The 115343-nt window shown below is 41.0% G+C and carries 100 protein-coding genes and 1 pseudogene (1 of these 101 running past the window's edge); 38 read left to right on the top strand and 63 right to left on the bottom strand.

Annotated elements, in window-relative coordinates:
* The coding region (locus LIR34_RS04340; protein WP_173902089.1) for a hypothetical protein at positions 1-567 on the top strand (567 nt) is incomplete at its 5' end.
* A 279-nt stretch (positions 568-846) separates the two neighbouring features.
* Positions 847-1572: an HD domain-containing protein gene (locus tag LIR34_RS04345; protein ID WP_173902090.1), complete on the top strand. Its 726-nt coding sequence runs from the start codon at positions 847-849 to the stop codon at positions 1570-1572.
* Positions 1573-1614: 42 nt separating this feature from the next.
* Here LIR34_RS04345 and LIR34_RS04350 read toward each other — a convergent pair whose 3' ends face one another.
* Both LIR34_RS04350 and LIR34_RS04355 read right to left on the bottom strand, forming a co-directional pair.
* Positions 1615-2583: a WG repeat-containing protein gene (locus LIR34_RS04350; protein WP_173902091.1), complete on the bottom strand. Its 969-nt coding sequence runs from the start codon at positions 2581-2583 to the stop codon at positions 1615-1617.
* Positions 2580-2741 (bottom strand): hypothetical protein, encoded by a 162-nt coding sequence (locus LIR34_RS04355; protein WP_173902092.1) that lies wholly within the window; start codon positions 2739-2741, stop codon positions 2580-2582. Before LIR34_RS04355 ends, LIR34_RS04350 begins: the two co-directional genes overlap by 4 nt.
* Before the next feature lie 320 nt (positions 2742-3061).
* On the opposite strand from LIR34_RS04355, the gene LIR34_RS04360 reads away from it, so the two are divergent.
* Genes LIR34_RS04360 through LIR34_RS04380 form a run of 5 tightly spaced genes read left to right on the top strand, consistent with a single transcriptional unit; the run spans position 3062 to position 12045 of the window.
* Positions 3062-4306 (top strand): hypothetical protein, encoded by a 1245-nt coding sequence (locus tag LIR34_RS04360; RefSeq protein WP_173902093.1) that lies wholly within the window; start codon positions 3062-3064, stop codon positions 4304-4306.
* Complete coding sequence (locus LIR34_RS04365) at positions 4255-5037, top strand: hypothetical protein (RefSeq protein WP_173902094.1); 783 nt, start codon at positions 4255-4257, stop codon at positions 5035-5037. The genes LIR34_RS04360 and LIR34_RS04365 overlap by 52 nt, the downstream gene beginning before the upstream one ends.
* 42 nt (positions 5038-5079) lie before the next feature.
* Positions 5080-5769 (top strand): hypothetical protein, encoded by a 690-nt coding sequence (locus tag LIR34_RS04370; protein ID WP_173902095.1) that lies wholly within the window; start codon positions 5080-5082, stop codon positions 5767-5769.
* Positions 5756-6562 carry a PP2C family protein-serine/threonine phosphatase gene (locus LIR34_RS04375; RefSeq protein WP_173902096.1) on the top strand — a complete coding sequence of 269 codons (807 nt, stop codon included), beginning with the start codon at positions 5756-5758 and terminating at the stop codon, positions 6560-6562. Before LIR34_RS04370 ends, LIR34_RS04375 begins: the two co-directional genes overlap by 14 nt.
* Positions 6563-6582: 20 nt before the next feature.
* The gene (locus tag LIR34_RS04380) at positions 6583-12045 is read left to right on the top strand and encodes a protein kinase domain-containing protein (RefSeq protein ID WP_173902097.1); all 5463 of its coding nucleotides are present in this window, start codon (positions 6583-6585) and stop codon (positions 12043-12045) included.
* A 115-nt stretch (positions 12046-12160) separates the two neighbouring features.
* Here the strand turns inward: LIR34_RS04380 and LIR34_RS04385 are convergent, their stop codons facing one another.
* Together LIR34_RS04385 and LIR34_RS04390 are read right to left on the bottom strand one after the other, a co-directional pair.
* A complete protein-coding gene (locus LIR34_RS04385; protein WP_173902098.1) occupies positions 12161-12826 on the bottom strand; it encodes a TFIIB-type zinc ribbon-containing protein in 666 nt (221 codons plus the stop codon).
* A 23-nt stretch (positions 12827-12849) separates the two neighbouring features.
* A complete protein-coding gene (locus LIR34_RS04390; RefSeq protein WP_173902099.1) occupies positions 12850-13578 on the bottom strand; it encodes an HD domain-containing protein in 729 nt (242 codons plus the stop codon).
* Positions 13579-13813: 235 nt separating this feature from the next.
* On the opposite strand from LIR34_RS04390, the gene LIR34_RS04395 reads away from it, so the two are divergent.
* The 15 genes and pseudogenes from LIR34_RS04395 (at position 13814) to rsfS (ending at position 29365) form a co-directional block, all read left to right on the top strand.
* Entirely contained in the window at positions 13814-14482 is a 669-nt protein-coding gene (locus LIR34_RS04395; protein WP_173902100.1) for a 3'-5' exonuclease, read from the top strand.
* Positions 14483-14515: 33 nt separating this feature from the next.
* Positions 14516-16816, top strand: a complete 2301-nt coding sequence (locus LIR34_RS04400; RefSeq protein ID WP_173902101.1) for an MBL fold metallo-hydrolase — start codon at positions 14516-14518, stop codon at positions 16814-16816.
* 11 nt (positions 16817-16827) lie between these two features.
* Entirely contained in the window at positions 16828-19473 is a 2646-nt protein-coding gene (locus LIR34_RS04405) for an Hsp70 family protein (protein WP_173902102.1), read from the top strand.
* Positions 19474-19659: 186 nt separating this feature from the next.
* Complete coding sequence (locus LIR34_RS04410) at positions 19660-20610, top strand: WG repeat-containing protein (RefSeq protein ID WP_173902103.1); 951 nt, start codon at positions 19660-19662, stop codon at positions 20608-20610.
* 433 nt (positions 20611-21043) lie between these two features.
* Positions 21044-22915, top strand: a complete 1872-nt coding sequence (locus LIR34_RS04415) for a TIGR03960 family B12-binding radical SAM protein (protein WP_173902104.1) — start codon at positions 21044-21046, stop codon at positions 22913-22915.
* A complete protein-coding gene (locus LIR34_RS04420; protein ID WP_161285839.1) occupies positions 22899-23606 on the top strand; it encodes a TIGR03936 family radical SAM-associated protein in 708 nt (235 codons plus the stop codon). The genes LIR34_RS04415 and LIR34_RS04420 overlap by 17 nt, the downstream gene beginning before the upstream one ends.
* On the top strand, positions 23593-24804 hold the full coding sequence (locus LIR34_RS04425) for a ribonuclease E/G (RefSeq protein ID WP_173902105.1): 1212 nt from the start codon (positions 23593-23595) through the stop codon (positions 24802-24804). Before LIR34_RS04420 ends, LIR34_RS04425 begins: the two co-directional genes overlap by 14 nt.
* A gap of 284 nt (positions 24805-25088) precedes the next feature.
* Positions 25089-25394 carry a 50S ribosomal protein L21 gene (rplU, locus tag LIR34_RS04430; RefSeq protein ID WP_005422792.1) on the top strand — a complete coding sequence of 102 codons (306 nt, stop codon included), beginning with the start codon at positions 25089-25091 and terminating at the stop codon, positions 25392-25394.
* A gap of 12 nt (positions 25395-25406) precedes the next feature.
* Positions 25407-25727, top strand: coding sequence for a ribosomal-processing cysteine protease Prp (locus LIR34_RS04435; RefSeq protein WP_161285840.1), 321 nt, complete (start codon positions 25407-25409; stop codon positions 25725-25727).
* Positions 25728-25731: 4 nt separating this feature from the next.
* Positions 25732-26019, top strand: a complete 288-nt coding sequence (gene rpmA, locus LIR34_RS04440; RefSeq protein ID WP_005422790.1) for a 50S ribosomal protein L27 — start codon at positions 25732-25734, stop codon at positions 26017-26019.
* An 84-nt stretch (positions 26020-26103) separates the two neighbouring features.
* Positions 26104-27396 carry a GTPase ObgE gene (gene obgE, locus LIR34_RS04445; RefSeq protein WP_161285841.1) on the top strand — a complete coding sequence of 431 codons (1293 nt, stop codon included), beginning with the start codon at positions 26104-26106 and terminating at the stop codon, positions 27394-27396.
* Between the two features lie 14 nt (positions 27397-27410).
* Entirely contained in the window at positions 27411-27701 is a 291-nt protein-coding gene (yhbY, locus tag LIR34_RS04450) for a ribosome assembly RNA-binding protein YhbY (RefSeq protein WP_161285842.1), read from the top strand.
* Positions 27702-27719: 18 nt separating this feature from the next.
* Positions 27720-28322, top strand: a pseudogene (gene nadD / locus LIR34_RS17935) (nicotinate-nucleotide adenylyltransferase); the annotation flags it as partial.
* 63 nt (positions 28323-28385) lie between these two features.
* Positions 28386-28976, top strand: a complete 591-nt coding sequence (gene yqeK / locus LIR34_RS17940) for a bis(5'-nucleosyl)-tetraphosphatase (symmetrical) YqeK (RefSeq protein ID WP_173902146.1) — start codon at positions 28386-28388, stop codon at positions 28974-28976.
* Between the two features lie 32 nt (positions 28977-29008).
* Positions 29009-29365 (top strand): ribosome silencing factor, encoded by a 357-nt coding sequence (gene rsfS, locus LIR34_RS04465; protein ID WP_161285861.1) that lies wholly within the window; start codon positions 29009-29011, stop codon positions 29363-29365.
* Between the two features lie 118 nt (positions 29366-29483).
* Here the strand turns inward: rsfS and lexA are convergent, their stop codons facing one another.
* Positions 29484-30104 carry a transcriptional repressor LexA gene (gene lexA / locus LIR34_RS04470; RefSeq protein WP_173902106.1) on the bottom strand — a complete coding sequence of 207 codons (621 nt, stop codon included), beginning with the start codon at positions 30102-30104 and terminating at the stop codon, positions 29484-29486.
* Between the two features lie 241 nt (positions 30105-30345).
* On the opposite strand from lexA, the gene LIR34_RS04475 reads away from it, so the two are divergent.
* From LIR34_RS04475 to LIR34_RS04545, 15 genes are all read left to right on the top strand, one after another.
* The gene (locus LIR34_RS04475) at positions 30346-31797 is read left to right on the top strand and encodes an HlyD family efflux transporter periplasmic adaptor subunit (protein WP_244092195.1); all 1452 of its coding nucleotides are present in this window, start codon (positions 30346-30348) and stop codon (positions 31795-31797) included.
* Positions 31798-31884: 87 nt separating this feature from the next.
* Positions 31885-32592 carry a YggS family pyridoxal phosphate-dependent enzyme gene (locus tag LIR34_RS04480; RefSeq protein WP_173902107.1) on the top strand — a complete coding sequence of 236 codons (708 nt, stop codon included), beginning with the start codon at positions 31885-31887 and terminating at the stop codon, positions 32590-32592.
* 14 nt (positions 32593-32606) lie between these two features.
* Positions 32607-33245 carry a cell division protein SepF gene (locus LIR34_RS04485; RefSeq protein ID WP_161285845.1) on the top strand — a complete coding sequence of 213 codons (639 nt, stop codon included), beginning with the start codon at positions 32607-32609 and terminating at the stop codon, positions 33243-33245.
* Between the two features lie 5 nt (positions 33246-33250).
* Complete coding sequence (locus tag LIR34_RS04490; RefSeq protein ID WP_173902108.1) at positions 33251-34003, top strand: YlmH family RNA-binding protein; 753 nt, start codon at positions 33251-33253, stop codon at positions 34001-34003.
* 18 nt (positions 34004-34021) lie between these two features.
* Positions 34022-35113: a 3-dehydroquinate synthase gene (aroB, locus tag LIR34_RS04495; RefSeq protein WP_173902109.1), complete on the top strand. Its 1092-nt coding sequence runs from the start codon at positions 34022-34024 to the stop codon at positions 35111-35113.
* Positions 35110-35637: a signal peptidase II gene (lspA, locus tag LIR34_RS04500; protein WP_173902110.1), complete on the top strand. Its 528-nt coding sequence runs from the start codon at positions 35110-35112 to the stop codon at positions 35635-35637. The genes aroB and lspA overlap by 4 nt, the downstream gene beginning before the upstream one ends.
* 3 nt (positions 35638-35640) lie before the next feature.
* Positions 35641-36555, top strand: a complete 915-nt coding sequence (locus LIR34_RS04505; protein WP_173902111.1) for an RluA family pseudouridine synthase — start codon at positions 35641-35643, stop codon at positions 36553-36555.
* An 85-nt stretch (positions 36556-36640) separates the two neighbouring features.
* A complete protein-coding gene (locus LIR34_RS04510) occupies positions 36641-37279 on the top strand; it encodes a cytidylate kinase-like family protein (RefSeq protein ID WP_173902112.1) in 639 nt (212 codons plus the stop codon).
* A 114-nt stretch (positions 37280-37393) separates the two neighbouring features.
* The gene (locus LIR34_RS04515; protein ID WP_173902113.1) at positions 37394-39106 is read left to right on the top strand and encodes a [Fe-Fe] hydrogenase large subunit C-terminal domain-containing protein; all 1713 of its coding nucleotides are present in this window, start codon (positions 37394-37396) and stop codon (positions 39104-39106) included.
* A gap of 1 nt (position 39107) precedes the next feature.
* Positions 39108-40307: a SpoIIE family protein phosphatase gene (locus LIR34_RS04520; RefSeq protein ID WP_173902114.1), complete on the top strand. Its 1200-nt coding sequence runs from the start codon at positions 39108-39110 to the stop codon at positions 40305-40307.
* Between the two features lie 39 nt (positions 40308-40346).
* A complete protein-coding gene (gene dtd, locus LIR34_RS04525; protein ID WP_161285853.1) occupies positions 40347-40793 on the top strand; it encodes a D-aminoacyl-tRNA deacylase in 447 nt (148 codons plus the stop codon).
* A 78-nt stretch (positions 40794-40871) separates the two neighbouring features.
* Positions 40872-42026, top strand: a complete 1155-nt coding sequence (gene nagA / locus LIR34_RS04530) for an N-acetylglucosamine-6-phosphate deacetylase (protein WP_173902115.1) — start codon at positions 40872-40874, stop codon at positions 42024-42026.
* Between the two features lie 89 nt (positions 42027-42115).
* Positions 42116-43012, top strand: coding sequence for a tyrosine-type recombinase/integrase (locus LIR34_RS04535; RefSeq protein WP_173902116.1), 897 nt, complete (start codon positions 42116-42118; stop codon positions 43010-43012).
* Positions 43013-43035: 23 nt separating this feature from the next.
* The gene (locus LIR34_RS04540; protein WP_161285856.1) at positions 43036-43266 is read left to right on the top strand and encodes a hypothetical protein; all 231 of its coding nucleotides are present in this window, start codon (positions 43036-43038) and stop codon (positions 43264-43266) included.
* A gap of 125 nt (positions 43267-43391) precedes the next feature.
* The gene (locus LIR34_RS04545; RefSeq protein ID WP_173902117.1) at positions 43392-44447 is read left to right on the top strand and encodes a tyrosine-type recombinase/integrase; all 1056 of its coding nucleotides are present in this window, start codon (positions 43392-43394) and stop codon (positions 44445-44447) included.
* A 60-nt stretch (positions 44448-44507) separates the two neighbouring features.
* On the opposite strand, the gene mgtE is transcribed toward LIR34_RS04545, so the two are convergent.
* From mgtE to LIR34_RS04690, 29 genes are all read right to left on the bottom strand, one after another.
* On the bottom strand, positions 44508-45902 hold the full coding sequence (gene mgtE, locus LIR34_RS04550; RefSeq protein ID WP_173902118.1) for a magnesium transporter: 1395 nt from the start codon (positions 45900-45902) through the stop codon (positions 44508-44510).
* A 608-nt stretch (positions 45903-46510) separates the two neighbouring features.
* Positions 46511-46930: a twitching motility protein PilT gene (locus tag LIR34_RS04555; protein WP_161284293.1), complete on the bottom strand. Its 420-nt coding sequence runs from the start codon at positions 46928-46930 to the stop codon at positions 46511-46513.
* A gap of 179 nt (positions 46931-47109) precedes the next feature.
* Complete coding sequence (locus LIR34_RS04560; RefSeq protein WP_173902119.1) at positions 47110-48189, bottom strand: hypothetical protein; 1080 nt, start codon at positions 48187-48189, stop codon at positions 47110-47112.
* 15 nt (positions 48190-48204) lie between these two features.
* Entirely contained in the window at positions 48205-49686 is a 1482-nt protein-coding gene (locus LIR34_RS04565) for an MBOAT family O-acyltransferase (RefSeq protein ID WP_173902120.1), read from the bottom strand.
* A 232-nt stretch (positions 49687-49918) separates the two neighbouring features.
* Positions 49919-51130 carry a D-alanyl-D-alanine carboxypeptidase family protein gene (locus tag LIR34_RS04570; RefSeq protein WP_173902121.1) on the bottom strand — a complete coding sequence of 404 codons (1212 nt, stop codon included), beginning with the start codon at positions 51128-51130 and terminating at the stop codon, positions 49919-49921.
* Positions 51127-52287 (bottom strand): FtsW/RodA/SpoVE family cell cycle protein, encoded by a 1161-nt coding sequence (locus tag LIR34_RS04575; RefSeq protein WP_173902122.1) that lies wholly within the window; start codon positions 52285-52287, stop codon positions 51127-51129. The genes LIR34_RS04570 and LIR34_RS04575 overlap by 4 nt, the downstream gene beginning before the upstream one ends.
* Before the next feature lie 8 nt (positions 52288-52295).
* Positions 52296-52535: a cell division topological specificity factor MinE gene (locus LIR34_RS04580; RefSeq protein ID WP_227240482.1), complete on the bottom strand. Its 240-nt coding sequence runs from the start codon at positions 52533-52535 to the stop codon at positions 52296-52298.
* Positions 52536-52564: 29 nt separating this feature from the next.
* The gene (gene minD / locus LIR34_RS04585) at positions 52565-53353 is read right to left on the bottom strand and encodes a septum site-determining protein MinD (protein ID WP_161284302.1); all 789 of its coding nucleotides are present in this window, start codon (positions 53351-53353) and stop codon (positions 52565-52567) included.
* A 76-nt stretch (positions 53354-53429) separates the two neighbouring features.
* Complete coding sequence (locus LIR34_RS04590; RefSeq protein WP_244092196.1) at positions 53430-56264, bottom strand: penicillin-binding transpeptidase domain-containing protein; 2835 nt, start codon at positions 56262-56264, stop codon at positions 53430-53432.
* Positions 56265-56323: 59 nt separating this feature from the next.
* The gene (gene mreD, locus LIR34_RS04595; RefSeq protein WP_161284306.1) at positions 56324-56851 is read right to left on the bottom strand and encodes a rod shape-determining protein MreD; all 528 of its coding nucleotides are present in this window, start codon (positions 56849-56851) and stop codon (positions 56324-56326) included.
* Complete coding sequence (gene mreC / locus LIR34_RS04600) at positions 56851-57774, bottom strand: rod shape-determining protein MreC (protein WP_161284308.1); 924 nt, start codon at positions 57772-57774, stop codon at positions 56851-56853. Before mreC ends, mreD begins: the two co-directional genes overlap by 1 nt.
* Before the next feature lie 20 nt (positions 57775-57794).
* Complete coding sequence (locus LIR34_RS04605) at positions 57795-58808, bottom strand: rod shape-determining protein (protein ID WP_161284310.1); 1014 nt, start codon at positions 58806-58808, stop codon at positions 57795-57797.
* A gap of 12 nt (positions 58809-58820) precedes the next feature.
* Positions 58821-59531, bottom strand: coding sequence for a RadC family protein (radC, locus tag LIR34_RS04610; protein WP_161284311.1), 711 nt, complete (start codon positions 59529-59531; stop codon positions 58821-58823).
* An 89-nt stretch (positions 59532-59620) separates the two neighbouring features.
* The gene (locus tag LIR34_RS04615) at positions 59621-61207 is read right to left on the bottom strand and encodes an NAD(P)/FAD-dependent oxidoreductase (protein WP_173902123.1); all 1587 of its coding nucleotides are present in this window, start codon (positions 61205-61207) and stop codon (positions 59621-59623) included.
* Positions 61204-62388, bottom strand: a complete 1185-nt coding sequence (locus tag LIR34_RS04620) for an NAD(P)/FAD-dependent oxidoreductase (RefSeq protein ID WP_173902124.1) — start codon at positions 62386-62388, stop codon at positions 61204-61206. Before LIR34_RS04620 ends, LIR34_RS04615 begins: the two co-directional genes overlap by 4 nt.
* A 35-nt stretch (positions 62389-62423) precedes the next feature.
* The gene (locus tag LIR34_RS04625; protein WP_173902125.1) at positions 62424-63707 is read right to left on the bottom strand and encodes a methionine gamma-lyase family protein; all 1284 of its coding nucleotides are present in this window, start codon (positions 63705-63707) and stop codon (positions 62424-62426) included.
* Between the two features lie 21 nt (positions 63708-63728).
* Entirely contained in the window at positions 63729-64682 is a 954-nt protein-coding gene (gene miaA, locus LIR34_RS04630; protein ID WP_173902126.1) for a tRNA (adenosine(37)-N6)-dimethylallyltransferase MiaA, read from the bottom strand.
* A 9-nt stretch (positions 64683-64691) separates the two neighbouring features.
* Positions 64692-66746 carry a DNA mismatch repair endonuclease MutL gene (gene mutL, locus LIR34_RS04635; RefSeq protein WP_173902127.1) on the bottom strand — a complete coding sequence of 685 codons (2055 nt, stop codon included), beginning with the start codon at positions 66744-66746 and terminating at the stop codon, positions 64692-64694.
* A gap of 30 nt (positions 66747-66776) precedes the next feature.
* Positions 66777-69395, bottom strand: coding sequence for a DNA mismatch repair protein MutS (gene mutS / locus LIR34_RS04640; RefSeq protein ID WP_173902149.1), 2619 nt, complete (start codon positions 69393-69395; stop codon positions 66777-66779).
* Positions 69396-69563: 168 nt separating this feature from the next.
* Positions 69564-70841 carry a tyrosine-type recombinase/integrase gene (locus tag LIR34_RS04645; RefSeq protein ID WP_118044560.1) on the bottom strand — a complete coding sequence of 426 codons (1278 nt, stop codon included), beginning with the start codon at positions 70839-70841 and terminating at the stop codon, positions 69564-69566.
* A 70-nt stretch (positions 70842-70911) separates the two neighbouring features.
* Positions 70912-71109 carry a helix-turn-helix domain-containing protein gene (locus LIR34_RS04650; protein ID WP_005422911.1) on the bottom strand — a complete coding sequence of 66 codons (198 nt, stop codon included), beginning with the start codon at positions 71107-71109 and terminating at the stop codon, positions 70912-70914.
* A 94-nt stretch (positions 71110-71203) separates the two neighbouring features.
* Positions 71204-72763, bottom strand: coding sequence for a hypothetical protein (locus LIR34_RS04655; RefSeq protein WP_173902128.1), 1560 nt, complete (start codon positions 72761-72763; stop codon positions 71204-71206).
* Between the two features lie 638 nt (positions 72764-73401).
* Positions 73402-75591 (bottom strand): PcfJ domain-containing protein, encoded by a 2190-nt coding sequence (locus tag LIR34_RS04660; protein WP_244092198.1) that lies wholly within the window; start codon positions 75589-75591, stop codon positions 73402-73404.
* A 102-nt stretch (positions 75592-75693) separates the two neighbouring features.
* Entirely contained in the window at positions 75694-77883 is a 2190-nt protein-coding gene (locus LIR34_RS04665) for a PcfJ domain-containing protein (RefSeq protein WP_173902130.1), read from the bottom strand.
* The gene (locus LIR34_RS04670) at positions 77880-78422 is read right to left on the bottom strand and encodes a DUF7666 domain-containing protein (protein ID WP_173902131.1); all 543 of its coding nucleotides are present in this window, start codon (positions 78420-78422) and stop codon (positions 77880-77882) included. The genes LIR34_RS04665 and LIR34_RS04670 overlap by 4 nt, the downstream gene beginning before the upstream one ends.
* A gap of 11 nt (positions 78423-78433) precedes the next feature.
* A complete protein-coding gene (locus tag LIR34_RS04675) occupies positions 78434-79231 on the bottom strand; it encodes a Cas9 inhibitor AcrIIA9 family protein (RefSeq protein ID WP_173902132.1) in 798 nt (265 codons plus the stop codon).
* Positions 79221-79634 carry a hypothetical protein gene (locus LIR34_RS04680; protein ID WP_005422924.1) on the bottom strand — a complete coding sequence of 138 codons (414 nt, stop codon included), beginning with the start codon at positions 79632-79634 and terminating at the stop codon, positions 79221-79223. Before LIR34_RS04680 ends, LIR34_RS04675 begins: the two co-directional genes overlap by 11 nt.
* Positions 79600-79935: a hypothetical protein gene (locus tag LIR34_RS04685; RefSeq protein WP_059085836.1), complete on the bottom strand. Its 336-nt coding sequence runs from the start codon at positions 79933-79935 to the stop codon at positions 79600-79602. Before LIR34_RS04685 ends, LIR34_RS04680 begins: the two co-directional genes overlap by 35 nt.
* Before the next feature lie 45 nt (positions 79936-79980).
* Entirely contained in the window at positions 79981-80400 is a 420-nt protein-coding gene (locus LIR34_RS04690; RefSeq protein ID WP_173902133.1) for a DUF4313 domain-containing protein, read from the bottom strand.
* A gap of 659 nt (positions 80401-81059) precedes the next feature.
* On the opposite strand from LIR34_RS04690, the gene LIR34_RS04695 reads away from it, so the two are divergent.
* A complete protein-coding gene (locus tag LIR34_RS04695; protein WP_173902134.1) occupies positions 81060-82193 on the top strand; it encodes a hypothetical protein in 1134 nt (377 codons plus the stop codon).
* Between the two features lie 111 nt (positions 82194-82304).
* Here the strand turns inward: LIR34_RS04695 and LIR34_RS04700 are convergent, their stop codons facing one another.
* The 29 genes from LIR34_RS04700 to ssb form a co-directional block, all read right to left on the bottom strand.
* The gene (locus LIR34_RS04700) at positions 82305-82472 is read right to left on the bottom strand and encodes a hypothetical protein (RefSeq protein ID WP_173902135.1); all 168 of its coding nucleotides are present in this window, start codon (positions 82470-82472) and stop codon (positions 82305-82307) included.
* 139 nt (positions 82473-82611) lie between these two features.
* Positions 82612-84858, bottom strand: a complete 2247-nt coding sequence (locus LIR34_RS04705) for a DUF2298 domain-containing protein (protein ID WP_265107704.1) — start codon at positions 84856-84858, stop codon at positions 82612-82614.
* Positions 84859-84886: 28 nt separating this feature from the next.
* On the bottom strand, positions 84887-86062 hold the full coding sequence (locus tag LIR34_RS04710; protein ID WP_055066280.1) for a hypothetical protein: 1176 nt from the start codon (positions 86060-86062) through the stop codon (positions 84887-84889).
* Positions 86059-86622, bottom strand: a complete 564-nt coding sequence (locus LIR34_RS04715) for an RNA polymerase sigma factor (protein ID WP_265107705.1) — start codon at positions 86620-86622, stop codon at positions 86059-86061. The genes LIR34_RS04710 and LIR34_RS04715 overlap by 4 nt, the downstream gene beginning before the upstream one ends.
* A gap of 130 nt (positions 86623-86752) precedes the next feature.
* A complete protein-coding gene (locus LIR34_RS04720) occupies positions 86753-86980 on the bottom strand; it encodes a hypothetical protein (protein ID WP_055066281.1) in 228 nt (75 codons plus the stop codon).
* 67 nt (positions 86981-87047) lie between these two features.
* Positions 87048-87926, bottom strand: a complete 879-nt coding sequence (locus LIR34_RS04725) for an ATP-binding cassette domain-containing protein (RefSeq protein ID WP_173902136.1) — start codon at positions 87924-87926, stop codon at positions 87048-87050.
* 3 nt (positions 87927-87929) lie between these two features.
* Positions 87930-88586: a transporter gene (locus LIR34_RS04730; RefSeq protein WP_244092200.1), complete on the bottom strand. Its 657-nt coding sequence runs from the start codon at positions 88584-88586 to the stop codon at positions 87930-87932.
* A complete protein-coding gene (locus LIR34_RS04735; protein ID WP_173902137.1) occupies positions 88583-89653 on the bottom strand; it encodes an ABC transporter permease subunit in 1071 nt (356 codons plus the stop codon). Before LIR34_RS04735 ends, LIR34_RS04730 begins: the two co-directional genes overlap by 4 nt.
* Positions 89654-89769: 116 nt before the next feature.
* Positions 89770-90948 (bottom strand): sensor histidine kinase, encoded by a 1179-nt coding sequence (locus LIR34_RS04740; protein WP_173902138.1) that lies wholly within the window; start codon positions 90946-90948, stop codon positions 89770-89772.
* Positions 90936-91610: a response regulator transcription factor gene (locus tag LIR34_RS04745; RefSeq protein WP_173902139.1), complete on the bottom strand. Its 675-nt coding sequence runs from the start codon at positions 91608-91610 to the stop codon at positions 90936-90938. Before LIR34_RS04745 ends, LIR34_RS04740 begins: the two co-directional genes overlap by 13 nt.
* 426 nt (positions 91611-92036) lie before the next feature.
* A complete protein-coding gene (locus tag LIR34_RS04750; RefSeq protein ID WP_173772622.1) occupies positions 92037-92288 on the bottom strand; it encodes a hypothetical protein in 252 nt (83 codons plus the stop codon).
* Between the two features lie 30 nt (positions 92289-92318).
* Complete coding sequence (locus LIR34_RS04755; RefSeq protein WP_055066284.1) at positions 92319-92765, bottom strand: flavodoxin; 447 nt, start codon at positions 92763-92765, stop codon at positions 92319-92321.
* A gap of 159 nt (positions 92766-92924) precedes the next feature.
* A complete protein-coding gene (locus LIR34_RS04760) occupies positions 92925-93098 on the bottom strand; it encodes a hypothetical protein (RefSeq protein ID WP_173902140.1) in 174 nt (57 codons plus the stop codon).
* A 79-nt stretch (positions 93099-93177) separates the two neighbouring features.
* On the bottom strand, positions 93178-96738 hold the full coding sequence (locus LIR34_RS04765; protein ID WP_173902141.1) for a trypsin-like peptidase domain-containing protein: 3561 nt from the start codon (positions 96736-96738) through the stop codon (positions 93178-93180).
* Positions 96725-97861, bottom strand: coding sequence for an MBL fold metallo-hydrolase (locus LIR34_RS04770; RefSeq protein WP_173902142.1), 1137 nt, complete (start codon positions 97859-97861; stop codon positions 96725-96727). Before LIR34_RS04770 ends, LIR34_RS04765 begins: the two co-directional genes overlap by 14 nt.
* A 401-nt stretch (positions 97862-98262) precedes the next feature.
* Positions 98263-99798, bottom strand: coding sequence for an IS66-like element ISRob1 family transposase (locus LIR34_RS04775; RefSeq protein WP_173900226.1), 1536 nt, complete (start codon positions 99796-99798; stop codon positions 98263-98265).
* A gap of 66 nt (positions 99799-99864) precedes the next feature.
* On the bottom strand, positions 99865-100236 hold the full coding sequence (gene tnpB, locus LIR34_RS04780; protein WP_117754118.1) for an IS66 family insertion sequence element accessory protein TnpB: 372 nt from the start codon (positions 100234-100236) through the stop codon (positions 99865-99867).
* On the bottom strand, positions 100230-100628 hold the full coding sequence (gene tnpA, locus LIR34_RS04785; protein WP_005422927.1) for an IS66 family insertion sequence element accessory protein TnpA: 399 nt from the start codon (positions 100626-100628) through the stop codon (positions 100230-100232). Before tnpA ends, tnpB begins: the two co-directional genes overlap by 7 nt.
* Positions 100629-101052: 424 nt before the next feature.
* Entirely contained in the window at positions 101053-101814 is a 762-nt protein-coding gene (locus LIR34_RS04790; protein ID WP_244092208.1) for an Rpn family recombination-promoting nuclease/putative transposase, read from the bottom strand.
* A 217-nt stretch (positions 101815-102031) separates the two neighbouring features.
* Positions 102032-102244, bottom strand: a complete 213-nt coding sequence (locus LIR34_RS04795) for a hypothetical protein (protein ID WP_005422985.1) — start codon at positions 102242-102244, stop codon at positions 102032-102034.
* Positions 102241-104649: a hypothetical protein gene (locus tag LIR34_RS04800; RefSeq protein ID WP_265107706.1), complete on the bottom strand. Its 2409-nt coding sequence runs from the start codon at positions 104647-104649 to the stop codon at positions 102241-102243. Before LIR34_RS04800 ends, LIR34_RS04795 begins: the two co-directional genes overlap by 4 nt.
* 23 nt (positions 104650-104672) lie before the next feature.
* On the bottom strand, positions 104673-106811 hold the full coding sequence (locus tag LIR34_RS04805; protein WP_055056801.1) for a hypothetical protein: 2139 nt from the start codon (positions 106809-106811) through the stop codon (positions 104673-104675).
* A 62-nt stretch (positions 106812-106873) separates the two neighbouring features.
* Positions 106874-107353, bottom strand: coding sequence for a hypothetical protein (locus LIR34_RS04810; RefSeq protein ID WP_118037276.1), 480 nt, complete (start codon positions 107351-107353; stop codon positions 106874-106876).
* Complete coding sequence (locus LIR34_RS04815) at positions 107343-108023, bottom strand: hypothetical protein (protein WP_055056803.1); 681 nt, start codon at positions 108021-108023, stop codon at positions 107343-107345. The genes LIR34_RS04810 and LIR34_RS04815 overlap by 11 nt, the downstream gene beginning before the upstream one ends.
* A gap of 2 nt (positions 108024-108025) precedes the next feature.
* Positions 108026-110179: a cobaltochelatase CobT-related protein gene (locus tag LIR34_RS04820; RefSeq protein ID WP_227190715.1), complete on the bottom strand. Its 2154-nt coding sequence runs from the start codon at positions 110177-110179 to the stop codon at positions 108026-108028.
* 19 nt (positions 110180-110198) lie between these two features.
* Entirely contained in the window at positions 110199-111989 is a 1791-nt protein-coding gene (locus tag LIR34_RS04825; RefSeq protein WP_227190716.1) for a hypothetical protein, read from the bottom strand.
* 97 nt (positions 111990-112086) lie between these two features.
* Complete coding sequence (recD2, locus tag LIR34_RS04830) at positions 112087-114309, bottom strand: SF1B family DNA helicase RecD2 (RefSeq protein ID WP_202017276.1); 2223 nt, start codon at positions 114307-114309, stop codon at positions 112087-112089.
* 14 nt (positions 114310-114323) lie between these two features.
* On the bottom strand, positions 114324-114944 hold the full coding sequence (locus LIR34_RS04835; protein WP_114001652.1) for a hypothetical protein: 621 nt from the start codon (positions 114942-114944) through the stop codon (positions 114324-114326).
* 23 nt (positions 114945-114967) lie between these two features.
* A protein-coding gene (gene ssb / locus LIR34_RS04840; RefSeq protein ID WP_070102282.1) for a single-stranded DNA-binding protein crosses the window boundary here: on the bottom strand, positions 114968-115343 show its 3' portion. 284 nt of this gene lie beyond the right edge of the window; 376 of the gene's 660 nt are visible here — the last part of the coding sequence; its start codon lies off the right edge, out of view; the stop codon is at positions 114968-114970.

The raw sequence follows: 115343 nt of genomic DNA on the forward strand, positions 1-115343 counted from the left end.
AAATCTGCCAAAGATGTCCTTCAGGAAACAGAGCATGTGCTTTCTGAATCAGCCAAAGCGGAAGGGATGGCTTCCGGAGATAAATACGAGCAGCTTCAGTTCAAATACGATAACTGCAGGAATTCCCTGGAACTGGTACAGGCCATGCTGGATGAATTAAATGAAACCATCGATGAAACCGCAGCGGAAGCAAAAGACATGGCCATTGCATCTTTTTATACCAGCATGAACTCTGAATTTTACGGACATCTTCTGGACAGTATTGAACTGGTGGACAGAAGACTTGTCTCATTAAAAGAAAACAAAGTAAAGATTCCGCCACAGGTTCTTCCCCTGACGATTGTATTCAAACAGCTGCTTCGTTTTATCAAAGACAGCGGTATTCACCCACTTGACTCTACCAGACGTGAACTTATGGCAGAAGCAGAGGACCTGTCAGGATACACATACATTGGCGAGCCATTCAGCTATGAAGGTGAAAAGAAGCCTGTTACTGTAGAAAAACCTGGATGGAAATATGAAAATACCATTATTTCCCTTCCAACAGTACGCGAAAAAGAAGAATAGGAGAATCGATAAACAATATATAGTACTACTGCTTGGTGATTTTATGTACAATATTTTGGTGTTGCAGAGTGTTATTTGGTATCAAACGGCAGTAAATACTACGGTGACCAAACGCTGTTTTTGACCATTTTTTCATACGTTTTTTTAGAAGATTTTAAGATGTTTTTAGCGTGTATTGCCCTCTTCATTATGGCATTGAAATGTTTTTAATGCAAACCCAGAGAATATCTGGGTATCCGCATCCCATACGAGGGCAAAGTTGTTGACCTTACCTTGACCATGAAAAATGGATATATTAACATCAAAGGAGCAGTCATTGCTCCCAATGGCAACCCGGCAGACTATGTGCGGCATGCCCCTATTGATCCGGATCAGGGTATGAATATGATTTACCGCTGTATTTCAGGAATGAATGATCCGGATCTGAAATCCATAACGGAATACCTGATCCGGCAGAATGAACCTGATTTTCGTAAATGGGCTGCTGCCAAGTCTGTCCATCATAATTATCTGAACGGGCTGCTTTATCATATCTGCCGGATTATTGCCAATATCAAAATGCTTTCCTCTGTGTATGCGTTAAATTACGATCTCTTAATGTCAGCAGCGATCCTTCATGATATCGGAAAACTGCGGGAGCTGCAGATGGACAATCTTGGCAACGCGGAATACACAATAGAAGGCAATCTATATGGACATTTATATCTTGGTGCTGTTATGATCAGAGAAGCGTGCAGTGCATGTGGAATTGATGAGAATTCCAAAACAATTCAGTTACTTATCCATATGATTCTTTCACATCATGGAAAAATGGAATATGGCGCAGTGAAAACGCCGGCTACCAGGGAAGCATATGTGCTTCATATCCTGGATGACCTGGACAGCAAACTCTGGATCTACGAAGATACCATGAAAAACACGGAACCTGGTACTTTCTCACAGCCAAACCGCTGGCTTGATGGGGCAGTAGTATATAACACATATGCAAATCTGAATATACAGTAGTACAACAGGCAGTCTTTTATAAGGCTGCCTGTCTGCTTATTTTTAATTCTTTCTCGGATCCCAGTTTTTAATTTCATAAGGTCCGCCTAGAACTTTGCATTTAAAGATTATTTTGTGTCCATACTCATTATCCTCAAAAGGGATTGCTTCCCATGTAATCTTTTCGTATACCGAATCGACAATTATATCCCCTTGGGCAGAAAACACCCCATATCCGTTCTCTTTTTCTATTATTGCAAAACTATTGTAATATAATTCCGAAATTTCCAAAACGTCTGGTATTTCCATTACAACAGATATTGTCTCCGATTGTCTATCTATATTAATGCGGAACAGTACCCCTTTTCCGTCGCGCAGGGCGGTTCCTTCCGCTGTTATCTCGGACAATGAATTGATCATGGTACATTGGTCAAGGAGAATTTCGTCTTCTTTGTTAATAATTGCCCAACCGTCTGTTGTCTCCACTCTGGCATATTGTCCCTGATTTTCCCATGGATATGCCTGCCTGTAATCCTGGGTCATTCTTTTCCCTTTTTCATCAATGAAAAAATAATTTTTTCCATCTTTGCTAACACAAGCAGAATTTTTATTCATAGGAGTAGCTTCCTGAAAACTTGGGATGATTAATTCTTTCCCTGTATATTTGGAAATATAGCCATACAGCCCATTAGAACCAACCATTCGAAGCATATCGTCTTCAAAATCATCTTCAATTATCTGATAGTAGTCAGATATCCGTTCACCATTTTGCTGCAGATAGGCTCCCATATCGCCATATTGAATCAATCTATTTTCATCTGAGATGGTATTTTTGCTTCCGGAATAGTCTTCTGAAGCGTTCATGTTACGCTCTGCATAAGCCTTATTGGATGAATACGCGAGAAGCATACATATTCCGAAAACGACGAGAAAGAGAACAATCTGAGTTTTAAGAGGAAGAGAATCTTTTTCGTCAATTGCGTCTTCCAGATAAGGATATATTGAGTTCCAGACTTCTTTCATCTTCATCATTTTGTAAGCTCCTTTGATCTTATTTTTTCCTGCCTGTCCTGGATACAGATTAACAGACCTGTGATTGCCAAACAGATCAGCATACTTGCAAACTGCTGCTTCATAGGCATTTCTTCCTCGTATTCTGCCAGTAGCAATTCTAAAACTTTCTTTACCATGTCTAATCCTCCTGGGTTACTTTTATTAATCTATTTAAACATTTGTCAAGAGCTTTGTAAATTCTTGGTTTCATAACATACTGACATTTGCAAAAAGGGGCTTTTCTGGTATAATTTCTTATAGTCAATATGTGAAGTTTAAAGAGGGACAGCCTTATGGATACGAAAGGATTCTACAGCATTCGTGACAACTTTCTAATTGTTGCTTCTTTATGGAGCAGCAAACACCACACCAAACAAATATAGGAAAGTTCCTTATCGTTGCAATGGCAGTAATTGTCCGATGTATAACAAGAGATTATTAGAGGAGAACATCATGTATGAATACGAAAGATAAGTGTGATTGCAAATACTGTAAAGATCTTTTTATAGAAAAAGCAATATCAGTTCAAAAACCGGATGTTACAAAAAAACTTAATGATACTATTCAGAATGGGATAATCAGCCGTGATGAATGTATGTACCCTGAAGATTATCAGAAAGAAATTTTAGACAGTTGCTGGGATACATCTCAAAGATGGGCAAAAGCTGTAGATCACTTAATTGATGATAATCTTCAAATTCCTGGAAAAACAATAAAAAAAGGAATTATCTCTGATATTTTTTCAATTACAGACCTTCACGAAAGAGAAATATTTGTAAATCATGAATTTGGAGAAGATTCAATTTCTGATGATGAAGATCGAACTATTTATGAAAGATATTTCCGAAATAAAACACTGGAAAATTTTTCTCTTTCAAGGCAGGCTCTTGGTGATATGGCTTCCAAATGTTATGGTGGTGGAAAATTTACCCGCAATGTAATTGACCAGTGGCGTGGTGGATCCGTTCCATATGACAGAGTCAAGGTTATAAAACTAGCTTTCTGGGCAAAATGTACACTTGAAGAAACAAATAAACTTTTGGAATGTGCCGGTATGCATAAGCTGTATTTGAAAGGAACTTCATCCAGTGCCACCTTACAGAACTCTTTGCAGGATATGGTCTACATATTCATGCTTGGACATAAATGTTATTCATTCGCAACAGCCCAGGAATTCATTGATAAATTAGACTATCATCTGTTAATAACCGCACAACTAGAGATAGATTCCGAAAAAAATAAAGAAACTAGCGAAGATGTATCAACCACAAGTCTGCTTTATGAACTCAATAACTTGAATTTCGAGCAGTCCAGTTTTATTGAATATTTTAAAAAGTATGTTCCGCATTTTATTTCCTCTTACAATATGTTAAATGGAAATCTTGCAATACTGTTTACTGATAAATACTGCATTTGCAAAAACAACCAACTTGATGCCTCTCAGAATTCTATTCGTGCTTTGACAAACAGTGCTCTACGATTTTCCGCAAAAACTAACGGAACACACTCGACTCCAAAGGGTGAGATTGACAAGTGGCCGTCCAGTCTAAGTAATTTGTTATATGCCGCATTCGGAATTGTAAAAAGACCAAAAAAGCAGAAAAAAATTCTAAAAAGCAGGAAACAGTCCCCGAGCCAATTCACAAACATATGGAACGTATTTTCAGCCGCAATGACATTATTACTATGGGGCTCATATTAAATTGCAGTAAAGCAGGAATCAACAACCTTCTTAATCTGGCACAGGAACCTCCTTTGTATGCAAGAAATTTTATTGAAAACATTGTTATGACAGCATCTGATAATACTACTGGATATATATGCGAAGTGTCATCCCAAGATCTTATTGACCAATTTACAAGTGTTTACAGCAATTGTTATGGAATTACAAAGCAGGATTTCTCTGAAGCAATATCTGCTTTTCAACGTTTTTCAAATTATCCTTCTAAATATGATAAGGAATATATGGATTTCACAGATGCTATTACCGCTATGAAATCTTTGCGGAGGTATGGCTGGATCAGGTCTATTTCTGTAGCTGCTGTTATATATCCAACAAAAAGTTTCGATATTCTTCAATTTAAGCCTCCGGCAGGAGCAGATAACGAAAGTTTAAAAAGGACACTTACCAGTACAGACAAAGCAGTTAGAAAATCCAGACCAAATCCTGAATCAAATGCATGTCAAAATCTATTTGTAATCAAAGTGAATTTCAGGTATGTGATAAAAAATCAACGACGCAAAACTAAGAAACCCCTTGAACCTGCTGAAAAAACCATTTGTTTAAAGAAACTACAGATTGTACGCCCAATGTCATTCCGTTATTCTAAGGAGTTACTTTCTCTGTATCCGGAAAATGTAATGTTTGATTTTTTGGTAAGGAAAACATCTTTTTATTTAAAAGATAACGATTTCAGAAAATATTTAATATAATTTTAGAAAAATATCATATTTTTTAAAAGGAGAAACTAGTTTATGAGTTATCTTTGCATTTTTGATGGAGATTTTGCTTATTATAATGAGTCTGACTATTTCAAAGAGGGAGAATCGTATATCCTTGAAAAGAAAGACCTGGAATATGAAACAAACATATCTTTCCGTCCATATTCTGCACTACAAAACATGGATATGCAAATAAGCCAAGGAAGAATCACTTATCTCTATCAAAACCTATATTATACAGAGTATTTGAACGAACTTCCAACCCAATTCAATAATCATAGTATTTTTGAGGAAACTTTTCCCATTTCCATGGAAAGAAATTTACCTAATGTGTTTTCATTTATGCGAAAAGATCCTGCAGATCCTGAAAAAATCTTTCCTGTAGTATTTATGTTTTTATCTGCCCATAAAAATAACTGGGATTTTTATTTCATGCAAACCGAGACCATCAGAATCAATGGAAGTGGTATGGGGAGGGAAATAGAATTGGATGACGTTCCATATGATTTTCTTACATTCAGTTATAATGAATCGAAACAAGCATACCAGTTGGATACTTCTGAAGATGTTCGAAATAATTTTTTCTTGATTAATGATGATAACGTCCTGATCTCTCTTGAAAATGAATTATTGCTGGAAAATGCTAAAACATACCGTTTTATTTATGATGATAAATATATATTTATAGTAGGAGGATCATTTATCTTATATGCCAAATTATAAACTTTCTTTTTCTGCTGCTGGTGAAACATGCAGAGGAACTAACCATGAAAATAATGAAGACAATTTCCTCATTGGCTCCCATTATAAAAAGGAATGCGACACAGACAGGGATTCTTTTTCCTTTACAGCCACCAACCGTTGCCGGTACAGCCTGTTTGCAGTATTTGATGGGATGGGCGGCGGTCCTTATGGGGAATATGCTTCCCTGTATGCAGCAGAAGAATTTTATAACGTACATATGAAACTAAATGACAAGCTTTCTCCGGAACAGGTATCCTGCATGATTTCGGATGCTTTTCAAACAGCCAATAACAGGATTATCCGGAGTTCTCATATGATTCTTGGCACAACAGCAGTAGTCTGCGTGTTGGATCGTGAAAAAGAATCGGCACGCTTTTTCTGGTCCGGTGATTCCAGGGGATATTTATACCGGGATAAGATTCTTTTCCAGATGACAGAAGATCAGTCTAAAGCAGCTTTATCAGTTAAAAATGGCCTGTATTCCAAAGATGACCCACGGTACAAGTCGGATCTTAACAAATTAACAGCTTTCGTTGGAATGGATGCATATGGCTATGAGTTTCATCCATTAGAAACCTCATGGATTACACTAAAGCGGGATGATATGATTTTTTTGATGACCGATGGGATTTCTTCCGTATGCAGTAACTATTCTATTCGGGCAGTTATACAAAAAAACACAGAACCTTTTGCAACTGTGCCATTACTTTATTCTGCCAGTTCCTCCGGTTCACAGGATGACATTTCAGTGACACAAATTAAAATATATTAAAAAACATGAGGAAGAATGATATGGGAGTATTTGAAAATAAAAACTACAATTATTCTTTGATGGAAATAAAAGATGAAAACGAGAGAAAAGCGGTCCGGAAAGCAAAAATGGAAGCTGTGAAAGAATTCTTCAAAGTTGATACCATTACAGAACTCGGAACCGGATCTGGTGGCAGGACAATCGTCTATCAGGTAAACCATTATGCGGTAAAAGTGATTTGTGGTGTTACCCAAAAATGTAACGGTGAAAATCTGAACAGCAAAATAATTGAATTAGATAGCTTAATTGCAGAAAACCTTAACATTAACAAAAATTTCTGCCGTGAAATGATAAACATGACCATATTAAGCAGCATAACTGACAATACTGCAGGTAAGCTTAATATAATCCCTTTTACCGGAACTGCCACACGTCTTTCATGGAAATGTGACAGCTTTAACAGAATTGGGGTAGATTATGCAATTCAGATGCCTTTGGCAAAATGCCTGACTGATGAAATGGATACTTATAAGTTTCAGAAACAGGATATTCCAAAAGAACATCCAGAAGATTTTACCAAAATCCTTACTGTCGGTATTGATCTCTGTGATGCTCTTATTGTGATGCAGATGCACCAAAACAAACTTATCCATCAGGATATCAAACCACAAAATATTTTTTTGTATCATGATAATTACTGCCTGGGGGATTTCGGTATTGCAAGAGAAGAAGATAGTCCTCAGTTTTTTCAGGAAGGTACCAGGAATTACTGGGCTCCAGAGCAGGCAAATGGATCGTCAGTTGATCACCGATGCGATATTTATTCGCTGGGACTGGTTCTTTATGAATTGGCAGATACCGTTCCGGTTCATAATCATTATGAGCAGAGAATAGATGATAAAAAACTTCCGGAGCTTGAATCAGATATCCCGGAAGGCCTGAAGAAAGTTCTGTCAAACGCCTGTGAATATGAGCCGGATTTCCGTTATCAGACAGCAGAAGCAATGAAGAAAGATTTATGCAGATTGATGGAAGATCCGGATTATGTCCCTAGCTCAACCAGGGATAACTACTATTCTTCCCGAAAAGCAACGTCACAGCCAGGCAGATCACAGATGTCGTCAGGCATTAGTCTCCCATCCCGGAATATTATGAGAAGTGGGCCTGCAAATTTCCAACGACAGCGCCAAGCGAACAGATTCCTTCAACCGGAAACTGCATGGAAAGCCGGGAAATTATGGTATGAAGAAAGCCGGAGAACAGGTTGCCGTTTTGCAGGTCTTAATATTGACAAGACTATTATGCCATTATCTGCAGTTTCTTCAAATGCGGTTAATTTCCCAATTAACGTGTCTACAAATCCGGAAGAGACTGTAGGCTTGAAACCGTTGTCTGGGGTTCTGAAATATCCTGAAACACTTCATAATATGTATCTGATTGGAGAGGGCGGTATAGGAAAAACCACTGCTCTAAACTCTATAATGGAAGACACTTACAGAGATAAGGCCTACCACCCAGCAGAAAATGGGAAAAATATAATCCCTTTGTTTGTTGAACTCTCCAAAGCCCCGGCAGATTACTGCAGTGCGTATCATGCTTCCCATTCAACTTTTATTCAGAGATATCTGTATATGCTGCTTGGATCTGTAGACAAACAATACCTTCTTTCTGAAAATACTGAAGAAATGTCAAGAATTATGGATAGAGATGATACTTCCATTATGGAAAACATTGATCAGCTTCTGCGTGCGGATGAGGAACATACACAGTATCTCCTGCTTCTGGATGGGTTAAATGAGGTCTCTAAGAAACAGCTTTCTACGAAAGAAAAAGATTTCCTTGGTGCTCCGTCAGAACTGATTGTGGAGGAAATAAAAGAACTACTGGAAAAACATAAGAATATTACTGTTATTATCACAAGCCGAGCGGATGAGACTTTGAGTGATCTGGATGCTTCCTTTGAACGCCTTTTTTTGACCGGTGTCAACGAAGATATTATTAAAGAATATTTGGACGGATGTAAGATTTCCTCTGAACAGGTCAGTAAAAACAGTCGGCTTATGGAAACATTAAAAATCCCGCTTTTCCTGAAGCTTTATGGAGAGCTGTATAACACGGCAGATATTTCTACACCGGGAGAGATTCTTTACTCATTTTTCAGTGAACGCAGCACCAAGTATACTGCCCGCAACCGGATTGCTGAAATCAAGATGGACCGTCAAAAAGCAGGAGACGGATATGAGACCAATTCTCTTGATGAAAAAATGCAGGGATTTATTCTTGATTTCCTGCTGCCGGAACTGGGATGGTATATGGAGAAAAATGATCTGTATGCAGTTGATCTCCCGACCTTCAAGCAGATCATTGATACTGTCCTGAAAGAAGAGACCGATACAGATATCTGTGGCATTTATGGAAGAAAATACTTTAAAGAATATTTAAAAGGAGAAGATCCAGTTCCAAATACACAGACCTATGCCAAACAGCTGCTTGTTTTAGAAGGACCTTTGGGTGAGGATTATGTGTCCGTAATTGCCAAATACTGTGTATATTCATTAGGTATTTTATATGCTAATAATCAAAACTACAGCTTTATTCATCAGCATATCAGGGACTTTTTTGCTGCAATGAAAATCATTACTGATATGAAAATGGCTTTGTATGTTGCGGAGAAAGAGAAACTAGAGGAGACTGGTTCGAATGATGACAATAAACAGACTGCGCTTCTTTGCCTTAGCAGTATAAGTACAGAATATATTAGTGAAACAGTATCTTTATTTATAGGTGAAATTTTAAAAGAGTATAAAAACGAGTTTCAATCTGTTAATGGTGAAAGTAAAATTTGTATTCCAGAAGGAAAAAGATCTCTTTTGACAAAAATACTGGCATTATACAAGAAGAACTTTTCAGGTGAGGCTTCCATTGGTATTGCAATACATAATCTGCTTGATATATTTGAAAAAGCACGTGGAAACTTAAATGGTATGAACTTATCCGAACTTGATTTAAGTAAATGCAGCTTTAATGGAATACCTTTAAAAGAAGCATTATTAAATGGTGCTTTAGTAACCAAACATACATTTTTTCCTAATGGACATGATTCTTCTATTACCTGTATTAGAATATCGCCTGATGGAGAATTTTTTCTGACAGGGGATTCTTGTGGAACAGTAAAACAATGGCATTTAAAAACCCGTAAATATATCCAGACTATTATTGACAGCGAATATTCTATTAATAATATCCAATATGTTCATGACGGAGCAGAACTGTTGGTTTCAACAATAAAAGGAGCGTGTATATACGATGTATGTTGCTATGAAATAAAAAAGAACTATCCTAAAACAAAATTTGCTCTATCGGATAAAAATGCAGAAAAACTAATTTTAGCAAACAATAGTGTGTTAAAAAAAGCAGAAATGCTAATTACAGGGTACAATACAATATTCAATAACAAGGTAGAAGTTCAAATCCTAGATCGCGTATCAAATACAAAAACGAAACTGGATATAGTACGAGAAGATTTTTGTGCTAATCTGATTTCTTTTTCGCCAGACGAGAAATATATTGTTCTCATAAACACTCACAACCAACTGGCCGTTTTTGAAAATGATTCTACAAAAAAAAACATCGCAAAAATTCCACTAGATGCAGTGGATAATTATGGAACAGATTGCGAAAAAAAAGTATGTTTTGCAACAACCAAGAATCTGACTGTAATAAAAGAAAAAGTATATATTTCGTTGTGTTTTGATTCTACAGGAAGATATTTAGCTATAGCGAATGATCATGAAATTAAAATTATTCAATTTCAGAAACTGTTAATGGAATATGCATCTCTGGGCAGCCAGACAGATGTTATGCACATAGGGAATATTGTTCGTGAATGCTTAATTTGGCAAACATCAGTGTTTTATTTTGACAGCGAATCTGTATCATCAATCAAATTTGTCAATAAAGATTCATTTTTGGCAGTAGCTTTTTCTAGTCGAACAATATGTCTATATGATTTTAGTAAATATCCTCATGGGAATGATCAAAAAATAGGCTCTTTATTGTCAGAAATAACGTGCATAGATGAAACCTATGCAAAAGGAAGCAATTTAATGATAACATGCGATATCGAATCAAATATCCTGATTTGGTATTTTAAAAATGCTGGTTCACAAGTATCTATGAGTAATATTGTCCCTATTTATGATAGCAGCCTTAAGACTATAGACAATATTACAGGTACAGCCAATTTACTTTATATATCGTCAAAACAGGAAGGGAGCCTGCGTTATGATGCAGAATTGAACAAAGTAAGAATATACCCTCAAAAAAATAAGGAGTTATATAATTATTCTGTATTTTCCCATTCAAAAAAAATATGTGTTACAGGCAGGGAAAATGGCAATATTTGTATCGGCTCTCCTTTTACACATTTGAATGGTTTTGTAAAAGTTTCTGATAAGCGTATACTGTATATGGAGTTCAGTCCGAACGATAAGCTTTTATTGATAACTTTACATGATGCTGCACCACAAGTCGTTGATATGAGCACATATTCCGTTTCAACACTTACCACGTTTCGGAACAAATCAGACAAGGCTGTTTTTTCCAAAGATGGTGAATTTATTTTTTGCTGCAATGGAAACTTTATTGAAAAATTTTCAGCAGAAACATTTGAAAGAATAAACTACGTGAAGGAATATTGTGAGCCTTACCTTGAAAATCTGACGAATCATACACTAAACCTCTTTAAGAAGGATATGGTTCAGTATAATTCTTCAACTTCAATAATAGCCAGCCCAGAGTTTACTTATCACCAATATAATTCTAAGGTAACTGCGATTTCATGCAGTCCTGACGGATTATATTTAGCAGTAGCGTGGAGCAGCGGAAAGATAGAAATCAGGGAAATGGAAACATTATCATGTATAGCAATACTGGAGGCTAATAATGGAAATGTAAAAACAATCTCTTTTAATGCTAACGGACATTACATGGCTATTCCATTTGGAAAGTCGAGTGTGAAAATTTACGATACTGAAACATGGCATTGCATTTCTATTTTACACGGAATTTCTACACTAGATGAGGAGAATCCAGAAAAGAAAGGGCATTCAGATCTTGTGACTTCAATATTTTTCGACAAGAATATTGGACGTATAACAGAACTGGAAAAAATAATAACTGCTTCGAATGATGGCACGATAAAATATTGGAATCCGTTTTCGCCGAAAATAACGGCTTCTCTTTCATACGGTGACAGCTATAAAGGAAAGTTAAAAAAATTTATATACATATTTTGGAAAAAGTTTGACTTAGTAGCAGGAGTTATTACGGGAGATGATGGAACCACGCTCAGATGCAATGATATTTGTGAATGTGAAAAAACAATATATTTTGTTCCAGGCTTGGATGTTAACGGCGCAATTTTACATAATCTTAATCCAGCTTCTGATTTAACCAAAAAGGATCTGGATATCTTGAAATTATACGGAGCTGAAATTGATTAAAAATTTTGTCAATTTTTCTTACTCCAATATGTCTAGAAAAAATGAAAATAAAAACGACTATCTCCATTTGAACCAAATAGAGGTAGTCGTTAAAATTTTTTCAATATTTAGATTTTTACAAATTCTTCTTTGTCAGCGTTTCCAGTAAGCTGTCATGCAATGGTGTTAGAAACGGATTATGCGGTATTTCCCGGTACTTCTCAATTTTATACATCTCAACATTTTCTGAGGTACGGCTCAGCCAGCAATAGTAGGCAGAATAGAGAATGTCCAGTATAACAAATAACTTTGACCAGCCAGGATACTTTAGAGAAGCATTTATAAGCATGATAATTCCAAATCCTATAAACACTGCATCTCTGATAAAAGCAGCTTTTAACATATTCATTTTTTTTCGATACATGATTTCCGCATAATCTATCATTGGCTGTGCCACTGCATTTAACTGTTCCATTTTGTCCCATACATCGGATGCTTCCTGTCTTTTTCCTTCTTCTAAGTGGTAGTCAGACAGTTTCGATGTGAGAGAAAGCAGTATAATAGCATATGGATTAGAATCCGTCGGATGGAGATCCTCAAGCTCTTTGGCAATCGAATATGCTCTATCATAATTCCCAATTTTTAAATGCTCTGTCGCTTGAGAAATACGGGAGGCATATTTGTAAGTAGCCTTATCCGCTGTCTTATCCGTAAAAACAGTGCCACAAAAGGTACATTTATACCGTCCATTATCAAACACTATTTCATTTCCGCCACAATTAGGGCATTTTTGTTCACGCATAATTTGTCATCCCCCTTCGGCAGTTAATTCCCGGCAGCCTCTTTGTCTTGTGAATTTGGTTTTCCACCTATATATTTTGCCGCATCAAATTTCTCCATCATAATCCGCATGCTGTTGTTTAGTGAATAAATGTTGCTTTTCAGGATGGAAAAAGAATTGGTATAATCCGGATAATAATTCTTGCAATAGGAAGCCATCGGGATCAGGAAGTCATCTGTCTCCTTGATGTACTTACGCATCCGTTCAAAGGTAAACGTATACAGGCTGGTGCTGTTATGCAGGCGGTCACTGAGCTTAATCAGAGATGCCTTACAGTTTCGCTCAATCTTTTTAAAATATACACTTAGCTCGTATTCATCCAGCCCGGATTCCTTAGTCAGAAGCGTAATAATATCCAGTACCTCCTGGGAAAGATGATACTCTGTAATCAGTTCCCGGCCTTTCAGTGGGAGCTTATCACTGCAGTCCTCCAGCAGGTCGTGCAACAGGGCAGCAGCAAGTGTTGTATCATCATCAATCCCATAATTGATTAATGTGCTACAGACTTTCAACGGATGGACAATGTACGGCATTCCGTCCTTCCGGTACTGGCCATTATGGAAATGTCTTGCCACTGCTAGCGCAATCAGCGTCTGCTTCAGATTTTTTGCTACTGCAAATCCTTTGATAAACATGTAGGATTTGATGTACTTTTCTGTATCCACTTCGTTATAAGTTTCAACCAGTGGAATAATGTTTCGTTTCTTCTGCATTTCGATTCCTCCTTATCTAAACCACAATAGTAACCTGTACTATTCTTATACCACACATCCAGATTTCTGAATATCTACCCTTTCGTAACGTACTGACACCCCCTTTTCCCTCTGCTCTTTCGCAACGTATTGACATTGAGTTGCCCCAATCCCCATGTTATGCTCATATTATCAAATCAATGGAATACCTTCGCATAAAGGCTGTTCCGGGAAATAAACCAGGGAGGAAACCACTATGAAATATGTTGTTATCGATCTTGAAATGAATCCAATTGCTTCTGTCTACAAGGAAGAGCGCACAACCTGCAAACTCGAAGTAATTGAAATTGGCGCTATCCTGTTGGATGAAGCGTACCAGGAGATTGGCAACTTTGTCACTCTTGTTAAACCATATTTCAATTCCCGCATTGAAAAAAGATATGAAAAACTGACGGGAATCAAAACATCCATGGTGGAATCGGCACCTTATTTTGATGATGCCTTACGTATGTTTTTCTCCTGGTGCAACAGCATCCAGGATGAAATTCAGATCATCCAGTGGAGCGATAATGATTTTGCCCAGATTTCGAGGGAAGTACAATTAAAAAATGTCTCTTTATCCGTTCAGGATAAAAAATACATTGACACTACATGGTTTGATTTTCAGGCTGAATATGGACATACCCTTGGCCTGGAACACAATGTTTCTTTAAAGGACGCGGTTATGTATGCAGGAGAAGACTTCTGCGGTCACCAGCATGATGCCCTTGTGGATGCAAGAAACACGGCTGATTTATTTGGAATTTTGCATGATGAAGCCAAATGCCAGAAAGCACTCCAGCATGTCATTGATGCACTGAAACCCAAGAATAATTTTTCCATCGGTGACCTGTTCGATTTTTCATCCCTGTCGTTCTCCTCTTAGTGTTTTCAGCAGATGAGAAAAGGAGAGTGAACCATGAGTGATTGCTTTATCCCGCTGGGAGGGGGAAACGAAATAGGCGCATCAGCCTATTACCTCTCCATCGAGGGTATACATATTCTTTTGGACTGCGGAGCCAGGCTGAAAGGAGATGAGTTATACCCGGATTATGAGAGGCTTCTGTATGAACTGAATGATTATTCTGATCTTGACCTGATCCTGGTCAGCCATGCACATTATGACCATATCGGATCCATCGCAAGGATTGCCTCCCTTGCCCCGAATGCAGAGATTATAACCACAGAAGCCTCAAAAAGGCTGATTTATACGCAGCTTCTGGAGTTCGGACGTATATCCGGGCGAAAAGAAATTGACAAGATCAAAAATGAGCGTTACCGGAAAGCACAGTTCCTTATGGGACGTATCCATACCCGACCTGTTGCAAAACCATTTCTCATCCATGGATGTAGAATTACCCTGCTGCCAGCCGGACATATGCCAGGGGCAGTTATGATCCATCTGGAAACCGGGCATCATGATATTCTGTATACCGGGGATTTCAGTATAGCTTCCATGTTTGAGGTAAATGGCATGCGTCTTCCGGAACAGCTCCATCCAAAAACTCTTCTGATCAACATCCCGAATGCTTATCAGAAAAAGGATACGTGGGAAAGCCTGTTCAGTGAAGGCACTCCCACGGACTTACCGGCTCCTTATTCCGGACTAAAAGATATCATTCAGGAACACAGAAAACTTGGAGATGGCATCTATCTTGTTTCGAGAAGCATACCGAAACATCTGGATCTGTTTTACTTCCTGAGCTCTGTTTTTCCTGAACTCCCTGTCTACCTGGAATCAAAGAGCAGGGCAGTGGCAGACATTCTTTCGGACATGGGATATCAGGTATACACCCCAAACATTCATATCACTGAAAACATCCCGGCAAAAAACTGTATTGTAGTTGGCCAGGAAGCAAAACGGACAGGATGTGTTTCCATCCCCTTTGACAACTATAGTCTTCATGCATCAATTCCGGAAACACTTTCGTTCATCCAGCATCTTATGCCGGATTTCATGTATGTACTGCACACCCGTCCCGTGAAAGAAAAGATACCGCTCACTCACGCTGTAAAGGAACTGCAGCCCACGCTCAACGCAGTACAGTCTGTGAACGGTGAAAAATATTATTTAAAGAGGACAAAGAAAATGAAATACGATCAAATCTACCGTTCCGTAATGGAAGAAGAACTCGAAATTGCAGAAAATCAGTTGTCTGAGTACCGAAAAGGACGGCATAAATCCACTTTTGAATGGATTGCCATTTATGGGAGCCTGCTGTATCCGGGACTGCATCCACACGATGCTTATAACAAACTTCATGATTCTTTTGTAAAAGAGTCTGGCATTTCCTATGATGATTACCGCACTGCTTTACATAATACAAATCTTGACAGTGAAGACCGCAGAAGATATGTGCTTGGTTTTGTAGAAAACCAGATGTCCGTATTAAAGAAAGCTCTCGACGGAGATATGGACGCCACATCCAGCTTCTCCGAACTCACAGAAAACCTGAATCTGCGCGACCGCCAAAATGGAAAACTCTATTTTATCGGAAAGTACATGGTTATTTTCATGATTATGGCTGATCCGGATCTGAAAGATGACAAATATCTGCCTGTTGCGTTTACCTTCGGGGCCCGCTACTGTGACAGGCTACTCAGGAACCTGCGTGGACGGCTGCTGAAAAACAGTGGCATGAGGCGGAAAAGAAAATCTGCCAAAGATGTCCTTCAGGAAACAGAGCATGTGCTTTCTGAATCAGCCAAAGCGGAAGGGATGGCTTCCGGAGATAAATACGAGCAGCTTCAGTTCAAATACGATAACTGCAGGAATTCCCTGGAACTGGTACAGGCCATGCTGGATGAATTAAATGAAACCATCGATGAAACCGCAGCGGAAGCAAAAGACATGGCCATTGCATCTTTTTATACCAGCATGAACTCTGAATTTTACGGACATCTTCTGGACAGTATTGAACTGGTGGACAGAAGACTTGTCTCATTAAAAGAAAACAAAGTAAAGATTCCGCCACAGGTTCTTCCCTTGACGATTGTATTCAAACAGCTGCTTCGTTTTATCAAAGACAGCGGCATTCACCCACTTGACTCTACCGGACGTGAATTTATGGCAGAAGCAGAGGATCTGTCCGGATACACATACATTGGCGAGCCATTCAGCTATGAAGGTGAAAAGAAGCCTGTTACTGTAGAAAAACCCGGATGGAAATATGGAAATACCATTATTTCCCTTCCAACAGTACGCGAAAAAGAAGAATAGGAGAATCGATTATGTCCGAAAAACAATATTACACTGCCATTGATCTTGGAACGACTAATTCCGTTATCGCTTATGGAAACATGCAGAATAATACCATGAAACCAATCGTACTGGAGCTTGACCGCAAAAACGATACCGGAAGCAAGTCAAGAAATCCCCTTCTTCCCTCCGTTGTATTCTATTACAAGAACAGTGACGGAAAAATGACTGCCGATATCGGGGATTATGCGAAAAGCAGATACGGAACCCGCAGCGGTTATGTATGCAAGTCCGTAAAATCATTAATGGGTACCAGCGACCAGGTACCCCTTGTTGATGAAATCCCGGACAAGACCCCTTCTGATGTTTCTGCACAGATTCTTTCTTTCATGATCAATTCTGCCAAAAAGCGGCTGTTTCAGAATGAATTAAGTGATGTCATTATAACCGTACCGGCTTCCTTTGATTCAGACCAGTGCCAGGCTACTCTCGATGCCGCACGGAAGGCAGGAATCAATGTGGAAAATATGCATGATGTCCTGCTTTATGAGCCTAAGGCAGTTATTTATGATTTCATGCGGATGCAGGAATGCGGGAAGATTCCTTCTGACCTGCTGTCGCTGGATACAGAAAAGAACGTCCTTGTATTTGACCTCGGAGGCGGAACCCTCGATGTTACAATCCACTGGGTAGGTTATACAGAAAAAGGGATCCTTAACATCAAGGATCTGGCGATCAGCAGATATACGCTTCTTGGCGGTGATAATTTTGATGAACTGCTGGCCGCAGATATGTTAAAACGTTTTGAAGATAGCAATGGTATTAAAGTGAACATTAAACGAAAAGAAGAGGTCATGTGCAAATTAAGAAAACTGGCTGAAAAATTAAAAGTAGACCTGTCCCAGGCCTATGACAGTGCCAGAATGTCTGACATTGATCTTCCAGAAGATTATGAACTGGAAGTTATGGATATTGATCTTTATGATTCTTATGCTTATGCCGACACTTATACCAGATCGGATGTAGAAAGGATTATATCCCCACTTATGGGATATAAGTATAAGCTGGAGGATGCATCAAAAATCCAGCATATGGCGGAAAAGGACGTAAATAACATCATCTACCCTGTTCTTGATGTCCTCGATAAATGCGGGAAAGATACAAAAATAGACGCGGTTATTTTAAATGGAGGCATGACCAAGTTTTATCTTATCCCAAAACGTTTAAAGGATTTCTTCGGGTTCGAACCACTGACAACCAGTGATCCCGATTTATCCGTAGCAAGGGGAGCTGTATATTACCATTACTGCCTCCACAAATATAATGTACGTAAGCTGGAAGATCCATCATCTTCTGAAAAAACAAACGTATGCACCAGTGCTCTGCATCCAGGCATTGCATTTAATACCAGCACCATTTTAAACGATACCATTAACCTCGGATTACGAGGCGAGTATGTAAGCCAGCTGATTCCGGCAGGTACTGAACTTCCTTATAAATCGGAAGAGATCCGTGACAAGTATAAACTGGATAAGGCAACAAGCTCCCTGGGCATTGAAATGTTCCTCGGAAGGGGTAAAACAAAGAACCTCCCAAACCGCAGGATAGCTACAAGGACAGTAAAATTCGGCAGGAGTTATCCGGCAGATACTCCTATCAGTTTTCAGATCTACATTAACCCGCTGCGAATGATGACCATGGAAGCCTGGATCACCGGACAGCCTAAAACAAAGAAAACAATGGAAATGGATATGGCTTCCTTAAAACGTACAGAAAGAACATCAAAAAATATCAGTACTGTCGAGAAAATAAAATTAAACCCCAAAAGCGAACTGAACGAACTGCGGGCTCTGTCTGATAGGAACAAAAATAAACTCGGACATGAATTGAATCCGCAGCTATCCAGAGCCTTGGAAACCATCGGTCAGGCATCTAATCCTGAAGATTTCTTTGAGCCATGCATGGATATCGCGAAAACCTGCAAGCAGTCAGACCTCATGCTGGCATATATCTATATGATTGCAGGAATGTTCAAGGATGGATGGAACGACCAGCAGAAGAGACAGGTGCTTTCCTATGCCAGACAACATTTTTCTCCATATGCTTCCGCAATCAAACAGAACTACTATGTACTGCGAAGGGCCCTGGAAGTCATCGGACAGTTCGGTGAGAACTTTGCTGATTTCTGCACGGAATATATGGGTCGGGTTTACGGTGACAGTACCCAGTTCAAAAATGTCATCCTGCAGATGGTGATCCGCTATGAGCACGACGACAAAAAGGTAGCTGAATTCCTGAACAACTATTTCCAGACAGCAGATTTTAACCAGTGGATCGCTTCCCTTATGGCTGACCGCTTCGGCTCCGGTACTTCTATGGAAAACCAGAAGTATCTGGTGAAATTCATCAAAACAATCACGCCATGGTTATCGCTGGAAGACGAGAACGGTACGGATAAATTCACTGCACTCCTTATTGCAGAACTCTGTACCAATCAGGCTGATAATCCTATCTGTGCGGACAGCTATACCATGAAACATACATGGTCTGCAATCAAAAATTACCTTGCTAAAGAAGACGATCCCATGTTTGTTTCCACGGTAATTGATCTATGGAATGGAACAGCTCTCAGCCTTGAGGAGACGAGCGTTCTCGACGAGCATCTCGCCTGCAACTAATATCTTATGAAAGCAGATATTTCGCATTTCTTAATGTATTGACATCGAAATAACAAAAACTTTTATAGTATACTTTTATCGTGAAGAACCCCTGACTTCAGTCGTGGGTTTCTTCACAGATACCATTAAGTATGCCGGCATGATTTGTAACTGTAAACCCAATAAATGTCATAAGGAGAAGAGTATATGTTTGAAAAATTATTAAAAGCTATCAGTTTGAATGATGAGGATTACACGGAAGAGACGGAGGATACAGACTACAAGGGTCATTTTTTTACAATACTAATCCTTGCGGTTATATTTATAAGTATTGTTGCGGCCGGATATTTTTATATGATGAACTGCACGAAATACAAGTATGACGATTCCATGACCGTTTCCCAAAATGGAACCCGCATTGTATATGATAATGACGGAGCGTATTTAATGAAAGGGAAAAGGATATTGTCCGATGTTTACAGGGCAATCGAAAAGGATCCATTTTCCGATTATTGCCGTGTTATAGATAATGAAGGGCTGATCGGATTTATCTCAAAGACGGACGGGAAAGTAGTTATTAAACCAAAATATACAGACGCTTCGCCCATGTCAGACCACTCATCCTGTGTCAGTGAAGGAAACGGGTTTTATTTTATTTCTGAAGACGGAAGTTATATGACCGGTACCTATGAAGAAGCCAATCCATTAGAACGCAATGGAACAGTGGCGAGAGTAAAGACATCTGAGGGATGGGCAATTATTGACAAAAATGGCACCGTGCTTATTGACAAGTGTGAATCAATCGGCAAGCTTCCGTTCATCGCATCCACAGGAATGGCAGCACGAAATGGACATGTATTACTGCTTCGATATTCAAATGAATCGGATGAAACTGCTTCCGTGCAGGTTATCAAAGAATTTGAAGAGTTCTCTGAGATCTCAGGAGGGTATCTCGAAGAATTTGTTGTTGTAAAGGGAAAAAATGGATATGGAGCTATCGATTTTAATGGAAACATCATTATGCCGGCAGTATACGAGTCCTTAGATTGGGATAGCTACAAAATTCAGGGTGAAGTCTTTAAAAAAGAGATCATTTTTAAAGGAAAAAAGAAAAATGGAAGATTCAATGTAATGGACTGGAATCCAGAAAAAGCGTAAATGTACAATCACTAATGACGGAGTCCCAGGATAGAGCTTATTTTCTATGATCCTGCTTCCATGATGCGGCCGTTTGTAGACGAAGTCATTCCTGAATCTAAAAATGCTCATTCACTGGATATGACGGATGTAGCAGGGTATTATGACATATAATCTTGAATTTACCTGTTGATGCGTTTATAATAGCAAAAGATATATGTCAAATTTTCACCCTGCATGATAATTGATTTTTAAGGGAATTCACCAAACGTGATATTTATTGTCAAGTATTTGCAGAAAACCCATTTTTTGACCAAATGCCCTGAACAGCCTTTTTTGCAGAGGGTTTTGAGCAGGTAAAATGACGTATTATTTAATATCAGTTACATATTGTACAGACTGCTTACTAATTCGATTAGTTTGTACAATATATACAACTAACGAAAGGAAAACTATGAGAAAATTAGCATTACGCGATGAGATACTGCTGCAGATTGACAAAGCCGCGCGCTACATCGGCGGCGAGGTCAATGCAGTCATGAAAAACAAAGATGATGTAGATATCCGCTTTGCGATGGCATTCCCGGATGTCTATGAGATCGGTATGTCAAACCTTGGCATGATGATCTTATACGATATGTTCAATAAAAGAGACGACGTATGGTGCGAGCGTCTCTTTTCGCCGTGGACAGATCTTGATAAGATCATGCGAGAGGAAAAAATTCCTCTGTTTACTCTGGAGTCCCAGGATCCGGTGAGGGAATTTGATTTCCTCGGGATCACACTGGGCTATGAGATGTGTTACACAAACGTTCTTCAGCTTCTGGATCTTGGCGGAATCCCGCTTCGGGCAGCACAGCGTACCGAGGATGATCCGCTGGTGATTGGCGGTGGCGCATGTGCCTACAATCCGGAACCGCTGGCAGAGTTCTTTGATCTCTTTTATATTGGAGAGGGAGAGACTGTCTATGATGCTTTGTTTGATGCATATAAGGCCAACAAGAAGAATGGCGGCAGCAGACAGGATTTTCTTCTGAAAGCAGCACAGATTCCGGGAATCTATGTGCCGTCACTCTATGAAGTCACCTACAAAGAAGACGGTACGATTGAATCTTTTGCTCCTAAATACGAAGGAGTGCCTCAAAAGGTGGAAAAACAGCTCGTCATCGATATGGACAAAGATTATAACAAACTGGAAGCACCAGTTGTGCCGCATATCAAGGCGACTCAGGATCGTGTCACTCTGGAGATCCAGAGAGGCTGTATCCGCGGCTGTCGTTTCTGTCAGGCGGGCATGATCTACCGGCCGACAAGAGAGCGTGATGTGGAGACTCTGAAGGAATCTGCAAGGATCATGCTTCAGAACACAGGACATGAGGAAATTTCCTTAAGTTCTTTAAGTTCCAGTGATTACAGTGACCTCAAGGAGATCGTAAATTTTCTGATCGATGAATTCCGTGAGGAGGCAGTAAATATTTCTCTGCCGTCTCTTCGAATCGATGCCTTTGCACTGGATGTTATGAGTAAAGTACAGGATGTCAAAAAAAGCAGTCTGACTTTTGCACCGGAGGCAGGTTCTCAGCGTCTGCGTAATGTCATCAACAAGGGACTTACCGAGGAGGATATCCTGCATGGTGCCGGAGAAGCTTTCAAGGGTGGATGGAATCAGGTAAAACTTTATTTCATGCTTGGTCTTCCTACAGAAACTGAGGATGACATGAAGGGAATCGCGCATCTTGCACAGAAGATTGCGGAAACTTACTATGAAGTCGTTCCGAAGGAACAGAGAAAAGGCAAGGTACAGATCAATGTCAGCACATCCTTCTTTGTGCCGAAGCCGTTTACCCCGTTCCAGTGGGCACCGATGTTCCGCGAGGGAGACTTCATCGAGAAGGCCAAAGTGGTAAAGAATGAGATCCGTTCCCAGCTGAACCAGAGAAGTATCCGTTACAACTGGCATGAGCCGGATGTTACTGTCCTGGAAGGTTTCCTTGCAAGAGGTGACCGCCGCTGTTCAGAAGTGATCTTAAGAGCGTATGAAAAGGGTGCTCTTTACGATGCCTGGTCAGAAAGCTTTGATTATGATATCTGGAAAGAAGCATTCAGAGAAACCGGTGTGGATATTGAATTTTACACCTTACGTGAACGCAGCACAGATGAAATCCTTCCGTGGGATTTCATTGATGCAGGCGTGACAAAGAAATTCCTGATCCGTGAGTGGGAACAGGCAAAAGCAGAAACTGTGACACCGAACTGCCGCCAGAAATGTTCTGGCTGCGGTGTGCTTAAATACAAAGGAGGTGTGTGCTGTGAAAGTAAGAATTAAATTTGCCAAAACCGGTCATATGAAATTTGTGGGACATCTGGATACGATGCGTTACTTCCAGAAGGCAGTCCGCCGTGCCGGGCTTCCGATTGCTTTCTCCGGTGGATACAGCCCGCACATGATTATGTCCTTTGCAGCACCACTTGGTGTTGGTACAACCAGTCTTGGTGAGTACTTTGATATGGAACTTACTGAAACCGTTCCAACCAAAGAGATTGAAAACCGTTTGAACGCAGTTATGGTGGATGGTGTTTCCGTATGTTCTGCCCGTCAGGTAGAGGATGGCAAGGCCAGCACAGCCATGTCTCTTGTGGCAGCAGCGGATTATTCTGTGCAGTTCCGTGAGGGAAAAGAGCCTGCTGCTGACTGGCGTTCCAGACTGGATGCGTTTCTTTCTCAGAAGGAGATCATCGTAACCAAGAAGACGAAGCGCAGTGAAAAGACGGTGGACATCCGTCCGTATATATATGAAATGCACTTAGATGGGGAAGGTGTTTTTATGCAGCTTGCCTCTGCAAGTTCCAACTACACCAAACCGGAACTGGTCATGGATACTTTTCTTCAGTGGATGGGTGAGGAGCCACTTCCTTTTGCCTATATGATCGAACGCCGTGAAGTTTACGCAAACAAGGGGACGGAAGAGGACCGCAGGCTTGTAACGCTGGAAGCACTGGGTGATGAAGTTGAGTAAGCTGATCCTCACCGAGATGGTGATCCGCGGACGTAAATGCATTGTCTGTGCAGCGGCAGAAGAACAGAAGATCATGGAACTCCGTCTGGAACCTTCTGATAAGAAGAACACCTTAAATAACATTTATGTGGGGCAGGTAGAAAAGACAGCCGCGAACATTCAGGCTGCTTTTGTGCGGATCGGAGATGGAATCAATGGTTATCTTCCGCTGGAGCAGGCAAAAGAGGCTATTTTTACAAGTGGACGGAAGGGAGATTCCATCCTTCGCCCGGGCGATGAACTTCTGGTTCAGATCAACCGTGAAGCCATGAAGGGAAAACTTCCCGCACTGACAGCCAATCTGAATTTTTCAGGGAAGTATCTGGTTCTGACTACAGGGAACAAAAAAATCGGCTTCTCCAATAAACTGACGAAAGAAGAGAGTACGCTTCTGAATAAATGGCTGGAAGAAGAGAGGAATCTTTCGGAGAGAGAGTATGGGCTGATCGTCCGTACAAATGCGGCAGATGCCTCCAAAGAGGATTTCCTTTATGAACTGGATCTTCTCAAAAAACAGTATCAGAAAGTGGCGGTAAACGGAAGAAACCGAACCTGTTTCAGTCTTCTCTATGAGGCTGAGGCATTCTATCTGGCAGCAGTCCGCGATATTTACACCAGAGATCTGGAAGAAATCGTTACGGACATTCCGGAGATCCATAGCAGAATCCAGGACTATCTGGCAGAGTTCCAGTCAGAAAAACAGACCCTTTTGCGCCTGTATGAGGATAAACTCCTTCCATTATATAAGCTCTATAATCTGGAAGGTGCCATAGAAGAAATCCAGCATGAAAAGATCTGGCTCAAAAGCGGCGGCTTCCTTGTCATTCAGCAGACAGAAGCTTTCGTATCCATAGATGTCAACAGTGGGAAATACACCGGCAAGAAAAAAGCAGAAGAAACCTATCGAAAGATCAATCTGGAAGCAGCAGGGGAAATTGCCAGACAGCTTCGCCTGCGGAATCTTTCAGGAATCATTCTGATCGATTTCATTAACATGCAGAACCCAGACCATCAGGATGAACTGTTTCACGTTCTCAAGAAACATCTGCGCAAAGACCCAGTCAAATCCAGAGCTATAGACATTACTCCTTTACACATCCTGGAAATGACCCGCCAGAAAATCCGCCGCCCCCTGATCGAAGAACTCAAAGATCTTTAACATGATTAACATAACATTTACTATGTAAACCAAACACGATTCCAGCGGTGGCCAAAAAGGGGGAGCACGAGGGGGAATTCCGGCCGTTCGCAACTCTGAGGTATTCCCCCTCGCATATTTTTTGTGTTTTTATAAAATAAATTTCCTTAAAAAACTTGACAAAAAAAATAACCCATGCTAATATACAAAAGATGCCGCACAGAGAGGTTTAAGAGCATGAGATTTTAATCAAAAATCCTCATTCCACCATATCTGGCGAGTAAAGATTATAGGAGGTGCCACAGATGTACGCAATTATTGCAACAGGTGGTAAACAGTACAAAGTTGCCGAGGGCGACGTAATCAGAGTTGAGAAACTCGGTGTTGAAGCTGGTGAAACCGTTACTTTTGATAACGTTCTTGCAGTTAGCAATGAAGGTTTAAAGGTTGGAGCAGATGTAGCTAATGCCAGTGTTACCGCTTCTGTAGTTGAAAACGGAAAAGCTAAAAAAGTTATCGTTTACAAATACAAAAGAAAAACTGGATATCACAAGAAAAACGGTCACAGACAGCAGTTCACTAAAGTTAAAATCGAAAAGATCAACGCTTAATCTGGTGTTTGCATGATTACAGTGACAGTCAGTAAGAAGAACAATTCTTATATCAGTTTTACATCCAAAGGACATGCCGGATATGCGGAGGAGGGATACGACATTATTTGTGCCGCTGTTTCTGCCCTCGTGATCAACACGGTCAATTCTCTGGATCAGCTGACGAAGGATCAGATAGAGGCGGAGGAGAGTGATGGTTTCGTATCTTTCACTTTCACCAGTCCGATCTCAGAGGGAGGAACTCTTCTGATGGATTCGCTTGTTCTTGGACTGACAGAAATTGAGCATAGTTATTCAAAACGTTATTTAAAAGTAAAAGTCAGGGAGGTGTAATGACATGATGAAAATGAACCTTCAGTTATTCGCACATAAAAAAGGTGTTGGTTCTACAAAGAACGGCCGTGACTCTGAATCTAAGAGATTAGGTGCCAAAAGAGCAGACGGACAGTTTGTTAAAGCTGGAAACATCCTTTACAGACAGCGTGGAACAAAGATTCACCCAGGTGAAAATGTAGGCTGCGGTAAAGACTATACATTATTTGCACTGACAGATGGTGTAGTAAGATTCACCAGAAAAGGACGCGATAAGAAACAGGTTTCTATCGTTCCGGTAGAGGCAGAATAATCAAGTTCAGCGTAAGGCTTCAAATCGTTCAGGTTTGGAGCCTTTCTTTGAATTAAAAATAGAGTAGAAAGAGGAGCGACATATATGTTTGCAGACAGAGCAAAAATTATCATCCGTTCAGGAAAGGGCGGAGATGGACATGTAAGCTTCCGCCGAGAGCTGTACGTGCCGAATGGCGGTCCTGACGGCGGAGATGGCGGAAGAGGCGGAGACGTGATCTTTGAAGTAGATGAAGGTCAGAATACGCTTGGAGAATACCGTCACAAAAGAAAATTTAAAGCACAGGATGGTCAGGAAGGCGGCAAGAAGCGCTGCCACGGAGCAGATGGAGAGGATATTGTCCTGAAGGTTCCGGAGGGAACTGTTATTATGGAAGCACAGTCCCGTAAAGTCATTGCGGATATGTCAGGTGAAAACCGCAGACAGATCGTGCTCAAAGGTGGAAGAGGCGGTAAGGGAAACCAGCATTACGCTACAGCTACCATGCAGGTTCCGAAGTATGCACAGCCAGGCCAGCCTGCACAGGAGCTGGAAGTTCAGCTTGAACTCAAGGTGATCGCGGACGTAGGTCTTGTGGGATTTCCAAACGTGGGTAAATCTACGTTCCTTTCCAGAGTGACCAATGCACAGCCAAAGATCGCCAATTATCATTTTACGACACTGAGTCCGAATCTTGGTGTAGTAGATACGGAAAACGGCGGTTTTGTCATTGCTGATATTCCGGGACTGATCGAGGGTGCTTCCGAGGGCGTCGGACTTGGACACGAATTCCTCAGACATATTGAACGTACCCGTGTTCTGGTTCACATTGTAGATGCGGCATCTACAGAGGGACGTGATCCGGTGGATGATATCCACAAGATCAACAGGGAACTGGAGGCCTATAATCCGGAAATCGCAGCCAGACCACAGCTGATCGCAGCAAATAAGATCGACTGTATTTTTGATGACGGTGAAGAGAATCCGATCGATCGTCTCAAAGCTGAGTTTGAGCCGCAGGGAATCCGTGTTTATCCGATCTCAGCAGTAACAGGCCAGGGACTTAAAGAGCTTCTTTATGGTATCAAGGAACTTCTGGATAGCGTGCCGGCAGAGAAAATCGTATTTGAACAGGAATTCTTCCCGGAGGAGGAACTGTTTGCAGAGAACCTTCCATTTACAGTGGAGAGGGATCCGGAGGATCCGGAACTCTTTATCGTGGAGGGACCGAAGATCGAAAAGATGCTCGGATATACAAATCTTGATTCTGAGAAGGGCTTTGCTTTCTTCCAGCGCTTCCTCAAAGAAGGCGGAATTCTGGAAGAACTGGAGAAAGCCGGTATTGAAGAAGGAAATACAGTCCGTATGTACGGCTTTGACTTTGATTATTATAAATAGAAAGGTCTGAATTTATGACAAGCAAACAGAGAGCATACCTGAAAGGGCTTGCAATGAAAATGGAACCGATCATGCAGCTTGGCAAGGGTTCTGTCACACCGGAGAATACAGCGGCTGTTGACGAGGCACTTGCAGCAAGAGAACTGATTAAGATCAGTGTGCTTCAGAACTGTCTGGATGATCCGCGTCAGATGGCAGAAGTCCTTGCAGAAAGAACACATGCCCAGGTTGTACAGGTGATCGGAAGAAAGATTGTTCTGTATCGAGAAGGCAAAAAAGACAAGAAAAAAATCATTCTTCCGTAATTTTCTGGAGGAACAGGGATGGAGAACAGACGAAAAAAAATCGGTATCATGGGCGGAACCTTTGATCCGATCCATGTCGGTCATCTGATTCTTGGTGAAAAAGCCTATGAGCAGCTGGGGCTTGATAAGATTCTGTTTATGCCGGCAGGAAATCCGCCGCATAAACGGAACCGTAACGGAAGAGCAACAGATGAGCAGAGAACAGAGATGGTAAGACTGGCGATTGAAGGAAATCCACACTTTGAACTTTCTCTGATCGAAATGAATGCAGAGGGGTTTACCTATACCTACCGTACCCTGGAAAGATTAAAAGAGCAGAATCCTGATACAGATTATTATTTTATCATAGGGGCGGATTCCCTCTATAATTTTACAACATGGATGGAGCCATCCCGGATCTGCAGGGCATGTACGATCGTTGTTGCGACCAGAGATCATGTGCCTGTAAAGAATCTGGATCAGGAGATGACTTATCTTTCCAGACAATACGGAGGATGTTTTATACGGCTGAATACTCTGAATATTGATATTTCCAGCCAGCTTTTGCGCCAGTGGCACCAGGAAGGTAAAAGCATTCATTATTATGTGCCCGAGGCGGTTGTGGATTACATTGAGAAGCATCAGATTTATCACTTCTCTGAGATGGGACCGGTTTTTGACCAGACAGAGGGAGATACTATAAAGATGGCAGATTATGATTTTATAAAAATGCAAAAGAAACTGGCAAAATATCTTGATGAAGATCGTTTTGCACATACACTTGGAGTTATGTATACCTGCGCTTCTCTGGCTATGGTCCATGGTTATGACCTCAAAGATGCACAGGTTGCTGGTCTGCTTCATGACAGTGCCAAATGTATCCCAAATAAGAAAAAACTTAAAATGTGTGAAGAACATAAAATCCCGGTTACGGAATTTGAAAAAACACATCCGTTTCTTCTTCATGCGAAATTAGGAGCATATGTTGCAGAAGTTAAATATGGAATCAGGAACAGGGAAATCCTTTCTTCCATTACGTATCATACAACAGGAAAGCCGGAGATGTCTGCCCTGGAAAAAATCGTATATATTGCGGATTATATCGAGCCGGCAAGAAATAAAGCACCGAATCTTACAAAGGTGCGCAAGCTTGCCTTTGAAGATCTGGATGAATGTATGTATGAGATTCTTAAAGATACCCTTTCTTATCTTGAAGAAAACCCAAAGGACGTTGATGCTGCAACAAAAGAAGCATTTGAATATTACAGCGTTTTGCATAAGAACAGGTTTGCATAAGAACAGGCCTGATGCAGAAAGGAATGGAATTTATGAGCAAAGAACTGGAAATGGTACGTCTTGCCTGCAAGGCTCTGGATGAAAAAAAGGCTCTGGATATAAAAGTGATCGATATCCATGAGGTTTCTGTGATCGCAGATTACTTTGTGATCGCGAGCGGAAGCAACTTAAACCAGGTACAGGCAATGGTAGATAACGTAGAAGAACAGCTTGGAAGAGCCGGTTATGAACCGAAACAGGTGGAAGGAACAAGAGGTTCCAACTGGATCCTTATGGATTATGGCGATCTCATCATCCATGTGTTTGATGAAGAAAACCGTCTTTTCTATGATCTGGAGAGAATCTGGAGAGATGGAAAAGAAGTGGATGCAGAAGAGTTTTTAAAATAATCGTTTACCATAAATATATTATGTAAACAAAGAGAAGCAAAGAGAAACGTCCCTGGTCGGAAAAGACAAGGGACGTTTTTGGCTTTGTTGGAGATTACTTTGTAATGTTCCTGAAGATTTACTGAAAGAAGCGGAATACACCAAAAACTTTACCAAGGATCTGAAGATTGTCCTGAACCAGGATTGGATCCATGTAATCGTTCTCCGGCTGGAGACGATAGTAACCGTCTTCTTTATAAAAAGTCTTGACAGTGGCGGAATCCTCCACGAGAGCAACTACGATATCGCCATTCTTGGCAGATGTCTGCTGTTTGACAAGAACCTGATCACCATCAAAGATACCGGCGTTGACCATACTGTCCCCCTTGACACGGAGCATAAAACTCTGCTCATTCGGCATGAATTCTGCCGGAACAGGGAAATAAGTCTCGATATTCTCTACTGCGAGGATCGGCTGTCCCGCTGCTACAGTACCAACAAGCGGTACATTGACAACCTCTCTGCGGGCAAGATTGAAATTATCGTCGATGATCTCGATCGCTCTGGGCTTGGTTGCATCCCTGCGGATATATCCGTTCTTCTCAAGGGCTTCCAGATGAGAATGCACAGAAGATGTGGATTTCAGATGAACTGCTTCACAAATTTCTCTTACGGCAGGAGGGAAGCCTCTGTTCAGGATTTCGTTTTTGATATAATCCAGAATCTCCTGCTGTTTTGAACTGATTCTGCCATAAGCCATAATGATACCTCCGGGTTCACGATACTTTAATATATATAAATCTAGTATAACATAATTTGTTTGAAATAGCAAACAAATATTCGGAAAATATGTTCGTAATATTCACGGGATATTTTCGGTGATCAGTTACAAAATATTTGGACAGTTACAGAAATTCTATGCTTTTTCTTGTCATTATGGAAGGAAAATGGTACAATAGTCAGGTGTAAAATACAAAGACTGATATAAAGGAGGCATTTTTTTGCCTGATAATCCAAAAAATTCCGGGAATCATCCAGGAGCACTGGTTAAGATACGAAAGATTTTTGGTCTGAATATTGGAACCATGCTGTTTGGATGTCTTTTGATTTATATGTTGTTCAGTGCAGTACTTTATCTTACCTCTACGAATATAGAGTCCTATCTGGTCATTTCCGGACCTTTGTCAAGAAATGAAACTTATACAGGACTTGCACTCAGAGAGGAATCTGTCTACCAGGCAGAAACCGGAGGATATGTAAGTTATTATGCACGAGAGGGAAATAAGATCAATGCCAATGGCGTGGTCTATGGGATCAGCAGTACTGCGCCGACGGAGAATACAGAAGAATTGAGTGCAGAGCAGTTATCTCAGATCCGAAATAACATGCTTAGTTTTTCAAAGGGATTCAGTTCCAGTAATTTTAACAGTACCTATAGTTTTAAATATGAACTTGAGGGTGATATCCTCCAGTATGCAACGGCTCCGGGAAGTACTTCTGTTGTGACTTCATCGGACGAAGATGCGGACAGTACTGTTTCTCCTACTCCGGCACCGGTATCTTATGCTGGTCAGACTTTGAATAAGGCAGCTTCGGATGGTGTTGTACTGTATTGCGTGGATGGATATGAGGGAAAGACCCTGAATGATCTGACAGCACAGGATTTCGATCAGAATGCCTATGTGGAGACGGATCTTAAGAATCAGGGAACTGTCAGTGCCGGAGATACGATGTATACGCTGGTGACAGATGAAAACTGGAGTCTTTTGATCCCTCTCAGCGGTAAGCAGGCAGCGAAGCTGAAAGACCGTACTTCTGTCAGAGTCAAATTTCTGAAGGACGGTATGACGCAGAGCGGAGATTTCAGTATTGTAGAGATCGATAAGGCCAAATATGGAAAGATAGATTTTAATAAAGGTCTGATCCGTTATGCTGCGGATCGTTTCCTCGAAATCGAACTGGTAACAAATACAGTTACCGGGCTTAAGGTCCCACTGTCATCGGTTGTAACCAAAGAATTTTATAAACTTCCTTCCGAGTATCTGACAACCAATGATTCTCAGGAGGTTGGAGTGATGATCCAGAAGACAGACAAGAACGGGAATGCTTCCAAGACTTTTGTCAAGGCAACGATTTACGGGGAAGACACGCAGGAAACAGACGACAATGAAAAAACTTCCAAAAGTATTTACTATATTGACATGAGTAATTTCAAAGAAGGAGATGTGGCAGTCAACCCCAAAGATCAGAGTAAATATGTGATCAGGGAGGTTGGAGTTCTTGAAGGAACATACTGCATCAATCAGGGGTACGCAGTATTTCGTCGGATCGAGATTCTTGATCAGAATGAGGAATATGCGGTTGTATCCAAGGAAACACGTTACGGACTTTCCAGATATGATCATATTGTGAGAAATGCCGATAAGGTAAGTGAACAGGAAATTTTATATTGATTGGAATACATTTTGACTCGTAACCGTGAGGGTACTGAACAGTTACATTAAAAGAAAAAGATTATACGAATCAGGAGGCTGATAGTTATGATAACAGAAAATCTGAATCAGGTCAGAAAAAACATACAGGAGGCATGTGAGGTATCAGGGCGTGATCCGAAAGAAGTAACGCTGATCGCTGTCAGTAAGACAAAGCCGGTGCCTATGCTTTTGGAGGCTTATGATGCAGGGGCAAGAGTGTTTGGTGAGAACAAGGTCCAGGAGATCGTGGATAAATATCCGCAGCTTCCAGAGGATATCCAGTGGCATATGATCGGACATCTTCAGAGGAATAAGGTAAAATACATTGTAGATAAGGTATCCATGATCCATTCGGTAGATTCTCTGAGACTTGCCCAGACGATCGAGCAGGAAGCGGCAAAGCATGATGTATGTGTCCCGATCCTTCTTGAAGTCAATGTGGCACAGGAAGAAACAAAATTTGGTCTTAAGATGGAGGAAGTTCTTCCGCTGGTGGAATCTATCGCAGAGTTTCCGCATATAAAGATACAGGGACTTATGACAATTGCACCTTATGTACAAAATCCAGAAGAAAACAGACCAGTTTTTCGTCAATTAAAAAAATTAAGTGTTGACATTGCAGCCAAAAACATTAATAATGTTACTATGAGTGTTTTGAGCATGGGAATGACCGGGGATTATCAGGTCGCTGTGCAGGAGGGCGCTACAATGGTGCGTGTTGGGACTGGAATATTTGGTGAGCGAGATTATTCGAAGCAGGCACAGGACAAATAAGATTGGAGAATAAGATGGGCGTTTTAGATAAACTTTTGGATGTTGTAAAGCTGAATGATGATTATGATGATGAGGATTTCTTAGATGATGATATCTTAGACGACGAAGATGATTTTCTGGATGATGACGATGAAGAGAAGCCGGTAAAGAAATTCTTTCAGAAATTCGGTAAGAAGAAAGACGAGGACGATTTCCTGGATGATGACGAGGAAGATGAGATCGAGGAGCCGGTAAAGGCTGAGACAAAGCAGCCTGCACCGAAAGCATCCGTGAAAGCTTCTGCGACAGTACGTCAGGACAAGCCGGTTCGTACTTCTTCCAAGATCACACCGATGAGAAGCAGCAGAAAAGCCAACATTCCGGTAAATATGGAAGTCTGTGTGATCAGACCTTCTTCTATGGAAGATACCCGTGAGATCGCGGATACTCTTGTTGACAGATCTACCGTTGTGCTGAATCTGGAGGGAATTGATGTAGAGCTTGCACAGAGAATCATCGATTTTACATCAGGTGCATGCTACTCTCTGGGCGGAAGCCTTCAGAAGGTATCCAGCTATATCTTTATTCTTGGACCGGAAGGTGTGGATATTACAGGGGATCTTCAGAATATCCTTGGAAGTTCTTCCACTCCGTCTGTAAGAGCAGGTTATTGATAAATATGGAAAAAGAAGAATTTTTCATTAAGAGAATCCGGGAACTGGCAAATCTCTCCTATCGGAGAGATATTGTCACATTTTCGGATTTCCTTAATTTAAACGAACAAAATATTGTAAACAACCGAAAGAATCAGATTCCTGGTGTAGTGGCGGAAGGCTTCGGCGGTTATGAGCAAGCAGAGCGTCAGATGATAGCGTTTCATCCTGATGCTCTTGCTTTTACCTGGGAATATCCGATCACCTGTCTTAAGGCAGAACCAAAGGCAAAGAAATTTTCGGAGGATCTGGGTCACAGGGATTATCTGGGTGCGATACTCAATCTTGGGATCGATCGCTCTGTGATCGGGGATATTCTGATACAGGATCATGTCGCATGGATCTTCTGTCATAACAAGATTGCGGATTTTCTCATCGAGAATCTTGACAGGGTCCGGCACACCGCAGTCAGACTGTCAGCAGTGGATAATCCGGAACAGTACCCGGAGCCTGAGTTTATGCTGGTCACAGGAACCTGTTCTTCCATCCGTCTGGATGCACTGATCGCACTTGCGTTTCAGTCCTCCAGAAGCAGTATGGTTTCTTTTATTGAGAATGGACAGGTATTTGTAAATGGAAAGCTGGTGACTTCCAATGGCTATGAGCCGAAGGAGGGAGATATCATATCAGTCCGCGGCAGAGGCCGTTTTATCTTTGACGGAGTTTCCCGGCAGACAAAAAAAGGGCGGAACAGTGTCAGGCTGCGCCGTTACCAGTAAATATCACAGGAGGCAGAAATGACAGAAGAAATTTTACAGGTAAAAAGAAGTGGAGAATTTTATTATCCGATCTATTTTGAAGAGGGATTTGACAGACTAAAGGATGCGATACGGACAGAAGGACTGGAAGGACGGAACCTCTGCATTGTAACGGATACGCATGTGGAGCCTCTCTATGCAGAAGAAGTAAAGCGTGTTCTGACAAGAGTAGCAGCAAAGGTCTCTGTTTTTGTCTTTGAAGCGGGTGAAAAGAACAAGAATCTGAATACGGTACAGCAGCTATACAAGGCACTGATCGAGAATCAGCTTGACCGTAAGAGCCTTGTCGTTGCACTTGGCGGAGGTGTTGTCGGTGATCTCTCAGGCTTTGGAGCGGCTACTTATCTTCGCGGGATCGACTTTATCCAGATTCCGACGACTCTTCTCTCCCAGGTAGACAGCAGCGTCGGGGGCAAGACGGGTGTGGACTTTGATCAGTATAAAAATATGGTCGGTGCTTTTCATCAGCCGCGTCTGGTCTATATGAACATGAATACACTGAGAACTCTGCCGCCGGTAGAGTTTGCCTGTGGAATGGGAGAAGTCTTAAAGACCGGACTGATCTGCGACGCTGATTTCTATGAGTATGTACTTGCTGAGCATAAAGCAATCCGTGCACTGGATACCAAAGCCCTGGCAAGGATGATCCGCCGCTGCTGTGAGATCAAGGCGGGTGTGGTAGAACGTGATCCAAAGGAAAAGGGAGAACGTGCACTTCTGAATCTGGGTCATACGATCGGACATGCCGTGGAGAAGCTTAAGGATTTCAGACTCCTGCACGGACAGTGTGTGGCGATCGGCCTGGTGGCAGCTGCTTATATCTCATACCAGAGAGGACTCCTTACAGAGGATGAATACAACAAGATCAAAGAGGGCTGCCTTCTGTATGATCTTCCGATCCAGGTGGATGGTCTGGAGGATACCGCAGTTCTTGCCGCTACCAGAAAAGACAAGAAAATGGAACAGGGACAGGTCAAGTTTGTGTTGATGAAGGGAATCGGAGGCAGCTTTATCGATCATACAGTAAGTGATGAGGAGATGCTTGCTGGTATCAGGGAGATTCTTAAATGAAAAAGCAGAATACCTTTTCGACGGGAATGGCAGCAGTGCTCTGGAGCAGTCTGATCCTGCTTCTGCTTTTTCTGGATCAGTTCACCAAGCATGAGGCATTTCTGCATCTGAGACATCAGGACAGTATACCTCTGATCCCGGGAGTGCTGGAACTTTCCTATGTGGAAAACCGGGGGATGGCATTTGGAATGCTTGAGGGCAGACAGTTTCTGTTTATAGGAATCTGCGTCCTGTTCTGCATTGCACTGGTCTGGATTTTTGTCAGACTTCCAAAGAATCGATATTATCTGCCGCTTGTCATCACAGGAGGCGTACTGTTTTCCGGAGCTGTCGGGAATTTTATTGACAGACTGCGCTGTGGTTATGTGGTGGATTTTATTTATTTCTCACTGATTGATTTTCCGGTGTTTAATATTGCGGACATTTATGTGGTCTGTGGTGGGATCGCACTGGTACTTCTGGTTATCTTTAAATATAAAGATGAAGATTTTGATTTTCTGTACAGAAATAAAAAGGATAAATAATTTATGGAAATAATGAAATTTGTTGCGGATACAGAGAGATCCGGAGTTCGCATTGACCGTTATCTTGCGGATGTATGTCCGGATTTTTCCAGATCATACCTTCAGAAGCTTCTGAAAGAACAGATGGTTTCTGTAAATGGGAAGGCGGTCAGGGCAAATTATAAGACGCAGACAGGCGATGAGATCATGCTTCAGGTGCCGGATATGCAGACTCCTGACATTCAGCCGGAAGACATTGCTCTGGATATCCTGTATGAGGATGAATGGCTTCTGGTAGTAAATAAACCCAAGGATATGGTAGTACATCCAAGTGCCGGACATATGGAGGGCACTCTGGTAAATGCGGTTATGGCACATTGCGGGGAGCACCTTTCTGGGATCAATGGCGTTTTAAGACCCGGAATCGTGCACAGGATCGACAAGGATACGACAGGGGCGCTTCTTATCTGTAAAGAAGACGGAGCCCACAGAGACCTTGCAGAGCAGCTCAAGGAACACAGCATTAAGCGAAGATACCGTGCAGTTGTGCAGGGGAATCTTAAGGAAGACGAGGGAACGGTGGACGCTCCTGTCGGAAGGCATCCGATCGACCGTAAAAAAATGGCCATCAATCATAAGAACGGCAAGGAAGCCGTGACCCATTATAAGGTGCTGGAGCGTTTTGGGAATGCAACGTATATAGAATGCCGCCTGGAAACCGGACGTACGCACCAGATCCGCGTGCATATGGCAAGTCTGGGACATCCGCTGCTTGGAGATACGGTTTATGGTTCATCCAAAAACCCCTATCATCTGCGGGGACAGGCACTTCATGCCATGATCCTTGGGTTCCGTCATCCTGCAACCGGAGAATATATGGAATTTACTGCACCGCTTCCGGAATATTTTGAGAAACTACTGGAAAAATTGCGAAAATAAGCATCTACAGTAACAAATAATTGGCATTTTTTATTGAAATCATGTATAATAGTTTTATAGTTTTGCAGAAGGGAGTGTACAGCTTATGAATAGTACAAGTTCAATCATTACAATCGGACGTGAATACGGAAGTGGAGGAAGACAGATCGGGCAGGAGATCGCCAAGTATTTCGGGATCAAGTGTTATGACAAGGAGCTCTTGGAGCATGCTGCAAACGACAGTGGCATCTGCAAGGAGCTTTTTGAGAATCATGATGAGAAGCCGACAAACAGTTTTCTGTATTCTCTGGTTATGGATACTTACTCCTTTGGATATTCTTCAGCAGGATTTTCGGATATGCCGATGAATCACAAGATCTTTCTGGCACAGTTTGATGCGATCAAGAAGCTGGCAGATGAGGGACCATGTGTTATGGTAGGCCGCTGTGCAGATTATGCACTGGCAGACTGGAAGGACTGCTTCAGCGTGTTTGTACATGCAGATATTGACTGCCGTATCAGCCGCATCGCCGCAAAGCACAATAAATCGCAAAAAGAAGCCAGGGATATGATCAACAAGACAGATAAGAGCCGTGCAAGCTACTACAATTATTATACCAATAAGAAGTGGGGAGCTGCCAAGAGCTATAATCTCTGTGTTGACAGTGGTAAGCTTGGCATCGAAAACAGTGTAAAAACAATCATAGAAGCAATCAAGATTTTTGATGAAAGTAAAAATAAATAAAATTTGAAAGTGAGTCCTCTGATGTGTGTCAGAGGACTTGTTCGCTTTGTCCGGGATACAGATAAAAAATGCTGTTTCCACGAAAGAGGTTAATGACTTAGGGGGAAGATCACCATGAATCACACATCAATCCTGCAGTTTCGTACTGCCAATTGTAAAAACTGTTATAAGTGCATTCGTAACTGTCCTGTAAAGGCGATCAAGGTAACAAACCAGCAGGCACAGATCATAGAAGAACAGTGTATCCTCTGTGAAAAATGTATTGCTGTCTGTCCTCAGCATGCAAAGGTTGAGCACAATGATATCCCGGACATCCAGAAAGTGATCGCTTCCGGGAAAAAGGTCATCGCGTCCGTACATCCGGCGTATTTTGCCAGATATGGATGGAAAAGCATTGATGATCTGGAACAGTGTCTTAAGAAGATGGGCTTCTGGAAGGTGGTTGATGCAGCAGAGGGTGCGGCTATGATGAAGGAAAAATATACGCAGTTTCTGAAGAACCAGCAGCAGAAGACAATGCGGATATCATCTAACTGTCCGGTGGTCGTGAGATTGATAGAAAAGAAATATCCGCATCTGACAGAGCATCTGATGCCTGTTTATTCTATCAAACAGATGCACGCGGTCTATCTCAAGGAGCAGTATCCGGATGCTGTTCTGGTATACATCAGTCCGTGTATCTCAGTGATGGCAGATGCAGAAGAAGGTCAGGCACAGATGGATTATGTGATCACATTCCGGGAACTGAATAACTGGATGAAGGATGTGTCTGAGAAGCCAAAGCGAAGTACGGGAGAAAAAGGAGAGGTATATCTTTCCAGAATGACTGCAGTAAGTGGAGGGCTGATCCAGGCAATGCAGCCTGTAGAGGGACAGAAATATCTGGCAGTGGACGGTATAGAGCAATGCAAAAAGATCCTTAAGGAACTAAAGGCAGGGGAATATGAAGATTATTTCATAGAAATGAATGCCTGTACGAATGGCTGCATCGGTGGTGGTTCATACTCTCTGAACCAGGAGAAAAAGCTTCTGGATGCACTCATTGCCATAAAGGAGCTTTCCATGGAGGATGGAGAGCCGGATTATCAGAAGGATTATCATATGGAGGTGCCGGAGATACCGGAAAGAAGGTTTATACAGGAGGAACTGTATCCCGGAAAGGCAATCACAAAAGAACAATTTACACATGTTCTGCATGAAATGGGTAAATATACAAAGGAAGACGAGCTGAACTGTGGCGCCTGTGGTTATGATACCTGCAGAGCAAAGGCGATCGCCGTTATTCAGGGCAAGGCAGAGGTGTCCATGTGCATTCCTTATATGAGAGAAAAACAGGAAAACTATGCCAATATCATCATTGATGCCATGCCGGGACTGCTGGTTACCATTGATTATGACTTTAATATCATACAGATGAATAAAGCAGCACAGGATCTGTTTGATATTTCCAGAAAGAAGCATCTTCTTGGAAAGCCGGTAGGGGAGATCATGGATGATTATTCTATGATAAATATGATCGCTTTTAACAGGGAGATCATACAGGACTGCATTTATCTTGGAGAACAGAAGAGATATATAGAACGTGTACTGACCAATGACAGAAAGAATAAACTGATCCTGTGCATCATGAAGGATGTAACAAAGGAAAAGGAGCGGGAAAAGAGGGAAAACCGTGCCAAGGCAGATGCGGTTCGGATGGCCGATAAGCTGGCAGAGGAACAGCTTCGGATCGTACATGAGATTGCCAGTCTTCTGGGAGAAACGGCAGCAGATACCAAGGTGGTCATTGAGGAACTGAAACAGACCATTCTGCAGGAGATAAAGTAAGATGGAAGAGAAAAGATACAAAACGATACAAAAGATAGGCGAGATCCCTACGGGATTTGGAAGGGTCAGTCTGAACAAAAAGAAAGAAAAAATCTGTGGGGATTACTATACGGTGATCACAGACCAGGATTCTACGGTACTGGTGCTCTCAGACGGACTGGGAAGCGGTGTAAAGGCTAATATCCTGGCTACGCTGACAGCCCAGATGCTTAGTATCATGATTGCAAGGAATATGGATATCCAGACCGCAGTAAAGGCTGTTGCGGATACGCTTCCGATATGTAGTGTCCGTAATCTGGCCTATGCTACATTTACGGTGCTGGTGGCAAAAGGTGATGAGATCTGTCTGCTGCAGTATGATAATCCGGATGCTGTTTTGCTGCGGAATGGAAAAAATGTGGAATATCAAAGGGAGATCCTTATCTTTGGAGAGAAAGAGATTCATCAGAGTTATCTGCGGTTTCAGACAGGAGATATGCTGATACTTATGAGTGACGGTGTCACTAATGCCGGAATGGGCAAAACTACCTATGGCGGCTGGGGACGGGAAGAAGTAGTAAAATTCTGTGAACAGCGTTATCGAAAGGGAATGAGTGCCCAGGAGATGTCGTCGATCATCGCAAACGCGGGACAGGATCTGAATCTGGACGAGACAGACGATGACCTTACGGTACTGACTCTGACAGGAATGCAGAAAAATGTGGTCAATATTATGGTTGGTCCTCCGGCGGACCGTGAAGATGACCGCAGCTATTTTGAAACCTTTTTTCAGAAGGAAGGGATGCGGGTGGTATGCGGAGGAACTACGGCAAAGCTGGTTGCAGACTATCTGAAGGAAAAGGTGATCGGGATTGCGGATTCCGGAACGAAAGAGGTTCCTGCCATGTCCAAGATCAAAGGAATTGATCTTGTGACAGAGGGACTTCTGACTCTTCAGAAGGTGATTGATTATTATGAGGAGTTTAAAGAAGACAGACTGTGCTATAATCGTATCATCAAAAAGAAGGACGGGGCAGCAGAATTGTTTCGGGTGTTGTTCGCAGAGGCCACGGAGATAAATTTCTTTTTTGGAAATGCTTTAAATGAAAATTATACAGCACTTCATATTGAGCGTGAGAAGAAAAAGAAACTGGCACTGCAGCTGATTGATGCACTGGAGGCGGAAGGAAAGAAAGTGAAGATCTGTTTCTGGTGTGTATAAATAAAACGAAAAAACAAAAGAGAGAACAGGAGAAATTTTATGAAACTGGTTGTACAGAGGGTACTTCAGGCAGAAGTACAGGTGGATGGACAGAGTATAGGAAAGATAAACAGAGGACTTTTGGTGTTTGTCGGTGTCGGGAAGGAAGATACAAAAGAAATTGCGGATAAATATCTCAAAAAACTGCTGGGACTTCGTATTTTTGAAGACGAAAACGGCAAGACAAATCTTTCTCTCAAGGATGTGGACGGAGAAGTGCTTCTGGTCTCTCAGTTTACATTGTATGCGAACTGTAAGAAGGGAAACAGACCAAGCTTTATTGAGGCGGGGGACCCGGCAGAGGCAGAAGCTTTATATGAATATATGATCGCAGAGGCGAAAAAAACGGTTCCGGTTGTGCAGCATGGAAGTTTTGGAGCGGATATGAAGGTTTCTCTGATCAATGACGGACCGTTTACGGTTATTCTGGATGAACATATTTTATAAAAAATTGTTGTAACTATTCCGAATACAGTGAACAGCAGCACGAATTGTTTTGTTATATAAGAATGGGAGGCAGGAACAATGATTCTTGATCATGTGAGGGTTTTTACAGAGGATAAAAAGTTTACAGATGGCGGGATCGTCATAAAGGACGACAGAATCGCCGAGGTTTATACAGAGGGGAATTGTCCGGCAGCAGATGGAGAGGAAATCCTGGATGGACAGGGAATGTATGCGATACCGGGGCTTATTGATCTGCATTTTCATGGCTGTATGGGGGATGATTTCTGTGACGGTGACAGGGGAGCTCTTAAAAGAATTGCGGAGTATGAGGCTTCTGTGGGGGTGACTGCGATCGCACCGGCAACGATGACACTTCCGGTGGAGGAGCTGGAGCATATCCTTTGTGTGGCAGCAGCCTACAAAAACGGAGTGCACAGCAAGAAGGAGGCAGATCTTGTCGGTATCAACATGGAGGGTCCTTTTATCAGCCGTATCAAGAAGGGCGCTCAGGATGAGAGGAATATCATCCCGTGTGATACGGAGGTCTGTGACCGTTTCTTAAGGGCCTCAGAGGGGCTGGTAAAGTTTATAGGGATCGCTCCGGAGGAGAGCGAGGATTCTGTTTCTTTTATCCGGGCAGTCAAAGATCGCGTGAATGTTTCTCTTGCACATACAAATGCGGATTATGATACGGCAATGAAGGCTTTTGAGGCAGGGGCAGATCATGCGGTGCATCTTTATAATGCGATGCCTCCGTTTGTACACAGGGAGCCGGGGGTGATCGGAGCTGTGTATGACAGTAAGCATGTGATGGCTGAGATCATCTGTGATGGAGTGCATATTCATCCGGCAGCAGTACGTGCAACCTTTGAGATGCTCGGGGAAGATCGGATGATTCTGATCAGTGACAGTATGCGGGCGACAGGAATGCCGGATGGTTCATATACTCTTGGAGGGCTGGATGTGAATGTGGTCGGAAATCGCGCTACACTGGCCTCAGACGGGACGATAGCGGGTTCGGCGACGAATCTTATGGACTGCATGAAAACAGCGGTTAAAACCATGAAAATACCGCTTGAAACGGCAGTTGCCTGTGCGACGATCAATCCGGCCATAAGCCTTGGAATTGATGCAGAATATGGTTCGATCTGTCCAGGAAAGAAGGCACATATCGTATTGATGGATCAGGAACTTCATGTTCAGAAAGTAATTAAAGACGGAGAACTGCTGTAGTTGCAGTTCTTCTCTTTTTATGTTATAGTATATAAAAACACATAACAAACCCCACATATGCTTCGCGTAATCAGGAAAGGAGGGCATTCATGGAAAATTATCCTTTTAGCGAAAAGACCAGAACAATATGGAAGCATTTTATCAGACAGTTCCAGGAAGAAAGTATTGCATCCTATCAGAGTGATTTTTTGGAATTTATAAGGTTTACGAAGAAAGATTTCCTGGATATTCATGCGGAAGATGTAGCAGAATTTTACAGAAATCTTGAAAAGAAAACAGAAGAGAAGGCACTGGCGCCGAGTACCTGTGCCAAAAAGATAAGAGAACTGAATTCACTGGCAAATTATATCTATGAGAATCGCCTGGAATTTGGTGTTAGTGATAATTATACGAATCATTTTGCAGATTATGTCAAAAAAGTTCAGAAAGTCAGTATGTATGCAAATGCAGTTCCTGTTGAGGATATCGACAGGCTACTTGTAGCTGCACAGGAAAATCACATGGTATATTGTATCGTAATTTTGCTTTACCGTATGGGTTTTTCTTCTACAGAGATCATCGATATGAAGCCGGAAAATATCTGCCTGTATAATAATGGAGCCTATGCCTTTATGTCAAAACGCGACAAGGCTAATTTTATTCCGGAGGATGTCTATAAAATTCTGGAGTTGTATATGTCTGAACGTGAACCGAACGAATATTTGTTTTATAATAAATATGGAAATCAGCTGAATACCATGTATATCAGCCGTATGCTGAAAAAATATACCGCAAAGGCAGGAATCCATAACTACAGTGCACAGCAGCTTCGTAATTCCTGTATCTATACGATGTTTGCGTACGGTGCCGATACAACAGGGGTTGCAGAAGAAATGGGGATCACACCGGACAATCTGAAGCGTTATAAACGTGATTATATAGATGAAACATCCAGAAGTATTCGAAGTATGGTCAAATTAAGGGCGGATCTTCCGGAAAATGAATAATAAATACAGAAAGAAGGATTTTTATGCGGCAGGAACAATTTAAAATGGAACGTCAGGGACTGATCCAGGTCGGCGATGTTGTAGAGATTTCAGAGTTTCAGTCCTATATGAATTACAGTTATATTATTGAACCGGCGGTTGCAATGTCCGGATGTTACAAAAACTCTGAACGTATCAAAGCCAAAACAGGTGTGATCAAAAAAATTGAACATACACCGAGAGGATTTATTGTAACAGCGGAATTTGAAGAATAAAGGCTGAAAATGAAAATCTACGGTGCTGGCTGAAATCTACATCTATCTATATGAAAAACTACGGTTTGTCGTATAGATAGAGATAACTGCTGTTTGGCAATTTTATCATTAAGGAGTTAATTATTATGGAGAAAAAAACAACCTATCATGAACAAAAAGATGTTGAAAATATTCTGCGTCTCAGAGAAGTCCTTACAACGCTGCCTCCGTTCTGCAGGGATTATTTCCGTGCCATTGACACAACGACAACAACCAAAACCAGAATTTCCTATGCATATGATATCCGGATTTTCTTCCAATTTCTTCTCGATGAAAATCCCGCATTTAAGGATTATAAAATGACAGATTTTACGGTTGATGTTCTGGATCAGATCAAGGCTCTTGATCTTGAGGAATATCAGGAATATCTTAAGGTTTATCAGGCTGGTGATAAAACAGAAACCAATGGAGAACGCGGGCTGAAAAGAAAAATTTCAGCACTTCGAAGTTTTTATGCATATTTTTACAAAAGGGAAATGATCGAGACAAATCCTACCGTATTGATCGATGTTCCCAAAATCCATGACAAAAGCATCATCCGGCTTGATACAGATGAGGTTGCTCTTCTGCTTGATTACATTGAACATTGTGGGGATCAGCTGACCGGTCAGAAACGTGTATATTATGAAAAGACAAAGGAGCGTGATCTGGCAATCGTTACTCTCCTGCTTGGAACCGGAATTCGAGTTTCGGAATGTGTGGGGCTTGATATTGAGGATGTGGATTTCAAAAACAATGGAATTAAGGTCACCCGAAAAGGTGGGAATGAAATGGTTGTATACTTTGGTCCGGAGGTTGAGAAAGCACTGAAGCGTTATATTGAAGTCCGTGAAAATATCATTCCTCTGGAAGGTCATGAGCACGCTCTCTTCTACTCTGCACAGCGTCGTCGGATCGGTGTGCAGGCAGTTGAGAATCTTGTCAAAAAATATGCGAGTCAGATCACAACTACTAAGAAGATCACGCCGCATAAGCTCCGCAGTACCTATGGCACAACACTTTATCAGGAAACAGGTGATATTTATCTGGTTGCGGATGTTCTTGGCCATAAAGACGTGAATACTACGAAAAAACACTATGCGGCAATTGATGATGCAAGACGCCGCCAGGCTGCAAAAGCTGTCAGGCTGCGTGAGGATTGAGAAGGAAATATAATAAAGGACGTGTAAACATGAGAAGTCATTTTTACACGTCCTTGTCATTTACCCTGCCAGATGCAGAATCTCGATAAGGAAGATCCAGCTCATTCCATAATAAGAGATAACGGCCACAAGGTCATTTATGGTAGTGATCAATGGACCGGAGGCAACTGCCGGGTCAATATGGATTTTTTTGAAAAATAACGGAATACAGGTTCCGACTGCACTTGAAATCAGCATGGCAAGCAACAGGGAACATCCGATACATGCGGAAACAGCATAGGCAAATACAAGAGTTTTACCCTTAAATAACCAGATATATAAACCGATCAGTACAAAGGACATAAGACCAAGCAGCCCGCCGTTGCACAGACCGATACGCATCTCTTTAAATACAAGTTCCAGTTTCTGTCTGCCGGTGAGGGATTCATCCATCAGTACACGGATAGTTACAGCCAGTGACTGTGTTCCGACATTACCAGCCATATCCAGGATCAGTGACTGGAAGCACATGATGATCGGTAAGTTGGTTACTACTTTCTCAAAGATACCTACAACGGAAGAAACGATCATTCCAAGACCGAGGAGAATGACCAGCCATGGCATTCGTTTCTTCATACTCTCCTTCAATGGTTCCTGGAGATCTTCTTCGGCAGTCAGACCGGCGAATTTCGCGTAGTCCTCTCCCATCTCATCGTCAACCAGGTCTACAATGTTTGCCGAGGTAATGACTCCGATCAGGCGATTATCATTGTCAAGAACCGGAATAGAGTCTTCGGAATAATCCTTGAGGTCTTCTATGCAGTCATCGATCAGAGCAGTTCCGTATACATACGGATATGAGGTGACTACCAGCTCATCAAGAGGATGATCCTGACGTGCAATGATAAGATCCTTCAGATCGATCGCTCCATAGAATTCCTGATTATCATTTACCACAAAAATCGTAGAGATATTGTCATTCTGAGCTGCCTGGGATACCAGAGCGCTCATCGCACCTTTTACGGAAAGATGATTGTTTATTATGATGCAGTTTGTGGTCATCCGGCTTCCGATTTCTTCATCGTCAAAAGTATTGATCATTTCTACATCATGACGTACATCGTCATCCAGAAGTTCGATCAGAAGTCTGCGTTTTTCTTTGTCAAAATGCTGCAGGATATCGGATAATACATTTGTCTCTATACGGGAAAGAATTGCGGCAGCCTTCTTGAGATTCATTTCTTCAAGATAAGTTACTGCTGTCTCCTCATCTGTATATTCCAGAATATCAGATAAGGTATCCAGATCAAAGATCCGGTAAATCTTGCTTCGTTCTGCGGAAGACAGTTCCGGTAACACCTCAGCAAGGTCATTTTCATGGAAATCCTGCAGACGTTTGGAAAGAACTGCAGGAGATACATTGCTTTTGATGATATCCAGAATTTCTTTTGCATAATTCTGTGTTCTGTTTTCCATCCTGTTTTCTCCTTTTCACTGTTGTTTAAAAAAGAGCACACCAAAACAAGGCATGATCTTTTTAGAGCATGTCAATGTCAATTAGTTTTGATTGTAAATTGTGTTCAGGGATTTTGATAAACAGGATAAAAAGAGAAAAAAAATAGAAAAATATAAAGATTAAAACAGAATGTGACCTGTTATGAAATCACAAACTATTATTCTCTTCCATCCTGTGTTACTACTTCGCCCGTGAGAATCACAACTATCCATTCTGTTCACCTGCCTTTGCATTAGAAATATTGTAATTGTTTCGTACTTTCTGCCGGGAATTCGGTTATGATCAATACTGAATTTTCCGGCAAAATGTAAATTAATTTTATTGACAGTCATATTATAAACGTTTGGGGATGGGATGTCAAATGATAAAATCGTTACTGTGAACAGTAACTTGGTCAAAATCCATTCCCGATCACCTTTGGTGATAGGTAGATAAAAATGCTCATTTCCATTTAGATTACATAAGTATAATTATGTAATCTAATCTGCGCTTGTAATAACATAAAAAAAGAACTCTGCACTTAACAGAGTTCTTTCTCCATCCTATGTAAAATTTAATGAATCCGTAATTATAATGCAGTTACGATCTTATCCTGGAATGCAGCCGGAATATCTTCTTTGTCAAGAGACATGCTGATGATGAATTTCACATTGAATTTCTCACCAACGGTAGTAAGCTGCTCCAGTGTACTGGTAACATCCAGTCCTTCTAATTTAGCTGTAGTCAGGAAACTGTCGAGATAAACCTGCTCAAGGTCATGGTCCTGAGAAATGATTCCACATACAAATCCGACAAATTCATCGGCGTTCTTGATCGGATATACAGAAACATCGATCAGACGAACCTTATTATTCAGCTCATACATATGCTTGGTGCTTTTGTCCAGATAAACAATGCTGCCATTCGCATCCTTAATTGCGCCGTTTACTTTGTCTAACAGTACTTTTGTTTTGCCTTTGCCTTTCTTTCCTACGATCAGTTCAACCATCCTGTTTTCCTCCTTAGACACAATATGATATTAATTTTGAACAAATACGATAATTAATATGTTTGTATTATAGTGTATTTTGTATCAAATTTCAATAGATAATTGCAAGTTTTTGTGAAATTTTCTAAAAGGAGGAAAATTTATAGTTCTTATGGTCGAGGTGTTTTGTCTGCGGCAGATTAATTTTCCTGTGCCAGAGGAATTCCCGATTTTGAGTAGTTGTAATGAAGATAATAGTCTGTCATGTTCTCTATCCTTGATTTATAGTTAGCTTCTGTCATCTGGTATGTTCCATCGTGGATCCAGTCCATGATATCCGCACTGATCTGCTCGCTGTAATGTGTATCATCCTTGTAATTATCAAGATCACAGGTCAGATCAAAAAGATCTGTGAAGGAAAAAAGCTTCACATTATCGTATTGCAGGAGAAGCTCTGCCTGCAGTTGTTCTGCCTGAAAATAGCGTTTAAGATTCCCTGAACATTTCGTCTTATACCACCAGAGGGCACTGTATGGTGGAGTATAGAAATAAAAGGTTGTTTCAGGATGTGCTTTTACCATATCGAGAACATTTTCTTCTACATTATGTCGGACAATTTCAGCTTCTTTTTCTGTGAATTCCTTTTGATCCTCACATCTGGCTGGTGCGGAGTAATTCTGAAGGACATAATCTTTACCGACCGGATGATCAGCTGCCCAGGAGCTGTATTGATCCATATCAGGCATTTTCTGTCCATGAAGGGTATATTTCACGACATCGAGTGTATTGTCTATAAAAACGTCTTTATTAAAGAGATACTGTACGTCATTCCAGGGATTATCATCATACAGATAGGTCGGAACGTTATCGTAATTATAATCAGACTTGTCATCAAAAACCTTATTATAGTCCAGACAGCGGAAGATATATTTTATATCAGATTTATTCTGAAAAATCATCCGGATTTCCTCGTCTATCGCCCAGTATGTATCACCGGTAAGAGTCACCTTGACAGAATGTGCATCAAACAGCTTATCAAACTGAGAGGTTTTGAAATTCTGCATCATAGAAGTTCCGGTGATTGCAGAATCATAATCAAAGTTTCGGATGATTCCATTGTTGAGATAACGCTCTCTTCCTCGTTCAAGAGGATATTCCAGCTGTGCTAGTGGCTTATGATAATGAAAAAATGGATCTATTACTGCTGTCATGCCGCCGATAAGAACCAGCATGGTACCAGTTCCGACGAGTACTGTTTTTACAAATTTATTACTGTTCATAATATTTATTGCTCCCTAAAAGTTAAAGTAGAGAAATTCCGACACACCTGAAAGGGTAAAAATTCCCCATACCATACAGAATACGGTGAAAACAGCCATAGAGACTGTCGGGCGAAACTTCATTTCCTGATTGTTTTTAAAATTAAGACATAAGAATAACATTCCGGCAAGCATGATCAGTGCATCAACACCCCGGATGGAAGCCATAACTTTATTTAATACAGGAATATGGCTGTAAATAAGATGAAATTCTTTTAACTGGAAGGTCTGCAAAAAAGGTCCCCGGACATTGAGATTTTTGAAGCCGAGGATTCTTTTGATAAACGTAAACGCCTGTGAAATAGAATCTGCCCGGAAAAAAATCCAGGTGATATTTACAAACAGAAAAGTGGCTGCCCATTGAATCACCTCGTGCATACTCTCCCACTGTTTTTTGAACATTCTGGTGACAGCATTACCGATTCCATGCAGGAAGCCCCAGAAAATAAAGGTCCAGTTTGCTCCATGCCAGAGTCCACTTACTAGGAATACCATGATAATATTAAAGTAGGTCCGAACGGTTCCCTTACGACTTCCCCCAAGTGGAAAATATACATAAGTACGCAGAAATCTGGTCAGCGTCAGATGCCATCTTTTCCAGAAGTCTACAATTGACAGAGCCTTATATGGAGAATTAAAGTTCATTGGAATATGGATATTAAACATATATCCAAGCCCGGTTGCCATGTCGCAATATCCGCTGAAATCAAAATAAATCTGGAAGGTATAGGCCAGCATAGTCAGAATTGCTTCCATGGAAGTAAGATCATTTCCGAGATGGCTGTATCCCCATGCGACAGACACACTTAATGTATCTGCGATAACGGCCTTTTTAACAAGGCCTGCCGCAAACATATAAAGCCCATGAGCCATATTGTCACTGTTAACTTTCCAGTTGTTCTTGTCCTCAAACTGAGGCAGAACCTCATTATGCAGAACAATTGGTCCGGCGATCAGCTGTGGAAAGAATGTTACAAATAATGCATAGTCTGCAAAATTATACTCTTTTGTTTCACCACGATAGGAATCGACCATGTAAGAAACCTGCTGAAAAGTAAAAAAGCTGATACCCAGCGGGAGAACAACATGTCGCAGCTGAAAGTCAGCTGAAAAAACTTTGTTCAGATTGTCAACAAAGAAATCATAATACTTAAAGTAAAAGATCAATCCAAGATTAAAGATAAGTCCAATACCAAGCAGAGTCTTTTTGAGCAGTGAGATTCTCTCAGCTGCAAAAAGCCATTTGCGCTGCAGCAGCTGAGACAACAGATAATTGACAAGAATACTACTGCACATGATCCAGAGATAGCTTGGATTAAAATAACCATAGAACCAGAATGACATAAGAATCAATGAAACTTTGGCTAAAACAGGTTTTTTAAGTTTATGCAGTCCGTAATAGCTTCCAATAGCCAATGGCAGAAAAACAAATATAAATATGTAAGAATTAAATAACATTTTTCTATGATTTCCCCTTAACTTTAGTTTTCTATTATTCCGTATCAACTATAAGGGAAACTTCAGGGTTAGTCAAGTCTTTCATGATGTTCAGATGATGAAGGCTGACTATGCTGGTTGATAAGGCGCGGAGCGCAATGTGTTTTGTGTTATTTGTATTTATTATACTATAACATTTACATCTTGAAAAATAACAGCCCGGGATTTATTAAGGTTCTCCGGGCTGTCTTCACTATACAGTATTGATATGTTCCAACAGGGATGTCATCTCCTGATACAAAAGTTCTTTCGTGGATGCACCCATTACAATGGACACAAATGGATTTCCATATTCATTCTGACACAACAGGGCAAGACAGTTTCCTGCACTGCTGGTCGTTCCTGTTTTACCTCCAAGGATCGTGATACCTTTTGGTGCTGTTGCTTCTCCTGTAAGATAATGATCTGTTGCAGTCAGCGCTACACTCGCATCGGAACCATCACTGTATTTATAGCTTGTCGTGTAGCTTCCCAGCTGAGTGATCTCTGTAAATTCAGGATATTTCAGAGCCTCCTTCAGCATCAGATAAATATCATATGGTGTTGTATAATGATTTTCATCCTGCAGACCGTGAGGATTGGTGAAATGAGTTCCTGTACAACCAAGGGAAGCTGCATACGCATTCATCATAGAAACAAAATTCTCTGTCGTTCCTCCAATATGCGTCGCAATCGCAGATGCTGCGTCATTTCCGGAATATACCAACAGACAGTGAACCAGTTCATCCATTGTGACCTGATCTCCCACCTGGAATCCTACACGCTGAGAACCTTCCTCCAAAGTGACATTCTCCTCTGAGATTGTGACAACATCATCCATATTCCCATTGGTGAATGCCAGAAGTGCTGTCATGATCTTGGTAATACTTGCCGGATAAACCTTATCGTAGGCTCCTTTGGCGTACATTACAGATTTGTCATTAAGATTCAGAAGCAGTCCCTCCTGCCCATCCTCCAAAGTGACCGAATCAAGTGCCTGATCCCCACTCACAACACAGAGATCACCGGCAAACGAAACCGCCCTTGAGGTTGTCCTGAGTGTGTTCTGATACTGAAATTCCTGATTGATATCAAAGGCCTGTACCTTTTTTCCAACAGGTAATCCTGTTCGGAATACATAGTATCCACCGCCGCATAAGGCTATGACAAGAAGTATCACTGCTATGACCGGCAGAAAACTTCTTCTGCGCGATTTTTTCTTTCGGGAAGGCGGGTTTCTGCGGGCCTGTGATGCTGCGACCGGACGTGCATTTCTTACGGAAGTATGTGCAGTACCTCCTGTCGGCCTTGCAGACCTTCCCGATTTCCTGTTTGCCGAGGCACTTCTGCCTGATGAGGTATGCGACCTTGCAGATTTTGCTGTATCTGCGGTACGTCTGCGTTCATATGGCTGTTCTTTTTTCATAAGTAATCCTCTTTCTGATTCATAGAATTTTTGCGAATTTCCTTATTATATGCACTGCTCTGCAGACCTACATTCAAGACAAGTCCCATTCCGATATAAAGACTTACCAATGAGGTCAGACCATAGCTTACAAATGGAAGCGGCGTACCTGTGTTCGGTGCTATTCCTGTAGCTACACTGATATTCAAATAACTCTGCAGCGCGACGACACTGGCCATTCCGCAGCATATGATCTTACCGGACAAATCCTTCGCTCGAAGCCCCATCCGGACACATTCAATGGAAATTGCCAGAAGAAGCAGGATGATCAGGGAGCAGCCGAGAAATCCATACTCCTCTCCTGCAACTGCAAAAATAAAGTCTGTCTGATTCTCTGAAACAAAGTTACCCTTATTTACTGAGGTCACCTCGTCACTTCCGGACAGTCGCTTACCGATCAGCTCACCTGACGCGATCGCTGTCTTGGAGTTATTCTGCTGCTGGATATCATCACTGTACTCGTCGTTCTCAGGGTAAAGGAATGACATGATTCGATCTCTCTGATAATCCTTGATCAGTTTCTGATTCGGCTGAACTACTATCGAGAGAAAAATGATGATAAGAGGAACCAGAATCAGAACTGTGCCTCCTATGATCTTATAGCTGAGTCCTGCAATATAGATAATAATACAGAATACAGCCAGCATCATGAGTGTGTTTTTCAAGTCGGGCTGCTCTAAGATCAGAAAAAGAGGAACTGCCAGCAACAAAACAGATTTAGCCAGTGTCTTTGGCGTGTTCAAATCTTCCTCATGATCCATAAAGAACCTGGCGAAAAACAAAATAATAATGATCTTTGACAGCTCTGTAGGCTGAAAACGAATGAATCCAAAATCAATCCAGCGGGCTGCTCCATTTGCAGAGTCACCAAAGAGTCGTACGATCAGCAGAAGCACAATATTGACCCCGTACAAAATCCATTGAAAATTTGAGATCCACGAGTAATCGAGCAGCGAAAGTGCTGTCATGATCAGCAGACCCATAATGACACCGATCAGCTGTTTACTTCTGAGATCATCTCTGGCACTTCCGACTAATATGATTCCGATCGCACTGATCGCAACAAGAAAAAGCACCAGTCTGAAATTATAAAATCGTAATTTATACTGTTTAATCATTTTGTATTTTATTCCCTTTTCTTATATACCGGTATGTCTGCATGAAGGACCGGAGGTTCCTGACTTATCCAGAACACAACGCCTTCCTCATCTATGGAAACGTATTTTTTTACTGTATGGATCATGTCGTCCTTCAATAAATCCATCATTTGCAAGGAACAGCCAATCCTCTCTGAAACCAGAAGAAGCTTCATCCGGTTTCTTGCATATTCTGCGGAGCGGTTTTTGAACTGAAACAAAGCTTTCACATGAATCCTCTCCCTCCGTCTGTAGGCAGTCATTTATGAAAAAGGTTTCCAATCCTCTGAAGCATTCCCTTTTTTTGATGAAGGGGTGCAAATGGAACCTCCTCACCCAGTAACCTGCGGCAGATGTTTCGATATTCTTCTTCAGCCTGTGAATTTCTGCCCGAAAAAGGTTCTCCCTGATTAGCAGCGATCACAATCTGCTCATCATCCAGAATGCTTCCGATCAGATTCACGGCAAGGATCTCAACGACATCCTCCACTGACATCATATCTCCACGTGCGATCATATCCGGACGAAGCCGATTGATGATCAGATGAATATCCTGGATGCCATCTGCTTCCAGAAGTCCTATGATCCGGTCTGCATCGCGAATTGCTGAAACCTCCGGGGTTGTGACCACAAGAGCCTTGTCCGCTCCTGCGATCGCATTTCGGAATCCCTGCTCGATCCCTGCCGGACAGTCCAGAAGAACAAAATCAAACTCTTCTCTCAGTTCTTCTGTCAGTTTGATCATCTGTTCCGGAGAAACAGCGGATTTATCCTTTGTCTGTGCCGATGGAAGCAGATACAGTTCCGGATGTCTCTTATCCTTGATCAGTGCCTGCTTCAGGCGGCACTTCCCATTTATGACATCTACCAGATTGTATACGATACGATTTTCGAGTCCAAGGATCACATCCAGATTCCGAAGACCGATATCCGTATCGACAACGACTGTCCGCTTGTCCAGCATCGCCAGTCCAGTACCGATATTGGCTACGGTTGTTGTTTTGCCGACTCCACCCTTACCGGATGTAACTACTATCACTTCACCCATGTTTCTGCACCCTCCTGAAAAGATATGTTCCAGACTTCTGGTATTCTCTTCTGTATATTTGCCGCAGCACATATCCTTAGTCGTTTGAAGTATTACTTGTATCACTGGAGGCATAACCTGTCAGAATTGTATCCTCGTCTGCCAGATCATAGATGTACTGTAAAATATCATTTGCAGTCAGGCAGGCATTTCCTGATGTATATCCATTTGCAATACGGACAGCAATCGCATATTCCGCGTCTCCCGTAGAAGGTGAGTTTGTATATCCGATAAACAGACCGTGGTTCGGATGGTAAATATCCAGCTCAGCTGTACCTGTTTTACCCGAAAGTGTTACCCCAAGTCCGTTGAACTGCTCATGCGTCTGTACCACTCTTCGCATACCGTCGTGGATATCTTCCCACACATTATTCGGTACATCGCTCATTTCATTCTTTACAGACGGTGCGTATTCATTGAGGATTTTGCCCTGGGAGTCTGTAACCTTATTTAAAAGTGAAAGGTCATAGACAGTTCCCGAGGTTGCCAGTGCTGTCGCATAACGGGCAAGCTGGCTGGTTGTAAACAGATGATTACCCTGTCCAATATAGGAAGGAACTGCTTTACTGTCAGAAATATGTGGTGTTGCTTCTGAAATCTCAATGCCAGTTTTTTCATCGAGACCAAACTCAGAAGCATATTTCTGCAGTTTGGAAAGACTCAGTGTTTCAGAAAAGTCACCATCCGCATTTTTGCCTGCAAGGAAACCGACCATGTTAAAGAAATAGTTACAGGACTGTTCGATCGCACCTCTGATCTCCAGAGATCCGTGACCCTGACGGTTCCAGCAGTAGATGGCCGGTGACACCAAGTCAAATTTACCCGTACATTCATAATAGGTGCCGTCATCGATAACACCCTCCATCATACCTGTAACGGCAGACAGAAGCTTTAAGGTGGAACCTGGTGCCGTTGTCTGCTGCGTTGCCTTATTGAAGAACGGACTCGACTGATCCAGGGCAAGCTTTGTATAATAGCTGGTATCCATATTGTTGCTGAGCTTATTATTATCATATCCCGGATAGGATACACAGGCAAGAACTTTTCCTGTTTTTACATCTGTAATGACAGCGGATGCTGAACATGGTGCAAGTGCAAGCTGTGCTGGTTCGATCTCCAGATTGGCAATCTTGTTGATCATGAAATCATATGCTGACATCTGACCGGATGCAAGGCTTGCGTAGCTTGCATCATCCTTTGAGAGTACTCCCTGCTCATACAGCACCAGACAGATATCCTGTCCTGAAATCCGGTCATCCATAAGCATGTATTTATACAGAAGCTTGGAGAATCCGGTATCTGTCTTGAGATAATCAGTAATATAATCTGTAAGTGTTGTATAAACCTCGTTAGAATCCAGATATTCTTCTTTCGGAGAGATGACCGATATGTCAATCCAGTTCTGACTGGCAGCATAGTTCAGATAATCCTTAAGACTGATGCTGCGATCTGTGGCCCATGCCTGATAGGTTGCATCAGAAGTATCCACCGCATCCTTCTTGATCACACCAAGTGTATCTCTCAGAATGGTATCACAGATATAAGAAAGATATTCTTTAAGCTCATCGGATTCGTCCTTGTATGCCGGTGGATTATCCATTGTCAGCCTATTAGTTATTGTATCAAAAACTTCCTGCTGCTTTTGTTGAAATTTGGCGTATAAATTTTTTTCTGTATCCGATGCATTCTCATCACTGAACTTGTCAATATCAATGACACTGTTCGAGATCAGAGCATTGTATACATCATAGATTGGAATAACGATCTTACTTGCATCCTGCTCAGCTTCATAGTTGAACTCTTTAACAGCCTCAATCTTGTTCAGAAGAATACCTGCAACTCTCTGCTTCAGAATCTGGTAGATTGCCGCCTGCCAGTCTGCATCAACAGAAAGATAGACATCATTTCCTGCCTGAGGCTCGACGGTGGTATCGCTGTCGATCTTCAAAACCTTACCAAGGTTATCAACCGTAACCGTTTCCTGACCATCTGTCCCCTGCAGTTCCAGTTCCATATACTGCTCAATTCCGGCTTTTCCGATTACTGCGCTGCTCTTATATTTTGAGTTCTGCTTCTTAAGATCCGCCAGTTCCTCAGAAGATGCCTTTCCGGTATAGCCAAGAAGCGGTCCCATACTCTCATCATCTACATACTGACGACTGGAATCCTCAAGCACATCAATTCCCTGGAGTTCATTCTGATTTTCTTTGACTGCTGCCACTGTGCTTTCACTGACATTTGTCGCTATCGTAACAGCCATATATTTCTGGAAGCTGTTTGTACTCAGCTCATAACGCATGATCGCAATGTCAAGGACCTCCTGTCTGGTCAGTTCCTCCGGAAGTCCATATTTCTTCAGTTCTTCCGTTGTATAGGCATCGTCGCCATAAAGAACAATAGAAAAGCCCTTGCTGCCGCTTAAGTAGCTCATAATATCCTCTGCACTTGCAGCCGCCTCATCCTCTGTCAGATCATCGATCAGCGCATGACCGTAAATATCCGCCTTAAATCGATTCAGGGTAAATCCCGGCTCAATATCAAATACATAGTTTCCATTATTGTCCAGTTTGATATGGAATGTATTAGAGAGACTGTCACCGTTATCTGCAAGGATACGCAGAACCTTATAGGCAACTCCGTTCAGAGTCAGATTCTTTTCACGGGTGGTATCATAACTTCCATTATCCTCAAATGTCAGAGAATAAGACAGAATATTGGAAGCAATCAGTTTATTGTTTCTGTCATAAATATTACCCCTGGTACTTTTGAGGACTCGCGTTTTCGTCGTCCTTGTCTGAAATTCATCAATATAATCCTCTCCCTGTATGATCTGCAGCTGATAGAGCTGTCGGATCAGGACAAAAGACAACATGATAAATAAAAGTAAAAGTACAGAGGTTCGTTTCAGTTGAAATTTTTTGAATATTCTTTTTATTTTAGTACCCAAATAGATTCCCTTTCTTTCCTGGTTGCATTCATAAAGTGATGATTAATATAATAAAAAATTTTATATACGATCAATGCCAGAAAAACTGTATAAAAGATTTCCGGAATGATGATCCTGTATAAATATTTAAATATCCCAAGTCTTCCCCTCAGGAAAAACTGAAGCCCGTATACGGCAAGATTATAGATGAGATCCATAATAGCCGTCAGTGCCATTGGCACCTTGATATCATCATCATAATAAATACGAAATGCATAACCGCTGAAAAAACCGGCATACATATAGATCAGTGCATAAAATCCAAATACAGATCCATAAAACAGATCCACAAGCAGTCCGCTGAAAAAGCCGGTCCACAGACCACTCTTACGCCCACGCATCAGTCCCATAGATACACACAGGATCAACAAGAGATTCGGTGTGATCGAGCCAATGGCTATTTTCTGGAGGAGCGTGGACTGCAAAAGGAAGCATACAATGATCGTAAAGAAAAGAACAATCTTACTCTTCATTATTCTGTTCCCTCCTGACCAGTCTCTGCGGCATCCTCCTGTGAAGTACTGCCGCTATCGACAGCATCCTGCTTATTGACCGTGATCACAAAAACATCCTTCAGATGCTTAAAGTCCACAGGAGTCACGATCGTACCTGTCTTTGTCAGATTGTTAGTATCCAGTTCGAGCTCACTGACATAACCTACGAACAAACCTTCCACATATTTGTCACTGATGTTTGAAGTGACAATACGTTCTCCCACGGTCACCTTGTCGTCCTTGTCATACAGCTGTGAAAAACGCAGCTTGCCTTCATCGATCAGCTCAAGATCTCCTGTCACCACGCAATTATCATCCGTACCCACAGTCATAACACTGACATAGCTGCTGTCGTCGATAATGGCACGGACGGTTGCCCAGTTCGAGCCTACCTCCGTGACAATACCAACAAGCCCCTTGCCGGAAATGACATTATTATCTACGCGGATGCCGTCGTTGCTTCCCCGGTTGATCATAAATGTATCATACCAGTTTCCAGGATCCTTGGAGATGATTCTTGCCGCAACCTTTGGGTAGGAAGAATACTCCTCATCCAGCTTATATAATTCCTGAAGGCGTGAAAGCTCCGACTGATTCTGGATCAGAATGTTGTTCTGCTCCGTCAGTGTATCCACGGCATCCTGAAGTTCCTGATTTTTGTTGATCAGCTCCTGCTTGTCCTGGAAGGTCTGACTGATCTCACCGATCCAGCTTCCGATTCCATCGATACTCTTCTCAAACGGAACCACGATCATACCTGCTGCCTCTGCCAGAGGTTCCGACGTAACGCCGGAGGCCAGCGTCGATACCACCGCACTGCCACAGAAGAATGTCATGATGACCAATAAATGCTTACTCTTTAAATGTATTCGAAATTGAAATTTCTTTTTCAGGTTTTTCATGTATCATACCCCTAAGAAAATTATAATTTACGTTGTTTGACGGGCTGTGCCCAATTTCTAAGATCCCGGTCCCGGATGATCTTCTCAAGTCCACAGATCGTCGACTTCTCGTAGAAAGGCGATAAATTAAAGGATACGCCTGTATAGCTTGCCAGATAATTGTCGATATACGGAATACGTGTACTTCCACCGGTAAGATAGATTCCCTCTCTGGAAATATGATAAGCGATCTGCGGTGGGATTCGTTCCAAAAATATCTTCATCTCTGCCGCGATCGCATTCACACAGTCCATGATCCCGGCGTTCACGACATATCCGGAAATGATCTCCTCTCTTGGAAGGCCGGAAATACTGTCGATCCCGACCACCTTGCGGGCATCCTTTCGCTGATCGTTCAGTCGTCCCATGGCAATCTTAAGCCGCTTACCGGTACGTGTGCCGATCTGCAGATTATAACGCTTACGTATCTCTGCACAGATAGCTTCATTCATCTGTCTGCCGCCGATCGGAACCTTCCTGGACATAATGATATTTCCGTCCGTCAAAATGGAAAACTGCGTACTCTGTGCACCAATGTTGACGACCATACTTCCCTCATTCTTCTCCATTCGAATTCCCATGGCCAGTGCATCCGCTATGGGAGCTTCCACCATATAAACCCGATTCTGACGAAGCCAGTGACCGTTTACCACATGATAATATGCACGTTTCTCAATCGCCGTCATATCCAGCGGAACTGAAAAAAACATATCCGATCCGATCCCGAGAAATTTATCAATCTTCTTCATCATGCTGTACAAGGCAATCTCCTGAAGTTCCAGATTGGCGATCATTCCAAAAGTCATCGGAGAGTTCACCGCAATATTTACCGGGGATTTTTCAAACATCTCATAGGCCTCATTTCCAATGGCAATGATCGTGTGCCCCTTGGATGCCACCATGTTTTTTTCCATGTAACTCTTGTTCTTTAAAAAGGAATAGACTTTGATGGTGCTGCTGCCCAGGTCTATTCCGTACGTTTTTCGTAAAAGCATAAAACAATCCCTTCATTTCAGGTATTCTCCGAGTATTTCCTGTTCCCTGAAGCTGACATATCTGTGATCTCCAATGATGATATGATCCAGAAGAGAAATTCCAAGCATTTCTCCTGCTTTAAAGATCCTCTCCGTGATCTCACGGTCACAATGACTTGGTGCAGGATTGCCGCCAGGATGATTATGTACAAGTATCAGGCTGACTGCATGATAGCGGAGTGCCTCCAGATATACTTCTCTTGGAGTGATCAGTGTCGCATTTACTGTTCCCTTGGACAGTACAATATCATTCAGCAGATGATTCTGATTGTCAAGCATCATACAGATCATCAGTTCCTGTTCCTGGTGTCGAAGCTGCTCCATATAATAGGCTGCGATCGAGTCCGGATTCTGAAAACTAAGTGCCGGTCTTGCAGCCGCACACGCCATGCGCTTGGAAAGTTCCCCTATGCATTTAAGCTGTACTGCCTTCACGGTACCGATCCCATGAATCTTCTTCAGATCTTCCAGTGAACTGTGAAGAAGTCCAAGCAGTCCCGGGTAGGAAGAATGCTCCATATGATTCAGGATTTCGTTTGCCAGTCCCAGAGAATTCATCCCCCTGGTACCGCACCGCAGAATCACTGCAAGGAGCTCACTGTCACTGAGCACTGCCTCTCCATCCCGTATACATTTCTCATAAGGACGCTCTGACTCCGGTATTTCTTTCATAATTTGATTCATATGTCTGCCTTTTGCTCTCTAAACAAGATCAGACCCCCGAAGAATCAAAACTCATTTTAGCATAAAAAGAGGGAGATGTACACTCCCTCCTAAAAATTTCTGAATTTTTCACAAATGAATTCCGCCACTTTTATGCCATCCATAGCAGCAGATGTGATGCCTCCGGCATATCCGGCGCCTTCCCCGCAGGGATAGATTCCTTCTATATTAGATAGTCCTTCTTTGCTGCGGACAATCCTCACCGGAGAAGAAGTTCTGCTCTCAATTCCACTCAAAAGTGCATCTTCACGGTCAAATCCGGAAAGCTTTCTGCCGAAGGCAAGCATACCCTCCTCGATGGAATCTCCGACTGCCTTAGGAAGAATAGAACGGACATTGGAAAGGACAAATCCACCTTTCATCTGCGGTGTCACCTCACCGAAGGCTGTACTTGCCTGATTTTTTCTGAAATCTCCAAAAAGCTGAACAGGGATCCTGCCTTCTCCAAGCTCCCAGGCTTTACGTTCCAGATCTCTCTGGAAAGCAATTCCCCCAAGTGGTGTATCATCCGGGAAATCAGAAGGACTCACGGTGACGATCAGGGCACTGTTTGCATTTTTGCTGTCACGCGCCTGATAGCTCATGCCATTGACTGCCAGTCTTCCCGGTTCCGAAGAGGCATTCACGACATATCCACCCGGACACATACAGAAAGAATATACTCCGCGTCCATTTTCACAGGTATGTGTCACCTTATAGCTTGCAGCACCGAGGAATTCATTTTCCTCTTCTCCATAAAGATCCATATTGATCATACTCTGCGGATGCTCCACTCGAAGACCGACAGCAAACGGTTTGGGTTCCATATAAACTCCCCGCCGATTTAACATCTCAAAGGTATCTCTGGCGCTGTGACCAAGTGCCAGTACGCAGACCTCTGCCGGAATTTTCTCCTGATCATTCACTTCCACTTCCTTCAGATGTCCCTCTTCAAAAAGCAGGTCTGTCATCTTCGCCTCAAAGCGGAAGCTGCCGCCCATCTCCTCGATCTGATGGCGGAGTGTTTCTACAATGCCGATCAGCACATCTGTCCCAAGGTGGGGCTTTTGCTGATAGACGATCTCCTGTGGGGCTCCTGCCTGTACAAAGCGTTTCAATACCTCATGGTTTCGTCCGTTTGGATCCTTGACCAGAGTATTCAGCTTTCCGTCAGAAAAAGTTCCTGCACCGCCTTCTCCGAACTGAACATTGGAATCAGGATTCAGGACACCATTCTTCCAGAAATGATCCACGGTCTCCTTTCGTCTGGATGCTTGCTCACCACGCTCCAGAACCAGAGGACGATAGCCGGCTTTTGCCAGATACCAGGCACAAAAAAGGCCGGCCGGTCCGCTTCCGACGATGACCGGTGGATGTACGAGCCTGGTACTTCCCGGTTTCGGAAACTGGTATTCCTTCTTTTCCGTTGACATAATATTTTTATTGTGAACTTTTTTTAATATCTGTTTTTCATTCGGAACGACAACATCCACCGTATAGACAAATTTTTTGTCTTCTTTATGTCTGGCATCCAGAGACTGTCTTATAATCTCATATGAAAAACTTCCCTCCGGACATTTCAGCGTCCGTGCAATTTTTTTGTGAAGCTGTACTTCTGTATGATTCACAGAAAGCTTTAACTGTGTGATCCGTATCATCTTTGCTCCTTTGCCGCATATCTGCCTGCCACTGCTCCGCTTGACCACGCCCACTGCAGATTATAGCCTCCGCAGGGACCATCAATATCCAGGAGTTCCCCCGCAAAATACAGTCCCTGACAAAGCAGGGATTCCAGTGTTTCCGGGTTTATTTCTGTAGTATCTACCCCTCCGGTGCAGACCTGTGCCTGCTCAAATCCGCTGGTTCCCTTTATTTCAAGCGGAAATGCCGTCATTGCCATGCAGAGGTCTTTTTGCTTTTGAAGGACTTTGATCAGCTTATCCGGAAGCAGACCGAGAAGTCTCTCTGCCGCAGAAAGCTCCGGATATTTCTTTTCCCTTTCCAAAAGAAGTTCCCGGACAGCTGTTTCTGTATATTCCGGAAAAAAATTCAATGTGACAGACACCTTTTTTTTCTGATCCAGTGCCCTTGCTGCCGCTCCGCTGATCTGAAACACAGGAATACCAGAAATACCATACTCTGTCAACTGAAGCTCTCCGGTTTCGCTGTCAGATATCGTTCCATCGATCCATAACGTCGCCTTACCTTCCGTACGCACCCCTGCCCAGGAAGAGAAGAAATTTCCCTTCGCCTTTAGTCCTGTGAGTGCCGGAAGCGGTCTTAAAACAGAATGCCCAAGTTCCTCTGCAAGGACATAACCACTTCCGTCAGAGCCCGGAACCTTTGAAGCTTTGGAGCCATTTGCAAGAATAACAGCATCACCTTCATATGTCCAGCCTTCGGTTTGAACCTTCCAGGTATTCTGTTCTTTATAGATTTTTAAGACCTTTTCCCTGGTTTTGATTTTTACTTTGAGAGAACGAGCTCTGAGAAGCAAAAGCTCCGGAATATATTTCGCCTGCCCTCCACGAGGATACAGCCAGCCCTTTTTCTCTGTCACGACAATTCCCAGTTCATCAAAAAATCTTAAGGTATCTTCCAGAGAAAACTGAGCAAGGATCTTCTTTGCAAACTCTGGATGTTCTCCGTGAAAATACTTCCAGGACATATCCTGGTTTGTCAGATTGCAGCGCCCATTTCCTGTCACACAGATTTTGCGTCCTGGCTTCTCATTCTGTTCCAGGATCGTGACGGTGGCTCCGTTTCTGGCTGCCATGATTCCTGCGGTAAGTCCGGATGCACCACCACCGACAATGATCACCTGTCGTTTTTTATCCATAAATAACTCCTTCTCAGAAAAACGCGGTCCCTGCTTTATTTTACAGGCAGAGTTACCAGATTTTTCTCTACCAGTTTCTGAAGCGACATCAGAACACCCAGTTTGGCATGTTCAAAGGTAAGTCCGCCCTGGAAATAAACTGCATATGGCGGTTTTACCGGACCATCTGCGGAAAGCTCAATGGAAGAGCCCTGCACGAAGGCACCCGCTGCCATGATGACCTGGCTGTCATATCCCGGCATATCCCACGGTTCCGGATCCACATAGCTGTCAACCGGCGCTGCTGCCTGGATTCCCTTACAGAATGCGATCAGTGCTTCCGGGGAACCAAGTGTAACTGCCTGAATGATATCCTGCCGTGGCTCGCTTCCGTTTGGAACAACCGGAAAACCAAGCTTCTCATAGATGTTCGCTGCAAAAACAGCACCCTTTAAGGCTCCCTTGGTCACCATCGGAGCAAGGAAAAAGCCCTGGTAGAAAGAACGGTTTACACCAAGAGAAGCACCTACTTCCATCCCAAGACCGGGACAGGTCATACGGGCTGCCGCATTTTCCACACATTCTTTTGTTCCTGCGATATAGCCTCCGATCGGTGCCAGTCCGCCGCCCGGATTCTTGATAAGAGAACCTACGATCATATCTGCTCCGACATCACTTGGCTCCACTGTATCGACAAACTCACCGTAGCAGTTGTCCACCATACAGATGACATCCGGTTTGATTCCCTTTACGAATGCGATCAGTTCTCCGATCTGCTTTACAGAATAGGAAGGTCTTGTCTGATATCCCTTGGAACGCTGAATTTCCACAAGACGTGTTTTTTCATTGATCGCAGCGCGGATCGCATCGTAATCAAAGGTTCCGTCTTCTTTCAAATCTACCTGTTTATAGGTAACACCATATTCTGCAAGAGAACCTCTGGACGGGCGGATACCGATCACTTCCTCCAGGGTATCATAAGGTTTTCCTGCCGGTGCCAGGATCTCATCGCCCGGACGCAGATTTCCAAACAATGCGATCGCAAGTGCGTGAGTCCCGCAGGTAATCTGTGAACGGATCAGACAGGCTTCCGTATGGAACGTATCTGCATACACTTTTTCCAGAGTGTCACGGCCGAAATCATCATAGCCATACCCTGAAGAAGACTGAAAGCAGTCTGCACTGACTTTGTTTTTCTGCATTGCCAGAAGTACCTTCATCTGATTGTATTCTGCAATCTCATCAAATTTCTGAAAACGTTCCTTTAAAGATGCTTCAATCTCTTTTCCAAAATCGTAGACTTCAGAAGAAATCCCAAGCTGTTCATACATTTCTTTCATTTCTTATCTGTTCCTCTCCCGTTAATTTCTTTCAAGAATACCTTGTTCACTGAGTATATTCATCATATATTCCAGTATTTCACTCTCATTCCAGTGAAATGCTTCTTTATCCAGCCAGATCACGTCCTGTTCTCTTCTGAACCAGGTAAGCTGGCGCTTTGCAAAATGCCTTGTGTCCCTTTTAAGGATGCGGATTGCCTCTTCAAGAGGATATTCTCCGTCCAGACAGGCCAGGATCTCTTTGTATCCAAGTCCCTGCATGGATACCATTTCCCGATGACATCCACGTTCTTTTAATGCCTTGACTTCCTCAAGAAGCCCCTCCTCCATCATCTTATCTACACGTTGATCGATGCGTTCATACAAAATCTCTCTCGGTGCGTTCAGGACAAAATATGCCAGATTGTACGGGGAAACCTGCTGCTTCTGTTCCTCGTTATGCTCTGAGATCGGTGTTTTGTTCTGATGATAGAATTCCAGGGCACGGATCACACGCTTTACATTGTTGGCATGAATATTTTGTGCACTCTTGGGATCCACTTCCTTGAGTTTCTCATGAAGATATTCTGCCCCTTTTTCTCTGGCGAGGCCTTCCAGCTCCTCCCGATAGGAGGTTTCCTGTTCTGCCTGGGTAAAATCAATATCCCTGGTAACTGCCTGAATATAAAATCCTGTTCCTCCTACCAGGATCGGAATTTTTCCCTTGGCATAAATCTCTTTCATGGCAGCTTTGGCCATTTCCTGAAATCTCACAATATGAAACTCATCCTCTGGCTGAAGCACATCTATCAGATAGTGCGCGACACCCTGCATTTCCTCTCTGCGGATCTTGGCGGAACCGATGTCCATTCCTTTATAAACCTGCATGGAGTCTGCAGAGATGATCTCTCCGTTTACTGCCTTCGCCAGCGAGATCGAAAGACTTGTTTTTCCTACTGCGGTTGGCCCCGTCAGTACGATCAGTGGCTTTTTCATAAAACACTCCTATACGATTCGTTTAAATTTCTTTTCCATTTCTGTCTTTGTCATGGAAATGATCGTTGGTCTTCCATGCGGACAGTGATATGGATTTTCCAGTGTCATAAGTTCATCCAGAAGCTTCTCTGCTTCCTCCATAGATAAACGGTTATTACCCTTGACTGCTGCCTTACAGGCCATCGTTGCCAGCCTTGAAGCAAAAATATCCAGAGTATCCTTACTGTGATCGCTCTCCAGCTGATCCAGCATCTCAAGGAAAAGTTTCTCCTCCGTCAGTCCATACAGATTAGACGGCACTGCACTGATACAGTACTCACGTCCTCCAAAATGCTCGATCTCAAAGCCAAACTTCTCAAAATAATCTCTGTTTGCATTCAGGACTTCCTCCTCCTGCATGTTCAGGGAGACAATAAGTGGCGGTGTCAGATACTGAGAATCTATGGAATGCTCCCGGAACTTTCTGACCAGACGCTCATAGTAGATTTTTTCATGCGCAGCATGCTGATCGATGATATAAAATTTATCCTCAAACTGTGCCAGCCAGTAGGTGTCAAACACCTGACCGATCATGCGGATGCGGCTTCTGGACTGCGGAGAGAGCAGCTTCTCCTCAAAAAGCTCAAGCTGCTTAGGTTTTGGTTCATTTACTTTTTGTTCTGCCTCTTTCGGCTTTCCTTCTTTTACTTCTGACTGTATTGTTTCCGGCCGTTTTGACTCTGACAGTTCCGGTTCCGATCGCCTGAGTTCTGGCTGCTTTTCTTCCGGATTTACTTCTGACCTTATTTCCGGCTTTTTTTCCAGTTCTTTTTCCGGCTTGGAAGGCGGTACGGCTGCCTGTCGGCTCTTTGCTTCATCCAGTTCCTGATTTTTCTTGAGAGTTCCCTCAAAAAAAGTTTCCTCCAGAGGCGTAAATACCGGACTTTCGCGAACCAGAGATCTGGCCGCCCCAGCTTTGTAAATCTGTTCTCTTCGTTTCTGTTCGAACGGTTCCGGCACTGCAGAGGATTTTACAGTTTCTTTCGCCTCTTTCTTCACAGGTTCATCTGTGCCGAGTGTCACCTTCGGGATCATTTCCCGTCTGGTCAGGGCGGTATGGACGGTATCATAGACAGCATCATAGACCTCCTGTTCTCTGGCAAAACGCACTTCCCTCTTGGCAGGATGAACATTGACGTCCAAGTCATTTCCTTCCATTTCCATCCGAAGAGAGACAAACGGGAATTTATGCTGCATCAGAAATCCTTTGTAGGCATTCTCGATCGCCTTTGTGATGATGTTGTTTTTGACATAACGGCCATTGATATAATAATTCTCAAATGAGCGGTTTCCGCGGGCGATCTCCGGTTTACCGACGAATCCGGTGATCTTCATAAAAGAATTTTCCCATTCCACCTCCAGAAGTGCCTTTGCAATATCTCTTCCGTACACGCTGTAGATCACATCACGGACACTGTAGTTCCCGGAGGTATGCAGCTTCACCTGTTTGTTCTGAATATATTTAAAGGAAATTTCCGGATGTGAAAGTGCCAGCTGCTCCATCAGGGTGTGGATATAGTTTGCCTCCGTACTATCCGATTTCAGAAATTTACTCCGGGCCGGTGTGTTATAAAAGAGATTCCTTACCAGAAAAGTCGTTCCTTCCGGTGCTCCCAGTTCCTCCAGGGAATGCTCCATTCCACCCTCTATCACATAGCGGTTTCCACTGATGGCAGACGGTGTCTTGGTAATCAGTTCCACCTGGGAGACTGCCGCAATACTGGAAAGTGCCTCGCCACGAAATCCCAGAGATGCTATGTGCTCCAGATCTTCCACCTTCTCAATCTTGCTGGTGGCGTGACGGAGAAAGGCCAGCGGGATCTGCTCTTCTTCCATACCGGATCCATTGTCTGTAATGCGGATCAGTTTTTTGCCGCCGTCCGTGATCTCTACGGTAACAGCTGTTGCTCCGGCATCGATCGCATTTTCTACCAGTTCCTTCACAACAGAAGAGGGACGCTCTACCACTTCACCGGCTGCGATCTTGTCAATTGTATTCTGGTCCAAAACTGCTATTTTTCTCAAGGCTGCCTCCTCATTCCATGGTACGCTCTTTTACCAGCGGTTTTTGATCTTGTTCTGTAGATTATACAAAATGTTCATGGCCTCCATAGGCGTCAGATTCGTCATATCCAGCTCCTTGATCTCCTGTACGATATCATTATCCTGAACGGTATCAAAAAGAGACATCTGTGCCATATCGACCTGATCATAGACAATTTTCTGTTTCTTCTTCGGAGCAGTCAGATCCTTGACTGCTGCCGTGATATCGGCATCGCTTAATTCCTCTACAAGCTCCTTCGCACGGTTGATAACAGAATCCGGAACACCGGCAAGCTTTGCCACCTGGATACCGTAGCTCTTATCGGCACCGCCTTTGACGATCTTACGAAGGAATACGATGTCGTCCCCTTTTTCCTTGACGGCAATACAGTAGTTATTAACTCCCGGTATCTTTCCCTCCAGTTCTGTCAGCTCATGATAGTGGGTCGCAAACAACGTCTTGGCTCCGCAGAGTCTGGTGTTGCTGATGTGTTCAATCACCGCCCAGGCGATTGCCAGACCGTCAAAGGTACTGGTTCCGCGGCCGATCTCATCAAGGATCAGAAGACTCTTTGAGGTCGCGTTGCGCAGAATATTGGCAACCTCCGTCATTTCCACCATAAAGGTACTCTGTCCGCTTGCCAGATCATCGGAAGCGCCGACTCTCGTAAAAATACGGTCCACAATGCCAATGTTCGCTTTCTCTGCCGGAACAAAGCTTCCGATCTGTGCCATCAGTACGATCAGAGCTGTCTGGCGCATATAGGTGGATTTACCTGCCATGTTTGGTCCGGTGATGATGGAAACTCTTTTTTTCTGATTATCCAGGTATGTATCATTTGAAATGAACATATCGTTTTCGATCATCTGCTCTACGACCGGATGACGTCCTCCCTTGATATCAAGGACACCGGTTTCATTGATCTTCGGTCTGACAAAATTATTCTTTTCCGCAACAAGTGCAAGAGAGGCAAAAACATCCAGTGCAGCTACTGCCTTGGCAGTCTTCTGAATGCGCAGGACCTCCTGTCCGACTTTATCACGGACATCCGCGAACAATTCATACTCCAGTGCATACAGACGGTCTTCTGCACCAAGGATCAGATCCTCCAGTTCTTTGAGTTCCTGCGTGATATAGCGCTCTGCATTGGTCAGTGTCTGTTTTCGCACATAATTATCCGGCACCTGATCCTTGAAGGAATTTGTAACCTCCAGAGAATATCCGAATACACGGCTGTATTTGATCTTAAGAGATTTGATCCCGGTACGTTCCTTCTCACGGGCTTCCAGCTCTGCCAGCCACTTCTTGCCGTCTGTTCTGGAGCGGCGGTATTTGTCAACATCTGCATGATATCCTTCACGGATAATGCCGCCGTCTTTCTGTGCCAGCGGCGGTTCATCTACGATCGCACGCCGGATCAGATCTGTGACGTCCTCAAGAGGATCCATATCCTCATAGATCTTCTGCAGGATCGGTGCCTTAAACTCACCCAGGATCTGACGGATAAACGGGATCATTGCCAGAGAAGAAGCAAATGCAACCATATCTCTCGGATTTGCGGACTGATAGCTGATCCGGCTGATCAGTCTCTCCAGATCGTAGATAGGATTGAGATATTCACGGATCTCGTCACGGAGCATCGGCTTCTGTGTCAGTTCCTCTACCGCCGTCAGTCTCTCCCGGATCTCTGCAGCATCGATCAGCGGCTGCTCCACATAGCCTCTTAAAGTTCTGGCTCCCATGGCAGTTCTGGTCTTATCCAGAACCCAGAGAAGAGAACCTCGCTTCTGTTTTTCACGGAGAGTTTCTACCAGTTCCAGATTTCTTCTGCTCGAACTGTCGATCAGCATAAATTTGTCGGCAGAATATGGTCGGATCGATGCCATATGGGAAAGTGCGGTCTTCTGTGTCTCATTCAGATACTGAAAAAGTGCTCCTGCTGCTATCACACCGCTGTCATAATCCTGAATACCAAGCCCTTCCAGCGTATTTACACGAAAATGCTCCTTCAGTGTACGCTGACAGAGACTGTCATCAAAATACCAGTTATCCAGTGGAAAGATGCAGATACGAAGGCGGTCCTTCAGATCATCGGTATCGATTCCGCTCATAAAAAAAGCGTCATTGCAGATGATTTCCGCAGGGACGAATTTGTTGATCTCATCCAGAAGCTTCTGAGGTTTGTCAACTTCTGTAAGAAAACAGTCACCTGTTGTGATATCTGCGATGGCACAGCCAAAATGATCTTCCATTGATACAATAGACATCAGATAATTATTCTTAGACTCATCCAGAGAAGTCGCATCCAGCGTTGTTCCGGGTGTGACAACACGGATCACTTCCCTCTTGACCAGCCCTTTGGCTTTCTTCGGATCCTCCACCTGCTCGCAGATTGCTACTTTGTGTCCTCTTTCGATCAGGCGTTTGATATAGGTCTCCGCCGCATGAAACGGAATCCCGCACATCGGTGCACGCTCTTCAAGGCCGCAGTCCTTGCCTGTCAGTGTCAGTTCCAGTTCTTTGGATACAAGCAGTGCATCATCAAAAAACATCTCATAAAAATCGCCCAGTCGGTAAAATAAAATACAGTCTTTATAAGTTTCCTTGGTCTTGCAATATTCCTGCATCATCGGTGATAATACACTAATATTCTCCGGAAACCCAGTGTTTATGCGGCTTTTAGAAGTTCCAGGTGTTGATTTGACCACATTATTACGATAGTTTTTTTCCTCGTTAGTGTTTTTGTCTATACTCAAGTATTTAAACCTCTCTTTAAAATTTTATCTCCATTTGCAAAATCAGGTTTCTGTTCCGTATTTTTGAATATACAGTTCGTATTCGTCATCTATATGTTCTTCTTCAATGTGTGTATAATAATTAGTCATTTTTTCATCAGAGTGTCCAGCTATTTTCTTTACTGTAGCGGCATCCATTCCCGATTGAATGCATCTTGTTACAAAAGTATGACGGAAAATATGAGGATGAACATCCATTAAATTCGGATCTCTGTTCTCTTTTTCTGCCAGAGCAATTTCATGCTTATTAACAATCCCAACAATCCGCCTGCATTCTGTTTGAGCTGATGATGGAAGATAACTTCTTCCTGAAGATGTTGTAAAAATCAGACCGGGATATTTTTTTAAAAGTATATTTGTTTTTCCCCAGTTTTTCCCCAGTTTTTCTTTATCACGATCCTGTTTTTCCTTCCAGCTCATAAAAGCAGCAATCACTGCATCCGTTAATGGAACCTTTCTATTGCTGGCACTTTTCTTTGGTGTTGTAATCTGAATAGTAGAATACCTTTCAGGAAGTTCATTTCCTTTCGAATCATAATATTTTGTAACTCTGTTTAAGGTTTTATATACACGAAGCTTTTCATGCTTAAAGTCAAGATCACACCATTCTAGGGCAAGTGCTTCCCCTATACGTAATCCTGTATGAAGAAGAATAAAAAAGAGTTCATAATACCGGGTATTCTTGCAGCTCTCAAGGAAACGATGAGTGTCATATATACTAAGACATTTTTCATCTTCTTGTTCCTGCATTATCTTCTCATCAGGTATTTCACCCGGTTCTTCTTTAGGCAGTTTAATATCGGCTACGGGATCTATGGGTATCATTTTTCCACCATATGCCTTTTTGAAAAGCTGACGGACTACACTTAATGATTGTATTACCGTTGTACGTGCATATCCTTCTTCTTCGAGTCCCTTTATCATGTCAAGAATATGTGTTGGACGGACCTCTATTAACCTCATGTAACCAATATATTCTCTTACTCGCTCAAAACCATTTACATAGTTACTTAAAGTGGTTGCTTTAACAGAATGCACCACATAAATAAGCATCCATTTTTCATACCACTTTGAAACAGAAATTCTAGGATCATATCCTGCAATTCCGGGGGAAACATTAGCAAGGTAGGCATTTCTTTCTTTTTTTAGATGTTGTAAATTTGTACCATAAATTGAAAACGTTTTTCCTGTACCGCGAACGAAAATTCTGGCCTCATATCGTCCATCTTTTCTTTGATATAATCCTTTTCCTAATTCTTTACCCTTTAAGTTTTTGCCCATAACACCACCATCCTTTCTGATGATAATGCATGGCACTGGATATATATTTTAGCACAACAAAAAAAAGCTTTCAAGACTGCCGATCTATCCATTTTTGAAATTTTTTCTTATCAATCAGTGTTCTGCGCCCAATCCGTACCATGAAACAGTTTTCATTCATCAATGATCTCATTGTTTTCTCAGAAAGTCCTGTAAGCTCACAGGCTTCTTTAACGGATATAAGAATTTTATCGTTGTTTGCTTCCGGCTGTGTTTTTTTTCGCAACATATATAACCGGTCAATATCTGCAGGCAGATGATATTGACCGTTCCTCCTCTCTATTATATAAATTCTAAAAAAGGCTGCCTGCTGGCCTTATAGATTAATCCAATGTTCTACGTTCCTGTTGGCTGACATAATACTCCACTGCTTCCTGTAAACTGCATCCGGCCCTATGGCTTCGACTTATTACACTGCTTTTATTTATTCCTAATTTCTCACAGCATACTTTAAGCGATGGATAAACAGTTCCATGATATTCAAATTCCGGGTTACTTAACATTTTTTTCCTTTTTCTCGTCATAAAATGTGTAAACGATTCTTCAAGAGAACAATTCTTATCTCGTGCTCTTTGTCTCACACATATATCATCAATACCATATTTTTGACAACATGCCCGGAGACTTCGATATTCTATTCCTTTAAATGTAAATTTTTGTATTCTTTCGGCAATCATATCTTTATTTTCAATAAAATGCTCCAATGATTCTTCCATAGTACAATTCAATCTATATTTTCTTGAAGATACACTGTCAGCGTTGACTCCATATTCCAGACAGCATTCTTCCAAAGACCTATAGGTTTTGTCTCTAAAAATAAATACCGACGGCTGTGTTTCCATTCTGGCTTTTTTTATGAAATGATCCAAAGATTCTTCAATGCTGCATTCTGTTGTTTTGGCACGGTTACGCACACTGGAAGCATTAACGCCGTATTCAGCACAACATGCTGAAACACTTTTATACCTTTTCCCTTTATAAAAGAATTGCATTTTCGGTGTTTCTGTTTCCTTTTTTTGAATATAATATTTCACAGCTTCTTCCCATGTACACTTTTTTCGCCAAGCTCTACTGCGTACACTAGATTCATTAATTCCATAGAATTCACAACATTGTCCAAGTGAGATATATTTATTTCCCTCATAAAAAAAAGCCTCTTTCGCACGATGCCTTTCTTTAGACATCACCTGATTTTCAGGAATTTCTTCTTTTTTCGTTACTTCTTTTGGCATACAACCTTCCATATGAGAGATAATTTCTTCCATAACATCCGCGTGAGGACGTTTCGCTTTAAATACTGCTGAACTTACTGACTTTGGCTTTAATCCATACGCAAGACAACATTCCGTAAAATTTTTGTATTCTTTTCCACGGAATTCAAAGGCTCTTTTCTCTTTAGATTTGATATAATGTGTAATCGCACGTGTAGAAGAAACCCCATTTTTTTCCATATACAAACGTACTGATATAGGATTTATCTCCAGGTCTTCACAACATTGAGGCAGTGATGGGTATTTCACACCATGATATGTGATTTCATGTGCCTTTTTCCATTCTATTGCCCGTTCAATCGCTTCCTGTGGTGTGCATTTTCGATTCCACATATCGGTCTTGACAGAATCTTCGTTTAAATCATAAAATTCGCAGCAGGTCTTAATGCTGGCCCATTTTCGATTTCGGAATATGATCTCTTTACTTTTTTTCAATTCAATAAAATGTGTAATCGCTTCTTCAGTTCTACATTTATATTGATTCTGATATGCCATTACACTACGGTAACATATTCCATAAAAATTACAGCATTTATGCTTACTTTCAAAAGTTCTGCCATTGTACACAAATTTGAATTTCTCCATGTAATTTGATCTGATTTTACGTGGCATAAAAACTTCTTTCCTCCTTTTATCGTGATTGGATCTGATACATGTCAAAACATTTTGCCAAACAAAAAAAGACACTCCAAGAGTTCATTTTACTCTTTTTGTGTCTTTATCGGTTGATCCGCAGACGCGGTATAAAGTATAAAATTCTGACCTCGTATCAGAATAAAATTTGTGCGATCTGCCTTGCAAAATGTTCAATTTTATCGTATCATTCCAGATACTTAATGTCAATTTCACTACAGGCTTTAAACAGTAGCAGCTGGGTAGTATTTTACTCGTATTCCTGCGAATACATGCATAAACTGTTGCATACATGCAAATGCCCCTCCGGTCTTTTCACCGGAAAAGGGCACTTACAGAAGGCTTTTTGTATTCATGTCATACAAAAAATCACATAAATCAAGATTGGAAATGAAACAAACATAAGTCCAAAATCAACAAAGATCAATATCAGCCAAAGCAACTTTAATTTTTCCTCCAAATCTCATCCTCCGTTTCGAGTATATTTAAGGAATACCATAAAATCCCTTATACTTAAATAAAAGAGAATTTCAGAGCTGTTTCTGTAAATATCCCCAAATTTTCACAGGAATTTCATTTTACTGTTAAAGTTACTTTTGTGATATATCAATCTGCTATTATGCGGCCTGTTCTTCCAGTTCTCGATTCCCAGCCTCCATTAAATCTTCCTCCAGAATTTCAGCAAGCAATTTGTTGCAATACCCAACACCGTTTACACGAACGCCTTTGCTGCGGAGCTCGTCAATCTCTTTTTTCCTGAGACTCTGACTTTTTACAGCCAGTTTATAATCTTCTTTTGCCAGTTTCTTTTTTAATTGTTTCTGCCATTTTACAAGAAAATCCCTTGCAAGCTCAATATCTTCATTCTGCTGGTTATAAAAAGTACGTGTCTGCCTTATGGTCCCATCCGGTTCCACTTCAAGCGTATAGTACGCCTCCGTTGGTTGTTCTGCCTTTCTCAAAAACAGGATATAGGATTCCTGCTGGCTCATTCGTTCATAATAGGTTTCTGTATTATTTACGCAGTGATGCATCAGTTTTGCTTCATACAAAATGTCATCCACTTTTTCCGGCACAACGATCTGATACTCTTTGTCCGCATATTCATATTTTTTCAAATCCCTGCATATACGATTCAGACCCGGATACTTCTTTTCCAGCTCTCCGGCTCTTAAAATCAAATCTTTTGCTTCTATCTCTTTTATCATTTCATTATGTCTCTGCATGAGCTTTCGTGCCCGGTAGATAACAGAATCCTGCACATTCACTCCGACCCGAATTGCCATATTAAGATAATCCTTCCATGTTTTGATCAGGTCTTTCACGGATTCCCCACTTTCTGCTGCCTGCTTTTCCAGATAATTTTTGATCTGTAAAGGGGCCATACGATCCATAATGAACATAAGATCCGCTAGTTTAAGCTTTTCCCGGCACATCCACGAAATCACATCGTCACGGATCAACTTGTTTTGAGCTTTTTCAAGTAATAGCCATTGAAGAAAAATCTCTCCCCCATTGTTTGTACGTAACCTTTTCAAGCGGAACCTGTCAATTCCCAGTGCTTTTCCAAGGTTTCCGGAATCCTTACAATAAATCTGTGCTTTATTATCCATAATGTCTTCTGCAAGATGATAAAGTCCTGCTTTAATGAGCCGTTCCAGATAAGGTCTTTCTTTAACCATTTCAAAAAAGCTTACCGGATCTAAATACTTTTTGGCTTTTGCATATTTGTAGAATCCTGTCCTACGGAATGTCCTGTTTTTAATGCCATACAGTGATTTTCCATAAATATTTCCCATATTATATTTTTCATATGTCATATAGCCACCGTAACCTGGATACATTGGAACCTGTAATTTACCCTGGATCCAGCGACTTTCTTTTGTCCAATGATGACGGCCGAAATAATATTCTTTCGTATTTAATTTTTCATCATACAGGATTCTCCGGCGCTCAAAGAAAGAATATACTGGTTTTTTATATGAGCTGCTTACTATGAGCATCTGAAGCTGGAATTCTCTCAAAACAAACACATTATTTCCACAGGTCTGAAGCAGGTATGCAGTCTCTTTTGAGGTTTCTATATTTTTGGCCCGGCCCAATGCTTTATATTGAATCTGATGTCTGCATTTTGGGCAATGCCCCACTGCATTATGGTGAGGATGGCAGATTGGAACTTCGCTTTCACACCAACTACAATATCCTGTCTGATCTTTCCTGCGGCTGTAATGATAAAAGATAAAATTCTGGGTAATTCCAACTTTTTTCTGCCATCTCAGCCAGTCTTTCGGAATTTTTGGAAGTCTATCCATGCACTGATCCCAGCTTGTCAGAATTTTTTCATATTTCATTCCCAGCCTCCGGTGTCTCTGCTCACGTTGATATACATACAGTGCATATAAAGCATCGTCATATTCACTTTCAAGATACTTTTGGATCAACGCTGTATCTGCCTCTTTCATATAAGAATTTTCCTGATATAACCATTTTGAGAAAATGGTCTTATCCAGCATACTATCTGACCATTTCTTTGTCCGGTAATCATACCCTTTAAAAACATCGTTCTTTTTATCAATATATAATGTATATACAGGTTTCCGACAGTCCATGGAAAGATATTCTGCCGGATAAAATGCTACTTTTAAAATATTGTTTTCTACTTCTGCACGTAAATATAGCCCCCTCTGATAAATCAGCTGCTCCGTATAGTATCCTTTATCTCTTACTGGCACATCTTCTTTTGCAAGTTTTATCAGTTCATCCGTAGCTTCCAGCAATTTCATGTTACGTAATTCCTTTTTATTCATTTCCGTCCTCTCCTTCATTTTCTGCTGCATATAATGTCATTTTATCTTTTCTGCTCAAATGCAGCAGGGGAACTCCCTGCCGCATCCACTTTATCCTTTTATTTACGCCGCTATTTCAGTAGGGCTTTCTTCGTTTTCTGCCGATTCCACTGGTAGGTCCATTAAGTCTTTCTCTAAAAGATCAGCCAGAAGTTCCCCAGCAAATGTTCCGCCATGGACAATTACATGATTATCACGTATCTCCTGATAGTTCTGCTGCCTGAGCTTCCTGCTTTCTTCTGTGCTCTTACGATCTTTTTGGGTTAATCGTTTCTGAATTTCCTTCTGCCACAATGTTAAAAAAGAAGTCACCTTATCAATGTCCTTATTTTGACGGTTAAATTCCGCACGTTTTTGCCGGATGGTTCCATCTGGTTCAACTTCCAGTGTATAAAACGGTACTTTCGGATTCTCTTTTTCCCGCAAAAACAGGATATAGCTTTCCTTTGAAACGATCCGGTCAAAATAAGTATCCGTCTTATTTACACAGTGATGAAGAGTATCACCTTCATATAGGATGTCATCGATATTCTTTGGCGCAATGACCTGATATTCACCGTCACTGAACTCATATTTTTCTTTCAAATCAATGAGATGTTTCTGAAATCCGACATACTTTTCTTCCAGCTCCCTGCGTCGGATTCCGCGTTTCATTTCTTCTATCTTCAAAACCGCCTCTTTATGGCGCAGTTGAAGATCTCTGGTACGGTAAATAATGGAATCATGTATATCCATTCCCAGTCTTTTTGCCATAGAAAGATAATCGTTCCACACCTGCAGCACATGGCTGATATCATCCCCGGATTTTTCTGATTGTTTCACAAGATAATGTCGAATCTGGCAGATGCTCATCTGGTCCAGAACAAACTTCAGGTCGTTTGGTTCAAATCCTTCTTTTACCATCCAGCATATTTCTTCATCCCCGATTGTTTTTCCTGTACTCTTTTCAAGTTGCAGCCATTTAAGTTCTTTTACCCCGCCATTCATATCTCGGAGCCTTCGAAACTCTTTCTTATTCACAGATAGGAATTCTGTTGGTTTTCTACCTTTTCTTTTTATTGCATCTGTTGCCCTGTGGTCCAGTACATCATCAACTAACTGGAAAAGCCCTGTCTTTACGATCTGTTCCAGTACCGGATACGTCTTCCACAGGTAAAGATATTTTCCAGGATCTATCTTTTTCTGACCAAGGGCGTACTCACGCAGACCTGTTTCTTTTAATTCATGCCTGGACAGATCCGACAGGGTGTAAGGATAGACCATCCCTTTATACTGAATACCGCAGCAAGTATAATACCAAGGTTCCCCATATGAAATCCATCGCATTTCCCGCTGTTTAAACAGGCCATAAACAAAATTTGAAATTTCCTTTCCATTTGCAGAGAAGATTCTTCTCTGCTCTTCATGGCAGGTAGTTTCGCAATCTGTATAGCCGCCCTTTTTATACCACGTTCTGGCCTGAAATATCCGGATCACAAAACCAGAAGTCTTGCGTCTCTGGATAAGGTAGACTCTGTACCACTTTGTACAAAACCTTCCAGATTTTCCCACAGAACGAAAAGTAATCGGCTGTCCACACACATTGCAACGTCCTTTCTGGTTATATTTGGGTGAGCGGATTGGAACATGCTTTTTGCAATATGTACAGTATCCTTCTGTAGTACCATTTTTCTGATACTTGTAGAAGATATAGTGTTCCGTAATTCCATATTTTGAAACCCATCCGATCCAGTTTTTAGGCAGCCCAGATACAGTTTTCATCACCTGGTCCCATGAATCTGTAAGTTTTTTATCATGACGTATCCTTTGTTCTTTACGGATATTCGCCTGAAACTCTTCCAGTGCCCGGATTGCAGGCTGCATTGTCTTTAAATATTTTTGGATAATCTTTGTATCACAGCCATTTACATAGATGTTGCCCAAATTAGTTCTTACATCCCATAAGATACTTTCAAGAAGTGCCTTTCTCCATTTTTTTAATTTTTCATCATAGGTTATAAACCGTCTCTCTTTTCTGCTGATAAACAGACGGTACCTTGGAAAGTTTATATTCTCCTCAATATCCGTTACGGCAAACAGATACACTTTTAAAATTCCTTTTTCTACTGCTGCTCGACAATACATCCGATATTTTCCAAGTTCACCCATTTGTTTCTCCAATGGACTCAAAGATATTTCAGTTTTCTTTGCATCGGCGATATGTCTGTTCATCACTTTTAATGGTTTTAATTCCATCAACCTCTTTTTTCTCATAACTCCACCAGCTTTCCAGTCACATCAATCCATGCTTTCTCCGGATATTTCTGACCATCGATAGAGATGACCCCAATTTCCAGTATCTGGCTGTTACCAGGCTGCTCCTTTAAAAGTAACAGTAAATCGCCCTTTTGTCCTTTGGCTTTGGGGTCTTTTCCACGTACAATGCAAAATCCGTTGCAGCTGATCCCGTTTTCTTTTGCAACATGGGAGTTCCATTTCCGGTTTGGATATTTCGCCATGTAGGCAGCTCCATGTAATAACAGGCTTCTCAATTCAATTTTCTTTAACAGGCGCATCTTTGTGCAGGAGATTTTTGAATCTTCTCCATCTTCATCCAAATCCCCTGATGCATCTACTATGTAATACACGGAATTTTTCCAATTCGGATAATAGCAGAGACAATCCAATGGGTTTTCTGCACAATGAAATCCATTTTGTCTACAGTTTGCTTTTTCCGTTTCATTTATGCCATACTCCTGAAACTGAAAGCCTCGACATTTCAAATCCTTTTGAAATCCTTTATATGCGATCATATCCTTCTCCTTTAACTCTCTTTCGGATGCATCATGTCAAACAAGGACATCTGCCCGGAATCTTTTGATTTTTTCTTGCTGATATGCTTTTCTTCCTGCTCCGCTGCTTCTTTGGGATGCACCTCGGAATTTTTTTTTGTCCCCTGGTTTTTCGGTATTGTTTTCGTTCTCTTATTTACCGAATCCCATTCCTTTTGAATTTTTTTCTTTTCTTCCTGCTCTTTTTCTGCTATTTCTTTTTCATCATCTTTCGCATAATATTCAAGTACCCAGGGAAAAACCTGGTCGCCGGAGAGTGCCAGGCCTGTATTGGCTCGAATGCCGTTCTCTCCCTTTTTTTTCGCTCCCTCCAATGCAATGTTGTAGGCTTTTTGCGTCACGTAATCCAAACATCTCTGAAGCATCTTATGTTTTTTTAACACCTGTGCATCTAAAGCAGAATCCGTTTTGGCAAGATTTACAAGATACTGTCCTATGATGTCTGCAAAGCCTGCATCCTTTAAGGCAAACATTTCTGCACGCAGTTTTTCAGACGCATTCGCAAACTTTCTTTCCCCCATCGGGATCTCAACCAGACGGTAGCGGCTGCCCTGAATAAATTCCTCTGTCTGTTTTTGGGAAACTGCATGTGCTTTGGCAAGTTCCCGCACACCATCCATATTCCCGCTCTGGCGGTAATACAATGCTGCTGTATTTAATTCTTCTGCAGTTTTTATGATCTCATTTAACATAATCGATCCCTTCTTTCCTGATAAAAACATGAGGCAGAAGAAAAAATCTCCTGCCTCTGCCTGCTTTTTATGCCGCATTCATTTTCTGTTCAGCCGCTTCCATTTCTTTTTCTACTTCCAATGCAATCCTGCGTCTCTCAGCATCATCAGAATCCAAAAGGCTGATCATTTCCAGTACAATACGGCGAACCCATTCATTTTCTTCCCATCCTGCACAGATCTGACGGGCTTTTTCCGTCAGTTCCTTCCAGTCAGCATCTTCCAGATCCCTGCCACGATATTCTTTATAGAAAGAATAGATTTCTTTCATGGCTTTCGGTGCCTGAATCTTTGCCGCTTCATCCAAATTGGAGAGGAGCCCCATTAGCATGGGATGGTTTTTATATTTTTCAATCAAAGGACGGATACCGGTCTGAATTTTACCCGTATAAAGTCCTAAAAAATCATTAAATATTCCTGCAATCAATTTCTGATCTGTCATTCGTTTCCTTCCTTTCTGTTAATTTTCTTACTCTGCGCCTGACCGTAGATGGAAAACACTGAAATGCTTCCGATACTGCATCCTGGCTGTATCCCTGATCAAGAAGAGCCTTCATAGCCGCTGCCTGTTCCGTTTCCTTGAGCTTTCTTATGGACGGTTTTCGAACTTTCTTTTTCAGGATTTTCCGGCAAAGCGGATGATCTGGTCCGTATTCGTACATTGTGCTGGCTTCCGCTGCATTCAAATTGCACAAGATTGCAATCAGCAGACAGTAATATCCCTTATATTCGTCGTCTTTCATGCCGCACCACCTTTATTGCCTGGTTTTCAAATGTACCTCTTTACCCTAATCTGCTTTAAATTCTTTTTGATCAAGACCATTTTCGAGCAGATATCTTTCCGTACCTTCTGGATCGAGCTGTGCAAGTCGTGCAAGATTAAACTCTACGACATAATAGCTGCCATAATTGATTTTCCTCTTACCTATAACTTTTCCGAGTTTATACTTTTCAATAAACGCAACCTTTGCTTTTGCTCCGCAATCCGAGATTATTGCCTGCCCTGGCCTTAGAAATCCCATAACTCCAATTGTAAGATCTCCGAATAATTCCAGTTTTTCCTCACATTCTTCTTGCTTTTGCCATAATCCGACATACAAAGATCCGTTGTAGTACATATTCACTCTGACATATAATTCCTCATGTCCACATTCCCAGTCATATCCCAGTGGTTTTTCATCTTTTCGAATGCATACATCCTGTCCCATATTCTGCCTCCTTTTTTGATTTTCCTGTTCATCTTTTATGGATTATTTTACATTTCCTCCCTTCCTGTTTTTTTGCACACTTCACATTTCGTTTTTGGACAACAAAAAAAAGACACCAAAAATCTTCTTTTGATTTTTGATGTCTTCCTATTGATAAAAGGCCTTCGCCTAAATGTTGCTCCCGGAACAGCATATCCGGAACAAAAAACTTTGCTGCGTGGCAAACCATGCATAAAAAATAATCCATTTATATGGTAACACAATATATTGAATTCGTCAATAAAATACAGTAAATGAAACACCATATCTTGTTGCTGCATCATTTTTTGAGTGCACTTACCATCTTTACTTTTCTTCTATTTTCATGTCCAGCATGCCGATAAATCCTTATAATATGCTGATCTCACCTGTAATATATATTTGACAAATCATCAACGTAAAAAATCCATTGTCTGAATAGTGGACTTCTTTTTTGACTTTAAAAGAATTTTAAAGTTTTTGTTACCATCCGGAATTTTTTACGATATATAGTATGAGTAGAAAATTTCCTTTCGGAACACAAAATGAAGAGAACAAATAAAAATATAAAGCAAAACATTTTTATGATATCATTAATCATAATTGAAGTAACTCAGAAAATCAGAATTATGGAGACCATTATGAACAGAATATTTCAGAAATTTTTGCAAAGCGTAATTGACCTTTCCTCTGTGGGAGCAAAGTGCCGTGAAGATAATACACATGATATTGATATGAACCCGGATGCAGAAGTGCCCATCCCTGAATGGAAGGTTTATTTTGACGGAAACTTCTGGGAGCCTTCAGGAAAAGGCCATGCCGGAACAGAACTTCGATTAAATAAGCAATTCGAATGGGCTGGGCATCATTGGATTATTCCTGCGGTGTATTCTTGCAACAAAGGTCTTGTCTTGGATTTTTGTATGTGTACTCCGGCAGAAGATATTCGCGAATTTATGAAAAAGTGGGATTTAAGCCCCGAAAATGACTCTTGTTTAAATTTTACGCAAGAACAACAACTGCAAATAGATTTAGACAACCCTCTTTGCCTTGATATTATTCCTTGTTTAAAATTAAATGGAAAAACAATGCAGGCCTCTCACAGCTGTTCGGTGGTCTTTAATCCCTGCTTATCGGACGAAACAAACAATGAACTGGAAGCAAAATGGGCGGTGAAACACTACGAATTGGATATCTCCTATGGATGGATGATTTTTAGGGCGGCATTTCTGTGGTCAGGTAAACGCCGTCCTGCAATAAAATCTTTTTCGCTTACAATGGAGCAACAACCATTCCGTGTACCTGGGCCGCATTTTAAGATACACGCTCCCGGTGACCAGTTTGCTTTCTCCCATCCGATCAGTGAAATAGAATATATATTAACTGTGCAAAAATTGGAACAGCAGACACTTTCTCAAAACTGCGTGGGCTCTGACCTTTGGTTTTATCCCACACATTTTACCACTATGAGCTATACACTTTCTCCTGAACCGGACAATGATATTTCGATTCATGATTGTGCTGATAGCGATAAACCTGTAGAAATTGCTCCTACAACAGATTCCTTTTCTCCTGAAATACAAAATGATTTTGCTTGTATTGGCGTTATCGGTGGTGCAGACGAGCCAACCATAATTTTATGTGGCGACAGCAATCAGGCAAATCTCCATGTTGCTTGTTCCGCTTTACACTTCAAACCAGTATCAGACGACACTGAATGGCGAATTGAGTTTAACATTATTCGTTCTTCGAAAAAAACATTTTTGCTTATATAATGCATATTCAGTTAACTTTCCATTTGTTTAACTTACTTTTAGAAGTATTAACAACTTCCGTCCACATAAAGGGGGATGTCGTATCAATACGCCATCCCCGCTTTTTCTGTCTTACTGGTCTATTTCATATAATTCTTCGACATAAATATTTCCGTCAGGCAGCTCCTCCGTTTTCTGTGAGATCAGAGTGCCTTTTTGCGAGTAGGCATATACCACCGATGATCCCACAAGCAAAACTCCTAAAGCACTGAGTATTATAATCTTTACCTTATGTTTCATATGATTAGACTCCTTTCATTTTCTATATGGCTGATAAACAATCATGCATAACCTCCTTTGCCAAAATTTGCCATCTATATAATTAATCGTATTTTTTTGCATAAGGTAACACATTTTATAAAATTTTATCTCTTTTATATCAATCAGCCCTCTCCCCATCGGAAACCTCAATTATCATCGTCTCACCCTGTCGAAAAACAACTTTTCCAAGCGAAGTTAATAATTCGCTATTGATCTCTCCATACTTCTCAGCTTCACAACTGCCGATGAATAAATAGGAAATCTTATACTTTTCTATCAAGGCTTTTATTTGCTCAGCGCTGCTTGAAGTGTATATGGTCTGCACATCTTCTTTTCGTTGATTTTCCTCTTCCAGATTATTTCTCCACAGCCATTCATGCACATACCAGCCTAAAACCGTTGGCAGTCCTGTCATTGCTGAAACACGGTTATCATAATTCTTATAACTGTCACCACTGGTTTCAAGAACAACAGGTTGTCCATTAACATTAGCATTCAGCCAGCGGATTCCAGCGGCATCATCCGGAATAGCATTTTCCAAATAGTTCGTTGCGTTTAGTGTCTGGTATGCACTTCTTTTCGGGAATCCGCCAAACCAATGAATAATTGCATTTTCCAGGTATCCGCAAGTTGAAATCAGAAGCAGGATCGCAATGATCCCTGACAGGGTCTGACATCTTGGACACCTCAGTAATCCTTTACATATTATAGCATTGTCAGTACCATTACATCTTTTTATTCTGGTTGCTGTAAATGAAACCAATATATATGCCATCATAATTCCAAACATGATATATGCCTGATAAGTCAGCTTGAACATGGTATTGGCTCTTGGAGCTGTTTTTTCATAAATGTCCCGTACATAAACAATTTCAGGAATAAAGATCAGTCCCATAGCACAAAGTACAAGAACCAGCCCATACAAATCAGGATACTTTACATTGCTAAAAAAACTTCGTATCTTTTTATCTGGGAATGTTCGTATTTTTTTCAGAACTACAATAACAAATGGCGTGCAAACCAGAAGCGGAAATGCCCATAATACACAGAACTGGTAAAAAGCAGTATGTATTTTTACTACTCCGATTCCCTGAACCATCACATTTTGAAAAGTCAAATGAAACGGAAGTGATGCAAGAAAAGCAACCGCCAGCAGTTCCCCCCACTGTATCACACTCCATTTCAATGCTGAACTTATAAAAGAATCAGAGGAATAACGTTTCAGATTTCCGAAAAGCAATACTCCGCAACTCACAACGTAATAGATCATAAAATCCCAGGTATTAGAAAAAAGGAACATTCCCAGAAACAGTCCGAGAAATCCGATTTCTCTCTGTCTCCAGCTTTTTCCTGAATTTGTCTTCATCCATGAATATAGGATTCCCAGTACCGTCAGGACCAGAAAGACATTTATTACATGAGCATGAAGATCTCCCAGTACAAACGAATAAGACGGAAACTCATGGATCGTCTCATCCCCGGTTACAGCCGGATCGAAACCAATATAACGGGTAGAGCTTGGAAACCAGTAATCTGTTTTTATTTTCAGCAGTCTAAGGATGATTCCATAAATAATATAGTGGAGATTCCCACTCATAGACACCGCCATCCCTGCCAGGATACCACCAAGATCTAAAGACCATTTTCTCCCAGTCCTTAATTTGTCCTTCAGCATCTGGCGTACCAGACTAAAGGGAAGAACAAAGGCAAAAGCGGCGACCATAGTCCTCATCAGATTATAAGTAATCTCCACGCTTGTCCCGGTCAGCTTCGTAAGGAATACGGCAAGATACTGTCCACCGTAATAATAATTAAAAGACTTTCCGGCAAACCACATATCCTGGGCTGGTAAGGTTGTACTTCTCATCATGGACTGCATAAAACCAAAATCCATATATTTTTCCGTTCCATGAGCCGCCGGATGAAATCCCGCCAGATATGTCCAGAAAAGAAACACCAGAAAAAACAGAATTTCTTCCCGGTAAACCAGGGTTGTCTGTTCCCAGGGAAGAGAATTCGTGATTCTGTTCTTACATTTTATTCCATACAAAATACTGCCCAGACAACAAATAACCGTGATGATAACACAGGTCATTCCCGTAAACGGAGTGATTTTTAAACAGGCCAGCAGCCACTGCACATATCCGCATACAGCGACTGCCAGTACTTTAGAAAACATCCAGCCATTATCATCAAAGCCCCTGAATATACGGGATGTTACCGGCATAAATACCAGACCTAGCAGGCATATCATTTCCCACCAGGTCAGAAATGTAAAAAAATCAGAACCGAGGAGCCAGTAAGCACCAACTACTAATAAAACAGCCGGTGCAAGCTTTATCAAATAATTTCGTTTTATCTTCACATCTGTAACCTTCTCTTTCCTGTTTTTGTTATTCCTGGTTTAAAATACCATTTTCTTCAAGAGTTCCTGTAAATATGGAATACGCTCCCTTTACTTCATAGTTACTGGAAATTTCACCTTCATATTCAACAACTACAAGATCCCCTTCTTTAAGTTCTCCGCTTTCAATCCATCTTCTTATTTTTATATCATCTGTATATACCTTATATTTCTTTCCTGCTTTTGATTTCTTACATAAAACGGTGTCATCAACCATAATATATCCATTTCCAATTTCTGTAACAGTTCCGGATATGGTTGGCAGACTGGTACTGGACTTTGTTTCCGTGGAATGTTTTTGTACATAACTGATGATCTGTCCTGCTGCCTCTTTTCCAATAAAATAACTATATTCATAATCAAAAATATTGGTAGCAAAGTAACCATCCTCAGAAATGTAGATCCCCCGGTTATAGACACCCAATGCTTCAGAAGTTGCCGTAAAAGCCAGACATCTTCGATTCTCTCTTTCAAAGAAGTCAATTGTATCATCAAGCTTTGCATCGCCACAGCCATAAAGGATCCACCAGATCTTTTCATCATTATCCAGCAAAAGCTCCCCTTTTTCCTCATAACCTTCACATTTTGTTACATAGTTTAATTCTATGTTTTGCGAAAGCTCATAAAGTTCCAGTAACTTACCTAACGTATCTGGAGCCGACTTCTCATCAACTGCATAAACATAAAATCCATCCTCATTGCCTACGGCAATCATCAGTTCCTCTGATATGCCCTTAATCTTCTGCACCTCAAATGTTTCCGTGTATGCCTTTCCTGTATCAGGATCAAGCCCTTCTGCCACACAGGAGCCAATTACCTCCCCCATTACCTCTGTATGAATAGAATTCTGACTTTTCGCAGTAAACTGTTTTCCATTAAATTTAACAACAGGATACTTTTCAGCAGGAGTCTTGTATTTCCATGGCCATTCTATGGCTCGTTCTGTTTCAGCAATATGATATTTATATTTATCTTCAATGACTGCATCTTTCCTAAAAAAATGTGGAACAAGAATGCTTGCAATCATAACCAGCACCAAACAGGAAGCAACCGGCATCCATTTGATCATAGGATTATGCCTTTTCCTCGGCGGATCTTCCAGTGCTGCCGTGATAAGGTCATCATCAATATAACCGATAGCATTTACAATTCTTGGTATATTCATATGTAGATTCCCTCCTCAATCAGATATTTTTTTAATTTATTTCTGGTACGGGCCAACATATTCGTTACTTTGCGTTCAGTAAAACCATTTTTTTCCGCAATAGCCCTGTTAGATTCGAAATAAAAATACTTTAGAACAAACACCCTCTGAACCTCTTCTTTTTGTTTACGAAGAAAAATACGGATCAATTTTCCAATCTCTTCATCGTTCCTTCCAGGAGCATGCCTTTCATCCGGTAGTACCTCTGTAAGTTCATCCAATGCCATAACCATATCAGCCGACCTCTTTTTAGCTGTCAGATGTCTTAATTTATCTATGGAAATATCTCTGACAATTATAGAAATATAGGCTTTAAATTTTGCAGGCCTTGTCGGTGGGATTCTATTCCACACTTCTAAATAAGTGGTATTTACACACTCTTCCGAATCCTGGCGATTATTCAGGACATTATAGGCAATTTTATGACAAAGTTTTCCATATTTTATATCTGTTTCCTTAATCGCCCGCTCATTTCTTTCAAAATAAAGCTCTATGATTTTTATATCGTCTATGATGTTCACCTCCTCAAAAGTGTTCTCAATTATAAAGTCGTGTTTTTTTGAGGATCGTCTCAAAAAATTTATATTTTTTTTAAATTATAGCATGAAAAAGGAGCATATCATCACGATAGCCCCTTATATTCTCCATAAATTATTTAATTTGCGTTGTCTTTCCATCTGCATCTACTATATAGATAGTTGTTTGCGGTACGGACAGTTCAGAACCACATAGGTACAAATGTGAGCCATCTGCCATGTCATATTCATACACATACTGTCCACTTCCTATATCTGTATACGAAGAATCATCATCGTACATTGTCTCCTCATCAAAAAAGTCCGAATCCGTCTCTTCATCCACATACAGATTTGTTGTCATTTCCGTTTCCGTATAGAAGCTTTCATCAAAGTTTACTTCCGTTACTGTTTCCCTACACTAATATCTTTTATTCTCGATTATTCGTCAAATAAATATATGCATCTTCCAAAGTGATATCATTATCCGGGACACAATTCTCATTTGGCTTTTCTTTGCTTAATACTTTCATATGAATTCCATTTTCTACATACTGCTTAGATGATATAGAATAATTGGCTTCTAACAAACGGGCTTCTTCTGCATTTTGTACCGTACAATTCCAAACACAGCCCTTTGCATTTTCCAGCAACCCACTTACGCTTCCAGAATATAAAAAACTTCCCTTTTTCATAATGGCAAGCTGTGTACAGGTTGCTGCTAAATCTTCTACTACATGAGTGGAAAACAGCACAGTTCTATTCTTTGAAAAATCAACCAAAAGATTGCGGATCCTGATTCTTTCTTCCGGATCTAACCCGGTGGTAGGTTCATCAATAATCAAAAAATCCGGATTATTAAGAAGTGCCTGTATGAGTCCGACACGTCTCTTCATACCGCCAGATAATTGCCGCATTTTTTTATTCTGATGCTCTGTAAGAGAAGTCTTTTCCAGATAATAGGTAATTCTTTGTTTGAGGTCATTTGTGGATACTCCTGATAGTCCTCCCATATATACAAGGCATTCTTTCACCGTAAGATTCGGATATAAGTCGATTTCCTGTGGAAGATAACCAATCTTTTTCTGTATTTTCTCATAATTTCCCTCGTTATACAGAATTCCATCAAGGGAAACCATTCCTTCCGTTTGTTTTAAAACGGTTGTAAGAACCCTCATCAGCGTGGTTTTTCCCGCACCATTCTCTCCCAAAAGTCCGTAAATTCCCTTAGGTATTTCAAGAGATGCCTTATTTACTGCAACTACACCATTTTTAAATCTAACTGTTAAATCATTTATTCTAATACTCATAATCTATCCCCTTTTCTTTAAAGCCATTGGTAATACTGCCAATAAAAGCAGACCCACTATAAAAGACACAAGCGTTCCATAAATCCAACTCTCGGACATTAATTGATTAAGTTCACAAGAGCTGAAAGAAAACAATCCCAGATTCCCGAAAAATGAACTGCCCGCTTTCGATATAAGACCAATGACAATTCCAAATAAACATCCTATACCTGCCCACATATTTCCAAGCAATGTACACAAAATCACAGAGCATATACTCCAAAGCCAGATGGTTCCGAACATTGCAATGGAAAATAAAAGGAATATTTGAGTACCCGAAACGCCTTCGTTTACACTGACCGGTTTTTGCCAGAAAAATAAAACATATCCAGCACAGGAAAGTATTAATAAATATAATATTTGAACGCACACTCTCTGTGATATTACTTTTAACTGCTTTTTTTGATCATACAAATGAAATACATCGGTACGCTTACTTTTTACTTCCATCAAATATGTGTCACTACAAAAAATAATTGTTAAAAATGCTATTGGCGACTGAATCGCTGAACCGATTTCTTCATAGTATATAATCGGATGAATAGTACACAATATCAGTATAAATGCACATGAATAAAAAATCTTATATAACGACAGGCAGTTTTTTAGTTCCGTTTTCAATGAACCCTCCTCCTTTTCCAGATTGTAACAGAAATACATACTAATATAACTGATGAAATTACAAGAATAATCTGATTTATGTTTGACATTTTGGCTACATGTGTTTCAAAAAATCTGCTAGGGAATCGCACCATAATAGAGAACGGCCTCATATAATAAATATCATTCTTCATGGTCAGCATATTTGAATATATAATGTGTAAAAACAAGATTGGTGCTGCCGGAAGCGGATTTTTAAATATTACTGCTGTAATTGTATAGACACAACATATCATCAAAAGATTCGGCACAATATAGATCAGAGAATTCACGCAAAAATCAATTGGTGTTACTGGAAAGCCCGATTCTAAAGACGTTTTTAAACACAGCATAAAGAATATAACATTCAAAATCACTAATACTCCCAGCATACTAATGAATCCGCTTATTACTTTCCCACATATATATTGGATTGCCGTAACAGGCTTTGTATGTAATAATTCATAGGTACTTTTTCGTGTATCCTGAATAAATAAAAATGATAGCAAGACTGTTGCAAAAAAGGCCATATGCAATCCTGCAAAATCCGTAAATTTTTTTGCAAAGTACCAGGAAAAAGAATGTTCGGATAATTTCTGTTCGATATAATGATTGATTTCTTCTGCTGTCCCCTTATGAATTTTAAGGTCTTCATAAGCATATATTGCGTTATAATAGCCATATTGGGATTCCAGGAACTCAGAAGCAGTCTTTACATCCATATTCTGAATTTTTTTCACTACATCATCTGCTTCTTGCCTGCTAAATCCAAAACCATTTGGGGAGGTGTCCATTAAAGTCTCTCTGATCGTATCTTCCCACTCCCCTCTTCTTTCCTTATCATCAGATGTGGGAATATAGCCATCCATGACATCGGCATCTCCCAATGCTACATCATTTTGTGTAACCTGTTCATTCGGTTTGATATAATGAATTTGCAAATACGATGACAGACATTGATATATACTGGCGACTATAATAATCAAGCCAATCCACAAAACAGGGTTCTTTAAATAATCAAGTATACTTCTTTTTATAATTGTTTTCATTGTATCTCTTCCTTTCTTTATTTCTTTAACAACATCATACAAATCAATTCTCAATAAATTCACAACAAAAAAGGCTAAAACCACTTTATTTATGATTTTAGCCTTCTAACATATTTTTATTCAGCTTTGAAAAGAGCTTCTACATGAGCACCGCCCTGTCTGGCATTATATATTTTCAAATTTCCTCCATGCTTTTCACAGAAAATACGAGAAATATACATGCCAAGTCCAAAATGCTTTAAATCATCTTGTGGATTCTTATGATAAAACGGCTCTGTTACTTTTTCCTCAGTATCCACAAACCCTATTCCATCATCTTCAACAGATATTATAAGAAAACCATCCTTTTTCCTTATCTGCAGAGCAATACTATTTTGCGCATATCGAACTGCATTTTCCAGTAAGTTGTCTGTCACTTCCATGACAAGTTCCTCATCCACTTTCACAACGTTTTGTTCCTGTACGCTTTCTACCTTACATAGTTTACTTTCCTTCTTGGACAGCATGACAGCTTCTGTCTCAATCTTTTTTGCCAGCTCCGATAATACTATCTCTGAACATTGCAGTTCCCTCTGTTCTAAATGGGACATTTTTCTCATGTTTTCCGTGAAATGTTCTATTCGGTCAATCTGATACATGCCTGTTTGCAAGATATCCATAATATCCTCTGTTTTTATACTCTCAGCAGAAACAAACTCTAAGAGCATTTCCTGATACCCACGCAATATGGAAAGTGGAGAACGTATATCATGTGCAATTGCATTCCGCAAAGCCTTCTCGTCATCAATCATTCGCCACATCTTTCTGTTGTTATCTGCTAAATCACTTCGCATCATTTCAAATTCTTTACACAAAGTTCCCATCTCATCTTTATTTTCATAGGACACATGAAAATCCAGTTCATTATCTGCAATCATTTGTGAGGCATCTTTTAGTTCCTGTAGAGGTGTCTTTAACTTATTTTTATAAAAAAAGAATACCGCAGCAACACTCCCAACAATCGAAAAAATCAGTACCGAATATGTTTCCATAAAGTCACACATTTCCGAAAGATGATAGTCCAAACGATTCATCTGCGATTGATTAGGTCTTGATATCTCAATCTCGTATTTCTTTCCATATTGCTGAAACACGTCCGTATAATCTGCATAATCAATATATTTTTCCCATATTTTATTCTGCATATTTCTTGCAAAATGAACTGTAAATCCAGATAACAGAAATGCTGCCGTTAAGCTGATCACAAAATAAAGCAGAATTGTTTTTTTCAGTGACAAGTTTCTTATTTTTTCCATCGGTATCCAATCCCCCATACAGTTTCTATGTATTCTTTTTCTGAATAATCCGCTATTTTTTTCCTTATACGCCGTACTAATTCCGTTATCGTTCTACTGTCCCCTTCCGCATCATATCCACAGACTTGTGCATATATACGTTCTTTATCAAACACCTGCCCTGGATGCATGGATAAGAATTCAATAATCTGATATTCAATTTTTGTGAACTCCATCCTGTGTCCAGCTATAGCTACTATTTTTTCAGAATAATCAACCAGCATTTCATCCATGAAACGGTATTCCGTTTTTTGTTGATGCCTTTCTTCTCTCTTTATGTTTGTGACAATCCTTGCTTCCAACTCCCGAAGACTAAATGGTTTCGTAATATAATCATCCCCACCTGAAAGCAACCCATTAATTTTATCATCTTCGTCAACTCTTGCTGTCAGAAATAAAATTGGACATAACACTTTACTGCGTATCAGACGACATACTTCAATCCCATCCATGCGTGGCATATTGATATCCAACAAAATAATATCCGGTTTCATTTTTATTTTATTTAATGCTTCCATTCCATCTGTAGCCGTAATGGTTTCATATTGTTTCATATTAAAATAACTACAAAGCATTTTCACCAATTCTTTATCATCATCGACAACCAAAATCTTGTATTTCATCCAAACCACCTCCAGTATCCATATTATACGATAAAAAACAATGAAATCACAACAAGAGTACATGAAGAACGTAAGCACAATATATCTTTTTTCTCAATTCCAGCTCAATTTCTCCTCGATGTCTTTTGCCTCCGATTTTCGTATGCTTATCCCACAGCAGAGCAGTACCACACCGGTGCGATCTGCTGAATCAATCAATACGAAAACGGAAGTGTTTTTATGCGAGAACTCAGTTTTCGTAAAAACAATCACATACAAAAAGAATAATAAAAATGAAATAGGATTAATCAGCTGTTAGAAAACTGATTAATCCTATTTTGTTCTACATCGACACCAAATCTCAAGTTTGCCTCTAAAAATTCCTGACCTTTAATTAATAAATAGGTAAGTCGAAAACCGACTTACCCACTATAATATGATTTTTATTTACTTCGCCACACACATGTTTTCATCAATCCATTTCTGGATATCGTCTTCGCTTACTTTAACCAGGCGGGCAATTTTCTTAACATCCATCCCCTCTTCTGCCATAGAAAGAGCTGTTTCTTTTGCTTTTTTTAGTTCGCCGCTTTCCATTCCTTCGCTATAAATTTTCTCCATTTCATGGCACATAAGCTCCACTCCTTTCTGCGTGTCTTTTAATTCATGTACCTGTTTTACAACAACCGGACTGTGCATTTCATCCGCATTCCTGTTTGTAAGAACATACTATTTTAACCAATCTGTGATATTTTCATCTGTTGCATGGTTCGCATTAAATGTTCTGCACCATTTTGCAGAATATTTCTTTTTGATCTTCACCGCAATCTTCTGTGGTTCTGTAGCTCCGCTGGTTGTAAAAATTGCTGCTTTTTTTCCATTCAGATTTACCTTGTCCAGAAAACTGAATACTGCATTTGGAAATGTTCCACACCAGATCGGACTTCCTATCAGTATCCTGTCGTATGCAGAAATATCAGGAATCTCCATATCCAGTTCTGGCCGCTCATTTAATAAAATTTCTTTTAATGAGGTAAATACCGTTTTTCTATAAGACATCCGGTAAGATTTATGAGTCTTAATCTCTGCCAGATCTGCACCGGAAAGCTGTGCGATCCGTCTAGCAGCTTCTTTTGTCTTTCCTTTCTGCGAAAAATAGATAACTAATGTTTCCATTTGATAGGCTCCTTTTCTAGTACAATATATTTATGGCTGATGTCTCTACAACTCTGATACAGAATAACTGCTCTATTATAACTGGATATTTACTCTTAAGCACGATATTATATAAATCAGGGCAAGCCCAACAGACCTGCCCATTTATAAATGTGTTCCTTATTTTATTGCACATAGATTTTCATCAATCCATTTTTGGACTTCATTCACATCATGATTTACAGCTTTTGCAATTTTTTCAACAGGCAGACCCATTTCTGCAAGAGAAAGAGCTGTTTCTTTTTTGGCCTTTAATTCCCCACTTTCCATTCCTTCGCTATAAATTTTTTCCATTTCATGGCACATAAGCGGTGGCCCCTTTCTGTGTCTCTTTCAATTCATGTACCCTTTTCCCGACAATTCATTTACATATTTACAGTTCAGGAAGTAACCAACAATTTTTTACTTCAGCAAATTCATTTTCTGCTTTCTCACCAGTGCATATATTTTTCCATTCTTCTACTTCGGGGCAATGTTGGCCTTCATAAAATGTATTTTCAAAACGATATACCAAGAATGCAAGAGTAGCACATTGCTTTCTAACTTTAATATTTTCTTTAAACTCTTCTTGCGTCGAAATTTGAAAATTGATTCGCGTATATTTTTCTACTAACCTAAGTACTTGTGAAACTCCTTTCATGATTTTGGATGGAAAACGCGAATTTGTTCGGTAAAAAATATTATGTATAATCATCAAGAAATACTCCAATCCGGGTTCTTTTCGTGCTTTAATTAAATTAAACAATTCCAGCAGGGTATTTTCTTTTAATTGCTGATCCATAATTGTTTCCAGACACTTTTCAACTGCCATTGTAGCTGAAAATACCATATCTGATTCAGTTTCATACATTAGTTCCAACATTTCGTTCATAAAGGCTGGAACTTTTTCATCTGCAAGAAACATTGCTTCCACTTCCCATGAATAAATTCCTTCGTCATAGAATTCTTTTAGCAGAGTACATAGTTTTTTTGACTGAACCGGATTAACTCCCTTCCATCCATTTCTGCCAAAAGATGCAATCGCACGAATCATCATTTTCATATGCCATTTTGAAAAAGTAAATTGAAAATCGAATTTGCTTTCTTTCCAATATTTTACCATATCTGAACAACAGCCGATGAACAGTTCCAAAAACCATTCTTTTTCTTTCGCAGACCATTCATCTACATAGTACCTATTCCAAACCGCCAGTTGTTCCCAATATGATATTTCAGTAAAATTCCTGCCTCTTATATCCTCTTTCCATTTTGAAGATACTTTTTCACTGATAAAACTCTTTTTTATTCTTTCTAAGGGATCTATTTCTTCTGGATGTGGCCATTTCATAAATACAAAAAAATAATATTGCTCTAGATCTGGCAACTGCGTATCTTCATTAAGTTTACTCCATAATAATTCTCCAAAGGCAACATCTTGTTCTTTGGTTAATTTTCCCCATGTATATAACTGCCCCATTCTGGCCAATACGGAGGTTCGATTTATTTTCTGTTGTTTTCCTATATTAAATATTGCTTTAATAATTTTGGGTTCAAGATGAGCTTTTCTATATAATGGATTTGATAATTCATACTCTGTAAACACATCAAAAGGATCAAGCTGTACTACTCCAAGTATATTTTCTCTCTCTTTCATTGAGCAGGTTAATAATGCATTTATTTTAGTTCTTTTAATATAATCTGCGGTTTGATTCATAACAGAGGAAATGAATTTATTTAATAATCTTTGATCTTTCACCGCATTTTCTTCGATCAATCGGATCATCAAGTCTATCATTTTTCCCTGCTGCACAGAATCCAATACGGCACACATTCTTTCTAATATCGGAATTCCGGATGCTACAATAGAGGTATAAACATTTTGATCATACCATGGATCATATTTCTGAAATTTTCCTATATTATTCATTATCGCATTATATACATATTCAAAAAGTTCATCGATTTCTTTTCTATTCTCGGATCGTAAATATTCTCTTGTAATACATTTTTTTACCACATCTGTTTTTCCAAGACGAAGTAAAAGCTGCCATGTATATTGAGGATAGTAAGATAGCAAGCTTTTTACTAAAATATCCTGCTGATTATTCAGCAAACTTTTACTTCGAAGATATAATGGAAATCCACTATATTCAATGCTTTTAAAAACAGAATATGCCTCCCAACAATTGTTCTCAGATCTAACCAAAGTAATGGATTCCCGATTTAACTCAAATTCCGGTTCTGGAGATTCCTTTTTTAACCAGGTTAATGCACCGTCTGTAAACAGAATTTTTTCTTTATCCCAGTTATAATACTTTTTATATTTAGAAATCTCATTATTAATTTCATTGCATTTTTTTCTGGTTTCTTCCTTATATGGATTCATACAAAATAGTAAATGTTCTTTTAAATACAATGCACATACCAGCAGAGACTTCAAATATACGTTTTGGGGGCTGCTCTCTGCTATTTCATTATTATTCTTTTGTATATCGTTGGTAAGTTCTTCTACTGCTTTCAGTGCTTCCTCATTAAGACCACATTCAGTCATTACGCCAATGAATCTTAAGCGTACCTCATAAGGCATTTCTTCTAAAGAGCATGATACCAGTTCTAGCTGAACTTTTTCCAGATCCATTTTGAATAAATTCATAAGAATTTCTTCAAGTTTCAAATAATATTTGCCATCAACTATAAAATTTGTGCAAGGTTTAAGCTGGTCACAAATGCTGTTCCACTTTTCTTCATCCATATTTTGTCTATAGTTTTCAAGTAAATATAACCCTACTGTAAACCATTTATTCTTGTTTTTCTCTTTCCAATCCGAGTGAGAATTTAAAGTATCCCATATTTTATATAAGTTATTCTCAATATTTTTATCTAAAGGCAAACAAGATTTTTTATATCTCCTTGTATATTCATAAGCAAAATCCAGTAATTCATTACAGTAGTCAAAATTAGATTCTAATTCTTTTTCGCTACATTGTAAAAGTTCTTTTCCATTGGTATAACTTTTTACCTGTTGCCTGAAATCTGCTGGAACTATAAGCCATCCGGGATACTGCTCAAATTCTTTGGCCCATTGCTTGGTTAACTCTTTTCTTTCTTTTCTACGTTTATTAGTATTTCCCAATAACCCTTCTATCCTTGTATATTTAATATTCCAATTATAATCTTCAGAATATACATTACTCATATTTAGTAAAGGATTTGTATTCTCTTCAATGTTTCTTGAATTAGTATCGTTTTCTAGTTGTTTATTTTTTAAATATACATTTTGATCAATACCATTTTGAAAAGCTTTTGCTTTTGTAGCCTTACAATGTGCATTTAATAATGCTGCCCGATCATATACTGGAATATTATTATTTTCAAAAAACTTTTTTCGATTTTTTACGCTAATTCCCAGTAAAGAATTAGCTTTTCCTTTTTCCGTATTTTGCATGTTTGCAATTCCCACAATACAATTATTATAATCAGCTATGAGACTTCCAGAAAAACCTTCATAATCCATGGCAGCAGAATCTATTGTATCTAAGATCATATTTTTATTAGTTTTTTTTAAAAGATTAGTATTTTTTAATTGTATCCACCTTTTTTCAAAACCAAAACTTTTACCATATCCAACCATTTGTAATTCGTCAAAAACATCTAGTTCTGCACTAAACAAATAAAGAGGCTGAACATCAATACTCTCTTCGCATCGTAATACAACCAAATCCTCTGAGCTGTCATTGTCCTCAGAAATTACGGTTGCTTTGACTGTTTTTTCCTCATCTTTTACAGAGAAGTGTAAAACAGCATTTTTTGCATAAGTTTCAGGTTTTTCAATTAATAGACAATGTTTTACTGTTATTGCGGTTTCTTTATCTATTAAGAACACGGTTCCAATTTCTTCTCCACATTCTATTTGACCTGTATTTTCATCTAATCTATCTCTATCAATCTTCTGCATCTAATTTTCCCAATCCTTTAAGAAATTTAATTTCGTAGTTTTTAATAAGTTCTGTATTATTGCCTGTATTTTTTATTATATTTGCGATTACTGCTTTTCCGGGATGATCAATATATCGCTTTCCATCAGTTGACAGCAAATAATATTTTACCTTTGTATTTTTTATAAATTCCAGGGAAATGTTCTTAGCTGAACCATGATGGGGAAGTTTTATGACATCAAGTATCTTAGGCAATTCATTTTCAAAAAGCTGAATTGGACTATCTCCCGGAAAAAGCATTTTTATATCTTTATAGTCAATCAAAATTGCAATGGAGGAACAGTTTGTTATTTTAGAATCCATTTCTATGTCTTTATATTCCGCATATTTATCCAACCAATCCAAATCCTCGCTGGAATACGAAATATTTTCCTGTTTAAACTCTATATTTTTTTCATTATTTAATAAAAACCCCTCAAAGGCAGCATCAAACAATGGGTCTCTAGTGATTTCTATATTATTTGAGTTTATTTGTTTTAAATGATAAAGCCATTTTTTACCCATCTTAGTTAATGTTTCGATACCTGGATTTAATATTGTGATTTTTAGATCTCCAAATTGGACAATTTGTCCCTTACTCACTAAATTATTTACAACTGATGCATTCCAACGGTATCCTCCGGCTTGAATGAGCTCTGCGAGATTTTTTCCGTTGGTATAACTTATATTTTGCTTTTTATATTCACATTCAAAATCAATGTCTGTTGAACACATACTTTTTAAAATAATTTTGACTGCAAAGGACATCCCTTGTTCTGCGTTTCGAGACGTAATACATTGATTCAAACTGTTAAACCAGATTTCATCAATCTCTATGATTTTAGGGTTTCTCGAATCCCCGTTCTCTTTCAATAATGCCCTAATTCCACTGATATGATCATCATCTATATGAGTGACTACGATTAAATTTAATCGTTTTCCTTCGGCAGCCAGTTTGAGCAAAAATTTTTTCAAGTACTTATGATAGGTTTTTGCATAACCTCCATCAATCAGTATTCTAAAATCAGGATCTGGAAATTCCAAATATATACAATCTCCCGAGGCAGCAGGAAGCATTTGTATGGTAACTCCGTTTATTTCCATTGTTCCCCTCCCATTTTTGAAAGGTAGTGTCAAATACTACCTGTTTTTGTTTCAAAATCCTATAAAAACCTTGATTTTTAGGGAAATATATCAATTCATTAAATGAATGCAGTTTATTTTGCAGGTATTCAGTTAAAAATAATTGATCTTTTGTAAAATTTTTTATTGTAAAAGCAGCTATATTACCATTCTTATGGCAACGAATACGATATTGTTGCAATTTTTTTCAACGGAATGGACTGTGAGTTCATTGGCTGAAACAACTATTTTTTCCAATTCCTCTTCATGTAACGCTTCATTATCTATACTTTTGATTGAATATGGGGCAATGTAAGGTAAGCGTCAAATAAAACAGTGTATAGAAAAATAACCGTCAGCCTTTTATACTAAAAGGTCAACGGTTATCGACAGAATTCTTTTACAAGAGGATTCCAAGGCAGATAATCATCCAGATATTCAGGATGTTCAAGAAAAGCACTCCCCGGCATGTCGGACAGGATATATTTTATATATTTCATCGGGGCAAGCCCATTCGCTTTCGCTGTCTCTACCAGTGTATAGATTCCTGCACTGGCTTCCGCCCCTTTCGGACTGCCGGAGAACAGCCAGTTCTTTCTGCCGATCACAAAGGGACGGATACAGTTTTCCGCAAGCGAATTACTGATGGAACAATTCCCGTCTTCCAGATAATTCCAAAAACCTTCACGGTTATTTAAGGCGTAATGAAAAGCTTTTGAAAGTTTGGATTTCGGCAGCTCTCCGATGGCACTTTTTTCTGCCCATGACCAAAAAGCCTCGAGAAGCGGTTTCTCGCGGATAAGACGTTCTTTTTTCTTCTGATCAGGAGGGAGCGCCTCCAACTCTGACTCTAGGTTAAAGAGTTGATTCAGACGGAGGATTGCTTCCGCAGGTTTTGATGCTTCCGAATTATGGATGTCTTTTGGGAGCGCATCCACGAAAGCCCGGCGCAGATGCGTATAGCAAAGACATCTTTTTACTCCTGAAACTGCATTGTATCCGGAGTAAGCGTCTGTATGGATATAACCTTCATATTCCCTCAGAAACGCTTCCGGATATTTCCCGCTTCGTCCCGGCTGGTACTCGAAGTAGCGGATGGGATTTACAGCATCTCTGATGCTGCAGTAAACCCACATATAGGAATCGGACGTATTTTTCCGTCCCGGTTCTTTCAGCACCTGTACATGTGTTTCATCGATATGAAGGTATCTCTGTTTCAGAAGTTCCAGCTTCAGACGGTGGACGATGTGTACAAGCCAGTCCCGATAGACAATCAGAAGCCAGTTTGACATAGTCGCTCTGCTTAAACGTAATCCCAAAGCCTCCCATTCTTTTTCCTGTCTGTACAGCGGGATGCTTAATTCAAACTTCTGGTGGATGAGCCAGGTGATGGTAGATGCAGATGCCAGAGAATGCAGGACGGGAGGATATGGCACCGGAGCCTTCTCCATATAAGGAGTTCCGTTTTTCCGGCACGACCTGCATTCATACGTTTCCCGGTAATGGTCAATCACCTTAAGTTTTGCAGGGATAAACTGTACTTCCGTGCGGACGAATTCTTCCCCTACTTTCACCATCGTACTCCCGCAGTTATCGCATATCTGTTCCCTTTCATCTATGGTATGGAGTACTTTGCTGTGAGGGAGATTTTTTACCAGTTCTTCCCGCTGACCGGTGTACTTCCTTTTACGTAGGTGCTTCTCTATCTCAACAAGCTCCGGTTCGTGTGCATCAGGATCCGCACAGGTTTCGATTTCATTAAAAAGAGACACCTGCCCCTCGATTTCGAGAGTAGATGTCTTCTCGGATTTTGTTCCATAAAGTTTACGGGTCAGGAAATCAACCTGCTCTTTCAGGAGCCGGACCTGCTGTTCCAGTTCTTTGATATGATTTTTATACTCCTGTTCCGTAGCTGACATAACCTGAAAACCCTTTCGTTTCGATAGGATTATTATACCATAGAATCGTCAGATTTCCCAGCATTTCTAAGGATTTTCAGTACTTTCAGACTTATGCGGGAGCCATTTCTGAACCGCCTTTGGCTGCTCCGGGTTCAAACCTTCCAGAAGCCAGCGCAGCTGCTGATAAGAAATCTGTTTTGCTTCTTCGCCGGTCCGCGGCCATTGGAGACGTCCGTTTTCGTACCGTTTGTATAAAAGGCAGAAACCGTCTCCCTCGTAATGGACTGCTTTGATCCGGTCAGCCCTCTTTCCACAGAACAGGAATAAGGAATTGCTGTAAGGATCCAGTTTGAAGTTGTACTGGATGATATCCAGCAAGCCATTGAGCTGCTTCCTCATATCGGTGTAGCCGCATCGGATATAGATTTTCTCCACATGGGAAAGATCTCCTAACATGACTGCACGGCTTTCAGAATGTTTTCCAGCATCTGGGCAGATGTGCCTTCATAAAGTTCCACTGTTATGGATCCGATATGAAGTATGGCTGCAGGAGTGGAACGGGAAATGTTTCTGTCCGGAAGTGAAAGCTCCGCAAACTCAGCCGGGGATTCCGTTAAAGCAGTTGACTGTTGGTCTGTACACATGTGGATGCCGTTTTTCTTGCGGGGCAATTCTTCCAGGGCAAGCTTTCGAATTTTGGAAAGCCAGTAATAATAACTTTTCAAAGAGATATCGTGTTGTTCACACCAGATCTGATTTGTCAATCCGGAGGCCCTGCATTGCCGTATTACATCCAGCCAGTATTGAAGTTTCACCTGTTTGTCTGGAGTCAAAGAAGAAAGATCCATAAGCCTGCTCCTTAGATTAGATTTAGAGTTTTTAGAGTCAACTCCCAAAACTCTAATCAATAGTTTACATGCAACAGCCAGAAATTTCGATACACCCTCTTATTGGACGCTTACAATGTAAGGACTTTGCAATAAAGATAGACATTTTTCTTTTTTTGATGATCATATGCATATGTTCTCCTTCTAATTTTGGGCTAGAACTATTTTGTTACAATTAGAGCTTGAATTTTAAATACGCAATTTTAACTCTTAAAAATAATACGAAATAAAACAACAAAAATCACAAATTATAGACAAAGAAAGTATTTATTCGAACAGATCTTTTTCCCATATTTGCTCCTTCATCTTTTTTGAAAAAACTAAATATACTGTATTGCAAAAAGGCAAGTCTAATCAGACCTGCCCTTTTATAATGATTTTTCAATTATTTTGTTACACACAAAGTTTCGTCAATCCACTTCTGGACGTCTTTCACATTATGGTTTACAGCTTTTGCGATTTTTTCAACAGGTAATCCCATTTCAGCAAGTGAAAGGGCTGTTTCCTTTTTAGCCTTTAATTCACCGCGCTTTTCGCCGCTTTCCATTCCCTCGCTATAAATTTTCTCCATTTCATGGCACATAAGCTCAACCCCTTTCTGCGTGTCTTTTAATTCATGTACCCTCTTTGCAAGAACTGGACTGTGCATTTCATCCGCATTCTTACAATGCAGATCATGCATAAGTCTCCCAAGTTCTGTGTCTTCCTGTTTTCTGGAATTCACATATATAATATGTGCTTCGTCCTGAAAGCTATCATCGGCTTCTTTGATATGTCTGTCAATATGGTAAATAGGAAAGTCATACCCAAGGATGTCATCCCTGGTAATAAAGATCACATAGCTTTCCGGTAATTCATCAAAATCCTGATCCGGATTTAAAGTGTTCATGTCCATCAAACCACTATGGTAACGTGCCCTCTTAGGTGATGCACCTTCATTATCCTGCTGGATCTCCACATCAAACTGTTTGCCTTCGGAATCTCTGGCAACACAGTCCATGATTGCGGACCGTCCCTGCAGATTCTTATAATCCTTCTGGATGATCTGATCAATTACTTTCAGATCCTGTTTTTCCATAATGACCTGCAGAACATATTCCAAGCATTCTCTCTGTTTGAAAACATTTCTCATAAATATGTCACTCATGAGTGTAAAATTCTTAATAATACCTTTATATCTTTCGTAACGTACTTCCAATCCGTTCTCTGGCACAATTTTTTCATCTGCCACGTTCGCTGTCACCTCCCTCTTTATTCTTTTTATGTTATGAAGAAATTTTCGAAAAAGCTTTTGTTTATTTTATCTTAGCATCAATGAATGACCTTTACAAGACACTTTTTCCCCGAATTGCATCGGGTGTTTTTTAACCTACCCGTTCCACATAGCATACACTGTTTCCCTTGCACTCAAATTCCGGACAAAGAGACAGCCATAATCTTTCCAGATCATTGATGTTCATGGCGTCCAATTCTGTTTCATCTTCTTCACCATAAATATTTACAAAACCGATCCGATATATGCCATACTCTTTATGTAGGTTTTTTACTACTTTTCTTCCTGCTCTTCGTATATTCATAAGCTCTCTTCTCTCCTCTCTTCTGCTTCCAGCAAAAATGTATTGCAGGTGTAGCTTCCGGAAGCACTGACACCAGCGGCCCCTCCAAGGCTGTCCAGATACTGGCTTCCATTTTTAGATGCAGAAATGTACATATAAAAGTTTGTCAAAACATAGTTTTTATTTTCCAGAACATTCTTATAACTGCTGCTAAGTACAAGCCTTGCTCCAAGTTTTTCTGCTTTTTCTTTTACCAGCATAGCAGTTAAATTTACTGCTTTTCGTATTTCCTGTTCGCTAAGTCCGCTTTGATAATAACGTTCCAAAAACAAAACCAGTTCTTCTGCTTTATTTTCATGTGGTTCGCTTTTGGCAGTCACATCAACAAACTCAAGCGTCTTCCTTTCATCCGCAGCTACAAAAGAACCTTTTGTCAGACGGAGAATTGCACGAAATACAATTTTACCATTGTGTTTGATAAATATGATTTTTTTATTTGCATCAAAACAGGATAACAGACAATCACAATTTGGACCATTCCGATAGGAAATGCAGCTGCGCAGCGGTACTTCTCCTATCTGCATAACCGGAAGCAGGCTGTCCTCTTCCCAGATTTCCCATCCACAATCCACGCGCAACAGCTTTTCTTTCCAGATTTCTTCTGTATCTCTTTTTATTGGAAAAGCAATTTCCCGTCCCAGATCTCCTTCATGGTATTTCAGCTCCATGAATTTTCCTAATAACTCAGCATTTACGATTCTTCGGATTTCTTCCTTCTTTTTCGGCTGCCTGTTCAGAAAGGAAGTCATGATCTCTGCGCCGCCTTCATAAATGAACTTCTGGATATTGGATTTATTTTCCTCGACAAAAGCATCCGAAATATTCAATTCTGTCTTTAAATTCTTCCAGGAAGGATCCTGGGCCAGCAGTTTGTCCATCAATGCAGGTAATCCGGAACAGCCATTTAAAAGATTCTGATTATGCAAAAGGAAGTAAACCTGATTATCCTTTGTAAGATCCTTTAAAAGTTCCGGGAAATCCATTAAAAAAATCAAAATCCATATGGCTGTTTCATGCCGGAGATCCAGAATGTTTTTTAAATCCTCCTGCATCCATCTGGAAAGCGGCTTTTTTGACAAAGCTTCTGCCAATCGCTCAACCTGATTTTCCTCTAATGCATCTGTCAGGCAGTCTCTTTTTATCAACTCACGGATCACCCGAAGACGATCATCACTTTTGGAGTATGCTAAACGATCATACAGGTCTATATAGACTGCTTTCACATTGTACAGGACTTTCAATTCTTCAAATACACGAGGCTTCGAAAACAGTGATTCTTCACTCTTTCTCCAGGGAACTACCATATATTCACAATCCCTTAAATTTTGCTCGTTTAAAGTATTTAGATTCAGGCATCTTTTATAAACCTCTTCATCCAGAATCAACGAATTCCTGTCAAGGTTTATAAGCCAGTCTCCATTCTTTCGCAAAAGTTCCAGGAAATGTTTCTTCCGTTTCGTAATGGCATACAGGATAAGCTCTGTCTTTTCCAAAGTGAGCTCATAAAGATCCATATCTGGAAGCGGATTTCCATACAGAGTGTTCACATAGGCTGCCTTTCCATTTGAAATCTTTTCAAAATCTGCATCCGGACCTGTCAAAAATCTTATCAGCTTTGGAATGTCTGCATATAATGATTCGTTCCAGAGCCACAAGTGAAGAAAAGAGGCCTGCCATTCTTTTGGTATCTGAGTGAGAATCACTTCCAGTCCATTCCGGATTTCTTTTGGATGCCGGCTCAATTCTTCCAGCTGCTTCTTATGTAAGCTTTCCGTTTCTTCACAAAACTCGGATAAATAATTTACAAGTTCCATCAGATCCTGCTTCAAAAGTAATGCCAATGATTCCTCATCCTTGAGCAGCTCATAAAGAAGCTCCGTTGAAAAAGCCGGATTTATCAAAAGCATGCGTATCTTTATTCCCGCACAGGCAACATCAAACTCACCAATGCAGGTCTCAAGACTTGCTACTAGCTGTTTCTTTAACTCTTCTTTCGGTTCCAGAAAAGCATAATATTTCAGATAAACATATACGATCCGGTCCGGGATTTCTTTATCTGCCAGTACTTTCTCAATCTTTTCATAGGGAAATTCGGACAGCTTTTCATTTCCCGCACATTCTATGACCATTCTGATGCGGTCTGGTTCTAAAATAGAAAAATCCTTTTTGTTCATTTTACCCAAATAGCTGAGTATTTCCGGATCGTCCATCAAAGAAGAAATCGTCTCCTCATTTAACCCCTCCATCAGACTGGAAAGTTCCTGCTGATTTACCAGTCTGGCCGCATTCATACAGGAATCTTCCCCTTTCTTTCCTATCAGGTTCAGGGGAATTGCTGCTTTTTTCATTTCCCTGTAAATATTCATGTGCTTTAAGATTCTTTCGATCATCACGCTACCTCTGCCCTTTCTATTAATTCAGTAATCTCCGGTAACTCCATGCATTCGTCCTGGTACATATTTTCTGCCAGTTTAAGAAGATACAGAGCTTCCTTTTTGGCCATCGGCTTTTTCGCTGTTCCTGTAAAATTATCTTTTAAATACGAGGAAACGATCTTACAGTAGAGCTTTTTATGACCATATGAATAACGACCATTCTTGTAAAACTCATAAATAGACTGAATCTCCTTATCCGTTTTTCTGTTTTCCCGTAATATCTGATTAAACTGCTGTTTGATGTTTTTTTCTGTTTTCCAGTGATCTATCCGTTTTTTCTGTTCCTTTAGCCATTCTTTCCGTTCCTGATATCTTTTCCGATCCTCTTCTGTCATATATTTCTGATACAGGGTTTCTCTTCGATAAGAATCACTTATAAATGGAAGAAGCAATTTGGAAAGCTCATATGCTTCTGACTGTTCCAGCCAAAGTGCTGTACTTTCCTTTAAAAGTAAGGCCGTCAGGTATTCTGGATAAATATCCGGATATTCATAAAAGAATTTCTTTTCTACCATTGAAAACAGTTCCCGGTGTTCCTCTTTTCCCAGAACTGGCGAAAAAAATTCGCACTCTCTATGTTGGATAGCATAGTATCCCAAGGAGAAAGTTTCCTTTAAAATCCTCCAAGGGCTTAAGAATTCGCATCCATCCATTCCAATCTCATTGATCAGAAATTTCAGCATAAGATAGGAATGCTCATTACAAAGACCCTTTATTTCACTTTTTAAATATCCTGCCATAAATTCCCACTTCTTCTTCAGATTCGGTTCTTCATTTTTATAATCCTTTACAAACTCTTCCAGATACTTTTTTCCATCCAAAATCCCATGCAGGATCAGCCGGTTGAAAACCGCGTAAAGTTCCGGCTCACTCTTTTTCCAGAAAACATCCTGGTATCTACTTCCTGTAAGGTTTTCATAACGTTCCAGATACTTCAGCAAACTTTTCGTACTGTATGTTTTGCCTTTCAGAGTATCTGTAACACACGCTTCAAATTCTTCCGAAGAGAGCTCTTTTACCAGAGGATCCCATTTTTCTTCTGTCAGATCAATGTAGTGCCACTCTTCCGGTTCATTACTTCTAAATGGAAACAACGTAAGAAACGTTTTTACATTTTCCACCCTGAACGTTTCATTCATACATTTTTCCAGCCGTTCTTTACCGTCTATACGGACAGAAAGTTTCCCATATGTTCTTAAAATCCGTGAACAAAGTACATAAGCTTCTTCTGGATATGTCTCTTTTCCGGGCAAAAATGCCTCTAATACATTCAGACCAATTTTTTCTGCTGTCAACCCGGAAAGGCTTATCCGATCGGGTCTCTCTACAAAATACATCAGTACAAAATTTAAAAAAGCGGTCTCTTTGTCGGAATATCCAAACATACGCATACGTTTTTCCAAAACGGCATCCGCATTTTTAGCATTTGTGCCTGTTAACTTTACCAGCAGTTTCAGGATATCCAGATCCTTTTTGCGATACCCTTTAAGCTTTGTCATTACTTTGCCTACCATCCACACGAAAAGATTCCATTCAGTAAATACGGATATCTTCCGGTTCTTTGAAAAGCTGTCAGCAAGTCTCTGTTTTATGCCTTCCCACAGTGTTTCATCATCCGGAAGGATGGACATGGCAAACAGCATTTCTTCTGCTCGCTCAAATGGATACGCATGCATGGCCTGTTTCCACCGATTCTTTTCCTTTTCCTCACAGATATAATTGATACTGATCAAAAACAGGTCTTTCTCTCCAAGAATCTGTTTCATCTTTTTCCAAAACAGATCCTTTTGAGTTCCATTGAACATACAGGTCTCCTGTAAAGGCATCATCCTTGCCAGGGCAAGTCCGAGGGCACGGTATGTCTGCTTTGTCAAGGTCAGATGTTCTCCAATGCGCTCCAGGACTTCTCCCGGATAGTGCAGTCCATAAGCAGTTTCCATGTCTACCTTCGGCTTTTCCAGAAACATGTCATTTTCTTTTAATTGCATATAAATTTTATATTTTTCCTCATTAGATGACAGCTTATAGATCAGGTTCGTCATCTGCCGGTACAGGGTAATATCAAGCCATTCTTCATAACTCTTCCATTCCATCCAATTTCCTCCTGTTTTCCCATATAAAAAGGGGACTGTTCGCCAGTCCCCCAAAATTGTTCTTATGCTGCTAGGATAATCTTCTTTTTCCGGCTTGCATAAGTGATCGCCATTGTAGAATGTTCCATGCCTCGCTGTTTCTGGTATTGCTTTACATCTGCATAATTTGCAAACGAAAGGATCTTACCATTTTCCTCTAACAAGTTCTCTTCGTTATCTTCCATATTTTCACTCCCGCAGGAAGCCAGCGTCCAGTTTACATGGCAGATATAACAGGTCATGCCTGCAAATCCCAGATACTTATGTACATACTCTTCCGCTGCCTCGGCACTCGGAAAATAACGTGCATACTCTAGGGAACGGCAAACGATCCGGTCTTTGTACCATCCGGCAAAATACCGGTTCTTTTTCAGTTCAAGTACATACCCTGTCAGATAAATCTTCTGTAAAGCATTTTCTTCCTCGTCCATCATATCAAGAAACTGTTCCGCATAGATTTTTTTCCATTTCAATGTGTTCTTCTTTATTCTTTTACGCAGCATTATCTTTTTCCTCCTCAGTTTCCACAATGAGTTTTTCTATCATTCTGTACAAATTCCGGAAATTTCCAGCCTGTCTGCGGCGTGTCATGCAATCCTGTTCAAATGACTGGATCACAGCAGAAGTTCTTGCAAACAGTGTGAAGATTTCCTCATCTTTCAGCTGTATGGTAACCTCTTTTTCTTTCCGGTAGCTGTCTTTTTTACAATACTGCCCGCCATTGGCATTATGCATCGCTACACCGGTGCCATTCTGTATCCTGACAACCCACGGATAATTTAAAACTTCTCCTTTGTTGTTGCGAACCTTCCTCTGTATGGAAAATACTGTAACTCTTCCCATGTTGGAATTTTTATCCTCGCAAAAGATCTTTTGCTGGAAGAATTTAAATTCCTGCACATTATTCCATATACGGGAATACAGGTATTTTATGATTTCCGGGCTCAGATTTGCATAAACGCTGATGCTGTCTTCTTTGCTGTAGTCAACCATGACAGCGCGGATCCTGGAATAATCGCTGGCAAAGTCTTCGTGAAAATGCCAGAAATCCTTTGGCTCTGCCATCCGCAAAAAGCTATTAAATTCCAGTAACGTATTCTGTGTCTTATGAACACAGATCTGTTTTGATACATCCGTATTCTGTTCTTTTTCTTTCCTGTTTTTCCTGTTCATCCTTACCTCCTGATAAAACGCAGCAATTTCTTTGTCAGAAGAGCTGGAAGCTGTTCAAGATCCGTAATATCCAGAAAAGATTCCTCATAAATTTCCTGAATTGCTTCCTTGTCGCTTCCGATTGCAGCCGCCTGAAAGAATACTCCCTGCTGCAGCAGCTTTTTCCGAATCTTCTGAAGGTCCCTTTTTGCCCCTGTGCCTCCATACTGGTTTGCATTAGGTGCACCATCACTGATCACAAACAGCAGTTTCTGCTTTTCCGGTCGTTCTAAAAGCCGGCTGCCAGCATACCACAATGCAGTTCCATCCCGGTTGCTTCCATAAGGCTGCATACCAGCGATCCGGAACCGATCCTTTTCATCCGTTTCAAAATCTGCGCAGCAATGCAGATACACCGTTTCGTCTTTCAGGTTCTCATGCCGGTATCCATCTGTATGATGTCCGCACACCAAAACCGGTATTTCTGCTTCCATACAAAAATCATACAGGCAAAGTGCTGCAAGAATGGCATGATCCATCCGTTCCCCACACATGGAAAAAGAATTATCGACCAGCACAGCCACACAGATATCCATCTTTTTTCCTGGCTGTTGTTTCTTAAATACTGCCCCAGACGGTGCAGCTATGTTTCGAAGATCTACCCGACGTCCAAGAAAAAGCTTATGTTCCGTGCGTTCTTTCTGATTTTTCAATATAGGAAGCAGTTTCAGGCGAAGTCTCTTTTTTACCTGTTCAAGCTGCCCCTCATACTTTTCTGTCAGTAATTTTAAAAAATCTGATATCTCGGTCTTACGGCAAAGTTTTTTCTGTACCAGGTCATGGCCTTCTTCAAACGGTATCTCCATCAATTCCTTTTGAAGATGTTCGAAAATTTCTTTCTGTATCTTTTCATCAAGCGTCTCTTTCGCCATTTCATAAAGGATTTTTTGTAAGGCATTATCACTGGATGCTTCCGTTTCTGAGGCAGGGATGCCACATTCATTCTGTTTGTCTTCGAAGCCACCAGACTCCCTGACACATTTCGGAAGATTTTCACACAGCTGCTGCAGAAATTTCTGAAGCTCTGCAGTGCGCCCGTTTTCAGGGTCTTCCGTTTCCTGATCCTTTCCGTTTCTTTCTGTTTTGTCTTCTGTTTCCGACTCCTGTTCCGTATCCTCTTTTCTGATCTTATCTTCATTTTGCTCAGTCTGTGACCCTGTGTTACCCTGCTTTTCTTCCTCCGGTTCTTCTTCGGATTCATTCGGGTTTTCCTCTTGCCCTTCACGCTCTTCCTGTTCTGGCTTTTGCTCTTCATTTTCTGTACTGTTCTTCTCTATTTCATCTATGATTTCCGCAAAATATTTCCAGATCATCAGAAGGATATGGTTGGTGGCAAGATATCTCTCCATGTCATCTGCTGCCTTTCCCGCTTCATCAATGACCGGCATAAGCAGTTTTAGTGTATCAATAAGCTCGTAATCCGCACCATCCCAGGCATTGACCCTTGAAGACAAGGCATACTGTGCACACAGGTTCATAAGAATAGATAACCTGTCTTTCTCCGTTTCCAGCATTTCCCTAAGTGTTGGAAGCCATTCCACATTTCGGTCACGATTCATAAGGATTCCCCTGCGGATGCTTCCCGGAAAAAGGGCGCACATCTTCTCTTCTATGTACATATCATTCAAAAGATTGCTGAGATAAGATGCTGTCTGCAGAAAGATAGAAAGGATTGCTTTATCTTTTCTTTCAAAGTAGACATTCATCGCATCCAATGCCTCTTTTTCCTGTGCATTTTCCGGTACTGGCTCCTTTGGATACCAGCTACCATTTAACATATGCTCGGCATACCTTTTTCTAAGTGCAGAATCCGTATACCGGTAATGTCCGCATTCATGTCCCAGAATCCCGATCAGGCTGTCACTTTTTAATTCCAGTGTCAGAAAACTTGACGTAATCTGGTTTCCAAGATTTACGGCAACTGTTTCTCCCTGATTCCATCCTGCAATCCCCGAATTTTTATCATCGTATAACCGTAATGTAGTCAACTTTCCACCCGTGATTTCATGCCCGATCGAGGTCAAAAGATCACGATACTGCGGCGTATGAAATACTTTTTCCGGTGTCAGTTTTTCTTTCTCTGCACATATCCGTTTCCGGTATAAAGCCTTTTTCATTCGTTTCCTCCATCCGTTTTTAATCCACATCACAATGAGGAAGAAGAAAGATGCGTTCCATAGTTCCCTGTTCTTCCCTGTCCATGGATGCTTTGCTGAGCAGTGCTGTCCATGCTGACCTCCTGAGATCATTGGAAACCATGTAACTTAACACCCAGTTTTCCAATTCCCGGTATCCGCATACGCCATCCGTAATGTCCTGTTCAATCAAATATTCATGGATCTTGCAGACCGTGGCAGCCATAAAGGACAGAAGTTCTTTGTTTTTAAACCCGGTTCTTTTCATTGCCCTTTTTGCCATTTCCTCTTCTGTCAGGGCTTCCTTTGGCTGAATCAGGTTCATTCGGGAAAGAACTGACTGGTTGAAGTTCTGACAGCCAACATAATCCAGATTAGTGGTCATGATCACAATCGTATCCGGATTTCTCCGTATCTGTTCTCCATTTACCAGATCGGTTACAGCTCCATCGTCAAACAGGGAGTTTAATCTCGTAAGTGTCCCAGGTTTTTCAATCATGGCCGGCTCCTGAATTTCAATCACAGATGGTTCCCTGCATGCCTTTACGATTTCTGACTCTTTTAATAGGAAGTCTTTTTCATTTTTCGACTTTTCATAGCCTTTTTCATAAACTGCTTTCAGGATCTCCTGAAAAGCTTTTTCCCGGCTGATCCCCTCTTCATAAATGCCATTTACCGTTGCAAGAGCTGAAGCCGGATCCATTTCAATGTCTTCCAGACGTGGCAATTCCATTTCCAGATGCGCTGTTCCTCCCATATTTGGTACGGTGGTCGCTAAAAGTTCCAGTTCATCCGTTCCGGGTCCACAGGTGAACACATAATATGGAAGCCCTAAGATCTGGGCGATCATTCTGGCATCCGTTGTCTTTCCAGTACCGGCATCGCCTGTCATCATAAACAGCCTTGCCGGTGTCTTATCCACCATCTGCAGGATTTCTTCAGCTTCCTTACTTACCAGATAGTCTTCTGGAAGCGAAGGGATCCTTTCTTTTGTCCTTTCATTTACATCCCATCTGCCAGAGTAGATCTGTTTTAATTCAAAAAGTGTTCTTTTTGTCTTCTCATTTACAGGCAAAAGCACATGAAACTTTCCATAGATTTCATCGTTTGGTGCATATACCCCGGCCGCAATTTTATATTCCGGAAGCACATCCTCCAGTTCCTCTGCACGGAACTGGCTCTTTTCCAGCGGGACCGCCTGCTGCGGATTTGCTATTACTTCGCAGTACATGGCATCGCAACAGATAAATGCCGCCCTCAGTGCAGCTTCCATGTCTTCCCATTCCTTTTTTTCCTGTTCTTCCAGTATGTAGAAATTTTTTTGGAACTCTTCGTTAAATAAAGGATTATCCGGGACCAGATTGGCATAAGCCAAAAGGGCCAGGTACTGCTCGCCTGTGTTTTTGCCCTCCCGGATTCCCGGAAGCTTCTCGTTTTTTTCTTCTGTCTTTAAAATCCCACTGAAACGTCCGTTTTTCGAATTATAAGTCATTACATACTTTCCCTGATTTCCAGGATATTCCATGCAGAAATAATTTATGGCATCCCTGCCCCTTTGTATACCGGCAGCACCAGAGTCTTTTTCTTTCCGGATCTGAATCAGTGTCAGAAGAGCATGTAACGTAGGCCCATGAAGGCGGGAGACTTTTCCCTGCTTCCTGATATTTCGCATGGAACAATCCGCTTCATCATAGCTGATCCGTTTTTTCCCTGCTTTTTCCAACATCATCCGAAATGGGTCCGGAATGGGTTCTTTCATAATCCATGGTGCATAAAAACAAAGATCTGGCATTTTGTTCCCTCCTCTTTCATTATGTAATTTTCTGCATACGAAGGAAAGAAACAGGCAGAGCATTGGATTTTTCCAACGTCTGCCTGTCATTCATTCTTTATGCGCTCTTTTCCTGTTCCAGGATTGCTTCATATATTTTTCGGATACGGTACCCAAACATGGTGTTTCGCCGGCTGATGTAATCCGTCCGGATAGCCTGTGCGATTGCACGTTTGCTTCCCACAATTATAAACCTTTCTCTGGCTCTTGTTACTGCTGTATAGAAAATGTTTCTGCGAAGCATCCACCGGAAACATGGAAGCATTGGAAGGATTGCCATCGGATATTCACTGCCCTGAGCCTTATGTACCGTAATCGCATATGCCAGTGTCAGCGGCCAATAGTCTTCCTCCTGATATTCCATGACCCGGCCATCCCCAAAATCTACACGCATGACCATTTTTTGATCTTTCCGAAAAATCCCTATGACTTCTCCAATGTCGCCATTTGCTACTTCATCGTTGTTTTTTGTCTGCATGACCCGGTCACCTTCCCGGTAAGTATTCCTGCCATTTGTGATTTCCGGATAACCGAAACGCTTTGGATTCGCAATATCACGCAATACCAGATTCAATGCATCCGTACCTGCTTCCGTATCTTTTCGAAGCGGTGACATCACCTGCACTTCTTCCAGAGAACCGTTTCTCTGCAGTACTTCTTTTCGATAGATTTTCTGTATCTTTCGCGAAGCCTCCTCCGGTGTGGAAGCCGGAATAAACTGAAAGGTATCATCAAACACCAGATCCAGCTGATTCTTATTGATCTTAATGGCATTCTGGCTGATGGTGGAATTCCCTTCCTGTCGGAAACATTCATCTAAGACAGTTACCGGAAATACGCCGGAATCAATGATCTCCTGAAATACTTTTCCAGGCCCTACGGATTCGATCTGATCTTTATCACCCACCAGGACCAGTCTGGCACCGGATTTAATACTGGAAAACAGTTTATCCGCCAGATACATATCGACCATGCTGAACTCATCTGCTATGATCAGGTCATCTGGAATTGGCTGCTCGTTCTTCCATTCTTCCTCTCCAGCTTCTCCAGTAAGCCCTATGGATTTATGGATCGTCAGAGCTGGATACTCTGTACATTCCCGCATTCGCCTTCTGGCGATGCCTGTAGGTGCACATAAAAGGATCACCGCATTTTTATCCAATGCTTCCTGTACAGCAATGATGAAACGGATCACCGTAGTCTTTCCTCTGCCGGGTCCTCCTGTAATGATGGATACCGGGTTTTCAAAGACATTTTTTACTGCCACCTGCTGTTTCGCATTCAAAATAATATCCTGTTCTTTCTGGATCTTTCTTAAAATACGGTCAACATTTACAGCCATTCCCGTCTGCATATGGAGTCTGACTAATGCGGCAGCAGCTCCCAGTTCGGCCTGGAAGCTTTTGCGTGTATAAAACCCTCCATCGTGGCAGACCAGGCTTCCATCTGTATGGATCATATCATTGCCTGTATCCCGGATTGCCCGTTCAGAGACCGGTGAAACATCTTTGTTGTGATTTAAAAGTTTTTCGACACGTTCTATAATGTCCTCTCTTTTTAAATACAAATGTCCTTCGCCTTCTGCTTCTGACATAATATGCAAAATAGCAGCCTTAATGCGAAGGGGAGCATCTGCACGGAAATGTTTTGCCTTTACTGCAATCTGGTCAACAGTCAGAAATCCAAATCCATGAACCTCACAGAGCCGGAAAGGCTCCTCCTTCACGATCATAACTGCAGCAGGGCCAAATTTCTCCTGTATTTTTGAAACTTTTGCAGGAGTCACCCCAAAAGGGGACAAATACATCATCAGTTCCCGGATGGAACTGCTTTTTTGATATCCTTCCAGAATATCATCTAAGCGTTTCTGCGTAATTCCTTTTACCTGAAGAAGTTTCTCCGGGCTGTCATTAAAAACATTCAGTGTGTCTTCCCCAAACGTTTCTACGATGCGGGCTGCCATTGCCGGTCCGATCCCTTTGATCAGGGATGACGACAAATAAGTCCGAATACCTTCTTTTGTGGTTGGCATGGTTACTGAAAAATTGCTCACACTATACTGCATTCCATATTTTGTGGGTTTCCAGTCTCCCGTCAGTTCCACATCCAGGCCTTCGTTTGTCGGAAGTTCGGTTCCAAATGCCTGAAATATTCCATAATTTCCATTCTTTTGTTTTTTTACTTCCTCCGGTAAATCTTCATTGGTCATGTAGGAAGCTACCGTATATCCACTTCCTGCATTATAATAGATCTGCCGGATGGCTTTACAGCAAATGCTCATGTTCCAGCTCCTCTCTACCATGAGATCCAGAGATAATTATTGCATCCCATACTGGTGATGAAACCATCCTTCTTTAGTTTTTCCCGGATCACCTCTGTCTGTCCAAAAGGATATCCTTTTAAAATTCCAACCCTTCGATATTTCCTTTTTCCAATGGAAATACTGCAGATTCCTTCCCTGTTTACTGAAAAACAGTTTCGATTTTCAGATTCCAGAGTTTTCCTAATCGCCTGGATCCGCTCAAAGCCTTCATTTTCGTACCATATGGCAACCTGTGCCCTGCATCTTGCCTGCTTCTCCTGATTATCGAAATTTACCGTTTCCGATCCCTTCTCATGATTTTTCGGTAAATCCTCGGTCTTTTCAGCATCTGCATGTACTTTACGGGCATCTGCATGGTTCTTTTGCTGTTTGTTGTCATCATCATTCTCATTCGTTTCCTCCTTGTCCTTTTTCATAATAAATTTTTCATAGAAAAACAGTCCTGCTGCAACCGGAATGACCAGTGAAAGGGACTGTATGATCACTGCCAGAAATACCGGCCATAAAAATGGTGATACTAACAGACCAAAAATTCCAGTTATCACGCACAGCTGTTTATGTGCAGACAACCATTTGTTCATTTTCTCCATCATAAGCATTTCCTCCTATGATTTGCTCAGTCAAAATCCAGTTTTTCATCATCTGTTTCCATGTACCGGTCATCAATATCCTGACTACGCTCCCGGCTTCTTGCCGAAGTTCCTCTGGATCTTGTCCCGCCAGAATTTGATCTCCGTCTGTCATCCGATGCATCTGTCCTGGTATTGCTTCTGTATCTTCCACCTTCACGTTCCCTGTCATAGTCACGGTCATCCATTTCTGCTGCTCTTTCACTTCTGGTGCTTCTGGAAGCTGAACGCTGGTTTTCCGCACGGTCAGAACGGTTTCGATTAGAAGATGCCCTCGTTTCTCTTTCCGGTTCTTCCCGCTCGTCATTTCCAGATTCTAAAGCTTTCTTACTTTCTGCAAAAGAAATCTCTTCTATCATAAGC

Source organism: Blautia sp. MSK17_66, from assembly GCF_020538025.1.
In the GTDB taxonomy this organism is placed as follows: Bacteria; Bacillota; Clostridia; order Lachnospirales; family Lachnospiraceae; genus Blautia_A.

Excerpts from the sequence above, each read along its gene's own strand:
- LIR34_RS04720 (WP_055066281.1), bottom strand. The coding sequence starts at position 86,980 with ATGACAACAAATCTGTATGTGGATGAAGAGACGGATTCGGACTTTTTT.
- LIR34_RS04520 (WP_173902114.1), top strand. The coding sequence starts at position 39,108 with ATGGAAGAGAAAAGATACAAAACGATACAAAAGATAGGCGAGATCCCT.
- LIR34_RS04575 (WP_173902122.1), bottom strand. The coding sequence starts at position 52,287 with ATGATTAAACAGTATAAATTACGATTTTATAATTTCAGACTGGTGCTT.
- LIR34_RS04590 (WP_244092196.1), bottom strand. The coding sequence starts at position 56,264 with ATGTTGTCTTTTGTCCTGATCCGACAGCTCTATCAGCTGCAGATCATA.
- LIR34_RS04365 (WP_173902094.1), top strand. The coding sequence starts at position 4,255 with ATGGAACGTATTTTCAGCCGCAATGACATTATTACTATGGGGCTCATA.
- LIR34_RS04755 (WP_055066284.1), bottom strand. The coding sequence starts at position 92,765 with ATGGAAACATTAGTTATCTATTTTTCGCAGAAAGGAAAGACAAAAGAA.
- LIR34_RS04625 (WP_173902125.1), bottom strand. The coding sequence starts at position 63,707 with ATGAAAGAAATGTATGAACAGCTTGGGATTTCTTCTGAAGTCTACGAT.
- LIR34_RS04760 (WP_173902140.1), bottom strand. The coding sequence starts at position 93,098 with ATGGAAAAAATTTATAGCGAAGGAATGGAAAGTGGGGAATTAAAGGCC.
- LIR34_RS04700 (WP_173902135.1), bottom strand. The coding sequence starts at position 82,472 with ATGAAACATAAGGTAAAGATTATAATACTCAGTGCTTTAGGAGTTTTG.
- rpmA (WP_005422790.1), top strand. The coding sequence starts at position 25,732 with ATGATGAAAATGAACCTTCAGTTATTCGCACATAAAAAAGGTGTTGGT.
- LIR34_RS04695 (WP_173902134.1), top strand. The coding sequence starts at position 81,060 with ATGAACAGAATATTTCAGAAATTTTTGCAAAGCGTAATTGACCTTTCC.
- LIR34_RS04810 (WP_118037276.1), bottom strand. The coding sequence starts at position 107,353 with ATGCTGCGTAAAAGAATAAAGAAGAACACATTGAAATGGAAAAAAATC.
- LIR34_RS04565 (WP_173902120.1), bottom strand. The coding sequence starts at position 49,686 with ATGTTATTTAATTCTTACATATTTATATTTGTTTTTCTGCCATTGGCT.
- LIR34_RS04620 (WP_173902124.1), bottom strand. The coding sequence starts at position 62,388 with ATGGATAAAAAACGACAGGTGATCATTGTCGGTGGTGGTGCATCCGGA.
- LIR34_RS04790 (WP_244092208.1), bottom strand. The coding sequence starts at position 101,814 with ATGAGTGACATATTTATGAGAAATGTTTTCAAACAGAGAGAATGCTTG.
- LIR34_RS04795 (WP_005422985.1), bottom strand. The coding sequence starts at position 102,244 with ATGAATATACGAAGAGCAGGAAGAAAAGTAGTAAAAAACCTACATAAA.
- LIR34_RS04675 (WP_173902132.1), bottom strand. The coding sequence starts at position 79,231 with ATGCGGCATAAAAAGCAGGCAGAGGCAGGAGATTTTTTCTTCTGCCTC.
- LIR34_RS04350 (WP_173902091.1), bottom strand. The coding sequence starts at position 2,583 with ATGATGAAGATGAAAGAAGTCTGGAACTCAATATATCCTTATCTGGAA.
- LIR34_RS04690 (WP_173902133.1), bottom strand. The coding sequence starts at position 80,400 with ATGGGACAGGATGTATGCATTCGAAAAGATGAAAAACCACTGGGATAT.
- LIR34_RS04405 (WP_173902102.1), top strand. The coding sequence starts at position 16,828 with ATGTCCGAAAAACAATATTACACTGCCATTGATCTTGGAACGACTAAT.
- LIR34_RS04645 (WP_118044560.1), bottom strand. The coding sequence starts at position 70,841 with ATGGGCAAAAACTTAAAGGGTAAAGAATTAGGAAAAGGATTATATCAA.
- lexA (WP_173902106.1), bottom strand. The coding sequence starts at position 30,104 with ATGGCTTATGGCAGAATCAGTTCAAAACAGCAGGAGATTCTGGATTAT.
- LIR34_RS04825 (WP_227190716.1), bottom strand. The coding sequence starts at position 111,989 with ATGCCAGATCTTTGTTTTTATGCACCATGGATTATGAAAGAACCCATT.
- LIR34_RS04435 (WP_161285840.1), top strand. The coding sequence starts at position 25,407 with ATGATTACAGTGACAGTCAGTAAGAAGAACAATTCTTATATCAGTTTT.
- LIR34_RS04800 (WP_265107706.1), bottom strand. The coding sequence starts at position 104,649 with ATGAATATTTACAGGGAAATGAAAAAAGCAGCAATTCCCCTGAACCTG.
- LIR34_RS04555 (WP_161284293.1), bottom strand. The coding sequence starts at position 46,930 with ATGGTTGAACTGATCGTAGGAAAGAAAGGCAAAGGCAAAACAAAAGTA.
- mutS (WP_173902149.1), bottom strand. The coding sequence starts at position 69,395 with ATGATGCAGGAATATTGCAAGACCAAGGAAACTTATAAAGACTGTATT.
- LIR34_RS04820 (WP_227190715.1), bottom strand. The coding sequence starts at position 110,179 with ATGAAAAAGGCTTTATACCGGAAACGGATATGTGCAGAGAAAGAAAAA.
- LIR34_RS04670 (WP_173902131.1), bottom strand. The coding sequence starts at position 78,422 with ATGATCGCATATAAAGGATTTCAAAAGGATTTGAAATGTCGAGGCTTT.
- LIR34_RS04665 (WP_173902130.1), bottom strand. The coding sequence starts at position 77,883 with ATGAGAAAAAAGAGGTTGATGGAATTAAAACCATTAAAAGTGATGAAC.
- rsfS (WP_161285861.1), top strand. The coding sequence starts at position 29,009 with ATGAGCAAAGAACTGGAAATGGTACGTCTTGCCTGCAAGGCTCTGGAT.
- LIR34_RS04410 (WP_173902103.1), top strand. The coding sequence starts at position 19,660 with ATGTTTGAAAAATTATTAAAAGCTATCAGTTTGAATGATGAGGATTAC.
- LIR34_RS04775 (WP_173900226.1), bottom strand. The coding sequence starts at position 99,798 with ATGTCAGCTACGGAACAGGAGTATAAAAATCATATCAAAGAACTGGAA.
- LIR34_RS04375 (WP_173902096.1), top strand. The coding sequence starts at position 5,756 with ATGCCAAATTATAAACTTTCTTTTTCTGCTGCTGGTGAAACATGCAGA.
- LIR34_RS04745 (WP_173902139.1), bottom strand. The coding sequence starts at position 91,610 with ATGAAATACAAGATTTTGGTTGTCGATGATGATAAAGAATTGGTGAAA.
- aroB (WP_173902109.1), top strand. The coding sequence starts at position 34,022 with ATGACAGAAGAAATTTTACAGGTAAAAAGAAGTGGAGAATTTTATTAT.
- LIR34_RS04615 (WP_173902123.1), bottom strand. The coding sequence starts at position 61,207 with ATGATACGGATCACACAGTTAAAGCTTTCTGTGAATCATACAGAAGTA.
- yqeK (WP_173902146.1), top strand. The coding sequence starts at position 28,386 with ATGGCAGATTATGATTTTATAAAAATGCAAAAGAAACTGGCAAAATAT.
- LIR34_RS04605 (WP_161284310.1), bottom strand. The coding sequence starts at position 58,808 with ATGCTTTTACGAAAAACGTACGGAATAGACCTGGGCAGCAGCACCATC.
- LIR34_RS04750 (WP_173772622.1), bottom strand. The coding sequence starts at position 92,288 with ATGCACAGTCCGGTTGTTGTAAAACAGGTACATGAATTAAAAGACACG.
- LIR34_RS04505 (WP_173902111.1), top strand. The coding sequence starts at position 35,641 with ATGGAAATAATGAAATTTGTTGCGGATACAGAGAGATCCGGAGTTCGC.
- LIR34_RS04835 (WP_114001652.1), bottom strand. The coding sequence starts at position 114,944 with ATGATGGAGAAAATGAACAAATGGTTGTCTGCACATAAACAGCTGTGC.
- yhbY (WP_161285842.1), top strand. The coding sequence starts at position 27,411 with ATGACAAGCAAACAGAGAGCATACCTGAAAGGGCTTGCAATGAAAATG.
- LIR34_RS04725 (WP_173902136.1), bottom strand. The coding sequence starts at position 87,926 with ATGAGTATTAGAATAAATGATTTAACAGTTAGATTTAAAAATGGTGTA.
- mreC (WP_161284308.1), bottom strand. The coding sequence starts at position 57,774 with ATGAAAAACCTGAAAAAGAAATTTCAATTTCGAATACATTTAAAGAGT.
- LIR34_RS04650 (WP_005422911.1), bottom strand. The coding sequence starts at position 71,109 with ATGTTGCGAAAAAAAACACAGCCGGAAGCAAACAACGATAAAATTCTT.
- LIR34_RS04680 (WP_005422924.1), bottom strand. The coding sequence starts at position 79,634 with ATGACAGATCAGAAATTGATTGCAGGAATATTTAATGATTTTTTAGGA.
- rplU (WP_005422792.1), top strand. The coding sequence starts at position 25,089 with ATGTACGCAATTATTGCAACAGGTGGTAAACAGTACAAAGTTGCCGAG.
- LIR34_RS04415 (WP_173902104.1), top strand. The coding sequence starts at position 21,044 with ATGAGAAAATTAGCATTACGCGATGAGATACTGCTGCAGATTGACAAA.
- tnpA (WP_005422927.1), bottom strand. The coding sequence starts at position 100,628 with ATGGATCTTTCTTCTTTGACTCCAGACAAACAGGTGAAACTTCAATAC.
- lspA (WP_173902110.1), top strand. The coding sequence starts at position 35,110 with ATGAAAAAGCAGAATACCTTTTCGACGGGAATGGCAGCAGTGCTCTGG.
- mgtE (WP_173902118.1), bottom strand. The coding sequence starts at position 45,902 with ATGGAAAACAGAACACAGAATTATGCAAAAGAAATTCTGGATATCATC.
- LIR34_RS04360 (WP_173902093.1), top strand. The coding sequence starts at position 3,062 with ATGAATACGAAAGATAAGTGTGATTGCAAATACTGTAAAGATCTTTTT.
- LIR34_RS04390 (WP_173902099.1), bottom strand. The coding sequence starts at position 13,578 with ATGCAGAAGAAACGAAACATTATTCCACTGGTTGAAACTTATAACGAA.
- LIR34_RS04485 (WP_161285845.1), top strand. The coding sequence starts at position 32,607 with ATGGGCGTTTTAGATAAACTTTTGGATGTTGTAAAGCTGAATGATGAT.
- nagA (WP_173902115.1), top strand. The coding sequence starts at position 40,872 with ATGATTCTTGATCATGTGAGGGTTTTTACAGAGGATAAAAAGTTTACA.
- LIR34_RS04815 (WP_055056803.1), bottom strand. The coding sequence starts at position 108,023 with ATGAACAGGAAAAACAGGAAAGAAAAAGAACAGAATACGGATGTATCA.
- LIR34_RS04735 (WP_173902137.1), bottom strand. The coding sequence starts at position 89,653 with ATGAAAACAATTATAAAAAGAAGTATACTTGATTATTTAAAGAACCCT.
- LIR34_RS04570 (WP_173902121.1), bottom strand. The coding sequence starts at position 51,130 with ATGAAAAAAGAACAGCCATATGAACGCAGACGTACCGCAGATACAGCA.
- LIR34_RS04510 (WP_173902112.1), top strand. The coding sequence starts at position 36,641 with ATGAATAGTACAAGTTCAATCATTACAATCGGACGTGAATACGGAAGT.
- LIR34_RS04395 (WP_173902100.1), top strand. The coding sequence starts at position 13,814 with ATGAAATATGTTGTTATCGATCTTGAAATGAATCCAATTGCTTCTGTC.
- LIR34_RS04805 (WP_055056801.1), bottom strand. The coding sequence starts at position 106,811 with ATGGAATGGAAGAGTTATGAAGAATGGCTTGATATTACCCTGTACCGG.
- tnpB (WP_117754118.1), bottom strand. The coding sequence starts at position 100,236 with ATGTTAGGAGATCTTTCCCATGTGGAGAAAATCTATATCCGATGCGGC.
- recD2 (WP_202017276.1), bottom strand. The coding sequence starts at position 114,309 with ATGAGCATTTGCTGTAAAGCCATCCGGCAGATCTATTATAATGCAGGA.
- LIR34_RS04480 (WP_173902107.1), top strand. The coding sequence starts at position 31,885 with ATGATAACAGAAAATCTGAATCAGGTCAGAAAAAACATACAGGAGGCA.
- LIR34_RS04515 (WP_173902113.1), top strand. The coding sequence starts at position 37,394 with ATGAATCACACATCAATCCTGCAGTTTCGTACTGCCAATTGTAAAAAC.
- LIR34_RS04490 (WP_173902108.1), top strand. The coding sequence starts at position 33,251 with ATGGAAAAAGAAGAATTTTTCATTAAGAGAATCCGGGAACTGGCAAAT.
- obgE (WP_161285841.1), top strand. The coding sequence starts at position 26,104 with ATGTTTGCAGACAGAGCAAAAATTATCATCCGTTCAGGAAAGGGCGGA.
- dtd (WP_161285853.1), top strand. The coding sequence starts at position 40,347 with ATGAAACTGGTTGTACAGAGGGTACTTCAGGCAGAAGTACAGGTGGAT.
- LIR34_RS04425 (WP_173902105.1), top strand. The coding sequence starts at position 23,593 with ATGAAGTTGAGTAAGCTGATCCTCACCGAGATGGTGATCCGCGGACGT.
- LIR34_RS04655 (WP_173902128.1), bottom strand. The coding sequence starts at position 72,763 with ATGCCACGTAAAATCAGATCAAATTACATGGAGAAATTCAAATTTGTG.
- LIR34_RS04345 (WP_173902090.1), top strand. The coding sequence starts at position 847 with ATGAAAAATGGATATATTAACATCAAAGGAGCAGTCATTGCTCCCAAT.
- LIR34_RS04545 (WP_173902117.1), top strand. The coding sequence starts at position 43,392 with ATGGAGAAAAAAACAACCTATCATGAACAAAAAGATGTTGAAAATATT.
- LIR34_RS04765 (WP_173902141.1), bottom strand. The coding sequence starts at position 96,738 with ATGCAGAAGATTGATAGAGATAGATTAGATGAAAATACAGGTCAAATA.
- LIR34_RS04740 (WP_173902138.1), bottom strand. The coding sequence starts at position 90,948 with ATGGAAAAAATAAGAAACTTGTCACTGAAAAAAACAATTCTGCTTTAT.
- LIR34_RS04540 (WP_161285856.1), top strand. The coding sequence starts at position 43,036 with ATGCGGCAGGAACAATTTAAAATGGAACGTCAGGGACTGATCCAGGTC.
- LIR34_RS04535 (WP_173902116.1), top strand. The coding sequence starts at position 42,116 with ATGGAAAATTATCCTTTTAGCGAAAAGACCAGAACAATATGGAAGCAT.
- LIR34_RS04770 (WP_173902142.1), bottom strand. The coding sequence starts at position 97,861 with ATGGAAATAAACGGAGTTACCATACAAATGCTTCCTGCTGCCTCGGGA.
- LIR34_RS04355 (WP_173902092.1), bottom strand. The coding sequence starts at position 2,741 with ATGGTAAAGAAAGTTTTAGAATTGCTACTGGCAGAATACGAGGAAGAA.
- LIR34_RS04385 (WP_173902098.1), bottom strand. The coding sequence starts at position 12,826 with ATGCGTGAACAAAAATGCCCTAATTGTGGCGGAAATGAAATAGTGTTT.
- LIR34_RS04400 (WP_173902101.1), top strand. The coding sequence starts at position 14,516 with ATGAGTGATTGCTTTATCCCGCTGGGAGGGGGAAACGAAATAGGCGCA.
- LIR34_RS04380 (WP_173902097.1), top strand. The coding sequence starts at position 6,583 with ATGGGAGTATTTGAAAATAAAAACTACAATTATTCTTTGATGGAAATA.
- LIR34_RS04560 (WP_173902119.1), bottom strand. The coding sequence starts at position 48,189 with ATGAACAGTAATAAATTTGTAAAAACAGTACTCGTCGGAACTGGTACC.
- mreD (WP_161284306.1), bottom strand. The coding sequence starts at position 56,851 with ATGAAGAGTAAGATTGTTCTTTTCTTTACGATCATTGTATGCTTCCTT.
- LIR34_RS04710 (WP_055066280.1), bottom strand. The coding sequence starts at position 86,062 with ATGAATATACCAAGAATTGTAAATGCTATCGGTTATATTGATGATGAC.
- LIR34_RS04685 (WP_059085836.1), bottom strand. The coding sequence starts at position 79,935 with ATGAAAGACGACGAATATAAGGGATATTACTGTCTGCTGATTGCAATC.
- minD (WP_161284302.1), bottom strand. The coding sequence starts at position 53,353 with ATGGGTGAAGTGATAGTAGTTACATCCGGTAAGGGTGGAGTCGGCAAA.
- miaA (WP_173902126.1), bottom strand. The coding sequence starts at position 64,682 with ATGAAAAAGCCACTGATCGTACTGACGGGGCCAACCGCAGTAGGAAAA.
- LIR34_RS04660 (WP_244092198.1), bottom strand. The coding sequence starts at position 75,591 with ATGAATAAAAAGGAATTACGTAACATGAAATTGCTGGAAGCTACGGAT.
- radC (WP_161284311.1), bottom strand. The coding sequence starts at position 59,531 with ATGAATCAAATTATGAAAGAAATACCGGAGTCAGAGCGTCCTTATGAG.
- LIR34_RS04370 (WP_173902095.1), top strand. The coding sequence starts at position 5,080 with ATGAGTTATCTTTGCATTTTTGATGGAGATTTTGCTTATTATAATGAG.